We start from the raw sequence: 96,906 nt of genomic DNA, 5'->3' as shown, positions 1-96,906 counted from the left end.
AAACGCCCGGTTACATTCCGAACCCGGAAGCTAAGCCTCACAGCGCCGATGGTACTGCAGGGGGGACCCTGTGGGAGAGTAGGACGCCGCCGAACTCCTTTTATAGCTCCGGCTCTTGGGCACTCAGCCCAGGAGCCGGAGCTTTTTTGCGTTGAGGTAAGGTCAGGGGGCATCGTTGGATCGTTTCGCACAGGAGGCCCCCGGGTGGAGGTCCAGGAGACCCGTGTCCAGACAGACCGGGTCCTCACCATCCCCAACATCCTCAGCATGGCCCGGCTCGCCGGCGTACCGCTGTTCCTGTGGCTGATCCTCAGGCCGGAGTTCGGGGGCCCCAACAGCGATGGATGGGCTCTTCTCGTGCTGGCGCTGAGCGGGGTCAGCGACTATCTGGACGGCAAGCTCGCCCGGCGCTGGAATCAGATCAGCAGTCTCGGCCGACTGCTCGATCCGGCGGCGGACAGGCTGTACGTGCTTTCCACCCTGGTCGGTCTCACATGGCGAGAGATCCTGCCGATCTGGTTGACCGCCGCACTGCTCCTGAGGGAGCTGGTTCTGCTGGTGATGGTGGGTATCCTCAGGCGGCACGGATATCCGCCGCCCCAGGTGAACTTCCTGGGGAAAGCCGCTACCTTCAACTTGATGTATGCCTTCCCGCTCCTGCTCCTCAGCGACGGAAGTGGTTGGATCGCGTCACTCGCCGCTGTTTTCGGATGGGCGTTCGCCGGATGGGGTACAACCCTCTACTGGTGGGCAGGAGTGCTCTACGTAGTGCAAGTCCGCCGTTTGGTTCGTGCGGACACCATGGCCGATTGAGCCTGGCGAATGTCCGGACGTAGCGCTTCGATGGCCCGCACTGGAAAAGTGCGGGACAATCTGGACGGGTGAAGTCGGCTGGACCGTCGTCTCTTGGAGGAGGACGCTTCCGACATGAAGGCCGTCGTGATGGCCGGAGGCGAAGGCACGCGCCTGCGCCCCATGACCTCTAGCATGCCCAAGCCGCTCCTGCCCGTGGCGAACCGCCCGATCATGGAGCACGTGCTACGGCTGCTCAAAAGGCACGGGCTCACCGAGACCGTTGTCACCGTGCAGTTCCTGGCATCGCTCGTCAAGAACTACTTCGGCGATGGCGAGGAGCTCGGAATGGAGCTCACATATGCCAATGAGGAGAAGCCACTCGGTACCGCCGGAAGTGTGAAGAACGCCGAAGAGGCGTTGAAGGACGATGCTTTTCTCGTCATCTCCGGTGATGCCCTGACCGACTTCGACCTCACCGACCTGATCAATTTCCACAAGGAGAAGGGCGCGCTGGTCACGGTCTGTCTGACCCGCGTGCCCAATCCGCTGGAGTTCGGCATCACGATCGTCGACGAAGAAGGCAAGGTCGAGCGTTTTCTGGAGAAGCCGACCTGGGGGCAGGTCTTCTCCGACACGGTCAACACGGGCATCTACGTCATGGAGCCCGAAGTCTTCAACTACGTCGAAGCGGATGTCCCCGTCGACTGGTCCGGCGATGTCTTCCCGCAGTTGATGAAGGAAGGCAAGCCCATCTACGGCTATGTCGCCGAGGGCTACTGGGAGGACGTCGGTACCCACGAGAGCTACGTGAAGGCCCAGGCGGACGTCCTCGAAGGCAAGGTCAACGTCGATATCGAGGGATTCGAGATATCCCCTGGCGTCTGGGTTGCCGAGGGCGCCGAGGTGCATCCGGACGCGGTGCTGCGGGGACCGCTCTACATCGGCGACTACGCGAAGGTCGAGGCCGGAGCGGAAATCCGGGAACACACCGTCGTCGGGTCCAACGTCGTCGTCAAGACCGGTGCGTTCCTGCACAAGGCCGTCGTGCACGACAACGTGTATGTCGGGCAGCACAGCAATCTGCGCGGCTGTGTGGTCGGGAAGAACACCGACATCATGCGGGCCGCCCGGATCGAGGACGGCGCCGTCATCGGTGACGAGTGCCTGATCGGTGAAGAATCGATCGTTCAGGGCAATGTCCGGGTCTATCCGTTCAAGACCATCGAGGCCGGTGCCTTCGTCAACACCTCGGTCATCTGGGAGTCCAGAGGGCAGGCGCATCTATTTGGTGCCCGTGGCGTGAGCGGAATCCTGAACGTGGAGATCACGCCCGAGCTGGCCGTGCGGCTGGCCGGGGCCTACGCGACGACCCTGAAGAAGGGCTCCACCGTCACCACCGCCCGTGACCACTCCCGAGGTGCCCGCGCGCTCAAGCGGGCGGTCATCTCCGCGCTCCAGGCCAGCGCCATCGACGTACGGGACCTGGAGAACGTGCCGCTGCCAGTGGCGCGGCAGCAGACCGCGCGGGGCAGTGCCGGCGGCATCATGATCCGGACCTCCCCGGGTGTCCCGGACTCGGTCGACATCATGTTCTTCGACGGGCAGGGAGCGGACCTGTCGCAGGGCAGCCAGCGGAAGCTGGACCGGGTGTTCGCGCGCCAGGAGTACCGGCGGGCGTTCCCCGGTGAGATCGGCGATCTGTACTTCCCGGCGAGCGTCTTCGACTCGTACACCGGATCGCTGCTGCGGAACGTCGACACGACGGGCATCGCCGAATCCGGCCTGAAGGTCGTCGTGGACGCCTCCAACGGCAGCGCCGGACTGGTCCTGCCCAGCCTGCTCGGCAAGCTCGGGGTGGACTCGCTGACCATCAACCCCGGTCTGGACGAGTCCAGGCCCACGGAGACGGCCGAGATGCGCCGGAAGGGGCTGGTGCGGCTCGGTGAGATCGTGGCGTCCTCCGGGGCCGCGTTCGGTGTCCGGTTCGACCCCGTGGGCGAGCGGCTGTCGCTCGTGGACGAGAAGGGCCGGATCATCGAGGACGACCGGGCGCTGCTCGTGATGCTGGACCTGGTGGCCGCCGAGCGGCGCAGCGGGCGCGTGGCGCTGCCGGTGACCACGACCCGGATCGCCGAGCAGGTGGCCGCCTATCACGGCACCCAGGTCGCGTGGACCACCACCTCACCGGACGACCTCACGCGGGTGGGGCGTGAGGAAGGGACCATCTTCGGCGGCGACGGCATGGGCGGGTTCATCGTCCCCGAGTTCAGCAGCGTCTACGACGGCACGGCGGCCTTCGTACGGCTGATCGGGCTGGTCACGCGGACGCAGCTCACGCTGAGCCAGATCGATGCCCGGATTCCGCGGGCGCACGTCCTCAAGCGGGATCTGGCGACGCCCTGGGCCGTCAAGGGGCTGGTGATGCGGCGGGTGGTCGAGGCTGCCGGAGACCGCTTTGTCGACACGACCGACGGGGTGCGGGTCGTGGAGACCGACGGGCGCTGGGCGCTGGTGCTGCCCGACCCGGCCGAGGCGGTCACGCACCTGTGGGCGGAGGGGCCCGACGACGCCTCCGCGCAGGCCTTGCTGGACGAGTGGTCGTCCGTCGTGGACAGCGCCGGACGGTAAATCTCACTGCACGCGTGCGTGCCGGACATGTGACCCCCAAGGGGGCCTGTCCGGCACGCCGGTGGGGCCATTCGGAGGTACTGCCCGCGACATGCGACGATGTGCGGCATGCCGCAGCAACCCCCCATTCGGAGCAGCCCCGGCCGGCCGCGTCCGGACGCCTCCATGTCGTTGATCACCAACGTCATGGATCACAGCCTCGATGACGGGTATGCCCAGGCAGCCGCCCGGAGGCAGTCCCAGGGCGAAGGTGGCATGCCGAAGACGGTCAGGGCGAAGCTGGGCCTTGCGGCCGGCCTGGTCCTCACGGCACTGGTCGTCACGGTGGGTGCGGCCCAGGCGCATGTGGCGGCGCCCGTGGTGGCCAAGGAGCGCCAGGAGCTGATCGACCGTATCGACCGCCAGACCTCGGGCGCGGACAAACTCGAATCCACCGTGGACAAGCTGCGTGACGACGTCGCCGCGCGGCAGCGGGCGGCCCTGAAGCGCAGCGGCGGGAACGCGAGCCTGGTGGACGTCCTGTCGGGTGCCGCGGCGGTGCACGGTCCCGGCGTGAAGCTGGTCGTGAACGACGCCAAGGAAGCCAGCACGGGCGGCGACGGTACCAACCCTCGCGAGACCTCCGGGTTCTCCGACAACGGGCGGGTGCGCGACCGTGACATGCAGCGCGTGGTCAACGGGCTGTGGTCCTCCGGCGCCGAGGCCGTCTCCATCAATGGACAGCGGCTGACGTCCCTGTCCGCGATCAGGGCGGCGGGTGACGCGATACTGGTCGACAACAAGCCGCTGGTGCCGCCGTACACGGTCCTGGCGGTGGGGGACGGGGACAGGCTGAGCACCACGTTCCAGAACAGCGCCGACGGCCTGTATCTGCATGCCCTTGAGGAGAACTTCGGCATCCGCGCCACCATCTCCACGCAGGGCGACGTCAAGCTTCCCGCCGCACCGAGTCTGATCGTACGTACAGCACAGCCGACCACCGAGAAATCTGAGAAGGGCACATCGTGATCGCCGTACTGGGCCTCGTCGTGGGAGTCGTGGCCGGCCTGTTGGTCCGTCCGGAGGTTCCGGCGGTCGTCGAGCCGTATCTGCCGATCGCCGTCGTCGCGGCGCTGGACGCGGTCTTCGGTGGCCTGCGGGCCATGCTCGACGGCATCTTCGACGACAAGGTCTTCGTGGTGTCGTTCCTGTCGAACGTGGTCGTGGCGGCGCTGATCGTGTTCCTCGGTGACAAGTTGGGCGTGGGCGCGCAGCTGTCCACGGGTGTCGTGGTGGTCCTGGGCATCCGGATCTTCTCCAACGCCGCCGCGATCCGGCGGCACGTCTTCCGGGCGTGAGAACGATGAGCAACGAGAACGAGCGGCCCGAGAACGACGAGCGGCCTGAGAAGCACGAGCGGCCTGAGAAGCACGAGCGGCCTGAGAAGCACGAGCGGCCCGAGAAGCACGAGCGGCCGGAGCAGAGCGAGCGCCCCGAGAACAGGCTGCGCAAGGAGCTGCCCGACGAGGTGCCCGCGCCCGTCCCGGGGGCCGGGGAGCCGTCGCAGGACACGCGGCAGGAGACGCTGACCGGCCGGCAGCGGCTGGTCAAGGGCCTGTGGCCGCCGCGTGTGACGCGGGCCCAACTCATCGTCGCCCTGCTGCTGTTCGGCCTCGGTTTCGGCCTGGCCGTGCAGGTGGCGTCGAACAGCGACAGCGACAGCGCGCTGCGCGGCGCCCGGCAGGAAGATCTTGTGCGCATTCTCGATGAACTGGATTCGCGTACTCAGCGTCTTCAGGACGAGAAGCAGGGACTCGACAAGCAGCGGTCGGAGCTGCAGACCAGCTCCGACCAGGCAGCGGAGGCACGCAAGCAGACCGCCGAGAAGGAGAGACAACTCGGCATTCTGGCGGGCACCGTGGCGGCGCAGGGTCCCGGCATCACGATGACGATCGAGGACACGAAGGGGACGGTTCAGGCGGACATGCTGCTCGACGCGATCCAGGAACTGCGCGCGGCCGGCGCGGAGGCGATCCAGGTGAACGGTGTGCGGGTGGTCGCGAACACCTACTTCGCGGACTCGGGCAAGAGTGTGAGCGTCGACGGGAACAGGATCAACGCCCCCTATCGTTTCAAGGTCATCGGCAAGCCGCAGGACCTGGAGCCGGCGCTGAACATCCCTGGAGGCGTGGTGCAGACTCTGGAGAAGGAGCAGGCCACGGTGACCGTCGAGCAGTCGAGCAAGATCGTCGTGGACGCCTTGCGGCAGGCGAAGCGGCCTGACTACGCTCGGTCGTCCTCTCAGTGAACCGACGGTGCATGGGGGCGATCCGGCAGGGGCATGAGGTTGCGGGGGGTCGGCGCACCGAAGGGGTGGTGCGTGGTGGAAACTGTTTGGCGGATACGGACGTTGTGAAGGTGTCCGGTTCGGCCGGTGTAGGCAATCAGGGTTCGTCCTGCCCCACGGGCGGGTCTGTTTCGGTCAAGGGGAATCGCCCGTGAAGTTGTTTGCGAAGTTGTTCGGCAAGAGTGCGCGAGAGGGCAACGCCAACGCGACCGCTCGCCATCGCGCCCAGCCAGACGTGGAGGGTCAGCGCCCGTTGTTCCGGGACCAGGTCGCTGGTCCGGGTGGTGACATTTCGGGAGGTCAGGGCGCGGCGTCTGTTGACCCTGCCCGGTCCGGCGGCATAGGTTTCGGGCAACCGTCAACCTCAAGTGCGGGTGGAGGGTTTGCCCCCAACCCGTACGCGTCCAACGCCCCGGCGGGGCAGCCGCAGGAGGATCCGTCCATGTCGGTCCTGGTGTGTACGAGGTGCGGTAACCGCAACGCGGAGAACGCCCGGTTCTGTTCCAATTGCGGTGCGCCGCTGCGCCCCGGAGTGGCGCCGGAGCGTGCCTCCGAGACGACGTCCACGATCTCCATCTCCGGCATCGAGGCCTACGACGCGGAGGTGACCGGCCAGACGCCGCTGCCGATGCTGTCGCCCGAGGCGCAGGCCGCGGTCGACGCGCTGCCGCTGGGCTCGGCGCTGCTGGTGGTGCGGCGGGGGCCGAACTCGGGCAGCCGCTTCCTGCTGGACGCCGACCTGACCACGGCCGGCCGTCACCCGCAGAGCGACATCTTCCTGGACGACGTCACGGTCTCCCGTCGGCACGTGGAGTTCCGTCGCTCTCCGGACGGCTCGTTCAAGGTGGCCGACGTGGGCAGCCTGAATGGCACCTACGTCAACCGGGAGCGGATCGACGAGGTCGCTCTGTCGAACGGTGACGAGGTGCAGATCGGCAAGTACCGGCTGGTGTTCTACGCGAGCCGGCACAGCATCTGACCTCCTCCGGACCCTGTCCGGGGGGACCCCAGGGAAGGTCCATGCTTCAAACACCGAGCGGCGGTACCGGGAGCGGTACCGCCGCCACGGACAGTGGGCTGATGAGCATCGGCGCGGTGCTGCACGCGCTGCGCGACGAGTTCCCCGAAGTCACCATCTCCAAGATCCGCTTCCTGGAGTCGGAGGGGCTCATCGAGCCGCAGCGGACCCCGTCCGGGTACCGCAAGTTCAGTGCCGGGGACGTCGAGCGCCTCGGTCACGTTCTGAGGATGCAGCGGGACCACTATCTGCCGCTCAAGGTCATCCGTGAGTACCTGGAGGCCATGGAGCGCGGCGAGGACGTCTCGCTGCCTCTGGTGGGGCGCCAGCGCACCAAGGACGATCCGGGGGATCCGGCCGAGGGGCCCACGGTCGCCCGGGTCGGGCGGGCCCAGCTGCTGGCGGCGGCGGAGATCGAGGAGGGCGACCTCGAGGAGTGGGAGGCGTACGGGCTCATCGCTCCGCTCGCCGACGGGGCGTACGACGCCGAGGCCGTCACTGTGGCGTCCCTCGTGGCGGAACTGGGCCGGTTCGGGATCGGGCCGCGCCACCTGCGGGTGATGAAGGCCGCCGCCGACCGGGAGGCGGGGCTCGTCGACCAGGTGGTGGCCCCGCTGAAGCGCCACCGGAACCCGCAGACCAGGGCCCATGCCGAGGCCCGCGCGAAGGAACTGGCGGCGCTCACCGTCAGGCTGCACACGGCTCTCGTGCAGACCGCTCTCGGGCTGCGGCTGCCCTGAGCGGCGGGGCGTCCCGGCCTCCCGATCGGGCACCTGTTCCCGGCCCGACTACCCAAACGTCCCGGGCACGGCCTAGGGTTGCTGTGTGAACGAGCTCGATGTCGTAGGTGTCCGGGTCGAAATGCCCTCCAACCAACCGATCGTGCTCCTGCGCGAAGTGGGGGGCGACCGCTACCTCCCCATCTGGATCGGGCCGGGGGAGGCGACGGCGATCGCCTTCGCTCAGCAGGGCATGGCCCCCGCGCGACCGCTGACCCACGACCTGTTCAAGGACGTGCTGGAGGCCGTCGGCCAGGAGCTGACCGAAGTACGGATCACCGATCTGCGCGAAGGCGTCTTCTACGCGGAGCTGGTCTTCGCCAGCGGAGTCGAGGTCAGCGCCCGTCCTTCCGATGCCATAGCACTGGCCCTGCGCACCGGAACGCCGATCTACGGCAGCGACACGGTGCTGGACGACGCGGGCATCGCGATTCCGGACGAGCAGGAGGACGAGGTGGAGAAGTTCCGCGAGTTCCTCGACCAGATCTCGCCCGAGGACTTCGGCACCAGCAGCCAGTGAGACCCGCGGCCGGCCCGCCGGACCAGCGAGTTCGCGGGCCGGTCGGAGAAGGCTGCCGCGGCCGGGGTCGTGGCAATTGCCACCGGCCATTGAGAGCGTCCTACGGATACCCGCGCAGGCATTCGGCTAGCCTTTCCCCGCGGTGGGACACGGGAAACCACTCCTAGGGTGATTATCACTCGGCGTGCCGAGTGTGGCGATCGTTGACGCACCCCTGGTGACTGCCTACCGTCGAGAAGGCAGGTCAAGGACGGAGGTCGGCGTGAGAACCAGCGGCGACGGTACGGCTGGGGGTGCCCCCGGACGCGGTTTCGGGGAGAGCGGTCCGTACCCTCCCCCAAGCTCTCAGCTGCGTTCGAGCAGGGGGTACCCCCAGCCCGGCAGCGCGGTCGATCACGCTCCGCAGCGGCCGACAGCGGTGCTGAGCGGTGGAGGGGCGGCGTCCATGGCTTCCGAGTCCGAGCAGATCGGCTACCGCGGGCCCACGGCCTGCGCGGCGGCCGGCATCACGTATCGGCAGCTCGACTACTGGGCCCGCACCGGCCTCGTCGAGCCGAGCGTGCGGCCCGCCCACGGGTCGGGCACGCAGCGTCTGTACAGCTTCCGGGACGTCGTCGTCCTGAAGATCGTCAAGCGGTTCCTGGACACCGGGGTGTCGCTGCAGAACATCCGTACGGCCGTCCAGCACCTCCGGGAGCGTGGTTTCCGGGACCTTGAGCGCATGACCCTGATGAGCGACGGTGCCACGGTGTACGAGTGCACCTCGCCGGACGAGGTCCACGCCCTGCTCCAGGGCGGTCAGGGCATCTTCGGCATCGCCGTGGGCGTGGTGTGGCGGGACGTGGAAAGCGCCCTCTCCCAGCTGCACGGGGAGCGCATCGACACCGGCGAGACCCTCGTCGGCCACAACCCCGCGGACGAGCTGGCGCGGCGCCGCAACCGGGCGGTCTGAGCCCCGGGGTCCGCGGCGGTGCCCTCCTGTGCCATGGCGTTGTCAGTGCCGTGGTGCAGCATCGGAGTTGTGAGAAACGCGCCCACGATCCTGCATCTCGACATGGATGCCTTCTTCGCCTCGGTGGAGCAGGCATCCAAGCCGAGCCTGCGGGGGAAAGCCGTGATCGTGGGCGGGCTCGGGCCGCGCGGGGTGGTGGCCACCGCGTCGTACGAGGCCCGGGCCTTCGGGGTGCACTCGGCGATGCCCATGGCCCAGGCGCGCCGGCTGGCACCGAACGCGGCGTATCTCGTGCCGCGCTTCGGCCTCTACCGGTCGGTCAGCGAGCAGGTGATGGCCCTGTTGCGGGAGCTGTCGCCGCTGGTGGAGCCGCTGAGCCTGGACGAGGCGTTCGTGGACCTGGAGGCCGGGGGAGCGGCCTGGGACGAGGAGTCGGCGCGGCTGGCCGGAGCGAAGCTGCGCGCGGACATCCGGGCGGTCACGGGGCTGACCGGCTCGGTGGGACTCGCCGCCTCCAAGATGCTCGCGAAGATCGCCTCCGAGCAGGCCAAGCCCGACGGGCTCGTGCTGATCGAGCCGGGGTCGGAACGCGCGCTCCTCGGGCCGATGTCGGTGCGGACCCTGCCGGGGGTCGGGCCGGCCACCGGGGACCATCTGCGGCGCGCCGGGATCACCACGGTCGAGGAACTGGCCGAGGCGGGCGAGGACGAACTCGTACGGCTGCTGGGCAAGGCCCACGGGCACGCGCTGTACGCAATGGCGCTGGCGCGCGACGACCGGCCCGTCGTCGCCGAGCGGGAGACCAAGTCGGTGTCGGTGGAGGACACCTATGACGTGGACATCCACGACCGGCTGCGGGTCGGCCTGGAGGTGCGGCGGCTCGCGGACCGGTGTGTGGGGCGGCTGCGCGGGGCCGGGCTGTCGGGGCGGACCATCGTGCTGAAGGTGCGGCGGTACGACTTCTCGACGCTGACCCGCTCCGAGACGCTCAGGGGGCCCACGGACGACCCTGCCGTGATCCGGGAGGCGGCGGCACGGCTGCTGGAGTCCGTGGACACCACGGGCGGGGTACGGCTGCTGGGGGTCGGTGTGTCCGGGCTCGCCGACTACACCCAGGAGGACCTGTTCGCCCAGGCCGCGGGCGAGCTGGCCGCCGAGGCCTCGGAACAGGCCGCGCCCGAGGCCGCCGAGGAGGAGCCGGAGCCCGCCGAGCGGCACTGGAGCGCCGGGCACGACATACGGCACGCTGCCCACGGCCACGGCTGGGTGCAGGGCAGCGGCCTGGGGCGGGTCACCGTACGCTTCGAGACGCCGTACTCGGAGCCGGGCCGTGTGCGGACCTTCCGGGTGGACGACCCCGACCTGGAGCCGGCGGACCCGCTGCCGCTGGTGCCGGAAACCGGGGACGCGGAGAGACAGACGGAGAAGCACAGCGAGAAGCAGACGGAGAGGCATACGCAGGCTCAGGTCTCCTCCGTGCCGGCCAGCTTTCCGAAGTCGTGGTCGGGAACCGCTGGAGGCGCACCTACATCCAGACCGTAGTGGTGGTAGAGCTGGAGTTCCTGTTCGGGGGAGAGGTGGCGGCCCACGCCGAAGTCGGGGGCGTCCTTGATCAGGCTCCGTTCGAACGGCACCTGGAGCGTGCCCTCGACCAGCTCGCTCGGCTCCAGCGGGACGAACGCATCCCTGGAGAACAGGCCTGTTCGTATGGCAGCCCATTCGGGCACACCCGTCGCGTCGTCGAGATACACCTCGTCGACGGTGCCGATTTTGGTCCCGTTTCGGTCGAACGCCTTGCGGCCGATCAGGTTGCGCGGATCGATATCGGTCTGCACGGTCCCTCTCCCTCCACTTGGTCGCAACTCATCCGTAAGCACTACAAAAGAGCACATTCAACGAGGCGGCCACTCGAAGGCCCGGGCGTTGACCTCGCTGGTAGGCTGACAGCGGCTGCTGACCCCGCGCGGGAGAGTCCTCCGACCACGTCGGAGGCGCCGAAGGAGCAAATCCTCCCCGGAATCTCTCAGGCTCACGTACCGCACGGACGAGGTCACTCTGGAAAGCAGGGCGGACGTCCACGGTGTCCGCCCTCACCGACGGTGAAAGCCGGCGTCCTCGGGCGCCCGGTGAAGCTCTCAGGTTGAGATGACAGAGGGGGAGGCCGTCCGGGCACCCGTCTCGTGGTGCCCTCGAAGGTCGCGTCAGACCAGGAGGCCTCCGCAATGACCGCCCACCACGTTCCGCTGTCCGAGCTCGAAGCGGGCATCCCTTTCGAGCAGCGTCACATCGGGCCCGACCAGGAGGCGCGGGCCAAGATGCTCGCGCAGGTCGGCTACGGTTCCCTCGACGAGCTGACCGCCGCCGCCGTGCCGGATGTGATCAAGAACGCCGAAGCCCTGGATCTGCCGGAGGCCCGGACCGAGGCCGAGGTGCTCGCCGAGCTGCGTGAGCTCGCCGACCGCAACCAGGTTCTCGGCTCCATGATCGGCCTGGGCTACTACGGCACCTTCACGCCCCCCGTCATCCTGCGCAACGTCATGGAGAACCCGGCCTGGTACACGGCGTACACGCCGTACCAGCCGGAGATCTCCCAGGGCCGCCTGGAGGCCCTGCTGAACTTCCAGACGGTGGTCGCCGACCTCACCGGCCTGCCGACCTCCGGCGCCTCCCTCCTGGACGAGGGCACCGCCGCCGCCGAGGCGATGGCACTGTCCCGGCGCATGGGCAAGAACAAGAAGGGCCTGTTCCTGGTCGACGCGGACGCGCTGCCGCAGACCATCGCCGTGATCGAGACGCGCGCCGAGCCGACCGGCGTCGAGGTCGTCGTCGCCGACCTGAGCGAGGGCATCCCGGCCGACATCGCGGCCCGCGAGATCAACGGCGTCCTCATCCAGTACCCGGGCGCCTCCGGTGCCGTACGGGACATCAAGCCGGTCATCGACCAGGCGCACGAGCTGGGCGCTCTCGTTGCCGTCGCCGCCGACCTGCTCGCGCTGACCCTGCTGACCTCGCCCGGCGAGCTGGGCGCGGACTTCGCGGTCGGCACCACCCAGCGCTTCGGTGTCCCGATGGGCTTCGGCGGTCCGCACGCGGGCTACATGGCCGTGCAGGAGAAGTTCGCGCGCAGCCTGCCCGGCCGCCTCGTGGGCGTCTCCGTCGACGTCGACGGCAACAAGGCCTACCGCCTGGCCCTGCAGACCCGTGAGCAGCACATCCGCCGCGAGAAGGCCACCAGCAACATCTGCACCGCGCAGGTGCTGCTCGCCGTGATGGCCGGCATGTACGCCGTCTACCACGGCTCGGAGGGCCTGAAGATCATCGCGCAGCGCACCCACCGCTACGCCACCGTCCTGGCCGCGGGCCTGACGGCCGCCGGTGTCGAGCTCGTGCACGGCGCCTACTTCGACACTGTCACCGCGCGCGTGCCCGGCAAGGCCGCCGAGGTCGCCGCCGCCGCCGAGCGGAACGGTGTCAACCTGCGCCTGGTCGACGCCGACCACGTCTCCATGGCCTGCGACGAGACCACCACGCGCGCCCAGCTGGGTGCCGTCTGGGCCGCCTTCGGTATCGACGGCGACGTCGAGGCGCTGGACGCGGCGGCCGTGGACACGCTGCCCGAGGCGCTGCTGCGCACCGGCGACTTCCTGACCCACCCGGTCTTCCAGCAGCACCGCTCCGAGACCGCGATGCTGCGCTACCTGCGCAAGCTGTCCGACCGCGACTACGCGCTCGACCGCGGCATGATCCCGCTGGGCTCCTGCACCATGAAGCTCAACGCGACCACGGAGATGGAGCCGGTCACCTGGCCCGAGTTCGGCCAGCTGCACCCCTTCGCGCCGGCCGAGCAGGCCGCGGGCTACCTCACGCTCATCCGTGAGCTGGAGGAACGTCTCGCCGAGGTCACCGGCTACGACAAGGTCTCCCTCCAGCCGAACGCCGGTTCGCAGGGCGAGCTGGCCGGTCTGCTCGCGGTGCGCGGCTACCACCGCGCGAACGGCGACGAGCAGCGCACCATCTGCCTGATCCCGTCCTCCGCGCACGGCACCAACGCCGCCAGCGCCGTGATGGCGGGCATGAAGGTCGTCGTCGTCAAGACCGCCGAGGACGGCGAGGTCGACGTCGCGGACCTGCGCGCCAAGATCGAGCAGCACCGCGACGAGCTGGCCGTGCTCATGATCACCTACCCGTCCACGCACGGTGTGTTCGAGGAGCACGTCGCCGACATCTGCGCCCAGGTCCACGAGGCGGGCGGCCAGGTGTACGTCGACGGCGCGAACCTCAACGCCCTGGTCGGCCTCGCCAAGCCGGGCCACTTCGGCGGTGACGTCTCGCACCTGAACCTGCACAAGACCTTCTGCATCCCGCACGGCGGCGGCGGCCCCGGCGTCGGCCCGGTCGCGGTCCGCTCGCACCTGGCGCCGTACCTGCCCAACCACCCGCTCCAGCCGGCCGCCGGTCCGGAGACGGGCGTCGGCCCGATCTCGGCGGCGCCGTGGGGCTCCGCGGGCATCCTGCCCATCTCCTGGGCGTACGTCCGCCTGATGGGCGGCGAGGGTCTGAAGCGGGCCACGCAGGTGGCCGTGCTCTCCGCCAACTACGTCGCCAAGCGCCTGGAGCCGCACTACCCGGTGCTCTACACCGGCCCCGGCGGCCTGGTCGCGCACGAGTGCATCATCGACCTGCGCCCGCTGACCAAGGCGACCGGCGTCACCGTGGACGACGTGGCCAAGCGCCTCATCGACTACGGCTTCCACGCGCCGACGATGTCCTTCCCGGTGGCCGGCACGCTGATGATCGAGCCGACCGAGTCCGAGGACATCACCGAGCTGGACCGTTTCTGCGACGCGATGATCGCCATCCGCGCGGAGATCGAGAAGGTCGGCGCCGGCGAGTGGCCCGCGGAGGACAACCCGCTCCACGGCGCCCCGCACACCGCCGCCGCGCTCGGCGGGGAGTGGAAGCACGCCTACAGCCGCGAGGAGGCCGTCTTCCCGGCCGGTGTCTCGGCCGCCGACAAGTACTGGCCGCCGGTGCGCCGCATCGACCAGGCCTTCGGTGACCGCAACCTGGTCTGCTCCTGCCCGCCGCTGGACGCGTACGAGGACTGAGCGAGTCCCGGTGAGTGAGAGCCCCGTCCGTGCATTCGGGCGGGGCTCTCCCATTTCTCGTGCCGTCGCCCGCGGCACATCCGTCACGCCGTCGCCAGCGCCACCTCGGTCGACTTGATCAGGGCGATCACGTCGGAGCCCACGAAGAGCCCGAGTTCGGTGGCCGCGTCCTTGGTGATCACGGCCGTGAGTTCGCCGCCGGCCACGGAGATCTTCACCGAGGTCATGGCCGCCCCGTGCGTGAGACGGGTGATCGCGCCGGGGAGCTGGTTGCGGATCGACAGGCCCTCGGGCCGACTCGTGGCGAGCGAGATCTCCGTCGACTTCACCAGCGCGCGGACGGGGGAGTCCGGGGCGAGGCCGAGCTGCTCGGCGGCCTCCAGGGTGATGGCCGCCATGAGGTCCTGCCCGCCGTCCAGGCGGATCCTGACCGTGGCCATGACCTCGCCGGCCTGGACCTCGGTGACGGTCCCGGGGAGCTGGTTGCGGATGCTCAGTGTCATGGGCACCCACCGTAGGGCGCGTGTCCGGTCAGGCCGGGTATGCGTGGGTCTGCGTCGCCTTCACCGTCGCCCAGACAGCTGCGCCCGGGTGCAGGTCCAGCTCGGCCGCGGCGACCGTCGTGAGGTCGGCGGCGAGGGCGAGTTCGCCGGTGAGGTCGGCGCGGATCTGGTCGCCGTGGATCTCCAGGCCGGCGACCTCGCAGCGCCACAGGTTGCGGGCGCTGGCACCGGTGGGCCGGTCCCGGAACAGGGTGACCGCGGAGGGTGGAAACGCGACGAAGGCGGGCCCGGACAGCTCCTCGGTGGTCGTGATCGAGGGCCCGGTGTCCAGCCGTACCGTGTGCCCCTCGGCCTGCCCCTGGTACAGGTTGAGGCCGACGAGCCGGGCGATGTAGTCGGTGCGCGGGCGGCGGGCGATGCCGGACGGGCTGCCCTCCTGCACGACTTGGCCGTGCTCTATGACCACCAGCCGGTCGGCGAGCACCATGGCGTCCAGCGGGTCGTGCGTCACCAGGACGGCGACCGCCTCGAACTCGGCCAGGTGGCGGCGGAGCTGGGCCCGGACCTCCAGGCGGGTGCGGGCGTCCAGGGCCGCGAGCGGCTCGTCCAGGAGCAGCAGCCGGGGCCGGGTGGCCAGGGCGCGGGCGAGGGCGACGCGCTGGGCCTGGCCGCCGGAGAGCCTCCGGGGCTTGGCGTGCGCGTGCTCGGCGAGGCCCATGCGGTCCAGCCACGCGGCGGCCTGGGCGCGGGCCTCGGCCTTGGCAGCCCCCTGGCAGCGCGGCCCGAAGGCGATGTTGTCCAGGGCGGACAGATGCGGGAAGAGCAGATAGTCCTGGAAGACCACGCCGACCGGGCGGGACTCCGGCGGGGTGCGCTCCAGGGAGGCGCCGTCGAGGCGCAGATGACCGTCGGTGAGCGGGACGAGACCGGCGAGGGAGCGCAGGGCCGTGGTCTTGCCGGCGCCGTTCGGGCCGAGCAGCGCGACGACGTCCCCGGGGGCGGCCGTCAGCGTCACGTCCAGCCGGAACGAGCCGCGCTCGACCACGAGCCGGGCGTCGAGCCCCTCTTCGCCCGTCGACTGGCGATCGGCTGCGGGGGCGTCGATGTCGGTCATGGGTCCGTACGTTCGCACACGCCCAGGGGTGGCTGCCATCGTCACGCCCCCGTCATCCAGCGCTCCCTGAGCCCCGCCAGCACCGCGATCGACACGGCCAGCAGGACCAGGCTGAGGGAGATCGCCGCCTCGGGGTCGTTCTGCAGGGCGAGGTAGACCGCGAGCGGCATGGTCTGGGTGCGGCCGGGGAAGTTGCCCGCGAACGTGATCGTCGCGCCGAACTCGCCGAGCGCACGGGCCCAGGCCAGTACGGCGCCCGCCGCGACGCCGGGCGCGATCAGCGGCAGGGTGACGCGGCGGAACGCGGTGAAGCGGGAGGCGCCGAGCGTCGTGGCCGCCTCCTCGTAGCGAGGGTCGGCGGCGCGCAGGGTGCCCTCGACGCTGATGACCAGGAACGGCATCGCGACGAACGCCTCCGCGACGACGACCCCGGTGGTGGTGAACGGCAGCGTGATCCCGAACCAGGAGTCGAGCCACTTGCCGACGACCCCGTTGCGGCCGAGGGCCAGCAGCAGGGCCACACCGCCGACCACCGGCGGCAGCACGAGCGGCAGGGTCACCAGGGCGCGCACGAGTCCGCGGCCCGGGAAGTCGGTGCGGGCCAGCAGCCAGGCCAGCGGCACGCCCAGAACGAGGCTCACGGCGGTCGCGGCCGTGGCGCTGACCAGGGACAGCTGGAGCGCCTGCCACACCTCGGTGCTGGTCAGCTGGTCCGGCAGGCTGCGCCACGGGGCGCGGATCAGCAGCGCGACGAGCGGCAGGAGCAGGAACGCCAGGGCCAGCACGCCGGGCAGTAGCAGCGGGAGTGGTACGCCGCGCCGGCCCCCCGTGCCGACGCGGCGGCGCCGCGGCCGACCCGTGCGGGGGTCGGCCGCGGCGCCCGTCTTGTGGAGCGAGGTCACGGCTTGAGGAATCCGGCCGCGCTCAGCACCTTCTGGCCCTCCGGGGACTGCACGAGCGCGATGAACGCCTTGGCGGCCTCGGCGTTCTGCCCGTTCTTCAGCTGGGCGATCGGGTAGGCGTTGATGGCGTTGGCCGACTCGGGGAACTCCACGCCCTGGACCTTGTCACCCGCCGCCTTCACGTCGGTCTTGTAGACGACGGCGGCGTCGGCCTCCTTCAGCTCCACCTTCGTCAGGGCGCTCTTGACGTCCTGCTCGTAGGAGGCCGGGGTCAGCTTGAGCTTGCTCGCGTCCAGGGCCTTCTGCGCGGCGGCGCCGCACGGCACGGTCTTGTCGCACAGGACGACCTTCAGGCCGGACTTGGTGAGGTCCTTCAGCGAGGCCACCTTGTGCGGGTTGCCCGGCACGGTCGCGATCTCCAGCTGGTTGCGGACGAACGTGGCCGGGGTGCCGACCGCGTCGCTCTTGTCCGTCACGATCTTCATGGTCTTGGGGCTCGCGGCGGCGAAGACGTCCGCCGGGGCACCGCCGGTGATGTTCGCGGCCAGGGTGTCACTGCCGCCGAAGTTGAAGCTGACCTTGGTGCCCGGGTGCTGCTTCTCGAACTCCTGGCCGAGGGTCGTGAAGCTCTCCTTGAGGGAGGCCGCCGCGAACACGGTGACCGTGCCGGACAGCTTCGGGGCAGCCGAGTTGTTCGACTTCGCCGACGAGCTGGGCGCATCGGACTTGTCGGTCTTGTCAGACTTGTCGGACGAGGAGCAGGCGCTCAGTGCCATCAGGGCGGCGGCTCCCGCACCGGCCAGCTGCAGCATTCGCCGAGTGCGGCGCGCGGAACGGGTCATCACGGATGTACTCCTCAAAGTTCTGTGGAACAACGGTCGCGCCCTGCAATGGCCGGGAAGACCGGCCGTGCGGCGATGATACTGCCGCATTTGCCAGGCGGAAGTCTCTTGTCACTTCGCATGAGCTGCGAACTTATGACTTGTAGCTTGCATGTGCGTTTGTACGGCGTGCTTTCGGGGGTACGGTGCTGCGGGAGGTGATCCCAGATGACACTCGCGGAACTCGCCCTCACCGGTGATCTGGCCCGGCCGGCCCGACTGACCGTGCCGGACCTGCTCCACTGGCCGCAGCACGGTGTGGACGTCAGCTTCGAGTGCGCGACCAGCGGCATACAGCACCACCGGTTCGCCGGCCCGCGCCTGTACGACGTGCTCGCCGACGCGGGACCCGGGTTCGACCCGGCCCGGCGCAAGGACCGGCTGCGCTTCCTCATCGCCGTCACCGGCACCGACGGCCATCACGCGGTGCTGTCCTGGGCCGAGATCGACCCGGACTTCGCGCACGCGCCGGTCCTGCTCGCGGTGACCATGGACGGCGCCCCGCTGGACGCGGCCGGACCCCAGCTGGTGCTGCCGCAGGACCGGTGCGGGGCCCGGCACATCAGCGGCATCACGGCGATCCGGGTGGACGGGCGCTACCGCTTCGGCGGTCCAGCGCCGGCCACACCCGGTCGCGCGCCAGCGGCAGCTCCGTCAGGGCCGGGGCGACGGGGTTGAAGGGGCTCTCGCTCGTCGCCTTGGCGCCCAGCGGGCCGATCGCGTCGGCGGTCCTGGTGAAGTGCACCTCGGTGCGCGGCACGTCTGCGTACTGCGGGAGCCGGTAGGCCCTCCAGGGTGGTGACGCTGTGGTCGTCGGCGCGGAAGGCCGGGTAGAGGCAGCTGTGCACGGGCTCGCCGTCGACATGGACCGCGCAGGCACCGCAGCCGCCGGCGTCACACCCCTTATTCACGCCGAACCACCCGCGTTCGCGCAGTTAGCTGCGCAGGCACTGGCCGGGGCGGGGCTCGTCCCCGAAGTCCCGGCCGTTGATCTCGACCTTCATCGCTGCCCCTCCCCGGCCAGTTCCCGGCGGATCTCCTCCGCCAGCCGCACCGGGCGGACCGTCGCGGCGGTCACGGTGACTGCAGGTGGCGGAACCGCCGCGTTCCCGTCCGGACGACTGGTTCGGAGCACGGAAACGCCGACGCGCCGGGCGCCCGGACCGGAGGATCAACCAAGTTGCATTCCCTTACCTAGAGCCTTGCATTTACGATGCTTCATCTCGTACTTGCCTGGCGAATGCGAGATGTCGGGGGGTCCTGCTCGCCACCGGGCGGCCGTACGAGGAGCCAGTACATGCACGTCGAACACCTCCTTAGGGACACCTCCCTCGGCCTGCGCCTGCTGTGGGCCGAGGACGCGCTGCTGCGGCGGGAAATCAGCGGCGTGACCGTCACGGACCTGGAGGACCCGGCCCGGTTCGTGCGGCCCGGGGAGGTCGTGCTCAGTGGGCTCGTGTGGTGGTCGCCGGACGGCGAACCCGGCAAGGCGGAGCGGTTCGTCTCGGCGCTCCGGGGAGCGGGAGCCGCCGTGCTGCTCGCCGGGGAGGAGACGCACGGGAGCGTCCCGGACGAGCTGGTCGAGGCGTGCGTGCGCTACGGCGTGCCCGTGGCCGGGGTGCCGGCGCACATCATGTTCCGGGCGATCACCGACTCCGTGTATCTGCGCCAGTGGGGCGAGTTGAGCCGGCATCACGCGCTGCCGGAGATCGCGCGCGTACGCCTGAGCCGGCTCCTCGCCCAGGACGCCGGGCCGGACGACATCCTGACCGCAGCATTCGCGCACCTCGACGGGATCGCCGCGTACCTCTTCACGCCCTCGGGCCGTACGGTCGCGGCCACGCCCGGCGCGCCCGCCGTACCGGCCCGTGACGCGGTCGCGCTCGTGGCCGACGAGGGCTCAGGGGTGACCGTCTCCGTCGACGCCGACGACGTCTCCCCCTACGAACGCCGGTCCCTCTACCTGCCCGACCCGGACGGGGCCCCGCCGCGCCTGCTGCATGAGGTCGCCGCCGTGCTGAGCGGCGCCCGGGAAGCGGTCGTACGTCGCCGGACGGCCGAGCGTCAGGCGGTTGACGCACTCGGCGCGCTGCTGGCCGCGCCGGAGGGGCGGGCGGAGGCGGTGGAAGCGGCGCTACGGCGGTGCGGGCTGCCGGACGCCGGGCCGTACCGGCTGCTGGTGGCGGACACCGGAACCCCCGGGTTCGCCGAAGGGGCGCTGACCGAGGTGGCCGGGCAGGCGGGAGCCGCCGCCGGGGCCGTGGGCCGGTTGCCGGACGGCTGCGCGTTCGCCGTGCTGGCCGGTGACCTCGGCGCCGGCCTGGACGAGGTGTGGCCGCTGGTCGCCGGCTGCGCTCCCGGGGTGGTCCTGTACGGCGGCACCGGGGCGCCCGCGGCCGGACCCGGGGACCTGACGGGTGCGCTGGCGCAGGCCCGCTACGCCCTCAGCTCGGCCCGGACCAGCGCGCCGGACGCGTCCCTTCTCACCGACGCCACCGCCCTGACCAGCCTGGACGCCCTGCTGACCGGGGTACCGGCCGACGTACGCGCCGCCTACAGCCGTACGGTCCTCGGGCCGCTGCTCGACACCGGCCGGCCCTCCATCGCCGCACTGCTGAGCACCCTGGAGACCTTCCTCGCCTGCGACGGTTCGTGGGCGCGCACCGCTCAGGCGCTGCATCTGCACGTCAACACCGTGCACTACCGGGCCGACCGCATCGAGCGGCTGACCGGGCGTGACCTCTCCCGGCTGCGCGACCGCCTCGACCTGTGGGCGGCCCTGCTGTGCCGGTGAGCAGGCCCGGTGTGGGGGAGTGAGCGGGTCGGCTCAGACGCGGTCGATGTGCACGTTCGTGGACTTCACGCGCGCGGTGGCCTCCATGCCGACCTCCAGGCCCAGTTCCTCCACGGCCTCCCGGGTCAGCAGGGAGACCAGCCGGTGCGGGCCCGCCTGGATCTCCACCTGGGCGGCCACGTCGCCGAGCTTGATGGCGGTGACGATGCCGGGGAAGGCGTTGCGCACAGAGGTGTAGGAGGCGTCCTCCTCGCCGCCGCCCGCCTTGGCCAGCTCGACCGAGAAGGCGGCGAGGGCCTTGCCGTCGATGAGCCGCCGCCCGGCCTCGTCGCGATGCGTGGCCACCCGGCCCGCGTCGGCCCAGCGTCGGGCGGTGTCCGGGCTCACGCCGAGCAGCCGCGCCGCCTGGCCGATCGTGTAGGACTGCATGCCGGTCACGATAGGGCCAAGAACCGGGAACCGCGGACGTGGGGTTGGCCGTTGGGTATAACGCGATATAGCTTTAGTGTGCGTAGATGGTCCTGCTGAGGGCGTCTGGATCGGGGTGAGGGTATGTCGGTCGAAGTACTGGGTGCGGGTGAGCCGTCCGGGCTGCGGGCCTCGCACGCGGACCGGGACCGGGTGGTGGATGTGCTGTCGGGTGCCGCGGGGGACGGCCGGATCACCGCCGAGGAACTGGACGAGCGTGTCGCCGCCGCGCTCTCCGCGCGCACGCTCGGGGAGCTGGCCGTGCTGACGACGGACCTCCCCGACGGCTCCGATGTGGCGCCGGTGCGGGACGTCGCGCGTATCGAGCAGAAGGCCAGCTCCACGGTGCGTGCCGACGGCTGGGTCGTGCCCCGGCGCCTGGAGATCGACTCGGCCTGGGGCGATGTGACGCTCGACTTCTCCCGGGCGGTGATCACGCACGACACTCTGACCGTCGAGCTGTCCCTGCACGCCGGCGCCCTGCGGCTGCTCACGCGTCCGGGGGTGGTCGTGGACACCGACTCGCTGGTGATCGACTACGGCCAGGTCAAGACCCGTAGCGCCAAAGACGCCCGGACGCCGGTCGTGCTGCGCGTGGAGATACGCGGCCGGATGAGCTACGGCCAGGTGGTGGTGCGTCCGGCGCGGCGGCGGTTCGGGATGAAGGGCGGAACGGCCTGAGGGGAGCGATCCAGGATCGCCCCCCTCGGTCACCCGTGCGGCCGGACTCAGCCCGTGTGCACCCTCGGCCGGCGCTCTCGGTTCGGTTCGGCCTCGCGGAGCACCTCGCGGGTGACCGGGGCGACCTCGCCCTGTCCGAAGAGGAAGAAGCGCAGGAAGTTGGCGAACGGGTTGCCCTCGGTCCACTCGAAGTAGATGTGCGGCGTGCAGCTCGTCATGTCCCGGGCGTGCAGGAGGAGGGCCGCCAGGGCGTTCGAGATGGAGGAGTGCTCCAGCGTCAGTACCCGGTAGCGGTCGTGCAGGACGTCGCCGCGCACGGTCAGGCTCGCCTCGAACTCGGAGGGGTCGATGACCGTGACCTCGACGAAGACGAAGTCCTCCTGCTCGGGCATGTCGTTGTCGGCGCGGATCTGCTCGATCTTGTCCCGGTACTCGGCCTTGTCCCGGCTGCCCGGCTCGTTGGCGATGAAGCGCATCTTGCGGCTGGCCATGTCCCGAATGAATCGTTCCGCCATCGGGTCGAGCGTCACGCTGGTCACGCGGAGCTCGAAGGCGCGGGCCAGCCGGGACAGGAACGAGACCAGGATGATGCCCGCGATGAAGCAGGCACCGATCTTCACACCGTCCGGACGCTCGATGACGTTGGCGACGGTGACGTAGAGCAGAACGGCGGAGACCACCGCGAAGCCGATGGTCCAGTTGCGCTGCCCGGCCCTGTGGGCGGCGATGGTCACCGCGATCGCCGCGGAGGACATCAGGACCAGCACGCCGGTGGCGTAGGCGCCGCCCTGCGCGTCGACATTGGCGTCGAAGAGCCAGGTGACCAGGAAGGCGACCAGGGTGAAGACGATCACCATCGGGCGGACGGCGCGGGCCCAGTGCGGGGCCATGCCGTAGCGGGGCAGGTAGCGCGGCATCAGGTTGAGCAGGCCGGCCATGGCGGAGGCGCCAGCGAACCACAGGATGGCGATGGTCGAGAGGTCGTAGACCGTGCCGAAGGCGCCGCCGAGGTACTCGTGCGAGAGGTACGCCAGCGCGCGGCCGTTGGCCTTGCCACCGTTCTTGAACTCGTTCGCCGGGATGAGCACCGTTGTGATGAAGCTCGTGGCGATCAGGAACACGCTCATGATCAGCGCGGCGGCCGTCAGCAGCTTCTTGGTGTCCCGGATACGGCCCTTCGGCATCTCCTCGGTGTCGTCCGGGTCGCCCTCGACGTGCGGCATGACGGCGACACCGGTCTCGAAGCCGGACAGGCCGAGCGCGAGCTTCGGGAAGACCAGCAGGGACACGCCGACCATGGCGAAGACGTTGCCGTGTTCGGCGGTCAGGGCGCTGGTCCAGTCGGTGACCACGTGCCCGGCGGTCATGACGTGCCACAGGCCGACGATCACGACGACGGTGTTCAGCACGAGGTAGACGCCGACCAGCGCGACCGCGACACCGATCGCCTCCAGGAAGCCTTTGAGGAACACCGCGCCGAGCAGCGCCACCAGAGCCAGCGTGATCACCATCTGCCGGCCGTGCAGGGCGTCCGTCAGATGTGGGTTCTCCACCAGGTGGGTGGAGGCGTCGGCGGCCGACAGGGTGATGGTGATGAGGAAGTCGGTGGCCGCGAAGCCCAGCAGGGTCAGGACGAACAGCTTGCCCTTCCAGAACGACAGCAGCCGCTCCAGCATCGCGATGGAGCCCTCGCCGTGCGGACTCTCCTCGGCCACCCGGCGGTAGACCGGCAGGGCGCCGGCCAGGGTGACTATGACGAGGACGATCGTCGCGATGGGGGAGAGGAGGCCGGCGGCCAGGGCCGCGATGCCCGGCTGGTAGCCCAGGGTCGAGAAGTAGTCGACACCGGTCAGGCACATCACGCGCCACCAGCGCTGGCCCTTGTGCGCCGGCTCCGGCGCGGCCTCGGCGCCGACGTGGCCATGCTTGCCCATGTCGGACAGCCCCTCCAGCATCCAGGCGCGCAGGCGACTGGGAGGGGGGTGTTCGGTGGTGGCCATCGGCGTGCTCCTGGTGTGCGGCTCAGCGGTTTCCGGCCATCACGCGGACGGCCGCACCAGCGTAAGCAGAGAGTGACGTCCGGGCCCACGGATCCCGGGTCCGAGGGCGTCAATCTTGCGTTAAGAATGACCCGCCCACCGCCGGTCGCGCATCAAGACGCGGAGGCGGGGACGTCGGCCGTGGGTGTTGGGCTGTATGAGGGAGGCGCCTCGTCCGACCGCCTCCCGGACCCGTTCCGGCCGCCCCCCGGACACCGAGCGTCATCGCGTACGACACCTCCTTGATGCTCCGGCCTTCGGCCCCTGTTCTCACAGGCCCCGCGTGTCGATCCGCAGATGCCAGGCGTTGCGCCGGTGGACGGCCACCAGCTCGGACTCCAGGGGAGAAGGGGGTACGGCGAGGACCGGGCAGCGGGCGTGGGCCAGACAGTGCCGGGAGACCCGGCCCGAGAAGGCGCGCTGCAGGCCGCGCCGTCCGGCGCCCACGACCAGAAGGTCGTTCTCGCGGTCCGCGAGCGCCAACAGCGCCCGGCCCGGGGCGCCGCGGACGACGACGGCGTGCATCGGCACGCCGGGTCCCTCCTCGCCGAAGATCTCTTCGAGCACCGAGGCCAGCCGCTGTTGCGCCAGCCGCTCCCACTCCGTCGCCAGCAGACCGGCGGCCGGGGACCGGCGTGCGGCGGGATCGCCGCCCGGCGGTTCCCAGGCGAGCGCCGGCCACAGCTCGGCGCGCAAGGTGCGGGCCAGCGCGGTCGCCCGGCGCAGGGCCGTGACGCTGCCCAGAGAGCCGCTCACGCCGACCACCACACGACGGGCCGACGAGGGGTCGTTACCGGACATGACTCCACCGTTTCTCGCGGATGCCCGCGGGTGGGCCCCGCAGACGAAGGCCTCTCTCCCATCCCACTCCTGAGCGGGCGATCCGACCAGCGGAGGGCGGATTTCCTGGCAGGTCCCTGACGACCTGGCGGCCGGATCGCCTGCGGCCCGGCTTCCGGTGCACGGTCCCGGCGGCCTGCGGCGGGCCCGCTCCAGGGCCGGTACGCCACCGAGTAGGCCCGCGTCTTCGCCTGTCGCGTGCTCGCGGCGCCACCAAGGGCTGACGTACCACTACGGGCAGTAGCAGCGCCCGGACACACGTCGGGGCCGGTGCGCACTCGGGTGTGTGCGGCCGGCCCCTAGGTCACTGTGCTGCGCTCAGGCGGCGGTCATCACGTGCTCCGCGCCGAGCGGGCGGTGCGGAGCGATGACGCGGCCGTCGGGCAGCAGTTCACCGGTGTCCTCGAAGAGCAGGACGCCGTTGCACAGCAGGCTCCACCCCTGTTCCGGGTGATGCGCCACGAGGCGGGCGGACTCCCGGTCGGCGGACTCTGCTGTCGGGCACGGCGGCTGGTGCTGGCACATGGATGGGATCTTTCGCTCTGTCGTGGTCATGTCCGTCCCCCGTTGTGATAAGTCGGTCGGAACCCAGTGTTGCCCTCTCGGCGTCAATCCGCAGGGATTTCGCAGCACCGCTACTCAAAGGTTCATGACGCGTCACCCGCGCGGACGGTTCATTCCAACTCCACTGTCCTTTTGGGTGGTTCTGGGTGGCCGGATGGGACTAGTCCGGTCGTAGAGATCGCCGGGGGGATCGGGGAAAGATCCTTTTCGGCTCGTAGGAGCGAGGAATTGCTCGTACGAGCATTATCGCTCGCGCGAGGCCCCGGGGAAACGGATGACAACGGGTGACAGCGGATTACAACGCATTACAACGGATGACGGCGGATGACTCAGGAAAAACAGGCGTACCCCGCTTCCCCTCCGGGGCGCGGGGTACGCGTGGCCGTGGTTCAGGCGGGCGAGCCGAGCAGCGGGACCGTCGGGACGGGGGTCGCCCGATGGGTCAGCACCGGGAGCAACTCCGCGACCCGGTGCGGGCGGTGCGCGGAGATGCCGGGCGGTGCCGGGGCCAGCGGGACGAGCAGGTCGGTGGCGGCCGGATGCCCGTCGGCGCCGTCGGCGGCACAGTCGCCGTGCAGCCACAGGGTGAGCATGTACAGCCCCGGTACGGACAGCAGGCGTGCCTGGTACGGATGTTGCAGTGCCTCGGCCTGTTGCAGGGCGCGTTCGGTGGCGGCGACGTACGGCCCTTCGAAGAAATGCGAGAAGGCCCAGCCGTCTGGAGTCAGCATGGTCTCGGCCGCGGCCACCGCGCGCTCCCCGCAGCGGATCAGGAAGCGCCAGCCGGCGAGTCGGGTCGCGGACAGGCCCTGCGCGGTGATCCTGTCCAACACATGTACGGGAAGCGGGAGTTCGGGCGTCGCTGGACCCTGAGCGGCGCGCAGGGAGGGGGTTTTGGCCTCACGCACCGCGGTGGGGGAACCGAGGGCGGTGAGGACCGAGCGCAGGGCGGGCGCGGGGGCAGGGGGAATGTGCAGCGGCATGTGGGTCGCCTCTCATTCGACAGGCGCGGCGGCGCGAGGAGGGTGGGGCGGACGGCGCTGTCTGCTCACGGGTGTGGCGAGAATGGTGGTGCCCGGTTCGATGAACGAGGGTGCGGTGCTGGGCCTCCCGGCCGTCGCAACGGCGGCAGGATCACGGGCGGACCAGACCGGGGCGTCCACCTTACGCCTTGTCCACCGAGTTTATACGACGCGTGTTCAGGCGGAGTTTCGCCTAACGGATTCCGGCAGGCCGGGCAAGGCGCTATCGGGTCGCCATTCGGTCGCCGATTTGCGGGAATCCTCCCGATTTCCGGCCCGGGTCCGCGCCGCTGACCTCGGAATACCGCACGGCCGGGGTCGGCCGAATGTCGTCGGTGTTTTTCACCAGGCGGCCAGGAAAACCCGAAGGTGCGTGCTGCGGCATGCCCCGTGAATGTGCCGCGGGGAACCTTTCGAAAGAGTAGCGGGCGCCGGGCCCGCGCGGGGCGTTATCAATCACTTCGGCTGGGCATCATCCCTCCTGACCCGGGACCCGGCGGCCGGTTGAACGGCCTGCCCATCCGAGGAGGGACACTTCGATGGGGGAGAAGGTCGTTGCGGGGCAGTTCGACCTGTCCGATCGCCTGCGCTACCGCGAAAAGCTGCGTGAGTGTCTGGCGGGACTGGAGCGACTGCTGCTGGAGAGGAGATTCGATCGCCCCAAGAACCTCATGGGGGTGGAGATCGAATTGAACCTCGCGGGGCCCGACGGCACGCCGAAAATGCTGAACGGTCAAGTACTGCAGCGCATCGCGAGCCGTGATTTCCAAACAGAACTCGCCATGTTCAATCTGGAAGTGAACATCGCGCCACACCGCTTGGGCGGGCGGGTATTCGACCGGCTCGCCGAGGAACTGCGCACGTCCCTGGCGTACGCCGACCGCAAGGCCGCCGAGGTGGCCGCCGGGATCGTCATGATCGGCATTCTGCCCACGCTGGAGCCGGACGACCTGGTCTCCGCCAATCTCTCCGAGGTCGACCGCTACACCCTGCTCAACGATCAGATCGTGGCCGCCCGCGGCGAGGACTTCCTGCTCGACATCGAGGGCGTCGAGCGCCTCATCTGCACCTCGAAGTCCATCGTCCCCGAGGCGGCGTGCACCTCTGTGCAGCTCCATCTCCAGGTCACCCCGGCCCGGTTCGCCGACGTGTGGAACGCGGCCCAGGCGGCGTGCGCCGCGCAGATCGCCGTCGGCGCCAACTCGCCGTTCCTGTTCGGGCACGAGCTGTGGCGCGAGTCCCGGCCGCCGTTGTTCCTGCAGGCGACCGACACACGCCCGCCGGAACTCCAGGCGCAGGGAGTGCGACCGCGGACCTGGTTCGGCGAACGCTGGATCTCCTCCGCGTACGAGCTGTTCGAGGAGAACCTGCGCTTCTTCCCGGCGCTGCTGCCGATCTGCGACGACGAGGACCCGCTGGCGGTGCTGGACGCCGGCGGCGTTCCGCGCCTCGCCGAACTCGTCCTGCACAACGGCACGGTGTACCGCTGGAACCGGCCGGTGTACGGCATCGCGGACGGCGTCCCGCACCTGCGGGTGGAGAACCGGGTGCTGCCGGCCGGCCCGACCGTCACCGATGTGATCGCCAACGCGGCGTTCTACTACGGCCTGGTGCGGTCGCTCGCGGAGGAGTCGCGACCGGTGTGGACCCGGCTCCCCTTCGCCGCGGCCGAGGCGAACTTCGACGCCGCCTGCCGGTACGGCATCGACGCGCGGTTCGTCTGGCCACGGCGGGGGCGGTACGGCGGCACGGCCGAGGTCGACGCCGTCGCGCTGGTCCGCGACGAGCTGCTGCCGCTGGCCTCCGCGGGGCTGGACGCGTGGGGCGTCGAGTCCGCCGACCGGGACCTCTACCTCGGCGTGATCGAGGAGCGCTGCCGGCGCCGGGTCAACGGGGCGTCCTGGCAGGCGGCCACCTTCCACCGCGCCCTGGAACAGGGACTGTCCCGCGACGCGGCCCTGGCCGCGACGACCCGCCGCTACGCGGAGCTGATGCATGCGGGCGAGCCGGTGCACACCTGGCCGGTGGGGTTGCCGGAGCCGGTGCCGTTGGGGTGAGGGCCGGAGATCCGGCGCCGTCCTCTTCTAACCCGTCCTCGTCTCACCTGTCCTCACCGCCCCGCCCCACGCCCCACCGGCCCGGTGCGCGGTCGCCTGTGCTGCTTCTGCGATCCTTGCGGGCGTAGGTGCCTTATGGGTTTGTGCGGTGGCTGGAGGGCGGAGTGCCGGTGGAGGCTGACTCGGTGGCGGATTCCCTGGCGCGGGAGCGGGAGCCGCGGCGGGTTCTGCGGGACGAGACGCTGCTGGTGCTCGGAGTCTCGCTGGGCGCCAGCGGGGTGTCCGCGCTCATCAGCTTCATCGGCTCGGTCACCAAGCCCGGCGGCCTCAAGGACCAGGCCGCCACCCTGAACGCCTCCGCGGCGCCCGGCCGTCCCTGGCTCGACCTCGCCTGGCAGCTCTTCGGCATCGCCACCGCGCTGGTCCCTGTCGCCCTGGTCGCCCACCTGCTGCTGCGGGAAGGGGCGAGCCTGCGGACGCTGGGCTTCGACCGCACCCGGCCCTGGCCCGACCTCGCCCGGGGAGCCGCGATCGCGGCCGTGATCGGCAGCACCGGCATCGCCTTCTACCTCGCCGCCCGCGGCCTCGGCTTCAACCTCACGGTGGTGCCCGAGGCGCTGCCGAGTGTGTGGTGGAAGTACCCCGTACTGATCCTGAGCGCGCTGCAGAACGCGATCCTCGAAGAGGTGATCGTCGTCGGCTATCTGCTGCGCCGCCTCGGGCAGTTGGGCTGGAGCCCGGGGACCGCGCTGACGGCCAGCGCGGTCCTGCGGGGCTCGTACCACCTGTACCAGGGCGTGGGCGGCTTCCTCGGCAACATGGTGATGGGTGTGGTCTTCGTCTGGCTGTACCGCCGCTGGGGCCGGGTCGGCCCCCTCGTCGTCGCGCACTCGCTGCTCGACATCGGAGCCTTCGTCGGTTACGCCCTGCTCGCGGGCAAGGTCGGGTGGCTGCCCACTCCTGGGCACTGAACCCCGACCGCCCGCTCAGGGCAGCAGGTCGCCCTCGATCGTCGTGACCGCGCGGCCGGTCAGCAGCGTGCGGTCGCCGCGCAGGCCGGTGCGGACCAGACCGCTGCGGCGCGACGCCTGGAGTCCGGTGAGGTCCTCGCGGCCGAGGCGGGCGGACCAGTACGGGGCGAGCGCGGTGTGGGCGCTGCCGGTGACCGGATCCTCGTCGATGCCTACGTTCGGGAAGAAGCAGCGGGAGACGAAGTCGTAGCCCTGTGAAGGGTTTTCGGCGCGGGCGGTGGCGATGATGCCCCGCGAGGAGTAGGCGCCCAGGGACTTGAGGTCCGGGGTGAGGCCGAGCACCGTCTTCTCGTCGGCCAGCTCCACGAGCAGGTCGCCGACGTTCGCTCCGGTGTCGAAGACGGCGACCGGCTCGGCGCCCAGCGCTTCGGCGACTCCGGCCGGGGCCTCCACGGAGGTGAGCGGGGCGGTCGGGAAGTCGAGGGTGATCGAGCCGTCCGCGCCGGGCGTCGCGATGAGCACGCCGCTGCGGGTGGCGAACCGCACCGGTCCCTCGTGGGCGCCGCTGGCGTGCAGGACGTGGGCGGTGGCGAGCGTGGCGTGGCCGCACATCGCGACCTCGGTGACCGGCGTGAACCAGCGCAGCGCCCAGTCGGCCTCGCCGCCCCCGGGCAGCCGGTGCGCGAACGCGGTCTCGGCGTGGTTCACCTCCATGGCGACGTTCTGGAGCCAGTCGTCCTCCGGGAAGCCGTCGTCCAGGAGCAGGACTCCGGCCGGGTTGCCGGCGAAGGGGCGGTCGGTGAAGGCGTCGACGATTCGGATACGCATGGCGCCGACGCTAGGGCCGCGGCGAGCCGCGGGGCCAAGGCCAATTCCCGAGTCCTGGACCGTTTCCCCGCGGCAGCCCGTACCTCTGAAACGTCCTGCTCCTGCGGCTCCCAGGCCTGGAGCAGGTCGAAGCGGATCGCAGCCGGCGGAGGGTTGTCGCACGATCGGTTCCGATATATCGTTGAGGCATCGCGTAAGGAACGCGAGTGATACGCGACTGATCAACGATGGAATGGAGTGATCGCGATGCGCACCCACGGATTCGAGCGTGGACATGACGACTGCGGCCCGGGCCGGCACGGCCGGGGCGGTTCCGGCGGTTTCGGTGGCTTTGAGGGGCGGCGCGCTGCCTTCGGGCCCTTCGGTCCGGGTGGACCCGGCGGTTTCGGTCCCGGTGGGCCCGGCTTCGGTCCGGGGCACTGGGGGCCGCGAGGGCGCGGCGGTCCGAGGGGGAGGGCGCGACGCGGTGACGTACGCGCCTCGATCCTGGCCCTGCTCAAGGACCGGCCGATGCACGGCTACGAGATGATCCAGGAGATCGCCGAGCGCAGCGGCGGCGCGTGGAAGCCCAGCCCCGGCTCGGTCTACCCCACCCTCCAGCTGCTGGAGGACGAGGGCCTGATCGCCAGCGAGAGCGAGGGTGGCAAGAAGCTGTTCGCCCTCACCGAGAGCGGCCGTGCCGCCGCCGACGAGGGGCCGGACGCCCCCTGGGAGGAAGCCTCGCGCGGGGTCGACTGGGAGGCCCTCGGCGAGATCCGGCAGGCCGGCTTCGGCCTGATGGAGGCCTTCGGGCAGGTCTGGAAGACCGGCACGAAGGAGCAGCGCGAGAAGGCCCTGGCCGTCATCAACGAGGCCCGCAAGAAGCTGTACCTCATCCTCGCCGACGAGCACTGAGCTCTCCGCGACGGCGACGAAGGCGCCCTGTGGAATCCCTCCGCAGGGCGCCTTCCCGTGTCTGGATCCGCCTTCTTCTTCGATTCCGGGCTCAGGTCACCAACCCGCCCAGCTTGCGCAGCGACTCGTTCAGCGCGGCCGTCGCCGAGTCCCTGAGCTTGCCCGCCATCAGTGACACCGCCGCGCCGGTGAACTCGCCGTCGATGCGGACCGTCGTGGCTTCCCCGTCGGGTGTGAGCGTGTAGCGGGTGGCGACGTTCACCGCCATCGGACCCTTGCCGCGGATCGCGAACACCCGGGCCGGCTCCAGCTCCTCGATGGTCCAGTCGACCTCCGCCGGGAAGCCCATCAGCTTCATGTTCTCCTGGAACGTACCGCCCACCGCCAGGGTTTCCGGGCCGCCCTTGGGAAAGCTCGTGTGGGTCGCGTTCCACTCCCCGTACGACGACCAGTCGGTGAGCTGGGCCCACACCTTCTCGGCCGGTGCCTGGATGCGTGCCTCCGCGCTGACTTCGGCCATGCGACCACCCCTTCGGATCGGGATACGGTGTCGCGGAACGTAGCCGCAGGGCCGCGAACATTCAATACTGATGAACCATCAGAAGCAGGTCGGCGAGCGGCGCGTCCTGCGGGGCAGCCGTGGTTGCCTGCGGGGCGCGTGGCAAGGCGGCGCGCGCCCCTGGCGGGAGTTCGGCCGGATCTCCTCCGTAAGGATGAGATCGGGGCCGGTGATGTCCACTCTGTGTGGGACGCACAAATGGTTCCACTCGCGGATGCCCCGGCCTGTTGTGGCTGATGAGGTAGGGATTGTGCAATCCCGTATAGCCCGCCGGCCCGCCCACGACGCAAACCACGACGTGACCCGCGAAGCGACGGACCTGCGCATGGACATGGACGACGATGCCGGGCTCAGTGCCGAGCTGGCAGCGGTGCTCGCCGGTGCCCGCCGGAGGGCTGTACGGGACGGGGACCGGCAGGTCGACACCGCCCACCTGCTCCACTCCCTCCTCGAACACGACCCCGAGGCCCGCGCCGCCGTCGGAGACACCGCCCAACTCGCCCGGCTGCTCGGCTATCTCGTGCAGCGCAGCATCGGCTACGGCCTGCGCTGGCAGGGCAGTGTGGAGGACTCCGGCGCACTCGTGGCGGTGGCACCTGACGCGGGCTGGTCGCCCGTCGCCGCAGCCGCCCTGGCCTACGCCCTCGGGCGCGCCCGGCAGCGTGGCGAGGCCCGTGCCAACGGCACCGACCTGCTCGCCGCCCTCGTCGCGGACCCGCAGTCCCGGGCCGTGGAGGTCCTCGAACGCCTCGGCGTCCGCGTGCCGTCCATCCCCTGAGGCACCCCTGAAGCCTGCCGAGGACGCCCCGGTTCGGTCCAGCCTCTGAGACAGGGGCAATGGGGGGTGACGCTCATGTCATCGCCTGTCATCATGTGCCGGTGCGTATGGATGAGAGCAGTCAGGGCAGCAGCGGGAAGGGCGTCGGGCTCGGTCTCGCGGTCGCCTCGGCGCTGGCCTTCGGTGGGTCCGGGGTGGCGGCCAAGCCGCTGATCGAGGCGGGGCTCGACCCGCTGCACGTGGTGTGGCTGCGGGTGGTCGGCGCCGCCGTGGTCATGCTTCCGCTCGCCGTACGGCACCGCTCCCTACTGCGCGAACGCCCGGCGCTGCTTGCCGGGTTCGGACTGCTTGCCGTGGCCGGCGTCCAGGCCTGCTACTTCGCCGCGCTCTCCCGCATCCCGGTCGGCGTGGCGCTGCTCATCGAGTACCTGGCGCCCGCCCTGGTGCTCGGCTGGGTGCGGTTCGTGCAGCGTCGGCCCGTGACGCGCGCCGCCGCGCTCGGTGTCGTCCTCGCGGCCGGCGGTCTGGCCTGCGTGGTGGAGGTGTGGTCGGGGCTGAGCTTCGACGCACTCGGCCTGCTGCTCGCGCTGGGCGCCGCCTGCTGCCAGGTCGGCTACTTCGTCCTGTCCGATCAGGGCAGTGACGCGGGCCACCGGGCGCCGGACCCGCTCGGCGTCATCGCCTACGGCCTGCTCGTCGGCGCCGCCGTGCTCACGGTCGTCGCCCGCCCCTGGACCATGGACTGGTCGGTGCTGACCGGCTCCGCGGACCTGAACGGCACCGCCGTCCCGGCGTTCGCGCTGCTCGCCTGGATCGTCCTCGTCGCCACGGTCATCGCGTACATCACCGGCGTGCTCTCCGTACGGCGGCTGTCTCCGCAGGTCGCGGGGGTCGTCGCCTGCCTGGAGGCGGTCATCGCGACCGTGCTCGCCTGGGTGCTGCTCGGCGAGCACCTGTCCGCGCCGCAGGTGGCCGGTGGCGTGGTCGTGCTGGTCGGCGCGTTCATCGCCCAGTCCTCGACCCCCGCCCAGTCCGCCGCGGAGCCGGTCGCGACGGGCGGCCCGGACCGGGAGCGGTCCGGCACCAGCCAGTTGTCCGCCCAGGACACCGCCGCGTAAGGTGCTGATCATGGCTTTGCGCGCACTCGTCCTTCCGCCCCCGGCCGCCTGAGGCGGGCCTCCGGAACCACATGCCTGGCGCGCACGCGCCCGGCCGGACGGTGCTGCCCGCAGATGAAGTCCGCGCGCCCCGCCACAGCGGGTCGCCCTCGAACTTCCGCACTTCTGTGCGCTTCTGCGGAGAGATTCCCTTGTCGAACACTGTTTCAGGCCTGCCCGTCGGGCGCGGCCTGCTCTACCTGATCATCACCGGTGCCGCCTGGGGCACCGCCGGCGCCGCCGCCTCCCTGGTCTACCGGACCAGTGACATGGGGGCGTTCACGCTCTCGTTCTGGCGCTGCGCCATCGGACTCGTCCTGCTGCTGGCCGGCCGCGGGCTGCGCCCGCGCGTCCGACCGGCAGCGGCCGAACCCCTGCGCCGCAGGGCCGCGAAGGCCGTCGCAACCGGCCTCGCCCTGGCCGTCTTCCAGACCGCCTACTTCGCGGCCGTGGGGTCGACCGGGCTCGCCGTGGCCACCGTCGTCACCCTCGGTGCCGGTCCCGTACTGATCGCGCTCGGCGCCCGGCTGCTGCTGGGGGAGCGGCTGGGCCTCGGCGGTGTCCTCGCGATCGCCGGGGCGCTCGCCGGGCTGGTCGTGCTGACCCTCGGTGGCTCGGGCGCGTCCGTCCGCCCGGCGGGCGTGCTCCTGGCTCTGCTCTCGGCGGCCGGATACTGCGCGATGACTCTGCTCACCCGCTGGTGGGGCTGCGACGGCTCGGCCGACGCCTCCGACACCACCGTCTGGGCCTTCGCGGTGACGGGCCTCGTCGTGCTGCCGCTCGCGCTGCACGAGGGGCTGCTCCCGCACACCGCCCACCCGGCCCGGCTGCTGTGGCTCGTCGTGTACATCGCGGCGGTGCCGACAGCCCTCGCGTACGCCCTGTACTTCGCCGGAGCCGCCGTCGTACGGTCCGCCACCGTCTCCGTGATCATGCTGCTGGAGCCGGTGACCGCCGCCGTGCTCGCCGTCGCCCTGCTCGGCGAACACCTCACCACGGCCACCCTGACCGGCACCCTGCTGATGCTGGGCGCGGTCGCGGGCCTCGCCGTGAGCGAGGCCCGCGGAGGTGGACACCGGGCGCCGGTTCCCGTGTAGCTCCTACCGGGTCAGCGCAGGTAGTCCGGGAGTCCGACCCCGGGCGCCAGGTCGGCGTTGGCGACTGGGGCGTCGTATCCCTTGCGGAGCGGGACGACACCGGCCCAGTACGGCAGGGAGAGGTCCTCGGGCTCGTCGTTCGCGCCGCCCGTGCGCAGCTTGGCGGAGACCTCGTCCAGGTCCAGGCGGATCACCGCGGTGGCGGCCAGCTCCTTCTTGTTCGCGGGCCTGGAGTCGGCGGCCCGGCCCGGAACGACGTGGTTAACCAGCGCGTCCAGGGCCAGCCGCCGCTCCTCGGGGTCGGTGACCTCGTGAGCGATGCCGTGCACCACGACCGAGCGGTAGTTGATCGAGTGGTGGAAGGCGGAACGCGCCAGCACCAGCCCGTCCACGTGGGTGACCGTCAGGCACACCGGCAGGCCCGGGTCGGCCTGGCCGGTCATCCGCAGCGGGCGCGAGCCCGTGGACCCGTGGACGTAGAGCCGCTCGCCGACCCGGCCGTACAGGGTCGGCAGCACCACGGGGGCGCCGTCGCGCACGAAGCCGAGGTGGCAGACGTAGCCCTCGTCGAGTATCGCCTGCACCAACTCCCGGTCGTACGACGCCCGTTCCGCCGAGCGCGTCGGCACGGTGCGGTCGGTCGGGGTGTAGGCGACGGACTCCGGCTGCGTCGCGCTGGTCTCCCTGGTCCCCTGCATGGTGTCTCTCCTGGCGATCTTTATTGCACTAGTGCATAATTGCGTTTGTGCTAGGAGAGTATCCGATTCAAGGGCGTGGCGCAGCGGAGATTGCCGCCAGCGTGGAGCGTGCGGTCGGCAGCGGTGAGCTGCAGCCGGGCCAACCGCTGCCTCCCATGCGGGAGTTGGCGGACCGGCTCGGGGTGAATCCCAATACGGTCGCGGCTGCCTATCGCATCCTGCGCGAGCGCGGGGTCATCGAGACCGCCGGGCGCCGGGGCAGCCGGGTGAGGTCCAAACCGGCCACCACCGGGCGCGAGGAACTGCGCGTGGAGGTCCCCGCCGGCGGGCGGGACCTGTCGGCCGGTAACCCCGACCCCGCTCTGCTGCCCCGCCTGGCCGCCGCCTTCGCCGCGGCGGCACAGGCCGGGGACCGGGAGCCCGTCCTCTACGGCGACGACCCGGTCGACCCGGACCTCGCCCGCCTCGCGCGCGCCGACCTCGACGCCGACGGTGTCCCGGAGGGGCCGCTGGCCGTCACCTCAGGCTCCCTCGACGCCGTCGAGCGGCTCCTGCTGGCCCACCTCAAGCCGGGCGACGCGGTCGCAGTCGAGGACCCCGGCTGGGGCAGCGCCCTGGACCTCGTCCCCGCGCTGGGGCTGCGCACGGTCCCGGTGGGCGTCGACGACGAGGGGCCCCGCGCCGACGACCTGCGCCGCGCCCTGGAGTCCGGCGCCCGCGCAGTGATCGTCACCGACCGCGCGCAGAACCCCACCGGCGCCTCTGTCAGTGCGACGCGCGCGCGAGCCCTGCGCGCGGTGCTGCGCGAGCACCCGCAGACCCTGCTGATCGAGGACGACCACGGCCACGGCATCGTCGACCTCCCGCTCCACCCCCTCGCGGGCGTCACCCGCCACTGGGCCCTCGTCCGCTCCGTCGCCAAGGCCTACGGCCCCGACCTGCGGCTCGCCGTCCTCACCGGCGACCCCGTCACGGTCGACCGGGTGCGGGGCCGGCAGCGCCTGGGCCCGGGCTGGGTGAGCCGGCTGCTCCAGCGCGCGGTGGTCCGGCTGTGGGCCGACGGTGCGGTGGACCGCGCGGCGGTGGCGGCGGCGTACCGCTCTCGCAGGCAGGCCCTGATCGACGCCCTCGCGGATCACGGCGTCGCCGCCCACGGCCGCAGCGGCATGAACGTCTGGATCCCCGTCCCCGACGAAACGGGCGCCCTGGCCCGCCTCCTCCAGTCGGGCTGGGCGGTGGCCCCGGGGGCCCGCTTCCGCATCGGCAGCCCACCGGGCATCCGCATCACGGTCTCGACGCTCACCCCGGAGGACATCGCGGCTCTGGCGGAGGCGGTGGCGGCGGCGGTGAGACCGTCTCCGGCGCGGACGTACGGCTAGGGAGCCTTCGGCTTCACCTGGGTGAGCGCTGCCCCCGCGAGCACGATCACCGCTCCCACCGGCGTCGTCCAGCGCAGCGTCTCCCCGAGAATCGCCACGCCCGCCGCCGTGGCGATGACCGGGATGAAGTACGTGACCATCTGGGCGGTGGTCGGCCCGACTTCGGCGACCAGCCCGTACTGGACGAGCATCGCCAGCCCGGTTCCCAGCGCCCCCAGCGCGGTGATCGCCAGCAGTGGAACGAGCGAGACATGCGTGGGAAAGCCGGCGAACAGCGCGGTCACCACGGTCAGTTGCGCCGTGGCGAGCAGCAACTGCCCGCCCGTCATCGACAGATGGGAGTTGCCCGTACCGGCCAGCGTGCGCCGGACGTAGATCCAGCCGATCGGGTAGCTCAGCGAGGCCAGCAGCGCCATCGCCGTACCCGTGGCGTCCAGCCCGTGGAACCCCTGCCAGGCGCCGAGCACCGTGAGCACCCCGAGGAAGCCCAGGCCGAGGCCGGCGACGCGCACCCGGGTCGGCCGGTCCTCGGAGAGGGCGACCAGGGACAGCGCCATGCCCCACAGGGGGGACGTGGCGTTGCAGATACCTGCCAGCGTGGACGGGATCGTCAGCTCCGAGTAGGCGAAGAGGGAGAACGGCAGGGCGTTGAGGAAGAATGCCGCGACCGCCATGTGGCCCCACAGGCGGGCCCCGCGCGGCAGCCGCTCCCGCTTCACGGCCATCGCCGCCACCAGGACCGCCGTACCGAACACCAGTCGCCCGAGAGTGACCTGGAAGGGCGCGTACCCCTCCGTGCCCACCTTGATCAGCAGGAAGCTGAAGCCCCAGATCAGGGACAGCGCGCCGAAGCGGAGCCGCCAGTCGAGGCGGGGACGGGCGCCGGGGCGGGTGGGCGCGGCGGGGGACTGGGTCCGGGGTGAGGTGACGGTGCTCATGGTTTCAACAATGCTGGATGCAACCTCGTAGCACAATCGAGATCTATCACTGAGTACCTCGTAGAATCACTTACATGTTGAATCTGGAGCGCCTGCGCACCCTGGACGCCCTGGCCCGGCACGGTTCGGTCAGCGCCGCCGCGGACGCGCTGCACGTCACCACGTCCGCGGTCTCGCAGCAGCTGGGCAAGCTGGAGCGCGAGGTCGGTCAGCAGCTGCTCGCCAAGAACGGCCGAGGCGTGCGCCTCACGGACGCCGGACGGCTGCTGTCCGAGCACGCCGCGCGCATCCTCTCCCAGGTGGAGCTCGCCCAGTCCGACCTGGAGGCGCACCGCGGGCAGGTGGTCGGTGAGCTGCGGCTGTCCGCCTTCCCCACGGCCGCCCGCGGCCTGTTCCCCACCGCTCTGGCGGCCCTGCGGGCCCGGCATCCGGCGCTGCGCGTGCGCTCCAGCGAGCTGGAGCCGGAGAACGGCATCGCCGGAGTCGTCCGCGGCGACCTCGACCTCGCGGTCGTCCTCGACTGGTACAACAAGCCGATGCCGGTCCCGGACGGTCTCGTCAAGGCCCCCCTGCTGGACGATCCCGCCGACGTGGCGATGCCGCTGGGCCACCGGCTCGCGGGCCGGGACGAGGTGGACCTCGGGGAGTTTGCCGAGGACGAGTGGATCACCTGGGGCGAGGGCGAGTTCTGTCACGAGTGGCTGATGTTCACGCTGCGCTCGCGTGGCATCGAGCCCATCATCGGCCACCGCGCCGCCGAGACCCACACCCAACTCGGGCTGGTCGCCGCTGGGTTGGGCGTGTGCATCGCTCCGGTGCTGGGCCGCCACCCGGTGCCCGAGGGGGTCGTCATGGTCCCGCTCAAGCAGCGCGTACGCCGCCATGTGTACGTCGTCTGGCGCGCCGACGCCGACCGCCGCCCCTCGATCCGCGCGGCGGTCGAGGCCCTCCGGGAGGCGGCGGTGTCGGTGGGCTGAACCGCCTTACAGGGAGCCCAGCTTGCGGAAGTCCCAGGAGACGACCTTCTCCGGCGTCAGCCGTACCCAGGCGTGCCGGCCGTCGTGCGGCAGCTCGTCGATGCCGAAGTTCTTGCGCGCGAACAGCGTCTCCACCGTGTCGAGTTCGGCGCACAGCTCACCGGTGCGCGGTGCCTCACCCACGAACTCCACCCGCCCGGACAGCTCGACCCCGCGCAGCTGGTCGTACTCCTCGCCCGAGTCGACCACGACGGCGATCCGCGGATCCCGGCGCAGCTGGGCCCAACGCCTGCTGCGCACCACCGAGTACAACCAGAGCGAGGTGCCGTCCCAGGCGAACCACAGCGCGCTCACATGCGGCGTGCCGTCCGCCGAGACGCTCGCGACCCGGCAGGTGCGCTGGGTCGCGAGGAACTCGTCCAGCTCGCCGGGGGTCATCATGATCTTCCGGCCACGGCGCTGAGTGACGGTCATGCGGCTCCTCTTCTCTCACGTCATGCCAGAGAACTATCGTGTCGTGGTGATCCTCTGACATCACGTCAGAAAAGGGAACGGGCTCAGGGAGGCGTCATGCCGTCGCGCGAGCAGCTCAGCGAGATCCTCGACCCCACGACCACCGTGCTGCTCACCGTGGAGTGCCAGCAGGGTGTCGTCGGACCCGACAGCGCGCTGCCCGAACTCGCCCGCGAGGCACGTTCGTCCGGTGCCCTGCACAACGTGGCGCGACTGGTCGCCGCCGCGCACAACAGGGGCGTACAGGTGATCCACGCGATCGCCGAGCGCCGCCCGGACGGGCGCGGAGCGAACGGCAACGCCCGCCTGTTCCGCGCCGCCGAGCGGCTCCCCGTCCAGCAGCTGACCGGCACCTCGGCGACACGGGTGGCCCCGCCGATCGAGGTCACCGAGGAGGACTTCGTCGTACGGCGGCTGCACGGACTGTCCCCGATCCACGGCACCGACGTCGACGCCCTGCTGCGCAACCTCGGCTGCCGCACTCTGATCGTCACCGGCGTCTCGGCCAACGTGGCCGTGCCCAACGCGGTGTTCGACGCCGTCAACCTCGGCTACACCGCCGTCGTCCCGGCCGACGCCGTCGCCGGGGTGCCCGCCGACTACACCCCTGCGATGATCCGCCACACGCTCTCCCTGGTCGCCACGATCACCACCACCGACGAGGTCCTCGGCTGTCTCGAACGGCGGCTCAGGCGAGCGTGATCTCGTCGCCGGAGACGGTGATCTTCGCCGCGGGCAGCGGCTTGGTCGCCGGACCGTGCTGCACGCTGCCGTCCGCGACGGAGAAGTGACTGCCGTGGCACGGGCAGACGATCGCGCCGTTCGCCACGCTGCTCACCGCGCAGCCCTGGTGGGTGCACCGGGACGAGAACGCCTTGAACGTGCCCGCCGTCGGCTGGGTGACCACCACACCCTGGTCCTTGAAGATCTTTCCGCCGCCCTCCGGGATGTCCGAGGTCTTGCCGAGCGCGCTCCCCGAGGAGCCGGAGCCGGAGCCGGAACCGCAGGCGGCCAGGGCGGCGGCGAGCCCCGCCGCTCCTGCCGCCGCCACGACGGTACGACGGGCCGGTCCCGCCGAGGGGTTGAGCGAAGAGCTGGTCATGAAGGGGCTCCCTTCCGCGGAGCGTTTCGTGGTCCGTCCAGGGGTACGGGCTGCCGGAACCGCCCGTTCAGACGGGCACCCGGATCCTTGCCGGGCGGGCATGCGACGGCCGTGAGCCGAAGCTGTACGTCAGGTGTCACGCTCAGCCGTCGGCCGAAGCCCGCCCCCGCCAGTAACCTGGGGCGATGCTCAAGGAAGTCACCGCGACCCGCTACATCACGCCCCTGCGTGAGGGCGGCTCGCTGCCGGGGCTCGTCGAGGCCGACGACTTCGGGACCTACGTCATGAAGTTCACCGGCGCCGGACAGGGCCGCAAGACACTCGTCGCCGAGGTCGTCTGCGGCGAACTCGCCCGCCGCCTCGGATTCCGGATGCCCCGGCTGGTCACCGTCCAGCTGGACGCCGTGCTGGGCCTGGGCGAGCCCGAGCAGCAGGTGCAGGAGCTGCTGCGGTCCAGCGGCGGCACCAACCTCGGCATGGACTTCCTCTCCGGAGCCCTGGGCTTCGACCCGCTCGCCTTCCCGGTGAGCCCCGAGGAGGCCGGGCGGATCGTCTGGTTCGACGCCCTCATCAACAACGTCGACCGCTCGTGGCGCAACCCCAACCTCCTCGTGCACCGCGGCGAGCTGTGGCTCATCGACCACGGCGCCACGATGATCTGGCACCACAACTGGCCCTCCGCCGAGGCCTCCGCGGCCCGCCCCTACGACGCCTCCGACCACGCCCTCGCCCGCTTCGCCCCGGACGTCGCCGCCGCCGCGGCCGATCTGGCGCCCCGGGTCACCGAGGACCTGCTCGCCGAGGTCACCGCCGAGATCCCCGACGTCTGGCTCGCCGGCGAGCCCGGCTTCGACACACCGGACGAACTGCGGCGGGCCTACGCGCGGCCTCTGCTCGCGAGGGCGGCCGTCATCGCCGAGCGCATCAACGGCATCGAGGAGGGCAAGTGAGCGAGACCCACATCCACATGGCCGGACATGTCGCCGAGCGCCACATCACCCGGGCCGGCCAGGGCGGCGACCGGGACGTGTTCGAGTACGCCCTGCTGCGCGTCGTACCGCGCGTGGAGCGCGGGGAGTGCATCAACGCCGGCGTGGTCGTCTACTGCCGCGCCCGCGGCTACGTCGGCGCCCGCACCCACCTGGACGAGGCCCGGCTGCTCGCCCTGGACCCGGCGGCGGACGTGGTCGGGGTGCGTGCCGCGCTCGGTGCCATCGAGCGGCACTGCGCGGGCGGGGCGGAGGCCGGACAGGCGGCCGGCGACGACGCGGGGCGCCGCTACCGCTGGCTGGTCGCGCCACGCTCCACCATCGTCCAGCCCGGACCCGTGCACACCGGACTCACCACCGACCCGGCGGCCGAGACGGAGCGTCTGCTGGACCTCCTGGTGAGGTAATGGATCACAACGCCCGGTGGTGCCGTTGACACCGGGTGCCAGGGCTTCTAGCGTCACGTGTGCTGAAGGTACTAAGCGGTCGCTCACCGCACATCGGGTCCCTCCAAGGACCACGACAGGTTCTCTCTAGGGCGAGGAGAAGCAGCAATGTCCACCACTGAACAGCGGGTCGCGGTAGTCACCGGCGCGGCGCGCGGCATCGGCGCCGCCACCGCCGTACGACTGGCCGCCGAGGGTCGCGCGGTCGCCGTGATCGACCTGGACGAGGCCGCCTGCAAGGACACCGTCGAGAAGATCACCGCGGCCGGCGGCAAGGCCATTGCGGTCGGCGCCGACGTCTCCGACGAGGCGCAGGTCGAGGCGGCCGTCGCGCGGATCGTCGAGGAGCTGGGCGCCCCGACCATCCTCGTCAACAACGCGGGCGTGCTGCGCGACAACCTGCTGTTCAAGATGAGCGTCTCCGACTGGGACACCGTCATGAACGTGCACCTGCGCGGCTCCTTCCTGATGGCCAAGGCCGTCCAGAAGCACATGGTCGACGCGGGCTTCGGCCGGATCGTCAACCTGTCCTCCTCCTCGGCGCTCGGCAACCGCGGCCAGGCCAACTACTCGGCCGCCAAGGCGGGCCTCCAGGGCTTCACCAAGACCCTCGCCATCGAGCTGGGCAAGTTCGGCGTCACCGCCAACGCCGTCGCCCCGGGCTTCATCGCCACCGAGATGACCAAGGCCACCGCCGACCGCGTCGGCATGGGCTTCGAGGACTTCAAGAACGCCGCCGCCACCCAGATCCCGGTGCAGCGCGTCGGCGAGCCCGAGGACATCGCCAACGCCGTCGCCTTCTTCACCGGCGAGGCGGCCGGTTTTGTCTCCGGCCAGGTGCTGTACGTCGCCGGCGGACCGCTCAACTAAGGATCCTGGGGAAACACCGACATGACTGAACTCCCGGAGCTGTCCGGCAAGGTCGCGCTCGTCACGGGCGCGAGCCGCGGCATCGGCTACGGCGTCGCCGAGGCCCTGGTCGCCCGCGGCGACCGCGTGTGCATCACCGGCCGTAACGAGGACGCCCTCAAGGAGGCCGTCGACAAGCTCGGCGCCGAGCGCGTCATCGGCGTGGCCGGCAAGGCCCACGACCTCGCCCACCAGGCCGAGGCCGTCGAGCGCACCATGGAGGCCTTCGGCCGGGTCGACTTCCTGATCAACAACGCGGGCACCAACCCGGTCTTCGGGCCGATCGCCGACCTCGACCTGGACGTGGCGCGCAAGGTGTTCGAGACCAACGTGATCTCGGCGCTCGGCCTTGCCCAGAAGACCTGGCACGCCTGGCAGAAGGAGAACGGCGGCGCGATCGTCAACATCGCCTCGATCGCGGGCCTCGCGCCCTCGCCGTTCATCGGCGCCTACGGCGTCAGCAAGGCCGCGATGATCAACCTGACCCAGCAGCTCGCACACGAGTTCGCCCCGAAGGTACGGGTCAACGCGATCGCCCCGGCCGTCGTGAAGACCAAGTTCGCGCAGGCCCTGTACGAGAACCGCGAGGAGGAGGCAGCCGCCGCCTACCCGCTGGGCCGCCTCGGCGTACCCTCCGACATCGGCGGGGCCGCGGCCTTCCTCACCTCGTCGCAGTCCGACTGGATCACCGGTCAGACGCTCGTCGTGGACGGCGGGCTCTTCCTCAACGTGGGCGTGGGCTGATCGTCCGCTCTGATCGTCGGTTTCCGGGCGCCGTTTCCGGCGGAACGGCGCCCGGAGAGCCGTACAAGATCCACACGGCGGAACGACAGCACGATGACAACGTCGTCATAGCGAAATCGATCAAGAACCCCTGTTCCGGGGGAGGTTCAGGGGGCCGGACGCTGCGGTATGGTCTGCCGACCCTTGGTACGGCAGATCGAGGAGCGTGCGCGTGTTCAACCGGAACCGATTCCTGCGGAGAGTCGCGGCGATCGCGTCCATATCCCTGGTGACCGGATGCAGCCTGCTGTCCGACGGCGACTCCGGCAACAAGGGAACGATCGTCGTGGGGACCACCAGCGCCCCCAGCACGCTCGATCCGGCCGCGTCCTGGGACGGTTCCTGGGAGCTGTTCCGCAACATCTACCAGACGCTCCTCGCCTACCCGAACGGCGCCACCACCCCCCAGCCCGACGCCGCAAAGAGCTGCTCCTTCACCGACGCCGGCAGCCGCACCTACCACTGCAAGCTTCGCGACGGCATGAAGTTCGCCGACGGCGACCCGCTGAACGCCAAGGCCGTCCAGTACTCCATCGACCGCATCCGCGCCATCAACGCCCCCGGCGGCCCGGCCGGGCTGCTCGGCAGCCTGGACAGCGTGCAGACGATCGGGGACCGCGAGGTGGTCTTCCACCTCAACAAGTCCGACGCCACCTTCCCCTTCGTGCTGGCCACCCCGGCCATGTCGATCGTCGACCCGGACGACTACCCCGCACACTCCCTGCGCAAGGACGGCAAGGTGTTCGGCTCCGGGCCGTACACGCTGCAGGCGTACACGGAGGGCAAGCAGGCCGTCCTGACCCGCAACGACAACTACCAGGGCTTCGCCGACCGGCAGAACAAGGGCGTGGTCATCCGCTACTTCCAGGACTCGGCCAGCATGGTCAGCGCGCTGCGCGCCAAGCAGATCGACGTCACCTACCGCGGACTGGCGGCCAACGACATCATCGCCCTCCAGCGGCACGGCAACAGCGATCTGCAACTGGTCGACGGTGTGGGCACCGACATCAGCTACCTGGTCTTCAACCCCAAGGACCCGTGGGCCGCGCGACCCGCCGTACGCAAGGCGGTCGCCCAGCTCGTGGACCGGGGCGCGATCGCCCACAAGGTCTACAAGGACACCGTGGACCCGCTGTACTCGATGGTCCCCAAGGGGCTGACCGGGCACACCACCGGCTTCTTCGACGATTACGGCGACCCGAGCGTCTCCAGGGCCCGCAAGATCCTCTCCGACGCGGGCATCAACCAGCGCGTCCCGCTCACCTTCTGGTACACCACCGACCGCTACGGCTCCGAGACGGCCGAGATGTTCAAGGAGCTGAAGCAGGAGCTGGACGGCTCGGGCCTGTTCACGATCACCCTCAAGAGCCGTCCCTGGAAGACGTACGTGGTCGGCTACCAGAAGGGCGAGTACCCGGTGTTCGGCCGCGGCTGGTTCCCGGACTACCCCGACGCGGACAACTTCATCGCGCCGTTCGTCGGCCAGAACAACGCGCTCGGCACGCCCTACCCGTCCAAGGAGATCACCGACCACCTGCTGCCCCACTCGCGCAGCGAGAGCGACCGCGCCAAGGTCGTGAACGACCTGGAGACGGCCCAGCAGATCATGGTGAACGACGCCCGGCTGATCCCGCTGTGGCAGGGCCGGCAGTACATCGCGGCCAGCGACGACATCTCCGGCGGTGAGCAGGCCCTCGACCCGTCGACGATCATGATGATGTGGACGCTGCACCGCAAGACCAGTTGGTGAGCCGCCCGTCCGGCACGCGTTGTCAGTGGTCGCCTGTAGGTTCTGAACCCTGGAAGTGACCGCACGCCGTAGTTGATCGACACCGTGAGGACGTTGACGTGACCGACATCGCCATGCTGCCCGAGTCCTGGCGCGGGGTTCTGGGCGACGAACTGCAGCAGCCCTACTTCAAGGAGCTGACCGAGTTCGTCGAGGAGGAGCGGGCGAAGGGCCCTGTCTACCCGCCGCGCGAGGAGGTCTTCGCCGCGCTGGCGGCGACGCCGTACGACAAGGTCAAGGTCCTGGTCCTCGGCCAGGACCCGTACCACGGCGAAGGCCAGGGCCACGGCCTTTGCTTCTCGGTGCGCCCCGGTGTGAAGACCCCGCCCTCCCTGCGGAACATCTACAAGGAGATGCAGGAGGAGCTTGGCCTGCCCGTGCCGGACAACGGCTATCTGATGCCGTGGGCCGAGCAGGGCGTGCTGCTGCTCAACGCGGTGCTCACCGTCCGGGCCGGCGAGGCCAACTCGCACAAGGGCAAGGGCTGGGAGAAGTTCACGGACGCGGTGATCCGCGCGGTGGCCTCCCGGCCGGACCCGGCGGTCTTCGTGCTGTGGGGGAACTACGCGCAGAAGAAGCTCCCGCTGATCGACGAGACCCGTCATGTCGTGGTCAAGGGCGCGCACCCCTCGCCGCTGTCCGCGAAGAAGTTCTTCGGCTCCCGCCCGTTCACGCAGATCAACGAGGCGATCGCCCAGCAGGGCCACGACCCGGTGGACTGGCGCATCCCGAACCTGGGCTGACGGGCCCGCGGCGGCCTCGTTTCGTACGGGGCCGCCTGCCCGGGTTTGCCGGTGCCGCCGGTTAGCGTCGGGTGACACAGTCGGCGAGACGGCCGGCTACTGCTGACGACGGCCCGGAGGACGCGGTGGCGGAGCGACAGGAGCAGGCGGCACTGGACGACGTGCTGACGCGCATCGGACAGGTCGTGATGCTGCACCACGGCGGCGACCGCGAGGAGGCCCGGCGCCGCTTCCTCGAACTGTGGGCCGAGATCGGCGAGGAGGGCGCCCCGCTGCACCGCTCCACGCTGGCCCACTATCTCGCCGACACCCAGGACGACCCCGAGGACGAACTCGCCTGGGACCTGCGGGCGTTGTCGGCGGCGGAGGAACTCACGGACGGCCGTGGCGGCGACCCGCTGACGGTCCGGGGCTTCTACCCCTCCCTGCACCTCAACCTCGCCGCCGACTACGTGAAGCTCGGCCGCCTGGACGCCGCCCGCAGCCATCTGCACCGCGCCCGCCGCGCCTCGGACTCCCTGCCCGACGACGGCTACGGCAATGGCGTCCGGGCCGCGATCGACCGCCTGGAGCTGCGCCTGAGCGAGGACGGCCCCCTGGGCGGCGACAACTGGGGGCCGCCGCGGCAGCGGCCCAGCTGAGAGCGGGCCGCACGGGGCGTCCCGTCCGTCCCACCGGCCTCAACGCCCGTACGTCTGCTCGCAGATGACCGCCTCGGGGCTGTCCTTCCGCCAGCCGCCGTACTGCCTGCCGAGGGCGCACACGTCCGGGGCCTTCGGCACCGGCTGCGGCAGGTCCGGAGCCTGGACGGGCGTCCTGCGAGGGTCGTCCGGGCGCGGCCGGGGGCGCGGCGCTGCGGGCGGGGCCGGCGGGCGGCGCGTGACCGGCGGCGCGTCCGTGGGCCGGTGCGCGGCGGTCGGCTCGGGGTGTTCCGGGTGCCGGGACGGGCCGACCATCTCCAGCGCCTCGCGGGCCGGTGCCTGCACCACCCGGGGCTCCGCGCTGCCGTCCGGCCGGGGTGCCGTCGGCTGTGAGGGCACGGTGTCCGGCGGGGGACCGGGGGCCGCCGGTCCCGGAACCGTCACACAGCCGGAGAGGGCCGAGACGGCCACGGTGAACAGGAGCGCTGCGGTGGTCGTCGTTCGATGCACCCGCGCCACTCTGCTGGGTCGGCCCCCGGCCCCGCACCGCCAATCCGAGGTTGATGCCCCGCACGGGTGATCTCGTGCCCCGTACGGAGGGGCTTCGAGGCGCGACGGGTGACGTTCAGTCGCCGGTGGCGCCGTCGATCCGCTCCCGGATCAGGTCGGCGTGGCCGTTGTGCCGGGCGTACTCCTCGATCATGTGGGTGTAGATCCAGCGGAGGTTGAAGGGCTCGTCGCTGGACCTGCTCCGCCCCGTGGAGAAGTCGTCGAGCGTGAGGCCGGCGGTGTTGCGGCGAGCCGTCTCGATCTCGGCCTGCCAGGTGGCGTACGCCTCGTCCCAGGTGTCGGCCTCGGTGAAGTGGAAGTCGCCGTCCGGGTCTTCCTCGGTGCAGTACAGCACCCCAGGGTCCTCGCCCCGCAGTATCTCGTGGAACCAGAACCGCTCGACCTCCGCCATGTGCCGCACCAGGCCCAGCAGCGACAGCTCGGAAGGCTCGATGGAGGCGGTCCGCAGCTGGACCTCGGTCAGGCCGTCGCACTTCAAGGCGAGAGTCTGCCGGTGATAGTCAAGCCACCCCTCCAGCATGGTGCGTTCGTCGGCGTTGAGAGCGGGCTCGTCCCGCTTGATCGTCATGCCCGCATCCTCGCAACACCGCGCCGGGTATCACCAGCGGATATTCCGACGGGATCGCCGACTGACGACCGCCGTATGCTGCCGGGAAGACACACGCAGGCACACGGCAGGGGAGCGCACGTGAAGGTCGGCTGCATCGGACTCGGGGACATCGCTCAGAAGGCCTACCTGCCGGTGCTGAGCACCCAGCCGGGGATCGACCTCCACCTGCACACCCGCACGCCCGCCACCCTCGACCGCGTCGCCGACTCCCTGCACCTGCCCGCCGACCGGCGTCACGCCACCCTGGACTCCCTGCTCGCCGCCGGCCTCGACGCGGCCTTCGTGCACGCGCCCACCGTCGTCCACCCCGAGCTCGTCACCCGGCTGCTGGAGGCGGGCGTACCGACCTACGTCGACAAGCCGCTCGCCTACGAACTCGCCGACTCCGAGCGGCTGGTGGAGCTGGCCGAGCGGCGCGGCGTCTCGCTGTTCGTCGGCTTCAACCGCAGGTACGCCCCCGGGTACGCGCAGTGCCTGGAGCACCCGCGCGAGCTGATCCTCCTGCAGAAGAACCGGATCGGCCTGCCCGAGGACCCACGCTCGATGGTCCTGGACGACTTCATCCACGTCGTGGACACCCTGCGCTTTCTGGTGCCGGGTCCGGTCGACGACGTGACCGTGCGCGCCCGCACCGAGGCCGGGCTGCTCCACCACGTCGTGCTCCAGCTCGCCGGGGACGGCTTCACCGCGCTCGGCGTGATGAACCGGCTCAGCGGCTCGGCCGAGGAGATCCTGGAGGTCTCCGGGCAGGACACCAAGCGCCAGGTGCTCAACCTCGCCGAGGTGATCGATCACAAGGGGCAGCCGACCGTGCGCCGGCGCGGCGACTGGGTGCCGGTGGCCCGGCAGCGCGGCATCGAGCAGGCCGTCCTCGCGTTCCTCGACGCCGTGCGCGCGGGCAAGGTGCTCAGCGCCCGTGACGCGCTGGCGACCCATGAACTCTGCGAGCGGGTGGTACGAGCGGTGCTGGAGCGCTCCGGCGCAGCCTGAGCGCCCGCACCCCCTCGCCCGCGCCCAGCGCGGCCAGCACCAGCAGTGCGCCGTGCACCGGCCAGTCGCCGTAGCGGACGTACGGCGTGATGCCGTGCGCGAGCGGTACCTCGTAGACGCGGGCGGCGCTCGCGCCGGTGCCCAGCCACGGGCCGAGCCGCTGCCCGCTCGGGCCGTACACGGCCGACACTCCGGTCAGGGTGGCGTGCACCATCGGGCGGCCGGTCTCGGCGGCGCGCAGCGCGGCCAGCGAGGCGTGCTGCTCGGGGGCCCAGCTGTGCTGGAAGGTCGAGGTCGCGGACTGGCCGAGCAGGACGTCGGCGCCGTCCTCGGCAAGGTGCCGGCTCATGTCGGGGAACGCGGTCTCGAAGCAGATCAGCGGGCCGATGCGCAGCCCGTGTCCGACGTTCATCACGACCTGTTCGGTGCCGCGCCTGCGGTCCTCGCCGGCGGCCTTGCCGACCGAGGTGGCCCAGCCGAGCAGTGAGCGGGCGGGTATGTACTCGCCGAAGGGCACGAGCCGCATCTTGTCGTACCGGTAGCCGGTCAGGCCGCTCGGGCCGACCAGCACCGAACTCTTGTAGATGCCGGGCCGGTCGGAGCGGCGGGCGTCCACGTTCACCAGCACATCGGCGCCGACCGTGCGGGACAGCGCGGCGATCCGCCGGGTCAGATCGGGCCGGTCGCCCAGATCGAAGCCGACGCTGGACTCGCCCCACACGACCAGGTCGACGTGCTGCCCGGCCAGCTGCCGGGTCAGCTGCTCCTCGCGGTCGAAGCGCTTGTCGCCGCCGTCCATGATTCCCGGCTGTACGACGGCGATCCGCACCTGCCCGTCCACCTGCGGGCGGGGCGCCCAGACCCAGGCGGCCGAGGTCGCGGCGGCCGTGGCCACCAGGGACGCCAGGGCGGGCATCCGGGACTCGCGCACGGCAATCAGCGCCGCCACCGCCACGTTCACCGCGACCACCAGGAAGCTGAGCAGCCACACCCCGCCGACCGAGGCGAGCCGCAGCGCCGGCGCCACCTGCCACTGGCTGGCGCCGAGCATGCCCCACGGCCCGCCGAGCCCCTGCCAGGAGCGGACCAGCTCGATCATCAGCCACGCCGAGGGCAGCACGAGCAGCGCGGCGGCGCCCCGCGCGGCCGAGGGCACCCCGCCGAGGAACCTGCGGACCAGCCAGCCCCAGGGCGCCCAGACCACGCCGAGCAGCGCGGCTATCAGGAAGATGAACACGTGCAGGCTCGGCAGCAGCCAGTGATGCACCGCCACCATGAACCCGAAGCCGCCGCACCAGCCGTCGTACGCGGCACGCCGGCCGGTCGGCGCCGCGCGGGCCAGCAGGATCCAGGGAACCAGGGCGACGTAGGCGAACCACCACAGTGACGGCGCCGGGAAGGCGAGGACGGGCGGGGCGCCCGCCAGAGCGGCCACCGACGAGCGTCGCCACGGGGAGGTCAGCCAGCGGTCGAACGTCGTCATACGGAGCCTCCCTAGCAGCCGCTGGCTCCAGTGTGCGCGCCCGAAGCGATCTCCGACAGAGGGCCTCGAACCCGCAGGCCGGGGCGGTCGGGCCGGGTCAGTCCGGCACGGTCGCCGGGCTGCGCTCGGGCAGGCGGCGCCACTTCTCGTGCACCATCACCTGGCGCAGCCGCCACCCCTCCGCCGTGCGCAGCACCCCGAAGTCGTAACGGCCGCCGCACACCAGGTCCGGAGCAGTGCCTTCACCGTCGCCCGCGAACCGCATGGGGTTGAGGTAGTCGGCCCGTACCCGGGCGGTGTCCCCGGTGTCGTGGTCCAGGATGCCGAAGCGCACCAGGCGGTTGACGATCAGATGCTGCCGCATCGAGAACAGCTCCAGGCTTCCGGCGAGCCATCCGGCGACCTGGCCCGCGTCGCCCTCGATGCCGCCCGCGGACCGGTAGTCGGCCCGCCCGTCCGTCGTGAACAGTCTCCGGTACGCCGCCCAGTCGCCGTCGTCCACCGCCACCGCGTACGCGGTGATCAGCTCGTCCACGGCCAGTCGGGCCATTACGGTCGCTAGCTCCACGCGCTGCGTCATCGGCACAGTGTTGGGCATGTGGAGCGCGGAGCCAAGAGGCGTGCGGCGATATTCGGTGGTCCGGGGCACCGGAGGTCCGCGACGCTGTCCCCGTGAACGAACAGTCAGTCGAAGATGAGCCGAAATTCCGGATCCGGGCCCGCCACACGGAGTCCACGATCACCGTCTACCAGGCCTACCGCCCGGAGATAGGCGGCCCGGCGGCCCGCACCGGACGCTTCCCGTCCGCCTGGAAGCGGGACCGGATGACCTGGATCAAGCCGTCCTTCCTGTGGATGATGTACCGCTGCGGCTGGGGCACCAAGGAGGGCCAGGAGACCGTCCTCGCCGTCGAGATCAGCCGCGACGGCTTCGAGTGGGCCCTGCGGAACGCGTGCCTGTCGCACTACGCGCCCGGGCTGCACGCGGACCAGGCCGCCTGGAAACGGGAGTTGCGGCAGTCGTCGGCTCGCGTCCAGTGGGACCCCGAGCGGGATCTGCACCACAACCCGCTGCCGTACCGGTCGTTGCAGCTGGGGCTCTCCGGTCAGGCGGCGGCACGGTACGCCGACGAGTGGATCACCGGCATCGAGGACGTGACCCCGCTCGCGACGGAGATCCACGCCCTGGTGCGGGCAGGTGAGTTGGAGAAGGCGACGGAGCTGCTGCCACAGGAGCGGCCGTACCCGGTGGCCGAGGAACTGCTCGCGCATCTGCGGGCGTAGGCCAACCCCGGTCGGCTCAGGCCGCCTTGATGATCTCTCCGCGGATCGCCTCGGCCCATTCGACCACCAACAGCTCGTATTCCTCGCGCTCCTGGGCCGACAGGGTGCCGCCCGCACGCAGCCACAGCGCCCGGATGTGCTCGTTCACCTCGGCGGCGGACCGCACGGAGCCAAGGGGCGTGGATTCGGGGGACATGCGGGCAAGCCTAGGGGCAAGCACTGACACTGCGCTACCGCGTGGCTACGCAGACCGCACGCGGTCGGTCACCGGCGGCGCGGCACGACGTGTTGCGCGGGGGTGAAGTGCCCGGTCGCGCCGGTCTGCAGGGCCGCTCGGAGGCGGGCGCACCGGGTCCTGAAGATGTCCGAAACGGGGGCGTCCTACGCGGCCGAGGGGCCGGCGACCGTCCAGCCGGGGACCTGGGGGTGGGCCGTCAGGTCCTCGTGGCGTACCTCGTCGCCACAGGCCCGGCAGGTGACGACCGGGACCAGTTCGTTGCCGCAGCTGTGCTCGACAGCCATGGGGAGGTCGGCCCCCTTGCGCAGATGCCGGTCGCCCCACTCCTTGAGGGTCATCAGGACCGGCTCCAGCTCCAGGCCCGCCTGCGTGGGCCGGTACTCGAAGCGCTGCGGGCGCTCGCTGTAGGCGCGCTTGGTGAGGATCCCGGCGTCCACGAGCCGGCGCAGCCGGGTGGCCAGGACGTCGCGCGGGGCGCCGATGTTGCGCACGAGCTGATCGAAGCGGCCGTTGCCCAGGCACACCTCCCGCAGAACGAGCAGGGAGTACTTCTCGCCGACCACTGCGAGGGCGTCGGCGATGGAGCAGGGGCGCGGGTCTTGCGCGCTTTTCCGGGCGGCCATGCAGTGCAGTCTAGTAGAGGGTTTGATTTTCCAACCTACCGAGCTATGGTGAGTTTGGATTTCCTACTCGCCAGTAGTCGCAGGAGGCCGCACCATGCGAGACGCAGTCATCGTCGAAGCCGTACGCACCCCCATCGGCAAGGGCAAGCCCAACGGCTCCCTCGCGAACGTCCACCCCGTACAGCTCCTCGCCCACACCCTGCGCACCCTGGTCGAGCGCTCCGGTGTCGACCCGGCGCTGATCGACGACGTCATCGGCGGCACCGTCGACCAGGTCGGCGAGCAGGCCATGAACACCACCCGGTACGCCGTCCTCGCGGCGGGCTTTCCCGAGTCGGTCCCGGCGACCACGGTGGACCGCCAGTGCGGCTCCTCCCAGCAGGCCGTGCACTTCGCCGCGCAGGGCGTCATCTCGGGCGCGTACGACCTCGTCGTCGCCTGCGGTGTGGAGTCGATGAGCAGGGTGCCGATGTGGTCCAACGTGCCCGCGGGCAAGGACCCGTTCGGGCCGGGCGTCGCCGAGCGCTACCCGGAGGGTCTGGTCCCGCAGGGCATCAGCGCCGAACTGATCGCCGCCAAGTGGTCCCTCACGCGCGCGCGGATGGACGAGTTCGCCGTCTCCTCGCACCACAAGGCGGCCCGGGCCTGGGCGAACGGCCTCTTCGACGCCGAGGTCGCGCCCCTGGACGGCGTCACCCGTGACGAGTGCGTACGGCCCGGCAGCACCCCGGAGATCCTCGCCGGCCTCAAGCCCGCCTACTACGACCCCACGTTCGCCGAGCGCTTCCCGCAGATCGAGTGGAACGTCACCGCGGGCAACGCGAGCCCGGTCAACGACGGCGCCTCCGCCGTTCTGATCACCTCCAGCGAGACCGCGGCCCGCCTCGGCCTGCGCCCGATTGCCCGCCTGCACAGCTTCGCCGTCACCGGCTCCGACCCGCTGCTCATGCTCACCGGGGTCATCCCGGCCACCGAGAAGGTGCTGCGCCGGGCGGGCCTGAGCCTCGACGACATCGACCTGTTCGAGGTCAACGAGGCCTTCTCCAGCGTGGTCCTGGCCTGGCAGCAGGAGACCGGTGCCGATCTCGCCAGGGTCAACGTGCACGGCGGCGCCATCGCCCTCGGCCACCCGCTCGGCGCCAGCGGCACCCGGCTGACCACCACCCTCGTGCACGCCATGCGCGAGCGTGGCGCCCGCTACGCCCTGCAGACCATGTGCGAGGCGGGCGGACTCGCCAACGCCATGATCCTGGAAAGGGCCTGACGGTTCACTGACTGCCGAGTGATCAACGGGCGCTCAGGTGGTGGCGCTTGCGCCAGGCCACCACACCGCCCGCGAGCGCCGGTACGGCGATGGCGGCCATCGCGATCAGGAAAGCGGGCGAGGTCGGCGCCGAGGCACGCGCCCCGGCGACGACGTAGGCGGCGGTGTTCGGGACGGAGCCGAGCGCCGTCGCCAGGAGAAAGGCCACCCACCCCATGCGGGAGACCGCCGCGCAGTAGTTCGCCACCCAGAACGGAATCCCGGGGAAGAGGCGGGCCGCCAGCATCGACCGGAAGCCGTGCCGGCTGAGCTGGCCGTCGACCGCCTTCAGCCAGCGTCCGCGCAGCAGCGGGCGCAGCGCGTCCTGCCCGAGCACCCGGCCCAGACCGAAGGACACCCCGGCCCCGAGCACCGTCCCCGCCAGCGCGGTGCCGAGCCCCAGCTGGGAGCCGAACAGCGCGCCCGCCGCCAGGTTCAGCAGGGGGCGCGGCACGAACGCCACCGAGCACAGCCCGTACGCCACCGAGAACACCAGCGCCGCCGCGGCACCGCCGAGCTGCGGCGGCCAGCCGTGCGTGAGCAGCCGCTGCGGTTCGAAGAGCAGCACACAGCCCCCGGCCGCCGCGAGCAGCGCCACCAGCAGGGACAGGCGGGCGTACGGCGACAGGAGCGCCCGGGGAAGGGCCGTGGCGGTGCCAGAGCGGTTGGCATCGAGCATCCGGTGACATTAGCCGACGGGCGTGTCTGATCGCCGTACGGGCCGGATCGCGTAGGCGAAAAACCATTCGACGCCGGACAAACCGTCGGCGATGATCGACGCCATGTTCCGGCACGCCTTCCTCCTCGCAGCACCCGCCGTCGCGGGTGCCCCGAAGGCTGCCGTCCCGATTGTCGTGGCCGCTGTCGACGGCGCCCGAAGCTGACCCTCTCCGGATCGTCCGGCGGACCCCGCAGGGGGAGGGTCGGCCAGTCCTTGGGGTCCCGCATTCCCGTACCACCGGAGAGGCTTCGAGGTACAGCCATGTCCAAAACGGCATACGTGCGCACCAAGCCGCACCTGAACATCGGCACGATGGGCCATGTCGACCACGGCAAGACCACCCTGACCGCCGCCATCACCAAGGTCCTGGCCGAGCGCGGCAGCGGCACGTTCGTTCCGTTCGACCGCATCGACCGGGCCCCGGAGGAGGCCGCCCGGGGCATCACCATCAACATCGCGCACGTCGAGTACGAGACCGACACCCGGCACTACGCCCACGTCGACATGCCGGGCCACGCCGACTACGTCAAGAACATGGTCACCGGCGCCGCGCAGCTCGACGGGGCGATCCTCGTCGTCTCCGCGCTCGACGGGATCATGCCGCAGACCGCGGAGCACGTACTGCTCGCCCGGCAGGTGGGCGTCGACCACATCGTCGTCGCCCTGAACAAGGCCGACGCCGTCGACGACGGCGAGGACGCCGTGCTGACCGACCTGGTCGAGCTGGAGGTCCGCGAGCTGCTCACCGCGCAGGGGTATCCGGGGGACGCCGTACCCGTCGTACGCGTCTCCGGGCTGAAGGCACTGGAAGGAGACCCGCGCTGGACCGCGTCCATCGAGGCGCTGCTCGACGCGGTCGACACCTACGTACCCATGCCCGAGCGCTACCTGGACGCGCCCTTCCTGCTGCCCGTGGAGAACGTGCTCACCATCACCGGCCGCGGCACCGTCGTCACGGGTGCTGTGGAGCGCGGGACCCTGCGGGTGGGGGACCGGGTCGAGGTGCTCGGGGCCGGCCTGGAGACCGTCGTCACCGGCCTGGAGACCTTCGGCAAGCCCATGGCGGAGGCGCAGGCCGGGGACAACGTGGCCGTACTGCTGCGCGGTGTGCCGCGGGACGCGGTCCGACGGGGACACGTGGTGGCGGCGCCGGGGAGCGTGGTGCCCAGCCGGCGGTTCTCCGCGCGGGTGTACGTGCTGTCCGCGCGCGAGGGCGGCCGTACGACGCCCGTCTCCACGGGGTACCGGCCGCAGTTCTACATCCGCACGGCGGACGTGGTCGGGGACGTCGACCTGGGCGAGGCGGCGGTCGCCCGGCCCGGTGACACGGTCGAGATGACCGTCGAGCTGGGGCGGGAGGTCCCGCTGGAGCCGGGGCTCGGCTTCGCCATCCGCGAGGGCGGCAGGACGGTCGGCGCGGGCACGGTCGTCTCCGTGGACTGAGCGCACGGCGGATCGCCGCACAATGGAGGGGTGAACGAAGCCATACCCGTCACCCGAGCCGTCGACCACGGCACCGCCAAGCTGATGCCGGACGTCGACCGTGAGCGGGCCTGGCTGCTCACGGTCGACGGGGCCCCGCAGTCGTACGTCGACCTGGACGAGCCCACGTATCTGGAGTTCGAGTACGCACGGCGGCTCGGGTATGTGCTGGACATCCTGGCCGAGCCCGGGCTGCCGCTGGACGTGCTGCATCTCGGCGGGGGCGCGCTGACGCTCCCGCGGTACGTGGCCGCCACCCGGCCCGGGTCCCGGCAGGACGTGGTGGAGGCCGACCGAGGGCTGCTGGCGCTGGTCGCCGAGCATCTGCCGCTGCCCGCGGGCTCGGGCGTCGTGCTGCACACCGCCGACGCCCGGGCCTGGCTCGAAGCCGCCCCGGACGACTCCGCCGACGTGCTGATCGCGGACGTCTTCGGCGGCTCCCGGGTCCCGGCGCACCTCACCTCCCTCGCCTACGCGCGGGAGGCCGAGCGCGTCCTGCGGCCCGGCGGGGTCTATCTGGCGAACCTCGCCGACGGGGCGCCGTTCGCCTTCCTGCGTTCCCAACTCGCCACGTTCGCCGCCGTGTTCGAGGAACTGGCGCTGATCGCCGAGCCGGGCGTGCTGCGCGGGCGCCGGTTCGGCAACGGCGTGCTCGTCGCCGCCCACCGGCCCCTCGACACGGCCGCGCTGGCCCGCCGCAGCGCGGCGGACGCCTTCCCGGCCCGCGTCGAACACGGCCCGGCGCTGCGGGACTTCATCGCCGCGGCGCAGCCGGTTGCGGACGCCGACGCCGTGCCCTCACCCGAGCCCCCCGACGGCGCGTTCGGCATCGGCTGACACCTCGCCTGCTGGGACAGCGTCGGGCGGCATCGTGTCGCCCGGCACCGTGTCGTCGCCGGCGATCCGCTGCGTGCGGCGGGTCAGTTCGCGGACGTCCGGGACCAGCAGGACCAGGGCCGTGACCAGTACGACGAGGCCCGCGCAGCCCCAGAGCGCCGCCGTACGCCCGAAGGCCGACTCGGCGGGGCCGGCCAGGGCCGTGGCGAGCGGCAGCAGGGAGACCGAGCCGAACCAGTCGTACGCCGACACGCGCGAGAGCTTGTCCTCCGGTATCTCCTGGTGCAGCGCGGTCATCCAGGAGACGCCGAACACCTCCACCGTCGTACCGGCGACGAACATGACGGCGTACAGCACGCCCACCGGCACCGGCACGGCCAGCGCGCCGGACGGCAGCGCGAGCGGGAACACGCAGAGGGTGCCGGCGAGCAGGAAGCGGCGGGGCTTCCAGCGGGTCATCAGCAGCGCCCCGCAGACCGTGCCCGCGCCGAACGCGGCCAGCGCCAGACCCCAGGGGCCCGCGCCACCCAGGCTGTCCCGGGCGACGAGCGGACCGTAGACGGCGTCGGCCGCGCCCACGACGGCGTTGGCGACGGAGAACTGCACGACGATGCCCCACAGCCAGGGCCGTCCGATGAACTCCCGCCAGCCGTCCCGGAGATCGGCGAGCAAGCCGCCGCCCGGCACGCGCGGCGGGATGTGGCCGACGTCGAGGAACGCGCGCAGCGCCCCGGCGATCGCGAAGGCCGCCGCGTCCAGTGCGAGCACCCAGCCGGGGCCGAACGCCGCGACCAGCGCGCCGCCGAGCGCAGCTCCGCCGAGGGCCGCGCCCTGGGTGGCCATGCGGAAGAACGCGAACGCCCGGCCCGCCTCCTCGCCCTCCACGGAGGACATCAGCATGCCCTCGGCCGCCGGGCCGAAGAACGCCTGCCCGGTGCCGCCCAGCGCGGTGAGCAGCATCATCTGCCACAACCGGGGCTCGCCGGCCAGCACGAGCAGCGCGAAGGCCGCCTGGGAAAGGCAGTTGAGGACGTTGGCGGCGACCATCACCCGGTGCCGGGGCAGCCGGTCGGCGAGCGCGCCGCCGATGAGCAGGAACACCACCAGGGGAAGGGTGCGGGACGCGGCCACCAGTCCCACGTCCCCGCCGTCGCCGCCCGCGCCCAGCACCGCGAACGCGGCTGCGATGAGCGAGCCGTTGGCGCCGAGGCTGGTCACGATGGCCGCGGCGGTCAGCAGCGAGTAATTGCGGCCGGCCCAGGCGGGTCTGCGGGCACGGCGGGAGGCGGCGGCTGTCTTCACCGGCCGACTATCGCTTGCGCGTGCCGAGGTTGCAAACGGTTTCCGGTGGCGAACACCGTTCGCCCAACTCGCCGTGCCACGCGCTGCTTTGACCGGGACGACGGCGCCTTCTACAGTACTCAAGTCATGTTCATGACGAATTGTCAGGACATGGGCTCATTTGCGCGAGAACACTCGTTTGCAGAAGATCAAGAAGAAAGGACTCTCATGCGCAAGCATGCTGCAGCCCTGATCGGCACGGCCGCGCTCATCGGCGCCGCCGTGCCCGCCCTCGTCGCGGCGCCCGCCTCGGCCTCGACGCTCAGCTGCCGCCCCGCCGCCCACCGCTACGTCGTGACCGCGACGAAGGCCGCCGTCCACAAGACGCCGAGCGCGCGCGGCACCGTGATCGGCCACGTGTACAAGGGCCAGCAGGTGGTCTCCAAGTACGAGTGCAACAACGGCGGCACCCTCTGGGAGTGCATCAAGAACTGCCAGGTCTCCGACAACGGGACCCCCACCGTGTGGGGCCACTGGGTCTACCGCGGCTACCTGAGGGGCTGAGGCCCCACGGTGTTCCGGCCCGCCGCGTCGAGGCGGGCCGGAACACCTGCCGGCTCAGTCGTTCGTCGGAGTGCCCTGGAGCCGGACCGTGCTGAGGACCTTCAGGACGGTTGCGTCGGGAACCTCGCCGTGCACGCCCTTGGCCCCGAAGAAGTTGACGGACACGAAGTCGTCGTTGGAGTTCTTGAAGCCGAACGTGAGTGCCTTGCCGTCGCTCGCGCACTTGCCCTTGGCGGGCGTGTTCGTCGAGTGCGCCCAGCCGTAGCTGCCCTCGATCCCCGAGGCGGTCGTGAACGGCGTGCCCTTCTTGTCGAAGGTGATGCTCTTCTTGTCGGGCATCGTGTAGCCGCCGAAGACCCACCAGGCCGGCGTGTTGACCGCGATCTCGTCGGCGTTCTTGGCGCCGCTCGCGCCCTTGGACCCCATGACGGCCAGCGGGGTGTCCTCGGTGCGGCCGTCCTTGTCGTCGTCCGAGGTGCACCACTTGGACTGGTACTCGGCGATGCCCGACATGGTGATGCCCTTGTCCTTCTCCTTCGGGAAGTTGAAGGAGTAGGGCCTGTCCGGGGCTTCGACCTCCCACTCGGCCGGCACGTCGAAGGCTATGCCCCACTTGGGGTTCACCACGACCTGCCAGCCGGGGATCGTCGGCTTCTCCGTCTCGCTGCCGCGCGGGTCGTCCGTGGCGGACGACGTCGGCGTCGAAGGCGTCGTCGGGGACTGGCTCTGCTTGCCCTTCCCGCTGCTCGCCTCGTCGTCCTTCGAGCCGCCCAGGACCACGTATCCGGTCACCCCGGCGGCGATCACGACGGCCGCCGCCGCGAGGATCGCGATCAGCTTTGTCCGTCCGCCGCCGCCCTGCGGGGGCGTGGGCAGGGGGGTGGTCGGGGGCTGCTGCTGGCCCCACTGCGGCTGCTGACCGTACGGGTTCGCCTGCGGGTAACCGGGCTGCTGGTACGGATTCGGCTGCTGGTAACCCGGCTGTTGGTACGGGTTGTTCTGCGGGTTCTGCGCGCCCCCGGGCGGCTGCTCTCCTGACCACATGGGGACTAACCCTAGCCGTGTCGTGGACACGATTCGGTCACCGGATCTTGTCAGGGACGTACCAGGGGCGGGGCAAGGGTGGTCAGCTTTACTACTGCCCGGTAACATCCTGCTCATGACTGTTGAAAGCGCCTCGATGGGCGAAATGCTGGCTGCCGCGGTTCCGATGGTGCGGACCCTGAACCTGGAGTTCGTCGAGGTCACCCCGGAGCGTGCCGTGCTCCGGCTTCCGGACCAGTCGGACTTCCACAATCACATCGGCGGACCGCACGCGGGCGCCATGTTCACGTTGGCCGAGTCCGCCAGCGGTGCCATCGTGCTCAAGGCATTCGGTGACCAGCTCTCTCGTGCGGTGCCGCTCGCGGTGCGTGCCGAGATCGACTACAAGAAGCTGGCGATGGGTCTGGTGACGGCCACGGCGACCCTGGGCCGTCCGGCGACCGAGGTCGTGGCCGAGCTCGACGCCGGCGGGCGGCCGGAGTTTCCGGTGCACATCGCCATTCAGCGCGAGGACGGGGCTGTCACCGGCGAGATGACAGTTGTGTGGACCCTGCGGCTGAACGGCTGAACGGCTGAACGGCTGAACGGCTGAACGGCTGAGCGGCTGAGCGGCTGAACGGCTGAACGGCTGAGGGCGCAGGGGGAGGGCCTGCCTGGGCTCGATTGTGACAGCTGTGTGCCCCGCGCAGCCGAGGCGGTGCGGGGCACACAGCTCTTGTCCGACTGGTGCTTGTCGGTCCTGGGGTCTTATGCGTCAGCTCCCAGTGAGGCCAGGTCAAATGCGTTGCTGATCGAGCGGTAGCCGTCTGTTGTCAGATTGACGTGGTCGCCGGAGTCATAGTCCGAGGGTGCGGTGCCGGCGTTCAGCATGAGCGTCGTTGGATCCGCGGTGCTTGTCGGGTCGGGGACCGCCACGGCCGACTCCGTGTCGATGTAGTTGACGGTCGGTGTCGTGAAGTCGGTTTGGTCGGTGATCCACGTGTTGGTGTCGACCCGGTTGGCGTCGGCGTCCGTGGTGCAGGGGGAGTAGCCGTGGCAGGGGGTGAGGGTGGTGAAGACGACCTTGATGCCCCACGCTCTGAGCTGGTCGCGCAGTAGCCCGTAGGAGTCTTCAAGGCTGGTGTCGTCGGTGCCGGCCAGGGTGTCCTTGAGCCCCTCGTCGATGATCACGGTGGTGATGCCGGGCAGGTCCAGGACATCTCGGTCGAGGCGGGTGAGGACGGCTGGACCGCCCTGATCCTGTTCGGCGGTGAGGCGGTTGTTCTCGATGCCTGAGGCGACGACGCCGTAGTCGGGGATGCCCTGGTTGTTGGTCCGTAGCGCGGCGGCGAGGTTGTCGGAGATCCGGTTCACCGGTGCGGCCTTGGTGCCGGTGGCGAAGGTGTCGATGACGTTGTCGCCAAGGACGGCGATAGTGGGCTGGTTGCCGCTGGTGGTGACGTCGATGCCGGTGAGGATGTCGGCGAACCAGCCGGCGTGGACCCCGGTGCCGCTGAAGGCGGTGGTCGTGGTGTCCGCGGTGTGGTCGCCGGAGCCGACGGCGCTGACGTACTGGGTGGTGGCGGTCGCCCAGCTGTGCTGGACGAGGTAGGGCACGTCGTTGGCCAGGTGGAGGCTGATCATGATGCGTTTGCCGGGTGTGGCGGTGTAGGTGACCGGGTCGCTGTATACCTCGCCGCCTACGGGGATGATGACCGCCTTGTTCCCTCCGTTGAACGTCAGGTCGGTGGGTGCCGCGGTCGGGGCCGCGCCGGAGGACCGGGTGGCGATGGTCGTGTGGTCGATGGTGAGCGGGGTTCGTCCGAGGGCGTTGGACAGGCGGATGCGGACGCTCGACCCGGCCACGCCGGGGTCGGCCGCGATGCGGAACGTCTGGTCCTTGTAGTCGGTGCCTTCGTAGTTGAAGGCGCCTTCGTTGGGGGCACTCCACGCGCCGGTCCAGGCGGCTCCGTTCGGTGCCTTGGTGGTGTCACGGACGGCCATGCCGAGGATGTGTAGTCCGGGCACGTACTGGCGGGCGGAGTCGCTGAGGTCGGGCAGGGTGACCGAGCTGACCTGCACTCCCGGTTTGAGGGGGACGGCGAAGGCGTAGATGTTGGTGCTGCGGGCTTCCTGGGTGCCGTTGGTGTGGTTGCGGTGGGGCATGGTGACTGCGGCCAGTGCGTTCGAGCCGTAGACCCAGTCGGGGACGTTGAGGTGGTAGGTCTGCGGGGTGCTGCCGTCGCCGTAGGCGATGGATCCGCTGGGGCCGCCTGGCTGGCAGTCCTCGTACTGGCCGTTGCCGAGGGTGCACTCGGTCCCGCTGACGGAGGTTCCGTCGGGGACGGCGGGGCTGCTGTAGTCGGCGTCGTCGCGCTGGGAACTGACGAGGCCGTAGGTGGAGAAGGCGAGGAAGACCAGCGCCCGGCCGCTGGTGCTGTTCATCTGGATGGTCTGGTTGGCGGCCATGACGTTGTCGCCGGAGGTGGAGCCGAAGTTGGGCAGGGTGAAGGCGGCGCCGTCGACGGTGATCTTGCCGCCGGGCTGCCAGCCTGCTGCCTTGAGGTCCTGCAATGACAGAGTCGCGCCGACCCCGTCGGCGTCGGCTGCCGCCTGGTCGTTGTTGTCGGTGACGGCGGTGTTGTCGAAGGCGGCCTGCAGGCTGGTGTACGTCTTGCCGGCGTGGCCGAGGGCCGTGAACTGATACTGCTGCTGGGACGAGACGTTGCCGGCCGAGTCGACGGCGTAGACGTACAGCGTGTGCGTGCCGGGGGCGGTGGGCGTCAGGGTGATCGTCGCGGCGTTGCCGGAAGCCGTGGCCACTTCGGAGGCCGGGGTGTTGGAGGTGGGCGGGCTGGCGTCCATGCCGTAGAGGAACTTGGTGGCACTGTCGGTGCTGAGTGTGAACTTGCCCGCGGTGCCGGCGGCTGTGATGCCGGAGGTGTCCTCGGGGTAGCGACCGTCGGTGCTCTTGACGGTCGGTTGGGCCGGAGCGGTGAGATCGACGGTGAAGTGGCAGATGGACGAGGCCGGGCTGGTGTCCTCGCCATCGCTGGAATGCAGGTTCCAGCCGATCACGTCGCCGGTCTTCAGCCCGCTCATGAACGTCGAGGAGAGCTGCTTGGGCGCGTTCTGGCCGCTTGTCACCGTGGCGCTGGTCGACGTGGTGGCGGTGCCGCCGTTGACCCAGTACTTGTAGGTCGCCGCCAGATCGTCCTTGTCGCCGTCGCTGATCACGGCGTTGAGGGTGGGCGGGGTGGTGGCGATCGTCTTGCCGACGACCGGGTACGGCGCAGAGGTCCCGCATCCGACCGAGTGCGTACCGAACTTGGCGGCCAGGCTGCTCGGCCTGCTCGGTACGTGGTTGAACTCGATCGACATAGAGGGGTTGTTGGCGAAGCGCTTGAAGTGGTAGCCGTCACCGCTGCTCTCCTGGCTGTTGACCAGGGCGAAGGTCCAACTGGAGTTCCTGGCGGCGGCCTTCTGCGCGATGGTGGAGGTGACGGAGAAACCCCCGGACGGCTGGCTGGTGCAAGCAGGGCCGAAGGTCTTGGTCGCCAGATATTTCGACAACGACGGTCGGTTGTTCCAGTTGGTGCCGGAAGTGATGGATCCGGTCAGGTAGAGCTTGACGTCTGAGGAGAGGCTGCAACTGGCTGAGTAGTTCTCCTTGACATCGACAGTGGCGGACACGATGTGCGTGCCCCACACTGCGGAGGGGATCCCGAGCTGGAAGTACGACCGCTCGACGCCGATGCAGCCGGACCAGCTGTTGTAGCCGACGCCGGGGTCGCCGTACTGGGTGGAGTCGTAGTTCTTCGCCGTCGGGCAGCCCTGCTGGGTCTCGATGTAGTGCTGTCTGCTGCCGTTGGCGTAGTGCGGATTCCAGCCGGGATCGATGTAGACCGGGTACCGGGTGGCCGAGCCCGTGAGCAGCTGGTGATCCGGTGTCAGGGAGACGGTCGAACCGCTGACATCGTCTGCGACCCGGGCGAGCCGGGCGCCGGCGCCCGGCCCGGAGGCGTCCGAGGCGGGGGAGGAGGCGGCGGTGAGCGTGGAGCGAGCGTGCGAGGCGGTGGTGCTGGTTGACGAGTCCCACATCAGCGGCTGCGGTGCGCTGAACATCACCTGTCCGCCGGCCGTCGCGGCTTGCAGGTTGTCGTGGCCGTCGTCGGAGACCGTCACGCCGGTGGTGTGAGCCGTGAGCTTGAGTGTGCTCAGTGTCGGATTGTCCGCGGCGTCGGCTGTCTTGACGACGATGACCTCGGAGAAGCCGCCGAGCGTGTTGGCGGTCAGTTGCAGGTCGACGTCCTTGAGGACGTCGGGGTAGGTGATCGTGGCGCCGGACACCGTGGGCTTGGGTAACTCCTGCGGCCAGGAGAAGCCCAGCCGCGCCTTGCCACTGGTCATGGACACCAGGGGGCTGGAGCCGCCACCCGAGAAGGCGAGAGGTTCGGCGGATGCCTTGGGGCTGTAGGTGCCGTCGGCGTTGTGCTGGAGTGTGGCATCGACGCGAACCCAGGAAGCGTTGTGCCGGACGCGTTGGGGCAGCAGGCTCGTGGTCCAGGTGACAGTGCCCGACGGGTTGGCCTGGACCGTGGCGGTTTCGGTGGTCAAGGCGTCCACCTGGACAGGGTTGCCCGTGTCCGCTGCCCGGGCCTGGGCCTTTGCCAGGGCGGTCTGCTGAGCTGTTGTCAGGCCCGAGTCATCGGGTGGGCGTGTGGTGCCCAGGGGGCTGTCGGGTGGTGTCTCGGGCAGTGAAGGCGCGGGCGTGGAGACCGGTGAGGTCCCGCCCTCGTCTGCCACGGCCGGCTGTGCGGCCACGAACTCGGCAGTGACAGACGGCAGGAGCAGAGTCAGGACGACGGCAGCGGTCCTGAGCCGAGGACGTGTTCGCCACGCTCTTCGCGTGCGACGGCGGCGGGGCTGTTCAAGCATTTCATTCCCCCCACAAAAACCAGTTCTGACGAGTCGATCAGGGCGTAAGGACGCTATCGACGTATCCCGCGATTGGACAAGCGAAGCAGCTCCCCTGCGCGCCTCCAGGAATTCCGGGGCGGAAATCCCGGTTCCGCCTCACCGGGGGGAAAGTCCGGCGCGCCAAGAGGCTTTAACACGAAAATTTTGAAGCAGTCTCGCCTTGGAATAATCTTGACCCTGCTTGACGTGTTCATGGTATATATTTCATCTTGCCCGCATCGTTTCACCCGTGAGGACTGTTAGATTCCCCGAGCGTCTTCACTAGGGGATGGGGATTTCTGTGGGTGAGTGGGCGAGATTTGGTCTGGGTGTCGAACGGCTAGTTCGACGTAGATCATCAATGCGGATCTGGCTGATTCTTGTCACGTCTCTGGCGTTATTAGCGTCCGTATTCGTCGCTGATCCTGCCTTGGCGGCTGGGGTGAAGCGCAGTGATTACCTCGTCAAAACCCACAAGGAACGGTCGGTTCCGGTTTCCGCTGTGAAGGGCCGTTCCGTCAAGCCTCCACGCATGAAATCCTGGAATGCGAGCGACGCCCGGAGAGCCTGGCCGAAAGCCGGCGAAGCCGATACGGTGCTGCCCGCGCCCACCTCGAAGAAGGCGGGCGGGCGACCTTCGGTCACGGCACGCGCAGGACAACTGCCTGTCTCCGTAGCCGCCTTGATCAAGGGCGGGCACCGCGCTCCCGCCGGAACCAAGCTGCACCTCTCCCTGCCCGGACAAGCCGCTGCCGGGAAACTCGGCCTGCGAGGTGTGATCCTCGCGGTGCGACCCAGGGGTGCCACAGCGGGCGGGAGTGCTCAAGTCCGGCTCGCCTACGACGGTTTCCGGGACGCATATGGCGGCGACTGGGCTTCCCGCCTGCACTTGGCCCAGCTCCCGGCCTGCGCCCTGACCACCCCCACCGCCGCCCCTTGCCGCAAGCAGACCCCGCTCGTCTCCTCCAACGACGCCAAGACCCGGACCGTTTCCGCCGATGTCGTGCTCCCCGCCCAGCACAGAACGGCAGCCCAGCCGTTGGTGCTGGCCGCGGTGGCCGGCACCTCCGGTGGCGGCGGCAGCTATGCCGCCACCTCACTGGCCTCCTCGGGGCAGTGGTCGGCCGGCGGCTCAAGCGGCGCGTTCAGCTACTCGTATCCCATCGCCGTCCCGGACGTGCCCGGCAGCCTGGCCCCGAGCGTGTCGCTGGACTACAGCTCGCAGAGCGTGGACGGCCGTACGTCCTCGACGAATGCCCAGTCCTCCTGGATCGGCGACGGCTGGGACTACGCGCCCGGTTTTGTCGAGCGCAGCTACCCGGCCTGCGCCGACGACGCCGCCAACGGCACCCCGAAGACATCCGACGAGTGCTGGTCGGACGCGGTCGACACGCTCACGCTGTCACTGAACGGCTCGTCCAACACGCTCGTCCACGACGACGCCACCGGCAGTTGGCACCCGCAGGGCGACAACGGCGAGAAGATCGAGATCAAGACCGACACGGTCAACGGTGACAACGACCACGAGTACTTCGTCGTCACCACCGCCGACGGCACCAAGTACTACTTCGGCCGCAACCGCCTGCCCGGCTGGACAACCGGCAACGCGACCACCGACTCGGTCTTCACCACCCCCGTGTACGGCAACGACACCGGTGAGCCGTGCCATGCCTCCACCTTCGCCGCCTCCTGGTGCCAGCAGGCGTACCGGTGGAACCTCGACTACACCGTCGATCCGCACGGCAACGCCATCAGTTACTGGTACACGCACGAGACGAACTACTACGGCAGGGACAACTCGACCACTCCCACGTCGTACACCCGCGGCGGCTACCTGTCGAAGATCCAGTACGGCCAGCTGGACGGCAAGGTCTACGACAGCACCGCACCCGCCGCGGCCCAGGTCTTCTTCGACACTGCGGAACGCTGCCTGCCGGACTCGTCCTTCGACTGCGCCACGTCGAAGATGACCAGCGCGAACGCTTCGCACTGGCCGGACGTCCCGGTCGACCAGGTCTGCGCGTCCTCCGGCACCTGCAACAACCACGGCCCCGCCTTCTACACCACCAAGCGCCTGACCGGCATCCGCACCCAGGTGCTGGTCGGCACCGCGTACCAGGACGTGGACACCTGGTCGCTGACGCACACCTTCCCAGCCACCGGGGACACCACCACGCCGTCGCTGTGGCTGAGCCAGATCGTGCACACCGGCAAGGACGGCGGCAGCCTGTCCCTGCCACCCGTGAAGTTCGCCGGACAGGCGCTGGCGAACCGGGTCGACGGCCTGGACGGCTACCAGCCCATCACCCGCTACCGGATGACCAACATCACCACCGAGTCCGGTGAAGTGGTCACGGCCAACTACCTCGGACCGCAGTGCCACCGCGCGGGCACCAAGGTGCTGCCGGCGAGCGAGGACAGCAACACCTACCGCTGCTATCCGCAGTACTGGACACCACCGGGCCAGACCTCACCCCAGCTGGACTGGTTCAACAAGTTCGTCGTCAACTCCGTGACGGTGCAGGACCCCAGGGGCGGCGGGCTCCCCGTACAGACCTCCTACACGTACGTCGGTGACCCGGCCTGGCACTTCAACGACGACCCCCTGACCCAGGCCAAGTACCGCACCTGGAACCAGTGGCGCGGCTACGGCACGGTCGAGACCCGCACGGGCACGTCACCCGCGCAGCTCACGCTGTCGAGGGAGACCTTCTTCCGTGGCCTGGACGGCGACAAGACCAGCGCCGGCACCCGCAGCGTCACCCTCAATGACAGCGCGGGCGACGATGCACAGAAGGACTCCGACTGGCTGGCCGGCCAGACCTTCGAGGCGCAGTCGTACAACGGCGACGGGGGAGCGCTGCTGTCGGACGGCGTCACGGATCCGTGGAGTTCGGCGGCGACGGCGACCCAGTCGCGTACGAAGGCCGGCCTGGAATCGCTGGTCGCGCGCCACGCCAACATGAAGCGCGCCCGCACGATCACCACCAAGGCCGACGGCACCAAGCTCACCACCGAGATCGACTACACCCTCGACGACGCCACCGGTCTGCCCACCTCGGTCGAGGACAAGGGCGACGTGGCGACGCCGGGCGACGAGAAGTGCACCCGCACCTGGTACGCCAAGGATTCCTCCGGCAACACGCTGCCGATGCCGCGCCGCGTCCAGGAAGTCGCGGTCGCCTGCTCGGCCACCCCCCAGTACCCGCAGGACCTGGTCAGCGACGACCTGGCCTTCTTCGACAACTCCACGGACAACACCGCGACGCCCACCAAGGGTGACGTGACGATGGTGCAGAAGGCCGACTCCGTGGCCGCCGACGGCACCCCCCACTACATCACGGCGCTGCAGAACACCTACGACACCTACGGTCGCGAAGCCACCGAGACCGACGCCGACGGCCGCACCACGACCACCACCTACAACCCTCCGACCGGCGCTGCCCCGACCTCCATCACGGTCGCCAAGCCCAAGGTCACCGGGCAGACGACCGCCTTCACCACCACGACCACCCTCGACCCGGCCCGTGGCCTGGACCTGAAGACCACCGACGCGGCCGGCTACTCCACCACGAGCGCCTACGACCCGCTGGGCCGGCTCACCGCCGTCTGGAACCCGGGCTTCCCCACGACCAACAACCCCAACATCAAATACAGCTACAACCTCACCCCGAGCGCCCCTTCGACGGTCACCACCCAGACCCTCGACGACGACAACAGCTACCGCACCTCCATCGCGATCTACGACTCGATGCTGCGCCCGCGCGAGACGCAGACAGCGACCGTGGACGGCGGTCGCACCATCACCGACACCATCTACGACAGCCACGGCTGGCCGGTCAGCTCCTCCGACGCGTACTACAACTCCGGTGCTCCGTCGGGCACTTTGGTGGACGCGGCCGACAACCAGACCCCCTCGCAGACCGGCACGGTCTACGACGGCGCGGGCCGGGTGACCGGATCGATCGCCTACCACTTCGCTTCCGAGACCTGGCGGACCACCACCGCCTATCCCGGCTCCGACCGCGTCGACGTCACCCCGCCCCAAGGCGCCACGCCGACCACGACCTACACCGATGCCCGCGGCCAGCTGGTCAAACTGCTCCGCTATCACGGCACCGCGCCCGCCGGAGCGGCCGACACCGTCACCTACACCTACGACGCGACAGGTCATCAGATCGGCCAGGACGACGGCCAGGGCCACACCTGGAGCAGCCACTACGACCTGCTCGGACGCCGCACCTCTCAGACGGACCCGGACACCGGCACCTCGTCCTCCACGTACGACAACGCCGGCCAACTGCTGACCACCACGGACAACCGCGGCAAGACCACCAGCTACGACTACGACGAACTGGGCCGCAAGAAGGCCGAGTACGACATCACGGGCGGCGCCGCACCGGCGGCAGGCAACGAGCTGGCCTCCTGGACGTACGACACGCTGAAGAAGGAGCTGCCCACCTCCTCCACCCGCTACGTGGGCGGCACCAGCGGCACCGCTTACACGGAGAAGGTTCTCGGTTACGACAGCCACGGCTGGGCCCAGGCCACCGAACTCGTCGTCCCGTCCTCCGAAGGCGCTCTGGCCGGGAACTACATCCACCAGAACCACTACAACCTCGCGGGCACGCTGGCCAGTTACACCGACCAGGACCCGGCCGCCGTCAGCCTCCCGCAGGAGACGGTCGCCTACACCTACGACACCTTCGGCCGTCCGATCGCCGTTGGCGGGGTGAACGGCTGGGAGTACGTCAACAAGCTCTCCTACACGGAGTTCGACGAGCCGTACCAGTTCACGTACGGCACGTCGGGCAACTTCACTCAGCAGACGCTGAGTTACGACGACCAGACCCACCGGCTCACCGGGGCGACGACGGTCACCCAGTCGGGCGCCGCGATCGCCGACAAGACCAGCTACGCCTACCAGCCCTCCGGCAACGTCAAGAAGATCACCGACAAGCTGGAGACCGGCCAGACCGACACCCAGTGCTTCACATATGACTGGGCGCAGCGCTTGAAGTCCGCCTGGACGGCCACCGACGCCTGCGCGGCCACTCCCGCACCCGGGGCGTCCTCCACGGTGGGCGGCCCCTCCCCGTACTGGCAGTCGTGGACGTATGACGCCACGGGCGCCCGTGCCACCCAGGCCGACCACGACACCACTGGCGACACGTCCCACGACGCGACGTCGACGTACACCCCGTTCGCTGCGGGCAAGGGTCCGGCTCACGCGGTGTCCCAGGTGGACAAGGTGGTACCGGGCGACTCGGCGTCCAACACGACCAACGCCTACACCTACGACAAGGACGGCAACGTCCGGACCCGCACCACCCGCGCGGGCACCGACACCTTCACCTACAACGACGAGGACAAGCTGTCCGAGTTGTCCTCCACGGGCAGCGCCGGCGACACCAAGTACCTCTACGACGCCGACGGCGGCCTGCTGATCCGCCACAGCCCCGACGCCACCACCCTGTACACGGGCGACGAGGAGATCACCCTCAAGAAGGGCGCCACCAGCTGCGACGGCGTCCGCTACATCTCCCTGGCGGGCGAAACGGTGGCGACCCACTCTTCGGACGGCCACGTCACCTACCTGATCCCTGACAGGCAGGGCACCAGCACCCTGGCCGTCGACTCCCAGACCCAGGCGGTCACCCGCCGCCAGTACAAGCCCTTCGGCGAGGCCCGCGACCAGTCCGGCACCTGGACGGCCGGCCAGCGTGGTTACGTCGGCGGCACACAGGACGACAACACGGGCCTGACCAACCTCGGCGCCCGCGAGTACGACCCCACGATCGGCCGCTTCCTCAGTCCCGACCCCCTGCTGGACCCCGGCTCACCGCAGACCTGGAACGCCTACGACTACGCCGGCGACTCCCCGGTCACCGAGTCCGACCCGTCCGGGCTGTGCATGGCCGACCAGTGCGGCATCGGCTACCCCATCGGCGGCACCGGCACCAGCAAGAGCAACCCCAAGCGCTACGTCGACACCGGCCCCGTCGACCCCGGCGGCCAGAACACCGCCGTCTGCCACCACGGCCACTGCTCCGACGGCCACTCCTTCGGCTACAGCGGCGGCAACATCAGCAAGAAGACCTACGACCCGCAGGCCGAGGCCCGCGCCGTTGCCCGGGCCAAGGCCACCGCCGACGCCACCGCAGCCGCGGCCAGGAAACAGGCGTCCGGCCTCAAGCACCGCCTGCTGAACATGGTCGCCGACGTCATCGGCATCAACGACGCCTACAACTGCTTCACCAAGGGCAACGTCATGGGCTGCATCAGCACAGCCCTCACCGCCGTCCCCTGGGGCAAGATCTTCAAGGCCATCAAAGTAGGCGTCAAAGCCCTCAAGATCTGGCGCGCCCTGGACAAGGCCTACACAGCGGTCAAGGACGCGGAGGAAGCCGCAGAAACTGGCCGAGGACGCGGTCAAGGCCGAACGCGCCATCGAAGAGGCCAGAGCCGCGGAGAAAGCCGGCACGGACGCAGCCGAGGGCGCGGCCTGCTCGGTCCACAGCTTCGTACCCAGCACCGCGGTCCGCCTCGCCGACGGCACATCAAAGCCCATCAGCAAGGTCAAGGCCGGCGACACGGTCCTGGCCACGGACCCGCAAACCGGCGTCACCGCCCCCGAGCAGGTCCAGCAGGTCTTCGTCACCAAGACCGACAAGGACTTCACCACCCTCACCCTGAACACGGCCCCCACCCGCGGCCCACCCCACACCAAGCAGCACCACCCGCAGACCCTCACCACCACCTGGCACCACCCCTTCTGGGACACCATCCACCACCGCTGGACCGACGCCCAGGACCTGACCCCGGGCACCAAACTGCGCCAGCCCGACGGCACGACGGCCGTCGTCAGCAGGGTTCACAACTTCCACCAGCGCGCGACTACGTATGACCTCAGCATCGGCACCCTGCACACGTATTATGTGCTGGCAGGGGCTACTCCGGTCCTCGTCCACAACTGTCCTTCAGGTGGCGATGATGCCGCTGAAGAGATGATTCGGATGCGGCATTACACGAATGCGCGGGGTAAGGCGGGAATCGTCCAGAGCAAGGTCATCAGAGCGAGTGACCAGAACAAAGTCTTCCTCGTTCCAGCCAAGGGAAAGCCGATGAGTCCGCGTGACGCCGAGGCCACACTGGGGATCGGTCGAGGCAGGGGAAATCACGTGCTCGAATTCGACGTCCCGGCCGGCCGGGTTCGATCGAGATACAATTCGACGATGGGCATCACCGAATGGGTCGCTGATGGCGATCTACCGGTCGAGAACATTCAGGTAAAAAGGTGACGGACGTGACTCAGAGCATCTCGGTAGAGCTGGCGGGATTCACCGATTTGTTCCAGGATTTGGAGGAGTACGTAGTGTCTCTGGATCGGGTGCTGTCACGTATCGGGGCGGGAGAAGACCCCCGCATACTCCTTGAGTATGTGGTGGAGTACGGCCTCCCTGCGCGACTGGCTCGAGCCCGTGAATTTGTGGGTGACTCCCTAGAGAAGGTCATCGGAGCGGAGGCCCTGGAGGAAATCGCCGAACAGGTAGAGGGGTACAGAGGCCGAAAGTGAGGCGATAACCTCGTTGGGTTATTGGCAGATCTTAGGAGGCCCATCAGTTGCAGTGCTGGTGGGCCTTCCCTGGTTTCGGATTACGATCATCCAGCGTGGCGCTGACGTTTCACAACCTCACCGTCAGCTACCTGTACACGCACTATGTGCTGGCGTGGGCTACGCCGGTCACGGTGCACAATTGCGCAGCGCCAAGCATCAGGATTTCTCCGGCTGCATCGGACTGGGCCACGAAGGGCGCGCATATGCGCGTTGGCAGTTCCGGAATGCGAGTCCTCCCGACTTGCATGGGTCATCTCGGAAGGATGCGCGGAATTATCGGCAACCGAATAGTCGCCTGCCTGGAGAGTCTTCTTGGCGACCCTGCACTGGGGGGAATCGCTGAGGATGCCCTGGGAGATATCAGGTCCTTCGCTAATTTGGAGTGATCCTTCGATACGGTTAGCGAGCGACCGTGAAGTGCGGACTATGGGTTGGCGCAGGCCGTGGAGATGAGTGGAAAGCAGGGGGTGAATGCTCTTGCGTGAAGCCAGAGAGGTGGTGCGGCGGTTTTCCGTTCGTCTCGTTGACACGAGTCATCAGCGGCTCTAGGTTTCGGGCGCACCCGTGGTGTCCCACGGGGCGTCAGGTCTCTGGGGCACACGGTGTGTTCAGAGGCTGAACGCGGTCCAAGGCGCGCGGGTGCACAGCGGTTCACAACGTAGTGCCCGCACACCGAAGGAGTGACGGCCCATGTCCGCACCCGTGTCCCGGCGTTCCACCCTGCGTCTGACCGCCGCCGCGATCGTCGTGGCCGCGACCGCCGCCGGCTCGTTCGTCCCCGCCCGCCCCGCCTTCGCGGGGGACAGGCCCGAGGCCGGAGCCGGCCCCCGCGTCGAGGGGCTGATCGCGAAGCTCACCCTCGACGAGAAGATCTCCCTCCTGCACGGCGCCACCGACCCGGACTCGCTCGGCCAGGCCGGGTACGTGCCCGGCGTGCCCCGCCTGGGCATCCCGCCGCTCCGGCTGGCCGACGGGCCCGCCGGGGTCCGCATCACCCGGCACGCCACCGCCCTGCCCGCCCCGGTGCTGCTCGCCTCCGCCTTCGACCCGGAGCTTGCCCGCCGCTACGGCAGCGTCATCGGCCGCGAGGGCCGAGCCCTCGGCCAGGACGTGCTGCTCTCCCCGATGGTCAACCTCATCCGCACCCCGTACGCGGGCCGCAACTTCGAGACCTTCGGCGAGGACCCGCTGCTCGCCGCCGACCTGGTCGCCGCCGAGATCGAGGGCATCCAGGGCGAGGGACTCATCGCGACCGTCAAGCACTTCGCCCTGAACAACCAGGAGAAGGACCGCACGTCCATCGACGCACGAGCCGACGAACAGACCATGCACGAACTGGAGTTGCGCGGCTTCGAAGCCGCCGTCCGGGCCGGCACCGGCGCCGTCATGGGTGCCTACAACAAGGTCAACGGCACCTACGCCTGCGAGAACAGGACGCTGCTCACCGACATCCTGCGCGAGCAGTGGGGCTTCAAGGGCTGGGTGATGACCGACTGGTTCGCCGCGCACAGCACGGCCGCCGCGCTCACCGCCGGGCTCGACATGGAGATGCCCGACGACACCTACTTCGGTACGGCACTGAAGACGGCCGTACGCGACGGCAGCGTGCCGGAGCGGTACGTCGACCGGGCCGTGCGGAGGGTGCTCTCCGTCATGGACCGGTTCGGGCTGCTCGGCGGCAGCCTGCCACCGCGCCCCGCCCGCGACCCCAAGGCCGGGGCGGCCGTCGCACTGGAGGTCGCCAAGGCGGGCGCGACGCTGCTCCGCAACGAACACCGCACCCTGCCCCTCGACACCGGCCGCATCGCGGTGATCGGGCCGACCGGAGCCCTGCCGCTCGTCAGCGGCGGCGGCAGCGCGCACGTCGTCCCCGACGCTGCGGCCAGCCCCCTCGACGCGATCCGCGAGCGGTCCGGCGCCGATGTCGTCCACGCCCTGGGTGAGGACCTGTACGGCAAGGCCCTCCCGCCCGACGCCCTCGCCCCGCGCCTGGACACCGAGGCTCAGCGCGTCGCCGCCGGGGCCGCCTGGAGCTACGAGGGGACGCTCACCGTCCCCGAGGACGACGAGTGGACCCTGCTCATCCACTACTCGGGCACCCCCACCCTCCGGCCCAAGGTGCTCCTCGACGGACAGGAACTGTTCCCGCTCGCCCCCGGATACGACGAGTACATCCTGTTCGGCGGCCTGGTCTCCGTCGCCCCCGACCGGCTCGCCGTGCGCCGCAAGACGCTCCGCCTGACCAAGGGTGCGCACACCCTGCGCATCACCGCGCGGGGCGGCGACCAGGGCCAGCTGTTCCGGCTGCGCCGCATCACCGGCGCCACCCGGGCCGCGGACGTGGCCGAGGCCGTCACCGCGGCCCGGGCCGCGCGACACGTCGTGCTCTTCGCCTACGAGGACGCCACCGAGGGCCTGGACCGCACCACCCTCGCCCTGCCCGGCCACCAGGAGGCCCTGATCGAGTCGGTGACCGCGGTCAACCCGCGGACGACCGTGGTCCTCAACACCTCCTCGGCCACCTCGATGCCCTGGCTGCGGCGCACCGGCGCGGTGCTCCAGATGTACTACCCGGGCCAGGAGGGCGCCGCCGCCACCGCCGCCGTCCTGTTCGGCGACTGCGACCCCGGCGGCCGGCTCACCCAGTCCTTCCCGGTCGACGACGACCATCATCCGGTCGCGGGCGACCCGCACCGCTACCCCGGCGTCGACGGCGAGGAGGAGTACTCCGAGGGCATCCACCTCGGCTACCGCTGGTACGACGCCCACGGCGGGCGCCCGCTGTTCCCCTTCGGGTACGGGCTGTCGTACACCTCCTTCGCCTACTCGGACCTGTCGGCCCGGTGGACGGGCCACGGGCTGGACGTGGCCTTCACCGCGCACAACACCGGCCGACGTGACGGCATCGACGTGCCCCAGGTGTACGTCGGACGCTCCCCGGACCTCCAACTCGACCAGGTCGTACGGGTGTTGGGCGGATACCGGCGGATCGCGCTGGCGGCGGGGGAGCGGCGCCGGGTGACCGTCCGGGTAACGCCGCGCTCGCTGTCGTCGTGGGACGCGCGCCGGCACGGCTGGGTGCTCGGCACCGGGCCGCGCACGGTCTGGGTCGGCACGTCCTCGCGTGACCTGCGGCTGCGGACGAGCGTGCGGGTGACCCGCGCGGACTGAGGGGGGCGTTTTGGGTGCTTTGATGGTTTTGTGGGTAATTAGGCGTGCTGGCTGAATCGGTGCCACCGCTCAGGAAAAGGACGCGGCGTTGTTGACCCATCAGTAAGTACTCGCTACGTTCCGGGGGCCCCGAACCGCTTAAGAGCGTTCTGCCGCACAAACCCCCCACCGTGCTGTCTCGACGATTGGTCGGAGCATCATGACCACCCCTGTGCGCGCCCACGAACTGATCCTGTGCATCACCCCGTTCGGCGAGCCCGACGCCGGGCTCGCCGCTGCCGCCTGTGCTGCCGGCGGGCTCGGCGTTCTCGATCTGGGCACCGGAGACCGCAGAGCGCGCGACGAGCTGACCCGGCTCTCGCGGGCGTCGCCGGGCCCCTTCGGCGTACGGGTGACCGGCCGCTGCGCCCTGCGCCTGGACGAACTCGGCTGCGTCCCGGACATCGTGGTCCGCGCGGCCGACGCTCCCTGGAGTCTGGCCGAAGTCGCCGCCTGCCACCGGGTGTTGGCGGAGGTCACCGACCTTGCCGAGGCGCGTGCGGCCGTCCGTGCCGGAGCGCACGGGGTCATCGCGCGAGGCAGTGAGAGCGGTGGCGGCGTCGGTGAGCTGAGCACCTTCGTGCTCCTTCAACAGCTTCTAGTCGACGAGGAGTTGGCCGAGACCCCGGTCTGGGCCTGCGGAGGCATCGGGCCGCGTACGGCGGCTGCCGCCGTGGCGGGCGGGGCCTCCGGTGTCGTACTCGACACCCAACTGGCGCTGCTCGCCGAGGCACGGCTCTCCGAGGCGACCCGGGCTGTGCTGCGGTCACTGGACGGCTCGGAGACCGTGGTGCTGGGCGGGTACCGGGTGCTGCGCCGCCGTGGGCCGGACGCCCCGCGTCCGCCCGTCGACGATCCTGCTGCCGTCGCGTCCCTGCTGGGCGCGGGGGACCTGCGCAATCAGCTGCTGCCGGTCGGCCAGGACGGCTTCCTCGCCGCCCGCATCGCCGAGCGGTGGGGGGACATCCGGCGGACGCTACGTGAAGTCACAGCAGTCATAAGCGAGTTGGGATCCGGCGGTGCGGGCGGTGCGTTCGCCGAGGCCCTGCGGCCCGGCTCGGTCATGAGCCGGGCGCTCGGGACCCGGCTGCCCGTCGCGCAGGGCCCGATGACGCGGGTCAGCGACCAGGCCGGGTTCGCCGCCACCGTCGCCGCGGACGGGGCGCTGCCCTTCCTGGCGCTGGCCCTGGCCGACGGCGAGCGGTCACGGGAGCTGCTCACCGAGGCCCGTGCCGTGCTGGACGGGCGGCCCTGGGGCGTGGGCGTGCTCGGCTTCGCGCCCGAGGAGATCAGGAACGCCCAGCTGGAGGTCGTACGGGAACTCCGGCCCACGCACGCGATCGTCGCGGGCGGCCGGCCCGCGCAGGCCGAGGCGCTGGAACGGGCCGGGATCCGCACCTTCCTGCACGTGCCCTCGCCGGGGCTGCTGCGGCAGTTCCTGGACGCCGGCGCCCGCAGGTTCGTGTTCGAGGGCTCCGAGTGCGGCGGACATGTCGGGCCGCGCGCCTCCTTCCCGTTGTGGGAGGCCCAACTGGCCGTCCTGGAGGACTTCCTGGACGACGGCGATGACGGCACCGCTGAGCGACTGGAGGTGTTCTTCGCGGGCGGCATCCACGACGAGCGGTCGGCGGCGATGGTCGCCGCGCTCGCCGCGCCGCTGACCGCCCGGGGCGCCGCCGTCGGTGTCCTCATGGGTACCGCCTACCTGTTCACAGAGGAAGCGGTGCGCGACGGCGCGATCCGCCCCCTGTTCCAACGGCAGGTGCTCGACGCCACCGCGACCACGCTCCTGGAGACCGCCCCCGGCCACGCGACCCGCTGCGTGCCCAGCCCGTTCACCGGCAACTACCGCGACCGAGAGGCCGAGTTACGCGCGAACGGCGTGCCCGACCGGGAGGCCTGGGAATCCCTGGAACGCCTCAACGTGGGACGGCTGCGCATCGCCAGCAAGGGCGTGGAGCGGGCCGTCGACGGCGAGTTGCGAACGGTCGACGAGGAACGCCAGTTCGCCGACGGAATGTTCATGGCGGGCGAGGTCGCCGTCCTGCGCTCGGCGACCATCACCGTCGCCGACCTGCACCGCGCGGTGACCGAAGGCGCCGCCGACTTCCGCCCGGCGCGCGCCGTACGCCCGAGCCCAGAGCCCCGGCCCGAACCAGAGCCGCCCGCACCGCTCGACATCGCCGTCGTCGGCATGGCCTGCATGTTCCCGGACGCCCCCGACCTGGCCGCCTTCTGGGCGAACGTCGTCGCGGGCCACGACGCGGTCACCGAGGTCCCGCCCGACCGCTGGGACTCGGACCTGCACCACACCGCGGGCACCACCACCTCCCGCTGGGGCGGCTTCCTGCCCCGCATCCCCTTCGACCCGCTGCGCTACGGCATCCCGCCCGCCTCCCTCGGCAGCATCGAACCGGTTCAGCTGCTGTCACTGGAGGCCGCCCGCCGGGCACTCGACGACGCCGGATACGGCGAGCGCGGGCGGGAGTTCGACCGGGCTCGCACCTCCGTCGTCTTCGGCGCGGAGGCGGGCAGCGACCTGTCCAACGCCGTCACCCTGCGCGCCGTACTCCCGTCGTACTACGGCGAGGTTCCCGCGGCGCTGGAGGAGCAGCTGCCCCGGCTCACCGAGGACTCCTTCCCCGGCATGCTGGCCAACGTCATCTCCGGCCGGATCGCCAACCGACTCGACCTGGGCGGCGCCAACTTCACCGTCGACGCCGCCTGCGCCTCCTCCCTCGCCGCCCTCGACGTGGCCTGCAAGGAACTCGTCGCCGGCACAAGCGACCTCGTGCTGTGCGGGGGAGCCGATCTGCACAACGGCATCAACGACTACGTCCTGTTCTCCTCGGTGCACGCGCTCTCCCCGACCGGCCGGTCCCGCGCCTTCGACTCCTCCGCCGACGGCATCGCGCTCGGCGAGGGGGTGGCCTGCGTGGCCCTCAAACGGCTCGCCGACGCCGAACGCGACGGCGACCGCGTCTACGGCGTGATCAAGGGCCTCGGCTCCGCGAGCGACGGCCGCTCCCTGGGCCTGACCGCACCGCGGCCCGAGGGGCAGCGGGCCGCGCTGGAGCGCGCCTACCGCAACGCGGGCGTCTCACCGGCCCAGGTCGGCCTGATCGAGGCACACGGCACCGGGACTGTCGTGGGTGACCGCACCGAACTCACCGTGCTCGCGGATGTGTTCACCAAGGCCGGGGCCGCCAGCGGCAGCTGCGCTCTCGGCTCGGTCAAGTCGCAGATCGGGCACACCAAATGTGCCGCCGGACTCGCGGGCCTGATCAAGACCGCCCTCGCCCTCTACACCGGCGTCCGGCCGCCCACCCTGCACCTGGAGCGGCCCAACCCGGCCTGGGCGGAGGACACCAGCCCGTTCGCCTTCCACACCCGGGCCCAGCCGTGGGCGGCGCCGGAGGCCGAACGCATTGCCGGGGTCAGCGCGTTCGGCTTCGGCGGCACCAACTTCCATGCGGTACTGAGCGCTTACGGTGCCACCGCGCCTCCGCCGAAGACGCTGGACGCCTGGCCCGCCGAGCTGTTCCTCTTCCGGGGCAAGGACACGGCGGCGGCCCACCGGCAGGCCGAGGACCTCCTCCGGGCCGCCGAGTCCGACGGCCACCCCTGGCGCCTGCGCGACCTCGCCCTCGCCGCGGCCCACCGCGCGGACACGTCCCACGAGCCGGTGCGGGTGGCAGTGGTGTCGCGGGATGTGCCCGAACTGGCGCAGCAGTTAAGGGGGATCCTGAGCGGGAAGCCCGAGCCGGCGGCCGGGGTCAGACAGGGGGAGGGGACGCGGCTCGGCGCCGACGGAAAGGTCGCGTTCCTCTTCCCCGGGCAGGGCAGCCAGCGGCCCGGCATGCTCGCCGACCTCCTGGTCACCCTGCCCGAGCTGCGGCACTACCTGCACCTCGGCCGCGTCCACGCCGACGTCCTCTACCCGCCCGCCGGTTTCGACGACACCGCGCGCGAACGCCGCCGGGCCGCCCTCACCGACACCCGGGCCGCCCAGCCCGCCCTCGGCATTACCGGCCTCGCCGCACACGCCTTCCTCACCTCCGCGGGCGTCCGGCCGGACCTGGCCGCCGGGCACAGCTACGGCGAACTGGTCGCCCTGAGCGCGGCCGGCGCCCTGGACGCCGAAACCCTCCTGGAGCTGAGCGCCGAGCGCGCCTCGGCGATCCTGGCCGCCGCCGGTGACGAACCCGGCACCATGGCCGCCGTCGGCGCCCCCGCCGACGACGTGGCGCGCACCCTCAGCACGGCCCGGGCGCCGGAGTCGGTCGTCGTCGCCAACCTCAACTCGCCGGAGCAGACCGTGATCTCCGGCCCCATGGCGGACGTCGAGACCGCCGTACGCCTGCTGCGCGAGGCCGGCTTCGGAGCCAGGCGCATCCCTGTGGCCTGCGCCTTCCACAGCCCGCTGGTCGCCGCCGCGGGGGAGGCGTTCGCCACGGCCCTCGCCGACAAGGCGGTGCGCGCACCCGAGTTCCCCGTCTGGGCCAACCGCACCGCCGCGCCCTACCCGCGGGACGCCGACGGCGTGCGCGCCGAACTCGCCGCGCAGATAGGCGCCCCCGTCGCCTTCGCGGCGCAGATCGAGGCGATGTACGAAGCGGGCGCGCGGATCTTCGTCGAGGCGGGGCCGGGCCAGGTCCTCACCCGGCTCGTCGGGCAGATCCTCGGCGACCGCCCGCACCGCACGGTCGCCTGCGAGCCGCGCGCCGACAGCGGCCTGCCCGGCTGGCTCGACGCCCTCGCCCAACTCGCCGTCGCGGGGCTGCCGGTACGCACCGCCTGGCTCTTCCAGGGCCGAGACGCCGTCGACGCCCTCCGGACACCGGCGCCGAAGCGGCCCGGCTGGACGGTCGACGGACACCTCGTGCGCACCGCCGACGGGGCACTCCTCGCCGGTGCTCTCGCACCGGCCCGACGCGTCGTGGAGACGACCGTGACGACGACACCGCACCACTCGCAGGGCACCGGACCCGCCGACCAGGACGCCCTGATCTCCGAATTCCTGCGCACCAGCCGGGAGATGGTCGCGGCGCAGCGCGATGTGCTGCTCGCGTACTTCGGTGCGACACCGGCGGCGACGCCATTGGCACCTGCCGCCTCTGTGCCACCTGCGCGGTCCCTGCCCGTACCCGAGCCGGCCACCGAAATTGCTCCGGCGCCAAGGGAGTTGCCCGCAGCCGTGCCGGCGGACGACGTGGCTCGCGTCGTCCTGGAGATCATCAGCGAGCGCACCGGCTACCCCGTCGACATGATCGAACCCGACCTCGATCTGGAGGCGGATCTGAGCATCGACTCGATCAAGCGGGCCGAGATCGCGGGCGAACTCGCCAAGCGCCTGGGCATCGCGGGCGGCGCCGATCTCCTGGACGACGCTGAGCTGGAGGAGCTGGCCAAGGCGCGTACGGCGGCTGCGGTGACGGGGTGGCTCGAGGCGCGGGTCGGTGGTCCCACCGCTCGGCCGTCCGCGTCGCCCGCTGAACCCGAGGGGACCGGGAGTCCGCTCGGCGAAGCCCCCGAGCGCTGCGAGCTGCGTCCCGTGCTCCTTCCGCAACACGAGCGTCCCGCCGACCCTACCGCTGTCATGTCCGGCTCACGCTTCGCCCTTCTCGGCGACGGCGGCGGGGCGGCGGCCGAAGTCGTGGCGCGGCTCACCGCGCTCGGCGCCGACGCGGTGACGCTCGACCAGGGGCACCTCATCGGCGAGGGGGAGGGCGCTGTCGACGGCGTCCTCTACCTGGGCGCGCTGTCCGGCCCGGACCTGCCCGTGCTGCCGGACGCGTTCCCCGTGCTCCGCGCCGCCCTGGCCCGCGGCCCGCGCCGGCTGCTGGGCGTGCGGCCCGCCGAGGGCGCCGGTGTGCTCCGGTCGGCCGGGCTCGACGGCCTGTTCCGCAGCATCGCCCGCGAGTACCCGGACCTGCTCGCGCGTGTCGTGGCCGTCGCCGACACGAGCCCTGCGGCCGTGGCCGACGCCCTGGTCGCCGAGCTGTCGGCAACGGAACCGGAACCGGTCGTACTCCGCACGCAAGCCGATCGGCGGCACAGGCTGGAGCTGGTGCCCGCCCCCCTGGGCCCACTCGCCACCACCGGTGCCGGACCCGCCGGAGACGGTGCCGCCGAGGCCGCCGCCCTCGGTCTCGACCGGGACTCCGTGGTGCTGCTGGTCGGGGGCGCGCGGGGCATCACCGCGAGGTTCGCCGCCGCGCTGGCCGCCGCCTGTCGGTGCCGGATCGAGCTGCTGGGCCGGACCCCCGCGCCGACCGGACCCGAAGCCCCGGAGACCGCCGCCGCCCGCACCCCCGCCGCACTGCGGGCCGCCCTCGCCGCCACGCTAGGCCCGGTGCAGCCGGCCGAGCTCAACCGGGCCGCCGAACTGCTCCTCGCCCAGCGGGAGATCACCGCCACCCGCGCCGAACTCGACGCCCTCGGCAGCGCGGCCCGCTACCGCTCGGTGGACTTCCGGGAACGGGACGCCGTGCTCCAGGCGGTCAAGGAGATCCACGCCGAACACGGCCGGCTCGACGGTGTCGTCTTCGCGGCCGGCGTGATCGAGGACCGGCTGATCGCCGAGAAGACCCCCGAGTCCTTCCAGCGGGTCTACGGCACCAAGACGGGCGGGGCTGCCGCTCTGCTCGCCGCGCTGGAGGACCTGCCGCACGGGCCCGGATTCACCGTGCTGTTCGGCAGCATCGCCGCCGTCCTCGGCAATCGCGGCCAGGCCGACTACGCCGCCGCGAACGACGCCCTCGAACGGCTCGGCGCCGACTGGGCCGCTCGCACGGGCCACCGTACGCTCACCGTCCACTGGGGTCCCTGGGCGCCGTCCGGCATCCACACCGGCATGGTCAGCGCGGAACTCGGCCGCGAATACGCCCGCCGCGGGGTCAGGCTGATCGACCCGGACGAGGGGTGCGCGGCCCTGCTCCGGGAACTCGCCTGGGGCGACCCGGCGGCCCGCGCCGTCGTCTACACCGCCTCGGGCTGGTGACATGACGGAACATCAGATTCGTCGAGCGGGTGAGATGCGTCAGGCACCCGTCGCCATCGTGGGCATGGCGGTGCTGCTGCCCGGTGCCGCCGGCCTTGACGCCTACTGGCGCAACCTGCGGGACGGCGTGGACGCGATCGGCGACGTGCCCGCGGGCCGCTGGGACGCCGACTACTACCGGCCGGACTCGGCCGCCGGACCGGCCGTAGCCGACCAGGTGTACTGCCGGCGCGGCGGATTCGTGGACGCACTGGCCCGGGTCGAGGTCACCCGGTACGGCATCATGCCCGCGTCGGTGCGCGGCACCGAGCCGGACCAGCTCATCGCCCTCGACGTGGCCGCCGCCGCGCTCGCCGACGCGGGCGGCGCGGCACGGCTGCCCGAGCGGCACCGGATCGGCGTGGCCCTCGGCCGCGGCGGCTATCTCACCCCCGGTCTGGTCCGGCTGGACCAGCGGGTGCGTACGGCAGGCCAACTCGTCCGCACGCTGGGTGAGTTGATGCCCGACCTGGACGCCGGCCAACTGGCCCGGGTGCGCACGGCGTTCACCGAGCGACTCGGTGCGGACAGCCCCGAGTCCGCGATCGGCCTGGTCCCCAACCTCGCGGCCTCCCGCATCGCCAACCGGCTCGACCTGCGCGGCCCCGCCTACACGGTGGACGCCGCTTGCGCCTCCTCGCTCGTCGCCGTCGACCAGGCGGTCACCGAACTCAGCACCGGCCGCTGCGACTTGATGCTGGCCGGGGGAGTGCACCACTGCCACGACATCACCCTGTGGAGCGTCTTCTCCCAGCTTCGGGCCCTGTCCCCGACCCAGCGGATCCGCCCCTTCCACCGCGAGGCCGACGGCCTGCTCATCGGCGAGGGCACCGGAGTCGTCGTACTGAAACGCCTCGCCGACGCCGAACGCGACGGCGACCGTGTGTACGCGGTGATCCGCGGGACGGGCGTGGCCAGTGACGGGCGTACGGCCGGCCTCGTCACCCCCGATCCCGGCGGTCAGGCCCGAGCCGTGCGCCAGGCCTGGCGGGCCGCCGGACTCGACCCAGCCGCGCCGCACTCGATCGGCCTGCTGGAGGCACACGGCACCGCCACACCGACGGGCGACACCGCCGAACTGGCCACCCTGGCCGAGGTGTTCGGGCCCGGTCATGGCTACGGTGACGACGCACGTCGTCCGGTGCTCGGCTCGGTGAAGTCGATGATCGGCCACACCATGCCGGCCGCCGGAGTGGCTGGCCTGGTCAAGGCCGCCCTCGCGCTGCACCACCGCACCCTCCTGCCCACCCTCCACTGCGACGACCCGCACCCGGCCCTGGCCGCCACCCGCTTCCGCACGCTGGACCGGGCACGCCCCTGGGAACCCCACCCCGAACAGCCCGTCCGCCGTGCGGCCGTGAACGCCTTCGGCTTCGGCGGGATCAACGCTCACGTCCTCCTGGAGCAGTCCCCGGCCGCACGACCCACCCGCCCGGCCACCACCGCTCCGGCCGCGGTGCACGTCAGCGAGCCCGAACGCGTCCTCCTGCTCGCCGCCGACAGCGCCGACCAGCTGGCCGTCTCGCTCGACGCCGAGGACGCTGCCGTCCTCGCCGCGGGTCTCGACCCCGGGCTGTCGCATCCCGAGGCCGGTCCGGTGCGCCTCGGGATCGTGGATCCCACCGCCAAGCGGCTCGCCCTGGCCCGCCGCGCGGTGGCGAAGGGCCGGGCCTGGCACGGACGTGGCGAGGTCTGGTTCCGGCCCGCCCCGCTGCTCGGGCCCGCCGGCGGCAGGCTGGCGTTCGTCTTCCCGGGCCTGGAAGGCGAGTTCACACCCCGCACCGACGACATCGCCGCCCACTTCGGCCTGCCCCCGCTCACCCGCCCCGGCGCGGAGGCGCGGGCCGGTGACGTCGGCCGGCACGGGTTCGAGGTCGTCGGCGTGGGCCGGCTGCTCGACGTGGCGCTGCGCCGCATGGGCATCGCCCCGGACGCGGTCGCCGGGCACAGCGTCGGCGAGTGGACGGCCATGGCGGTGGCCGGGCTGTACTCGGCCGACCAAGTCGACGCGTTCATGGCCGAGTTCGACCCGGACGCCCTGACCGTCCCGGGTCTCGCCTTCGCCGCCGTGGGCGCCTCAGCCGACCGGGTCCGCGCTGCGCTCGCCGAGGATTGGACGGGCTCCGGGCTCGTGCTCTCCCACGACAACGCACCCCGGCAGTCCATGGTCTGCGGGCCGGACGGCGCCGTAGAGGGGTTCGTACGCGCCTTCCGCGCCCAGGGTGTCCTGTGTCAGGTGCTGCCGTTCCGGTCGGGCTTCCACACGCCGATGCTCGAACCGTACGTCGCGCCCATCAAAGAGGCCGCCGAACGTTTCCGGCTCCACCCGCCGACTGTACCGGTGTGGTCGGGGACCACCGCCGCTCCCTTCCCGCAAGCCGAGTCGGCCGTACGCGAGTTGTTCGTACGGCACCTGCTGGAGCCGGTCCGCTTCCGGGAGCTGACCGAGGCGCTGTACGCGGCAGGCCACCGCGCCTTCGTCCAGACCGGGCCGGGCCGGCTCGCCTCCCTCATCGACGACACCCTCGGCGACCGCGACCACCTGGCCGTCGCCGCCAACTCACCTCACCGTACGGGGATGTCCCAACTCCGATGCGTGGCCACGGCATTGTGGACGGCAGGGGCTGCCGTGGCCCCGAGCGCTTCCCTCACTCGTACCTCGGCGCCCCCCACCTCGAAGCGCCCACCTGTCCCTCTCGACCTCAACGGCGCCCTGGTGTCGCTGGACCCCCGCACCCTTGACGTACTGCGGTCCGAGTTGCGGCCGGGGTCGCGCCACACCGGGCCGTCCCCCTTGGACGACCTCGCCACGCGCATCCCCGCCGCCGCCGAACTGCACGCCCTGCTGCGGGACACCGCCGACACCGCCGCCGAACTGCTCGCAACCGGCCGCCCCTCACGGCCCCGCTCCACCCCGGCGACCGCCACCACCCTCCAACCCTCCCCCTCCCCCTCCCCCTCCACCACAACCGTCCACGTCTCCCCCCACACCATGCCCCACCTCCTCGACCACTGCTTCTTCCCACAGCGCCCCAACTGGCCCGATCTCGAAGATCGTTGGCCGGTGGTGCCGGCCACCACGATCGTCCGGCACATGATGGACGCGGCGGAGGCCGCGAACCCCGGTCTGCGCGCGGTCGCCGTGCACGGTGCCCGCTTCGACCGGTGGCTCAAGGCCACCCCGCCCGTCGACGTCCCGGTCACCGTCACCCCCGATCCCGGCCACCCGGACCGCGTCGCCGTCACCTTCGGCCCGACGGCCCGCGCCGTGATCGAACTCGCCCCACGCCACCCCGCACCGCCCGCACCGCGCGGCTTCCCGGAAGCCCCCGAACGCACCCCCGACCACACCGCCGCCCAGCTCTACCGCGACCGCTGGATGTTCCACGGCCCGGCCTTCCAGGGCCTGACCGAACTCACCGCGATCGGTGAGCGGCACATCCGCGGGGTGATCACCACGCCGCCCGCGCCGGGCGCGCTGCTCGACAACGTGGGTCAGCTCCTCGGCTACTGGATCATGGCGACCCGCACCGAACGGACCGTCGTGTTCCCCGTGCAACTGCGCGACCTGCGCTTCCACGGACCGCACCCGGCCCCCGGGACCGAGGTCACCTGCCTGCTGCGGATCACCTCGCTCACGGACACCGTGCTGGAGGCGGACGCGGAGCTGACCGTCGGCGGCCGGGTGTGGGCCGTGCTCACCGGCTGGCAGGACCGCCGCTTCGACAACGACCCGAAGACCCGGCCCGTCGAACGCTTCCCCGAGCGCCACACCCTCTCCGAGGCCCGCCCGGGCGGCTGGACGCTGGTGCACGAGCGGTGGCCCGACCTCGCCTCCCGCGAGCTGATCATGCGCAACTCCCTCGGCAGCGCCGAACGCGCCGAGTACGCCGAGCGTCCGCCCCGGGGCCGCCGCCAGTGGCTGCTCGGCCGGATCGCGGTCAAGGACGCAGTACGGCAGTGGCTCTGGCAGCAGGGCGAGGGTCCCGTGTTCCCGGCGGAACTCCGGGTCCGCAACGACGAACTCGGCCGCCCGTACGTCACCGGGGTGCACGGCCGAGTCCTGCCGCCGCTGGACGTCTCGCTCGCCCACCGCGCCGAGGCGGGCGTGGCGATCGTACGGCCGCACACCCCGCGTCCCGGGCCCGACCCAAGCGCCGGTCCGGGTATCGGTATCGGTATCGACGTCGAAGAGGTCACCGCCCGCGACCCGGCGACCCTCGCCACCGCCCTCGGCCCCGACGAACTGCGGCTGCTGCACGCCCAGTCCGGCGGTGACCCGGAAGAGCTGTGGTTCACCCGCTTCTGGGCCGCGAAGGAGGCGGTCGCCAAGGCCGAGGGCACCGGTTTCGGCGGGCGCCCCAGGGACTTCGCGGTGCTGGAGGCCACCCCGGACGGCAGCCGGCTCCTGGTCTCCGGACGCCTGGAACGCGCCTACACCGTGCACTGCGCGCCGGCGGCCAACCCGCCCGCCCTGCCGCGCCGCGCCTACGTCGTGGCCTGGACGACCGGACCCGGGGCCGACGAAGGACCACACGACCAGACAGCCGAGGAGTACCCCCGATGAAGCCGATACAGCCGGCCCCCGCGCAGTCCGCCCCCGCGCAGGACCCCGTCGAGGGGGTGCTCGCCGACGTGTCCGCCATGCTTCGCACGGTCCTCGCCGAGTACGGCGACGACGACGTGCCGATCGGCATGTCCACCACCTTCAACCACGACCTGGAGCTGGAGAGCATCGACCTCGTCACGCTGGCGGGCCTGCTGGAGGAGCGGTACGGGAAACGGGTCAACCTCGCCGAGTTCCTGGCCGGGATGGAGTTCGAGGAGATCATCGAGCTGACCGTCGGCCGGCTCGTGGAGTACGTCGTGTGGAGCCTGAAGACCACGCAGGCGGGCTGAGCCATGGCGATGCTCGACGCCGGCGGCATCCGGCTGCACGTCCAGCGCATGGGTCCCGCGCCCGGCCAACCCCCGCGCGCCACGGTCGTCCTGGTGCACGGGCTGCTCACCGACAGCCTGGCCAGCTACTACTTCACCGTCGCGCCCGCCTTCGCGGCGGCCGGACTCGACGTCGTCATGTACGACCTGCGCGGGCACGGCCGCAGCGAGCGCCCGCCGGACGGCTACACGCTCGACCACAACATCGACGACCTGGAGGCGCTCCTCGGGCGGCTGGACGTCACCGGGCCCGTTCACCTCGTCGGCAACTCCTACGGCGGCACCATCGCCTTCGGCTACGCGGCCCGACACCCGGAGCGCGCCGCCACCCTCACCCTGATCGAATCCGAACCCGCGACCGCCGCCTGGGCCGCGAAACTCGGCGGCATCCTGCGCCGGGTGGTGACCGAACTCGCGCACAACGAACCCGACGCCCTCGCCTGGATCACCGCCCACCGCGGCCACAACACCGCCCGCCTCGCCAAGGGCGCGGCCCGGCTCGCCCGCGAGACCACCCTCGGCCGGGACATCCCCGCCAGCCGGGTGCTGACCCAGGCCGAGATCGGCGCCGTACGCTGCCCCGTCCTCGGCGTGTACGGCGGCGACTCGGACCTGGTGGACCTGGTCCCGCTGAAGAAGACGCTGCTCGCGGACTTCCGGGCGGTGGTGCTGCCGGGGCACGCGCACTCGGTGCTGGTCGAGGCGGCCGGAGCCGTCGGCGGGCACGTCCTGGACCTGATCGGCCGCCGCACGCGCGGCCTCGACACGGCGGCGAGCGTCCGGTGAGCGGCTTCCTGTTCGTCGTCCCGGCCCTGGTCGGGCACGTCAACCCGGCCGTCGGTGTCGCGGCCCGGCTCGCCGCCCGCGGCCACCGGGTCGCCTGGGCGTGCGCCGACCCGGGCCTGGTGCGGCGGCTCGCGGGAGCCGACGCCCTGGTGTTCGGCTGCGCGGGCCCCGTGCCGGGCGCCGAAGGTGCTGTACGGCCACCGGAGTTGCGCGGCGCCGAGGCGCTGAAGTTCCTGTGGGAGCGGTACCTGGTGCCGCTCGCCGAGGCGATGGCGCCCGGAGTGCGGGGGGCGGTCGAGGAGTTCCGCCCGGACGTGGTCGTCGCCGACCAACAGGCCTTCGCCGGCGCCCTCGTGGCCGAACGCCTCGGTCTGCCCTGGGCGACCTCCGCGACCACCACCGCGGAGTTCACCGGTGCCTACGACGGCCTGCCCAAGGTCGCCGACTGGCTGCGCGGGCGCCTGGCCGAGCTGCGCGCCCGCCTCGGCGACCCGGCGGGCACCGCCGACCCGCGCTACTCGCCCCACCTGCTGCTCGTGTTCAGCACACCCGAACTGATCGGCCCCCAGGCACCGTTGGCGCCCCACATCCACTACGTCGGCCCGTCCCTGGCCGACCGGCCCGCCGGGCCGGGCTTCCCCTGGGCCTGGCTGGACCCCGGGCGCGCCAAGGTCCTGGTCACCCTGGGCACCGCCAACGCCGACGCCGGCGGGCGCTTCCTCGCCGAGTGCGTCACCGCGCTGCGCGAACGCGCCGACCGGGTGCAGGCGGTGCTCGTGGACCCGGGCGGCACCCTGCCCGCCGACCAGGCCGGCCCTGCCGACCCTTCGAGCCTTGCCGACAAGGACGTGCTGGTCCTTCCGTCCGTCCCTCAACTCCCGCTGCTGGAGCGGATGGACGCGGTCGTCTGCCATGCCGGGCACAACACGGTGTGCGAGGCGCTCTGGCACGGAGTGCCGCTCGTCGTGGCGCCGATCCGCGACGACCAGCCCCTGGTGGCCGCGCAGGTCGTGGACGCGGGCGCCGGCGTCCGCGTCCGCTTCGGCCGGGTCACCGCACCCCGGCTCGGCACCGCCCTCGACACCGTCCTGCACGACCCCGCCCACCGGGCCGCCGCCGCCCGGGTCGGCGCCGCGTTCCGCGCCGCGGGCGGGGCCGGGGCCGCGGCGGACCGTCTGGAACGACTGGCAGCTACGGAGACCCGATGAGCGACCGGACCAAGGACACCGACCGCACCGACCGCACCGCGCGCATCGCCGCCCTGCGCCCCGCCTATCGGGCCGACCTGGCCGACGGCACGGACCGCTTCTTCGCCCCCCGGCGCACCACCTGCCCCTGGTGTGCCTCCGGCCGGCTCGTCACCCGCCTGCGCACCACCGACCTCCTCCAGCACAAGCCCGGCCGCTTCACCCTCGACCGCTGCGCGGACTGCGACCACACCTTCCAGAACCCCCAACTCACGGACGAGGGGCTGACGTTCTACTACCGCGACTTCTACGACGGCCTCGGCGAGCAGCGGATGAGCGGCACCTTCGGCGGTCGTACCGCCATGTACCGGGGCCGCGCCGAGGCGATGCTGCCGCACGACCCGGCCCCGAAGACCTGGCTCGACGTCGGCACCGGCCACGGCCACTTCTGCGCGACCGCCCGGACCGTCCTGCCCGACACCGCCTTCGACGGGCTCGACTTCACCGAGGGCGTCGAACTCGCCGCCCGCGAAGGCCGTGTGACGCAGGCCTACCGAGGCGCCTTCCCCGAGCTCGCGCCCGAACTCGTCGCCCGCTACGACGTGGTGAGCATGTTCCACTACCTGGAGCACAGCACCGACCCCGACCGCGAACTGCGTGCCGCGCACCAGGTCGTACGCCCCGGCGGCCATCTGCTCATCGAGGTCCCGGACCCGGAGAGCCGCTACGCCCGGCTGCTCGGCCGCTGGTGGCTGCCCTGGCTCCAGCCGCAGCACCTGCACTTCATGCCCGTCGCCAACCTGCGCCGAAGGCTCACCGAACTGGGCTTCACCGTCGTCGCCGAGCAGCACGCCGAACCGCACGACCCGGTCGACCTGCTCGCCGCCGTCTGGCTGGCCCTCGACCACACCGCCCCACGCGACGACGAGCCCTGGCTGCCCGAGCCACCCGGTGCCGTGCGCCGAGCCCTGCGCACCGCCGTGCTGCTCACGGGCGTACCCGCGCTCCTCACCGCCACCCTCCTCGACCGGTTCGCGGTGCGCCCCCTGGCCCACCGGCTCGGCCTGGCCAACGCCTACCGTCTGGTCGCCCGCCGCGAGTGAGAGGAGGGGCGCGAGTGACGTGAGTGGACGGAACTCACAGGACCTCGGAGCGGATCAGCGCCGACAGCACCAGGGCGCCCGGCACCAGCGGCAGCCAGTCGGTCAGCACCCGGTAGCCGATCACGGTCGCGGTGGCCACCGCAGGCAGGGCGCCGAAGGCGACCAGCGTCCACACCAGCGCCGCGTCCACCGCGAACCCGCCGGGCGACGGGACCGCCCCCACCGCCGTGCCCGCCGCCAGGTAGGCGAGGACGATCTGCTCCCAGGACAGCCCCAGCCCGAGCGAGGCCCCGACGCACGCGAGGGTGCTCGCCTGCACCAGCGGCAGCGCGGCGGCCCCGCCCCACAGGGCGAGCACCCGGCAGGGCCGCGTGTGCACCTCCCGGGCGTCGGCCAGGGCGGACCGCACCAGCCTCGTCACCGGGCGCCGCAACGGCCGTACGACCGTCAGCAGCACCCCGGCCACCGTGAGCGCCCCGGCCGCGAGGGCGCCGGCCGGCAGCAGCAGCCGCCCGTCCGGGACCAGCTCGCCGAGGCGCCGCCAGCTGGGGGAGAGACCCAGGAAGGCCAGCAGCACGAGCGGTTTCGCGGTGGACTTCGCCAGCGAGTACAGGCCGATCGACGCGGTCGCCCGCTCCAGCGGCACACCCCGCCCGCGCAGGAACCGCAGCGTCACGGCGTGCGCGCCGAGACCGCCGGGCAGCGCGTGGTTGGCGGCGCCCGCGGCGAACTGCGAGGCCAGCAGCTGCCCCGCCGGCAGCCGGTCCGGCAGCGCGCCCTGCCGGGCGCACGAGGCCGCCACCCAGGTCAGACAGGTGCAGCCGGCCCCTGCCAGCAGCCACCGCGGATCGGCGGCGACCAGCCGCCGGACCCCGTCGCACAGCAGGGGCCGGTGGGCCACGGCCCAGCCGCCGGCGAGCAGCAGCGGAGCCAGACACAGGGCGAGCCGTACGGGCCGGGCGGACAGCCGGGACGGCGGACGGGCCGGAGCGTCCGGCTGGGGACTGGATCGTGAGGACAGCGAGAGCGGGGAGGGCAAGGGTGAGGACACGGGGACGTCGTCCTTCCGCGGCGGGCCCTGGGGCGGGGCCGGGGGGAGGCGGGCCGGGCGAACCGCGGAGAGCCTTCCCCTCCCGCGTGACACCGGGATGTCCGAGAACCGAAGGAGCGAGGGCGGGACGGTGCCTCGCGCGCACGCGCGAAAGCCGCCGGTCACAGCCGACCAGGTAGCCTTCCCTTGGGGCGCTCTTTACATGCAGGGCCCTATAAAGGCAAGTTAAGCAACGGGGAGGAACTCAGCGGTGCACGTACAGGAATGGCTCGACACGGTGCCCCCCGGTGCTGTCTACGCCCTGGTGGCCCTGGTGATCGGCGTGGAAAGCCTGGGCATCCCGCTGCCGGGCGAGATCGTCCTGGTCTCGGCGGCCCTGATGTCCTCACAGCACTCCGGCATCAACCCGATCCTCCTCGGTGCGTGCGCGACCGCCGGCGCCGTCGTCGGCGACTCCATCGGCTACGCGATCGGCCGCAAGGGCGGACGGCCACTGCTGGCCTGGGCCGGCAGGAAGTTCCCCAAGCACTTCAGCGAGGGCCATGTCGCCACCGCCGAGCGGTCCTTCCAGAAGTGGGGCATGTGGGCCGTCTTCTTCGGCCGCTTCGTCGCCCTGCTCCGCATCTTCGCCGGCCCGCTGGCGGGCGTCCTGCAGATGCCGTACTGGAAGTTCCTGACCGCCAACGTCCTCGGCGGCATCTGCTGGGCGGGCGGCACCACGGCCGTCATCTACTACGTGGGCGTGGTCGCCGAGGGCTGGCTGAAGAAGTTCTCGTGGCTGGGCCTGGTGGCTGCCGTGCTGATCGGCCTTGCCTCCATGCTGATCGTGAAGCGCAAGGCGAAGAAGGCCCAGGCGGAACAACGAGAAACAGAGCCTGTGCCCGCCGGGGACTGAAGTCCCCTACTCGTGCACCTCGCGGTGCGCCTTGGCCAGCTCCGCATAGAGCGTGCCGTTGAGGGTCACCCCCTGCTGCTCCTCCTCGGACAGCTCCCGCCGGACCTTGGCCGGCACCCCCGCCACCAGAGACCCCGGCGGCACCACCATCCCCTGCGGCACCAAGGCCTGCGCGGCAACCAGCGAACCCGCCCCGATCACCGCCCCGTTCAGCACGGTCGCCCCCATCCCGATCAGGCAGTCGTCCCCGACGGTCGCCCCGTGCACCACGGCGTTGTGCCCGATGGACACCCGCTCCCCGACGTTCACCGGGAACCCGGGGTCGGCGTGCAGCGTGACGTTGTCCTGCACGTTCGCATCGGCGCCCACGGTGATCCGCTCGACGTCCCCGCGCACCACGGCGCCGTACCAGACGCTCGCCCCCGCGTGCAGCGTGACGTCTCCGATCACCGATGCCGTCGGCGCCACGAACGCGCCCGGGTCGACCTGGGGCTCCTTGCCGCCGATGCCCACGATCAGCGCCTTGTGCGTCATCACCGTCACCTCATGTCCGTGTCATGTCCGTAGTACGAAGCACGGTACGACAGCGCATGGGGTGAAGATCACAGCAGCCCGCCCTCTCTCCCCAAGGCAACCGATGAGTAACGTGACCCCGTGCCGAAGCGCAAGAACACGTTCTCATCCCGGCGGGACCACCTCGCCCAGCGCGCCGTGCACGCGGTCTGGTCCTGGGCCCAGCGCAAGGGCTCCATCACGGCCGAGCGCCCGGCGAAGTTCCGCTTCGGCTCGATCGGCGAAGCCACCCGCCTTGCCTTCCCGATCGGCACCGTCTTCGGCGAGCCCTGGATCCACCTCGGCTCCCACTGCATCATCGGCGAGCAGGTCACGCTCACGGCCGGCCTGATGCCGGACCTGGACCTCGGCCCCGAGCCGATCCTGCGCATCGGCGACGGCGTGGTCCTCGGCCGGGGCAGCCATGTCATCGCCGACACCACGGTGACCATCGGCCGCGACTGCTACTTCGGGCCGTACGTCTACGTCACCTCCACCAACCACTCCTACGACGACCCGCACGAGCCCATCGGCAGGCAGTGGCCGCGGATGGAGCCCGTGGAGATCGGCCCCGGCTGCTGGATCGGCACCGGCGCGGTGATCCTGCCGGGCGCCCGGATCGGCCGGAACGTGGTCGTGGCCGCCGGTGCGGTGGTGCGCGGGACCGTGCCCGACCACGCCGTCGTCGCGGGCGCGCCCGCGCGGGTCGTACGGCGCTGGACGCCCGACGAGGGCTGGCAGCCACCGCTGCGGACCCCGGCGCCGGTGCCGCCCCCGGAAGGGGTCACGCCGGAGCAGCTGCGGGCGCTCGCCGACCTCGACGAGGAAGGCGTCGAGCGGCTGGCCCGGCTGGAGGCGGACGGCTGAGTCAGCCGGTCGCCAGTAGCAGCGTCCCCAGCAGGGCGAGGCCCGCGCCCGCCGCCTGGACCGCGCGCAGCCGCTCGCTGAGGAAGCCGCGCGCGGCCAGTGCGGTCACCACCGGGTAGAGCGAGGCGAGCACGGCCGCCACGGTGACCGGGCCGTGCTGGGCGGCGACCGCGTACGTGCCGTTCGCCGCGACGTCCGCGAGGCCGACGAAGGCCAGCGCCGGCAGCGACGGCCACGGGAAGCCGCCCTCCGGGAGGGCGGGAGCGCCCCGCCGGACCGAGACGTACAGCGCGGCACCGCCCGCGGCGACATTGGTCACGCGCTGCACGAACAGCGAGAGGAACAGGCCGGTGACGGTGGTCGATGCCTCGGTGATGAGGGCGAACACGGTGCCGAAGCCGAGCGCCGCGACCAGCGTGAGAAGGATCGTCTGCCGCTGCACCGGGGCGCCCCTGAGCTGCGGTCCGCCCGCGAGGACGACGCCGGTGACGGCGACGGCGATGCCCGCGAACTGCATCAGCCCCGGACGCTCACCGAGGAACAGTCCGACGCCGACGGGGACGGCCACGCTGAGCGTGGCGAGCGGGGAGACCACGCCCATCGGGCCCAGGGCGAGCGCCTTGTAGAAGGAGAGCAGGGCGACCGGCCCGACCAGGCCCGCCGCGAAGGCGAACCACAGCCGCGGGCCGGCCTCGCTCCAGCCCCCGGTCGCCACCACGATCGCCCCCAGGACGGCTGCCGCGATCCCCTGCGAGACGACCACCACCGTCAGCGCCGGCATGCGCCGGGTCAGCAGCCCACCGCCGAAGTCGGCCAGGCCCCACAGGAGACTGGTGGCCAGGGCGAAGAATGCTGTCACGGGTCGCCTCGCAGTACAGTTCGGTGAACGATCGGGTGCACCACACCGTAGTTCAGGAAATTGAACTCTGTCATCCAGAATATTGGACGGAATGTGTCGGACCTCGACCTGCTGACCCAGTCCCTGGCGCGCAACGTCAAGCGCTGGCGCACCGAGCGCGGCTTCACCCTGGACACGCTGGCCGCCCGGGCAGGAGTCAGCCGCGGCATGCTCATCCAGATCGAGCAGGCCCGCACCAACCCGAGCCTCGGCACGGTGGTCAAGATCGGCGACGCGCTCGGCATCAGCATCACCACCCTGCTCGACTACGAGCAGGGTCCGAAGGTCCGGATCGTCCCCGCCGAGCAGGCCGTACGCCTCTGGCACACGGACGCGGGCAGCTACAACCGGCTCCTCGCGGGCACGGAGGCCCCCGGCCCGCTGGAGATGTGGGACTGGCGCCTGATGCCGGGCGAGGACAGCCCCTCCGACCCGCACCCGCCCGGCACGGTCGAACTGGTCCACGTCACGGCGGGGGAGCTGACCCTCACCGTCGACGGCGTGGAGTACCGCGTCCGCACGGGCGCGAGCGCCTCCTTCGAAGCCAGTACGCCGCACACGTACGGCAATCACGGCGACGTACCGATGGACATGGTGATGGCGGTCTCGGTCCCGCCGGTGCGCTGAGCGGTCGGCCCGGGGCTCCGCGGGGCTGTTAGCGTGCGGTCATGCGCGCACCCATCGGAGACTTCGACACCGCCACGCCCGCTCCCGACTGCCTCGACGAACTGACCGGCCCGGTCGCCGACGCCGTACGCCGCTGGCGCGGCAGCGTCCCCGCCGACCAGGTGCTGTACGTCGACACCGAGCCGCAGTGGGCGGACACCGCCGTCTTCGTGGAGCACTACGGGCGCGAGCTGCTGGAGCAGTCCGCGAACTGCGTGGTGGTCGCGGGCAAGCGGGGTGGCGAGACCACGCTTGCCGCGTGCCTCGTGCTCTCCACCACCCGGGTCGACGTCAACGGCGTCGTACGCCGCCACCTCGGCGCCCGCAAGGCCTCGTTCGCGTCGATCGACCTCGCGACGGGGGAGACCGGCATGGAGTACGGCGGCATCACCCCGGTCGGACTGCCCGACACCTGGCCCGTGTTGGTGGACGCGGCCGTCGTCGACCTGCCCTACGTCCTGGTCGGCAGTGGACGCCGGCGCGGCAAACTGCTTGTGCCGGGCAAGGCGTTCGCGGAGCTGCCGGGGGCCGTGGTGCTGGAAGGGCTCGGTGTCGCCTGAGCCGGACCGTCAGGGCGCCCTGACGTCACAGCAACACGGCGCCTGGCACGTCAGGCCACCGCGTGGTGGGCCAGCGCCAGGTGCGGGTCCGTCTCGCCCGGGACCGGCGCCGGGTCGGCGTGCACCAGGGCCGCCGTCAGCCTCGGTACGGCGTGCAACAGGGCGTGTTCGGCCTCGACGGCTATCGCGTGCGCCTGCCGTACCGTCGCCTCGCCGTCCACCACCACCGCGAGTTCGGCCCGCAGCCGGTGCCCGATCCAGCGCAGCCGCAGCTCGCCCACCGCGCGCACGCCCGGCACCGCCCGCACCGCCTGCTCGGCCCGGTCCACCAGCGCCGGGTCGACGGCGTCCATGATCCGCCGGAAGACTTCCCGGGCCGCGTCCCGCAGTACCAGCGCGATCGCGGCGGTGATCGCCAACCCCACGATCGGGTCGGCCAGTTGCCAGCCCAGGGCCGAGCCGCCGGCGCCCAGCAGCACGGCCAGCGAGGTGAAGCCGTCGGTGCGCGCGTGCAGCCCGTCGGCGACGAGCGCGGCCGAGCCGATCTCCCGGCCCACGCGGATCCGGTACCGGGCCACCCACTCGTTGCCCGCGAACCCGACCAGCGCGGCCACCGCCACCGCGGGCAGATGGCCCACCGGCCGCGGGTCGAGCAGCCGCCCGACGGCCGCCCACGCGGCGAAGGCCGCGGACCCGGCGATGGTCAGCACGATCACCAGGCCCGCCAGATCCTCGGCCCGTCCGAAGCCGTAGGTGAAGCGCCGGGTCGCCGCGCGGCGGCCCAGCACGAAGGCGATGCCCAGCGGTACGGCGGTCAGCGCGTCGGCCGCGTTGTGCACGGTGTCCCCGAGCAGCGCCACCGACCCGGAGAGGGCCACCACGACCGCCTGCGCCGCCGCGGTCACCCCGAGCACGGCCAGCGACAGCCACAGCGCCCGCATCCCGCGCGCCGAGGACTCCAGGGCGGGGTCGAGCTTGTCGGCACTCTCGTGGGAGTGCGGGGTGAGCACATGGGCCAGTCGGTGGCGCAGGGCGGCGGCGCGACCGCCGTGCTGGTGCCGGTGCGGGTGCTCGTGGGCGTGACCGTGCTCGGGCTCGTGATCGTGCCGGTGCCCGTCGTGGTGCTCATGCCCGTGGTGGTGTTCGTGCCCGTCGTGGTGCGGGTGCCGGTCGCTCACGTGCGTCCCCTTCCGGTGCGTGGGTGTGGACGCGCGGCGCCCACACCGCCATTATGTGCGTATGAGCGCACGCACGCACCTATCACCTGCGCATCATGCGCATACGCACACGCCGAGCGAAGGGCAGTTCACCCTCGCCGCCGAGCTGCTCGCCCTGCTCGGCGACCGCACCCGCCTCACCCTGCTGCACGCCCTGGCGGCGGGG

At 71.2% G+C, this 96,906-nt stretch carries 80 protein-coding genes, 1 rRNA gene, 4 pseudogenes and 1 riboswitch (1 of these 86 running past the window's edge); of the genes and pseudogenes, 54 read left to right on the top strand and 31 right to left on the bottom strand.

Annotation, left to right across the window (positions count from 1 at the left end; all coding sequences use genetic code 11):
• The 11 genes and pseudogenes from rrf to ACWD35_RS28165 all read left to right on the top strand — a co-directional run.
• Positions 1–95: ribosomal RNA gene (rrf, locus tag ACWD35_RS28215) — 5S ribosomal RNA — on the top strand; the annotation flags it as partial.
• Between the two features lie 109 nt (positions 96–204).
• Positions 205–813, top strand: coding sequence for a CDP-alcohol phosphatidyltransferase family protein (locus tag ACWD35_RS28210; RefSeq protein WP_451354112.1), 609 nt, complete (start codon positions 205–207; stop codon positions 811–813).
• A 114-nt stretch (positions 814–927) separates the two neighbouring features.
• Positions 928–3,423 carry a sugar phosphate nucleotidyltransferase gene (locus tag ACWD35_RS28205; RefSeq protein WP_451354111.1) on the top strand — a complete coding sequence of 832 codons (2,496 nt, stop codon included), beginning with the start codon at positions 928–930 and terminating at the stop codon, positions 3,421–3,423.
• A 99-nt stretch (positions 3,424–3,522) separates the two neighbouring features.
• Positions 3,523–4,431 (top strand): DUF881 domain-containing protein, encoded by a 909-nt coding sequence (locus tag ACWD35_RS28200; RefSeq protein WP_451354110.1) that lies wholly within the window; start codon positions 3,523–3,525, stop codon positions 4,429–4,431.
• Complete coding sequence (locus ACWD35_RS28195; RefSeq protein ID WP_003988855.1) at positions 4,428–4,760, top strand: small basic family protein; 333 nt, start codon at positions 4,428–4,430, stop codon at positions 4,758–4,760. The genes ACWD35_RS28200 and ACWD35_RS28195 overlap by 4 nt, the downstream gene beginning before the upstream one ends.
• 5 nt (positions 4,761–4,765) lie before the next feature.
• Positions 4,766–5,710, top strand: a complete 945-nt coding sequence (locus ACWD35_RS28190) for a DUF881 domain-containing protein (protein WP_451354109.1) — start codon at positions 4,766–4,768, stop codon at positions 5,708–5,710.
• Between the two features lie 190 nt (positions 5,711–5,900).
• On the top strand, positions 5,901–6,728 hold the full coding sequence (locus tag ACWD35_RS28185) for an FHA domain-containing protein (RefSeq protein WP_451354108.1): 828 nt from the start codon (positions 5,901–5,903) through the stop codon (positions 6,726–6,728).
• A 41-nt stretch (positions 6,729–6,769) separates the two neighbouring features.
• Positions 6,770–7,507: a transcriptional regulator FtsR gene (gene ftsR / locus ACWD35_RS28180; protein ID WP_451354107.1), complete on the top strand. Its 738-nt coding sequence runs from the start codon at positions 6,770–6,772 to the stop codon at positions 7,505–7,507.
• 85 nt (positions 7,508–7,592) lie between these two features.
• Entirely contained in the window at positions 7,593–8,066 is a 474-nt protein-coding gene (locus tag ACWD35_RS28175) for a bifunctional nuclease family protein (protein WP_026253112.1), read from the top strand.
• 262 nt (positions 8,067–8,328) lie between these two features.
• Positions 8,329–9,018, top strand: coding sequence for a MerR family transcriptional regulator (locus tag ACWD35_RS28170; RefSeq protein WP_451354106.1), 690 nt, complete (start codon positions 8,329–8,331; stop codon positions 9,016–9,018).
• 69 nt (positions 9,019–9,087) lie between these two features.
• A pseudogene (locus ACWD35_RS28165) lies at positions 9,088–10,419 on the top strand (DNA polymerase IV); the annotation flags it as partial.
• A 62-nt stretch (positions 10,420–10,481) separates the two neighbouring features.
• Here ACWD35_RS28165 and ACWD35_RS28160 read toward each other — a convergent pair.
• Positions 10,482–10,853 carry a PRC-barrel domain-containing protein gene (locus ACWD35_RS28160; RefSeq protein WP_451354105.1) on the bottom strand — a complete coding sequence of 124 codons (372 nt, stop codon included), beginning with the start codon at positions 10,851–10,853 and terminating at the stop codon, positions 10,482–10,484.
• Between the two features lie 119 nt (positions 10,854–10,972).
• A riboswitch (glycine riboswitch) is annotated at positions 10,973–11,067 on the top strand.
• A 173-nt stretch (positions 11,068–11,240) separates the two neighbouring features.
• On the opposite strand from ACWD35_RS28160, the gene gcvP reads away from it, so the two are divergent.
• Complete coding sequence (gene gcvP, locus ACWD35_RS28155; protein WP_451354104.1) at positions 11,241–14,126, top strand: aminomethyl-transferring glycine dehydrogenase; 2,886 nt, start codon at positions 11,241–11,243, stop codon at positions 14,124–14,126.
• Between the two features lie 83 nt (positions 14,127–14,209).
• Here the strand turns inward: gcvP and ACWD35_RS28150 are convergent, their stop codons facing one another.
• Genes ACWD35_RS28150 through modA form a run of 4 tightly spaced genes read right to left on the bottom strand, consistent with a single transcriptional unit; the run spans position 14,210 to position 17,487 of the window.
• A complete protein-coding gene (locus ACWD35_RS28150; RefSeq protein WP_451354103.1) occupies positions 14,210–14,629 on the bottom strand; it encodes a TOBE domain-containing protein in 420 nt (139 codons plus the stop codon).
• A 28-nt stretch (positions 14,630–14,657) separates the two neighbouring features.
• Positions 14,658–15,743 (bottom strand): ABC transporter ATP-binding protein, encoded by a 1,086-nt coding sequence (locus tag ACWD35_RS28145; protein WP_451354102.1) that lies wholly within the window; start codon positions 15,741–15,743, stop codon positions 14,658–14,660.
• Positions 15,744–15,784: 41 nt separating this feature from the next.
• Positions 15,785–16,645, bottom strand: a complete 861-nt coding sequence (gene modB / locus ACWD35_RS28140; protein WP_451354101.1) for a molybdate ABC transporter permease subunit — start codon at positions 16,643–16,645, stop codon at positions 15,785–15,787.
• Positions 16,642–17,487: a molybdate ABC transporter substrate-binding protein gene (gene modA / locus ACWD35_RS28135; RefSeq protein ID WP_451354100.1), complete on the bottom strand. Its 846-nt coding sequence runs from the start codon at positions 17,485–17,487 to the stop codon at positions 16,642–16,644. Before modA ends, modB begins: the two co-directional genes overlap by 4 nt.
• 207 nt (positions 17,488–17,694) lie before the next feature.
• Between modA and ACWD35_RS28130 the strand changes: the two genes are divergently transcribed.
• A complete protein-coding gene (locus tag ACWD35_RS28130) occupies positions 17,695–18,204 on the top strand; it encodes a molybdopterin-dependent oxidoreductase (RefSeq protein ID WP_451354099.1) in 510 nt (169 codons plus the stop codon).
• 41 nt (positions 18,205–18,245) lie between these two features.
• On the opposite strand, the pseudogene ACWD35_RS28125 reads toward ACWD35_RS28130, so the two are convergent.
• Positions 18,246–18,530: pseudogene (locus ACWD35_RS28125) on the bottom strand ((2Fe-2S)-binding protein); the annotation flags it as partial.
• A gap of 293 nt (positions 18,531–18,823) precedes the next feature.
• On the opposite strand from ACWD35_RS28125, the gene ACWD35_RS28120 reads away from it, so the two are divergent.
• Complete coding sequence (locus tag ACWD35_RS28120) at positions 18,824–20,320, top strand: PucR family transcriptional regulator (RefSeq protein ID WP_451354098.1); 1,497 nt, start codon at positions 18,824–18,826, stop codon at positions 20,318–20,320.
• 33 nt (positions 20,321–20,353) lie between these two features.
• On the opposite strand, the gene ACWD35_RS28115 is transcribed toward ACWD35_RS28120, so the two are convergent.
• Positions 20,354–20,749, bottom strand: a complete 396-nt coding sequence (locus tag ACWD35_RS28115) for a TOBE domain-containing protein (RefSeq protein ID WP_225839034.1) — start codon at positions 20,747–20,749, stop codon at positions 20,354–20,356.
• Positions 20,750–20,872: 123 nt separating this feature from the next.
• Here ACWD35_RS28115 and ACWD35_RS28110 point away from each other — a divergent pair, with 123 nt between their 5' ends.
• Positions 20,873–21,469 carry a DUF1707 SHOCT-like domain-containing protein gene (locus tag ACWD35_RS28110; RefSeq protein ID WP_451354097.1) on the top strand — a complete coding sequence of 199 codons (597 nt, stop codon included), beginning with the start codon at positions 20,873–20,875 and terminating at the stop codon, positions 21,467–21,469.
• A gap of 47 nt (positions 21,470–21,516) precedes the next feature.
• On the opposite strand, the gene ACWD35_RS28105 is transcribed toward ACWD35_RS28110, so the two are convergent.
• From ACWD35_RS28105 to ACWD35_RS28090, 4 genes are all read right to left on the bottom strand, one after another.
• Positions 21,517–23,469 carry an amino acid transporter gene (locus ACWD35_RS28105; RefSeq protein WP_451354096.1) on the bottom strand — a complete coding sequence of 651 codons (1,953 nt, stop codon included), beginning with the start codon at positions 23,467–23,469 and terminating at the stop codon, positions 21,517–21,519.
• 309 nt (positions 23,470–23,778) lie between these two features.
• Entirely contained in the window at positions 23,779–24,309 is a 531-nt protein-coding gene (locus ACWD35_RS28100) for a universal stress protein (RefSeq protein WP_451354095.1), read from the bottom strand.
• Positions 24,310–24,666: 357 nt separating this feature from the next.
• A complete protein-coding gene (locus ACWD35_RS28095) occupies positions 24,667–24,873 on the bottom strand; it encodes a DUF5999 family protein (protein WP_451354094.1) in 207 nt (68 codons plus the stop codon).
• A gap of 428 nt (positions 24,874–25,301) precedes the next feature.
• Entirely contained in the window at positions 25,302–25,895 is a 594-nt protein-coding gene (locus ACWD35_RS28090; RefSeq protein ID WP_451354093.1) for a hypothetical protein, read from the bottom strand.
• A 578-nt stretch (positions 25,896–26,473) separates the two neighbouring features.
• On the opposite strand from ACWD35_RS28090, the gene ACWD35_RS28085 reads away from it, so the two are divergent.
• Positions 26,474–27,991: a glutamate--cysteine ligase gene (locus ACWD35_RS28085; RefSeq protein WP_451354092.1), complete on the top strand. Its 1,518-nt coding sequence runs from the start codon at positions 26,474–26,476 to the stop codon at positions 27,989–27,991.
• A 164-nt stretch (positions 27,992–28,155) separates the two neighbouring features.
• On the top strand, positions 28,156–28,962 hold the full coding sequence (locus ACWD35_RS28080) for a CPBP family intramembrane glutamic endopeptidase (RefSeq protein WP_451354091.1): 807 nt from the start codon (positions 28,156–28,158) through the stop codon (positions 28,960–28,962).
• 15 nt (positions 28,963–28,977) lie between these two features.
• Here ACWD35_RS28080 and ACWD35_RS28075 read toward each other — a convergent pair whose 3' ends face one another.
• Entirely contained in the window at positions 28,978–29,790 is an 813-nt protein-coding gene (locus ACWD35_RS28075) for a PhzF family phenazine biosynthesis protein (protein ID WP_451354090.1), read from the bottom strand.
• A gap of 246 nt (positions 29,791–30,036) precedes the next feature.
• Here ACWD35_RS28075 and ACWD35_RS28070 point away from each other — a divergent pair, with 246 nt between their 5' ends.
• Positions 30,037–30,684: a PadR family transcriptional regulator gene (locus ACWD35_RS28070; protein WP_451354089.1), complete on the top strand. Its 648-nt coding sequence runs from the start codon at positions 30,037–30,039 to the stop codon at positions 30,682–30,684.
• Between the two features lie 91 nt (positions 30,685–30,775).
• Here ACWD35_RS28070 and ACWD35_RS28065 read toward each other — a convergent pair whose 3' ends face one another.
• Positions 30,776–31,204, bottom strand: coding sequence for a type II toxin-antitoxin system Rv0910 family toxin (locus tag ACWD35_RS28065; RefSeq protein ID WP_451354088.1), 429 nt, complete (start codon positions 31,202–31,204; stop codon positions 30,776–30,778).
• Between the two features lie 289 nt (positions 31,205–31,493).
• On the opposite strand from ACWD35_RS28065, the gene ACWD35_RS28060 reads away from it, so the two are divergent.
• The 3 genes from ACWD35_RS28060 to ACWD35_RS28050 all read left to right on the top strand — a co-directional run bounded on the left by ACWD35_RS28060 (position 31,494) and on the right by ACWD35_RS28050 (position 34,275).
• Entirely contained in the window at positions 31,494–32,021 is a 528-nt protein-coding gene (locus tag ACWD35_RS28060; RefSeq protein WP_451354087.1) for a Clp protease N-terminal domain-containing protein, read from the top strand.
• A gap of 107 nt (positions 32,022–32,128) precedes the next feature.
• Positions 32,129–33,139, top strand: coding sequence for an EamA family transporter (locus ACWD35_RS28055; RefSeq protein WP_451354116.1), 1,011 nt, complete (start codon positions 32,129–32,131; stop codon positions 33,137–33,139).
• Positions 33,140–33,330: 191 nt separating this feature from the next.
• A complete protein-coding gene (locus ACWD35_RS28050; RefSeq protein ID WP_451354086.1) occupies positions 33,331–34,275 on the top strand; it encodes a DMT family transporter in 945 nt (314 codons plus the stop codon).
• Positions 34,276–34,286: 11 nt separating this feature from the next.
• Here the strand turns inward: ACWD35_RS28050 and ACWD35_RS28045 are convergent, their stop codons facing one another.
• Complete coding sequence (locus tag ACWD35_RS28045; RefSeq protein WP_451354085.1) at positions 34,287–34,973, bottom strand: pyridoxamine 5'-phosphate oxidase family protein; 687 nt, start codon at positions 34,971–34,973, stop codon at positions 34,287–34,289.
• A 47-nt stretch (positions 34,974–35,020) separates the two neighbouring features.
• Here ACWD35_RS28045 and ACWD35_RS28040 point away from each other — a divergent pair, with 47 nt between their 5' ends.
• Positions 35,021–36,352 (top strand): aminotransferase class I/II-fold pyridoxal phosphate-dependent enzyme, encoded by a 1,332-nt coding sequence (locus ACWD35_RS28040; protein WP_451354084.1) that lies wholly within the window; start codon positions 35,021–35,023, stop codon positions 36,350–36,352.
• Here the strand turns inward: ACWD35_RS28040 and ACWD35_RS28035 are convergent.
• Positions 36,349–37,290, bottom strand: coding sequence for a DMT family transporter (locus ACWD35_RS28035; RefSeq protein ID WP_451354083.1), 942 nt, complete (start codon positions 37,288–37,290; stop codon positions 36,349–36,351). The genes ACWD35_RS28040 and ACWD35_RS28035 overlap by 4 nt on opposite strands.
• 74 nt (positions 37,291–37,364) lie before the next feature.
• On the opposite strand from ACWD35_RS28035, the gene ACWD35_RS28030 reads away from it, so the two are divergent.
• Positions 37,365–38,267 carry a LysR family transcriptional regulator gene (locus ACWD35_RS28030; RefSeq protein ID WP_451354082.1) on the top strand — a complete coding sequence of 301 codons (903 nt, stop codon included), beginning with the start codon at positions 37,365–37,367 and terminating at the stop codon, positions 38,265–38,267.
• A 6-nt stretch (positions 38,268–38,273) separates the two neighbouring features.
• On the opposite strand, the gene ACWD35_RS28025 is transcribed toward ACWD35_RS28030, so the two are convergent.
• Complete coding sequence (locus ACWD35_RS28025; RefSeq protein ID WP_451354081.1) at positions 38,274–38,741, bottom strand: pyridoxamine 5'-phosphate oxidase family protein; 468 nt, start codon at positions 38,739–38,741, stop codon at positions 38,274–38,276.
• Positions 38,742–38,837: 96 nt separating this feature from the next.
• Between ACWD35_RS28025 and ACWD35_RS28020 the strand changes: the two genes are divergently transcribed.
• Positions 38,838–39,482 carry a cysteine hydrolase gene (locus ACWD35_RS28020; RefSeq protein ID WP_451354080.1) on the top strand — a complete coding sequence of 215 codons (645 nt, stop codon included), beginning with the start codon at positions 38,838–38,840 and terminating at the stop codon, positions 39,480–39,482.
• On the opposite strand, the gene ACWD35_RS28015 is transcribed toward ACWD35_RS28020, so the two are convergent.
• Positions 39,469–39,882 (bottom strand): Rieske (2Fe-2S) protein, encoded by a 414-nt coding sequence (locus ACWD35_RS28015; RefSeq protein ID WP_451354079.1) that lies wholly within the window; start codon positions 39,880–39,882, stop codon positions 39,469–39,471. The two genes, ACWD35_RS28020 and ACWD35_RS28015, sit on opposite strands and share 14 nt — an antisense overlap.
• A gap of 185 nt (positions 39,883–40,067) precedes the next feature.
• Between ACWD35_RS28015 and ACWD35_RS28010 the strand changes: the two genes are divergently transcribed.
• From ACWD35_RS28010 to ACWD35_RS27980, 7 genes are all read left to right on the top strand, one after another.
• On the top strand, positions 40,068–40,832 hold the full coding sequence (locus ACWD35_RS28010) for a HipA family kinase (protein WP_451354078.1): 765 nt from the start codon (positions 40,068–40,070) through the stop codon (positions 40,830–40,832).
• A complete protein-coding gene (locus tag ACWD35_RS28005; RefSeq protein ID WP_451354077.1) occupies positions 40,829–41,278 on the top strand; it encodes a DUF3037 domain-containing protein in 450 nt (149 codons plus the stop codon). Before ACWD35_RS28010 ends, ACWD35_RS28005 begins: the two co-directional genes overlap by 4 nt.
• Positions 41,279–41,425: 147 nt before the next feature.
• Positions 41,426–42,187, top strand: coding sequence for a 3-oxoacyl-ACP reductase FabG (gene fabG, locus ACWD35_RS28000; protein WP_451354076.1), 762 nt, complete (start codon positions 41,426–41,428; stop codon positions 42,185–42,187).
• Between the two features lie 21 nt (positions 42,188–42,208).
• Positions 42,209–42,970 carry an SDR family oxidoreductase gene (locus tag ACWD35_RS27995; RefSeq protein ID WP_451354075.1) on the top strand — a complete coding sequence of 254 codons (762 nt, stop codon included), beginning with the start codon at positions 42,209–42,211 and terminating at the stop codon, positions 42,968–42,970.
• Positions 42,971–43,181: 211 nt separating this feature from the next.
• Entirely contained in the window at positions 43,182–44,759 is a 1,578-nt protein-coding gene (locus ACWD35_RS27990) for an ABC transporter substrate-binding protein (protein WP_451354074.1), read from the top strand.
• A gap of 98 nt (positions 44,760–44,857) precedes the next feature.
• Entirely contained in the window at positions 44,858–45,541 is a 684-nt protein-coding gene (gene ung, locus ACWD35_RS27985; protein ID WP_451354073.1) for a uracil-DNA glycosylase, read from the top strand.
• Between the two features lie 125 nt (positions 45,542–45,666).
• Positions 45,667–46,182 carry a hypothetical protein gene (locus tag ACWD35_RS27980; RefSeq protein WP_451354072.1) on the top strand — a complete coding sequence of 172 codons (516 nt, stop codon included), beginning with the start codon at positions 45,667–45,669 and terminating at the stop codon, positions 46,180–46,182.
• Positions 46,183–46,221: 39 nt separating this feature from the next.
• Here ACWD35_RS27980 and ACWD35_RS27975 read toward each other — a convergent pair whose 3' ends face one another.
• Entirely contained in the window at positions 46,222–46,692 is a 471-nt protein-coding gene (locus ACWD35_RS27975) for a hypothetical protein (RefSeq protein ID WP_451354071.1), read from the bottom strand.
• Positions 46,693–46,807: 115 nt separating this feature from the next.
• Entirely contained in the window at positions 46,808–47,320 is a 513-nt protein-coding gene (locus ACWD35_RS27970; protein WP_451354070.1) for a DinB family protein, read from the bottom strand.
• Positions 47,321–47,440: 120 nt separating this feature from the next.
• Here ACWD35_RS27970 and ACWD35_RS27965 point away from each other — a divergent pair, with 120 nt between their 5' ends.
• The gene (locus ACWD35_RS27965) at positions 47,441–48,352 is read left to right on the top strand and encodes a Gfo/Idh/MocA family protein (RefSeq protein ID WP_451354069.1); all 912 of its coding nucleotides are present in this window, start codon (positions 47,441–47,443) and stop codon (positions 48,350–48,352) included.
• Here the strand turns inward: ACWD35_RS27965 and lnt are convergent.
• Positions 48,270–49,835 carry an apolipoprotein N-acyltransferase gene (gene lnt, locus ACWD35_RS27960; protein WP_451354068.1) on the bottom strand — a complete coding sequence of 522 codons (1,566 nt, stop codon included), beginning with the start codon at positions 49,833–49,835 and terminating at the stop codon, positions 48,270–48,272. The two genes, ACWD35_RS27965 and lnt, sit on opposite strands and share 83 nt — an antisense overlap.
• Before the next feature lie 97 nt (positions 49,836–49,932).
• Positions 49,933–50,415: a nuclear transport factor 2 family protein gene (locus ACWD35_RS27955; RefSeq protein WP_451354067.1), complete on the bottom strand. Its 483-nt coding sequence runs from the start codon at positions 50,413–50,415 to the stop codon at positions 49,933–49,935.
• A 92-nt stretch (positions 50,416–50,507) separates the two neighbouring features.
• Here ACWD35_RS27955 and ACWD35_RS27950 point away from each other — a divergent pair, with 92 nt between their 5' ends.
• A complete protein-coding gene (locus ACWD35_RS27950) occupies positions 50,508–51,119 on the top strand; it encodes a DUF4291 domain-containing protein (RefSeq protein ID WP_451354066.1) in 612 nt (203 codons plus the stop codon).
• A gap of 16 nt (positions 51,120–51,135) precedes the next feature.
• On the opposite strand, the gene ACWD35_RS27945 is transcribed toward ACWD35_RS27950, so the two are convergent.
• Both ACWD35_RS27945 and ACWD35_RS27940 read right to left on the bottom strand, forming a co-directional pair.
• Positions 51,136–51,315: a hypothetical protein gene (locus ACWD35_RS27945; RefSeq protein WP_451354065.1), complete on the bottom strand. Its 180-nt coding sequence runs from the start codon at positions 51,313–51,315 to the stop codon at positions 51,136–51,138.
• 185 nt (positions 51,316–51,500) lie between these two features.
• The gene (locus ACWD35_RS27940; RefSeq protein WP_451354064.1) at positions 51,501–51,980 is read right to left on the bottom strand and encodes a winged helix-turn-helix transcriptional regulator; all 480 of its coding nucleotides are present in this window, start codon (positions 51,978–51,980) and stop codon (positions 51,501–51,503) included.
• Between the two features lie 94 nt (positions 51,981–52,074).
• Here ACWD35_RS27940 and ACWD35_RS27935 point away from each other — a divergent pair, with 94 nt between their 5' ends.
• Positions 52,075–53,244: a thiolase family protein gene (locus ACWD35_RS27935; RefSeq protein ID WP_451354063.1), complete on the top strand. Its 1,170-nt coding sequence runs from the start codon at positions 52,075–52,077 to the stop codon at positions 53,242–53,244.
• 22 nt (positions 53,245–53,266) lie between these two features.
• Here ACWD35_RS27935 and ACWD35_RS27930 read toward each other — a convergent pair whose 3' ends face one another.
• Positions 53,267–53,962: a TVP38/TMEM64 family protein gene (locus ACWD35_RS27930; RefSeq protein ID WP_451354062.1), complete on the bottom strand. Its 696-nt coding sequence runs from the start codon at positions 53,960–53,962 to the stop codon at positions 53,267–53,269.
• A 303-nt stretch (positions 53,963–54,265) separates the two neighbouring features.
• On the opposite strand from ACWD35_RS27930, the gene tuf reads away from it, so the two are divergent.
• Both tuf and ACWD35_RS27920 read left to right on the top strand, forming a co-directional pair.
• Positions 54,266–55,447 (top strand): elongation factor Tu, encoded by a 1,182-nt coding sequence (gene tuf / locus ACWD35_RS27925; protein ID WP_451354061.1) that lies wholly within the window; start codon positions 54,266–54,268, stop codon positions 55,445–55,447.
• Positions 55,448–55,477: 30 nt separating this feature from the next.
• Entirely contained in the window at positions 55,478–56,323 is an 846-nt protein-coding gene (locus ACWD35_RS27920; protein ID WP_451354060.1) for a spermidine synthase, read from the top strand.
• Here ACWD35_RS27920 and ACWD35_RS27915 read toward each other — a convergent pair.
• Positions 56,285–57,625: an MFS transporter gene (locus tag ACWD35_RS27915; RefSeq protein ID WP_451354059.1), complete on the bottom strand. Its 1,341-nt coding sequence runs from the start codon at positions 57,623–57,625 to the stop codon at positions 56,285–56,287. The two genes, ACWD35_RS27920 and ACWD35_RS27915, sit on opposite strands and share 39 nt — an antisense overlap.
• Before the next feature lie 207 nt (positions 57,626–57,832).
• On the opposite strand from ACWD35_RS27915, the gene ACWD35_RS27910 reads away from it, so the two are divergent.
• The gene (locus ACWD35_RS27910) at positions 57,833–58,168 is read left to right on the top strand and encodes a hypothetical protein (RefSeq protein ID WP_451354058.1); all 336 of its coding nucleotides are present in this window, start codon (positions 57,833–57,835) and stop codon (positions 58,166–58,168) included.
• Positions 58,169–58,222: 54 nt separating this feature from the next.
• On the opposite strand, the gene ACWD35_RS27905 is transcribed toward ACWD35_RS27910, so the two are convergent.
• Entirely contained in the window at positions 58,223–59,212 is a 990-nt protein-coding gene (locus ACWD35_RS27905; protein ID WP_451354057.1) for a hypothetical protein, read from the bottom strand.
• A 115-nt stretch (positions 59,213–59,327) separates the two neighbouring features.
• On the opposite strand from ACWD35_RS27905, the gene ACWD35_RS27900 reads away from it, so the two are divergent.
• Positions 59,328–59,780 (top strand): DUF4442 domain-containing protein, encoded by a 453-nt coding sequence (locus ACWD35_RS27900; RefSeq protein WP_451354056.1) that lies wholly within the window; start codon positions 59,328–59,330, stop codon positions 59,778–59,780.
• Positions 59,781–59,959: 179 nt separating this feature from the next.
• Here the strand turns inward: ACWD35_RS27900 and ACWD35_RS27895 are convergent, their stop codons facing one another.
• Positions 59,960–63,817 carry a hypothetical protein gene (locus ACWD35_RS27895; protein ID WP_451354055.1) on the bottom strand — a complete coding sequence of 1,286 codons (3,858 nt, stop codon included), beginning with the start codon at positions 63,815–63,817 and terminating at the stop codon, positions 59,960–59,962.
• 622 nt (positions 63,818–64,439) lie between these two features.
• Between ACWD35_RS27895 and ACWD35_RS27890 the strand changes: the two are divergent.
• From ACWD35_RS27890 to ACWD35_RS27840, 11 genes and pseudogenes are all read left to right on the top strand, one after another.
• Positions 64,440–70,001, top strand: a pseudogene (locus ACWD35_RS27890) (RHS repeat-associated core domain-containing protein); the annotation flags it as partial.
• A 565-nt stretch (positions 70,002–70,566) separates the two neighbouring features.
• Positions 70,567–71,064 (top strand): annotated as a pseudogene (locus tag ACWD35_RS27885) (Hint domain-containing protein); the annotation flags it as partial.
• Positions 71,065–71,088: 24 nt separating this feature from the next.
• On the top strand, positions 71,089–71,451 hold the full coding sequence (locus ACWD35_RS27880; RefSeq protein WP_451354054.1) for an HYD1 signature containing ADP-ribosyltransferase family protein: 363 nt from the start codon (positions 71,089–71,091) through the stop codon (positions 71,449–71,451).
• 5 nt (positions 71,452–71,456) lie between these two features.
• Positions 71,457–71,726, top strand: coding sequence for a hypothetical protein (locus ACWD35_RS27875; RefSeq protein ID WP_451354053.1), 270 nt, complete (start codon positions 71,457–71,459; stop codon positions 71,724–71,726).
• Positions 71,727–72,458: 732 nt separating this feature from the next.
• Positions 72,459–74,939 (top strand): beta-glucosidase, encoded by a 2,481-nt coding sequence (locus ACWD35_RS27870; protein WP_451354052.1) that lies wholly within the window; start codon positions 72,459–72,461, stop codon positions 74,937–74,939.
• Positions 74,940–75,138: 199 nt separating this feature from the next.
• Positions 75,139–81,981: an SDR family NAD(P)-dependent oxidoreductase gene (locus ACWD35_RS27865; protein WP_451354051.1), complete on the top strand. Its 6,843-nt coding sequence runs from the start codon at positions 75,139–75,141 to the stop codon at positions 81,979–81,981.
• A gap of 34 nt (positions 81,982–82,015) precedes the next feature.
• Entirely contained in the window at positions 82,016–86,587 is a 4,572-nt protein-coding gene (locus ACWD35_RS27860) for a beta-ketoacyl synthase N-terminal-like domain-containing protein (protein WP_451354050.1), read from the top strand.
• Entirely contained in the window at positions 86,584–86,919 is a 336-nt protein-coding gene (locus ACWD35_RS27855) for an acyl carrier protein (protein ID WP_451354049.1), read from the top strand. The genes ACWD35_RS27860 and ACWD35_RS27855 overlap by 4 nt, the downstream gene beginning before the upstream one ends.
• Before the next feature lie 3 nt (positions 86,920–86,922).
• Complete coding sequence (locus tag ACWD35_RS27850; RefSeq protein WP_451354048.1) at positions 86,923–87,744, top strand: alpha/beta fold hydrolase; 822 nt, start codon at positions 86,923–86,925, stop codon at positions 87,742–87,744.
• Positions 87,741–88,952, top strand: coding sequence for a glycosyltransferase (locus ACWD35_RS27845; RefSeq protein ID WP_451354047.1), 1,212 nt, complete (start codon positions 87,741–87,743; stop codon positions 88,950–88,952). Before ACWD35_RS27850 ends, ACWD35_RS27845 begins: the two co-directional genes overlap by 4 nt.
• The gene (locus tag ACWD35_RS27840; RefSeq protein WP_451354046.1) at positions 88,949–90,034 is read left to right on the top strand and encodes a class I SAM-dependent methyltransferase; all 1,086 of its coding nucleotides are present in this window, start codon (positions 88,949–88,951) and stop codon (positions 90,032–90,034) included. Before ACWD35_RS27845 ends, ACWD35_RS27840 begins: the two co-directional genes overlap by 4 nt.
• A 34-nt stretch (positions 90,035–90,068) precedes the next feature.
• Here the strand turns inward: ACWD35_RS27840 and ACWD35_RS27835 are convergent, their stop codons facing one another.
• Positions 90,069–91,085 carry a lysylphosphatidylglycerol synthase transmembrane domain-containing protein gene (locus ACWD35_RS27835; RefSeq protein ID WP_451354045.1) on the bottom strand — a complete coding sequence of 339 codons (1,017 nt, stop codon included), beginning with the start codon at positions 91,083–91,085 and terminating at the stop codon, positions 90,069–90,071.
• A gap of 250 nt (positions 91,086–91,335) precedes the next feature.
• On the opposite strand from ACWD35_RS27835, the gene ACWD35_RS27830 reads away from it, so the two are divergent.
• Positions 91,336–91,980, top strand: a complete 645-nt coding sequence (locus ACWD35_RS27830) for a DedA family protein (protein WP_451354044.1) — start codon at positions 91,336–91,338, stop codon at positions 91,978–91,980.
• 6 nt (positions 91,981–91,986) lie between these two features.
• Here the strand turns inward: ACWD35_RS27830 and ACWD35_RS27825 are convergent, their stop codons facing one another.
• Positions 91,987–92,514, bottom strand: a complete 528-nt coding sequence (locus ACWD35_RS27825; RefSeq protein WP_451354043.1) for a gamma carbonic anhydrase family protein — start codon at positions 92,512–92,514, stop codon at positions 91,987–91,989.
• A gap of 120 nt (positions 92,515–92,634) precedes the next feature.
• Between ACWD35_RS27825 and ACWD35_RS27820 the strand changes: the two genes are divergently transcribed.
• Positions 92,635–93,399, top strand: coding sequence for an acyltransferase (locus ACWD35_RS27820; protein ID WP_451354042.1), 765 nt, complete (start codon positions 92,635–92,637; stop codon positions 93,397–93,399).
• A 1-nt stretch (position 93,400) separates the two neighbouring features.
• On the opposite strand, the gene ACWD35_RS27815 is transcribed toward ACWD35_RS27820, so the two are convergent.
• Entirely contained in the window at positions 93,401–94,258 is an 858-nt protein-coding gene (locus ACWD35_RS27815; protein ID WP_451354041.1) for an EamA family transporter, read from the bottom strand.
• Between the two features lie 93 nt (positions 94,259–94,351).
• Between ACWD35_RS27815 and ACWD35_RS27810 the strand changes: the two genes are divergently transcribed.
• Positions 94,352–94,924, top strand: coding sequence for a helix-turn-helix domain-containing protein (locus ACWD35_RS27810; protein ID WP_451354040.1), 573 nt, complete (start codon positions 94,352–94,354; stop codon positions 94,922–94,924).
• A 41-nt stretch (positions 94,925–94,965) separates the two neighbouring features.
• Positions 94,966–95,523, top strand: a complete 558-nt coding sequence (locus ACWD35_RS27805) for a YbaK/EbsC family protein (protein ID WP_451354039.1) — start codon at positions 94,966–94,968, stop codon at positions 95,521–95,523.
• Between the two features lie 50 nt (positions 95,524–95,573).
• Here the strand turns inward: ACWD35_RS27805 and ACWD35_RS27800 are convergent, their stop codons facing one another.
• Positions 95,574–96,701, bottom strand: a complete 1,128-nt coding sequence (locus ACWD35_RS27800) for a cation diffusion facilitator family transporter (protein WP_451354038.1) — start codon at positions 96,699–96,701, stop codon at positions 95,574–95,576.
• 61 nt (positions 96,702–96,762) lie between these two features.
• On the opposite strand from ACWD35_RS27800, the gene ACWD35_RS27795 reads away from it, so the two are divergent.
• Positions 96,763–96,906: the 5' portion of an ArsR/SmtB family transcription factor gene (locus tag ACWD35_RS27795; RefSeq protein ID WP_451354037.1), read on the top strand. It continues 222 nt past the right edge of the window; 144 of the gene's 366 nt are visible here — the first part of the coding sequence; it begins with the start codon at positions 96,763–96,765; its stop codon lies beyond the right edge, outside the window.

Source organism: Streptomyces sp. NPDC002671 (assembly GCF_053592475.1).
Note: the sequence above shows the minus strand (reverse complement) of the source record. Positions and strands in the feature narration are given on the sequence as shown.

Coding starts and splice junctions, on each gene's coding strand:
- ACWD35_RS28205 (WP_451354111.1), top strand. CDS start 928: ATGAAGGCCGTCGTGATGGCCGGAGGCGAAGGCACGCGCCTGCGCCCC.
- ACWD35_RS28200 (WP_451354110.1), top strand. CDS start 3,523: ATGTGCGGCATGCCGCAGCAACCCCCCATTCGGAGCAGCCCCGGCCGG.
- ACWD35_RS28190 (WP_451354109.1), top strand. CDS start 4,766: ATGAGCAACGAGAACGAGCGGCCCGAGAACGACGAGCGGCCTGAGAAG.
- ftsR (WP_451354107.1), top strand. CDS start 6,770: ATGCTTCAAACACCGAGCGGCGGTACCGGGAGCGGTACCGCCGCCACG.
- gcvP (WP_451354104.1), top strand. CDS start 11,241: ATGACCGCCCACCACGTTCCGCTGTCCGAGCTCGAAGCGGGCATCCCT.
- ACWD35_RS28150 (WP_451354103.1), bottom strand. CDS start 14,629: ATGACACTGAGCATCCGCAACCAGCTCCCCGGGACCGTCACCGAGGTC.
- ACWD35_RS28145 (WP_451354102.1), bottom strand. CDS start 15,743: ATGACCGACATCGACGCCCCCGCAGCCGATCGCCAGTCGACGGGCGAA.
- modA (WP_451354100.1), bottom strand. CDS start 17,487: ATGACCCGTTCCGCGCGCCGCACTCGGCGAATGCTGCAGCTGGCCGGT.
- ACWD35_RS28130 (WP_451354099.1), top strand. CDS start 17,695: ATGACACTCGCGGAACTCGCCCTCACCGGTGATCTGGCCCGGCCGGCC.
- ACWD35_RS28120 (WP_451354098.1), top strand. CDS start 18,824: ATGCACGTCGAACACCTCCTTAGGGACACCTCCCTCGGCCTGCGCCTG.
- ACWD35_RS28115 (WP_225839034.1), bottom strand. CDS start 20,749: ATGCAGTCCTACACGATCGGCCAGGCGGCGCGGCTGCTCGGCGTGAGC.
- ACWD35_RS28110 (WP_451354097.1), top strand. CDS start 20,873: ATGTCGGTCGAAGTACTGGGTGCGGGTGAGCCGTCCGGGCTGCGGGCC.
- ACWD35_RS28105 (WP_451354096.1), bottom strand. CDS start 23,469: ATGGCCACCACCGAACACCCCCCTCCCAGTCGCCTGCGCGCCTGGATG.
- ACWD35_RS28100 (WP_451354095.1), bottom strand. CDS start 24,309: ATGTCCGGTAACGACCCCTCGTCGGCCCGTCGTGTGGTGGTCGGCGTG.
- ACWD35_RS28095 (WP_451354094.1), bottom strand. CDS start 24,873: ATGTGCCAGCACCAGCCGCCGTGCCCGACAGCAGAGTCCGCCGACCGG.
- ACWD35_RS28090 (WP_451354093.1), bottom strand. CDS start 25,895: ATGCCGCTGCACATTCCCCCTGCCCCCGCGCCCGCCCTGCGCTCGGTC.
- ACWD35_RS28085 (WP_451354092.1), top strand. CDS start 26,474: ATGGGGGAGAAGGTCGTTGCGGGGCAGTTCGACCTGTCCGATCGCCTG.
- ACWD35_RS28075 (WP_451354090.1), bottom strand. CDS start 29,790: ATGCGTATCCGAATCGTCGACGCCTTCACCGACCGCCCCTTCGCCGGC.
- ACWD35_RS28070 (WP_451354089.1), top strand. CDS start 30,037: ATGCGCACCCACGGATTCGAGCGTGGACATGACGACTGCGGCCCGGGC.
- ACWD35_RS28065 (WP_451354088.1), bottom strand. CDS start 31,204: ATGGCCGAAGTCAGCGCGGAGGCACGCATCCAGGCACCGGCCGAGAAG.
- ACWD35_RS28055 (WP_451354116.1), top strand. CDS start 32,129: ATGGATGAGAGCAGTCAGGGCAGCAGCGGGAAGGGCGTCGGGCTCGGT.
- ACWD35_RS28045 (WP_451354085.1), bottom strand. CDS start 34,973: ATGCAGGGGACCAGGGAGACCAGCGCGACGCAGCCGGAGTCCGTCGCC.
- ACWD35_RS28035 (WP_451354083.1), bottom strand. CDS start 37,290: ATGAGCACCGTCACCTCACCCCGGACCCAGTCCCCCGCCGCGCCCACC.
- ACWD35_RS28030 (WP_451354082.1), top strand. CDS start 37,365: ATGTTGAATCTGGAGCGCCTGCGCACCCTGGACGCCCTGGCCCGGCAC.
- ACWD35_RS28025 (WP_451354081.1), bottom strand. CDS start 38,741: ATGACCGTCACTCAGCGCCGTGGCCGGAAGATCATGATGACCCCCGGC.
- ACWD35_RS28020 (WP_451354080.1), top strand. CDS start 38,838: ATGCCGTCGCGCGAGCAGCTCAGCGAGATCCTCGACCCCACGACCACC.
- ACWD35_RS28015 (WP_451354079.1), bottom strand. CDS start 39,882: ATGACCAGCTCTTCGCTCAACCCCTCGGCGGGACCGGCCCGTCGTACC.
- ACWD35_RS28010 (WP_451354078.1), top strand. CDS start 40,068: ATGCTCAAGGAAGTCACCGCGACCCGCTACATCACGCCCCTGCGTGAG.
- fabG (WP_451354076.1), top strand. CDS start 41,426: ATGTCCACCACTGAACAGCGGGTCGCGGTAGTCACCGGCGCGGCGCGC.
- ACWD35_RS27995 (WP_451354075.1), top strand. CDS start 42,209: ATGACTGAACTCCCGGAGCTGTCCGGCAAGGTCGCGCTCGTCACGGGC.
- ACWD35_RS27970 (WP_451354070.1), bottom strand. CDS start 47,320: ATGACGATCAAGCGGGACGAGCCCGCTCTCAACGCCGACGAACGCACC.
- lnt (WP_451354068.1), bottom strand. CDS start 49,835: ATGACGACGTTCGACCGCTGGCTGACCTCCCCGTGGCGACGCTCGTCG.
- ACWD35_RS27955 (WP_451354067.1), bottom strand. CDS start 50,415: ATGACGCAGCGCGTGGAGCTAGCGACCGTAATGGCCCGACTGGCCGTG.
- ACWD35_RS27945 (WP_451354065.1), bottom strand. CDS start 51,315: ATGTCCCCCGAATCCACGCCCCTTGGCTCCGTGCGGTCCGCCGCCGAG.
- ACWD35_RS27940 (WP_451354064.1), bottom strand. CDS start 51,980: ATGGCCGCCCGGAAAAGCGCGCAAGACCCGCGCCCCTGCTCCATCGCC.
- ACWD35_RS27935 (WP_451354063.1), top strand. CDS start 52,075: ATGCGAGACGCAGTCATCGTCGAAGCCGTACGCACCCCCATCGGCAAG.
- ACWD35_RS27930 (WP_451354062.1), bottom strand. CDS start 53,962: ATGCTCGATGCCAACCGCTCTGGCACCGCCACGGCCCTTCCCCGGGCG.
- tuf (WP_451354061.1), top strand. CDS start 54,266: ATGTCCAAAACGGCATACGTGCGCACCAAGCCGCACCTGAACATCGGC.
- ACWD35_RS27910 (WP_451354058.1), top strand. CDS start 57,833: ATGCGCAAGCATGCTGCAGCCCTGATCGGCACGGCCGCGCTCATCGGC.
- ACWD35_RS27905 (WP_451354057.1), bottom strand. CDS start 59,212: ATGTGGTCAGGAGAGCAGCCGCCCGGGGGCGCGCAGAACCCGCAGAAC.
- ACWD35_RS27900 (WP_451354056.1), top strand. CDS start 59,328: ATGACTGTTGAAAGCGCCTCGATGGGCGAAATGCTGGCTGCCGCGGTT.
- ACWD35_RS27870 (WP_451354052.1), top strand. CDS start 72,459: ATGTCCGCACCCGTGTCCCGGCGTTCCACCCTGCGTCTGACCGCCGCC.
- ACWD35_RS27865 (WP_451354051.1), top strand. CDS start 75,139: ATGACCACCCCTGTGCGCGCCCACGAACTGATCCTGTGCATCACCCCG.
- ACWD35_RS27860 (WP_451354050.1), top strand. CDS start 82,016: ATGCGTCAGGCACCCGTCGCCATCGTGGGCATGGCGGTGCTGCTGCCC.
- ACWD35_RS27855 (WP_451354049.1), top strand. CDS start 86,584: ATGAAGCCGATACAGCCGGCCCCCGCGCAGTCCGCCCCCGCGCAGGAC.
- ACWD35_RS27850 (WP_451354048.1), top strand. CDS start 86,923: ATGGCGATGCTCGACGCCGGCGGCATCCGGCTGCACGTCCAGCGCATG.
- ACWD35_RS27840 (WP_451354046.1), top strand. CDS start 88,949: ATGAGCGACCGGACCAAGGACACCGACCGCACCGACCGCACCGCGCGC.
- ACWD35_RS27825 (WP_451354043.1), bottom strand. CDS start 92,514: ATGACGCACAAGGCGCTGATCGTGGGCATCGGCGGCAAGGAGCCCCAG.
- ACWD35_RS27805 (WP_451354039.1), top strand. CDS start 94,966: ATGCGCGCACCCATCGGAGACTTCGACACCGCCACGCCCGCTCCCGAC.